The 115,343-nt window shown below is 49.7% G+C and carries 95 protein-coding genes and 1 pseudogene (1 of these 96 only partly in view); 49 read left to right on the top strand and 47 right to left on the bottom strand.

The annotated features are described in order from the left end of the window. Positions 1 to 75, bottom strand: the 5' end (the start) of a protein-coding gene (locus C2M24_RS07600) for a PepSY-associated TM helix domain-containing protein (RefSeq protein ID WP_105213908.1). Its footprint begins 993 nt before the window's first position; the window shows 75 of its 1,068 coding nt (coding positions 1-75); it begins with the start codon at positions 73 to 75; its stop codon lies off the left edge, out of view. Positions 76 to 213: 138 nt separating this feature from the next. Between C2M24_RS07600 and C2M24_RS07595 the strand changes: the two genes are divergently transcribed. Beyond that, the gene (locus C2M24_RS07595) at positions 214 to 1,140 is read left to right on the top strand and encodes a LysR family transcriptional regulator (RefSeq protein ID WP_105213906.1); all 927 of its coding nucleotides are present in this window, start codon (positions 214 to 216) and stop codon (positions 1,138 to 1,140) included. Between the two features lie 10 nt (positions 1,141 to 1,150). Here C2M24_RS07595 and C2M24_RS07590 read toward each other — a convergent pair whose 3' ends face one another. Continuing rightward, positions 1,151 to 2,074, bottom strand: coding sequence for an SDR family oxidoreductase (locus C2M24_RS07590; RefSeq protein WP_105213904.1), 924 nt, complete (start codon positions 2,072 to 2,074; stop codon positions 1,151 to 1,153). A 537-nt stretch (positions 2,075 to 2,611) separates the two neighbouring features. Here C2M24_RS07590 and C2M24_RS07585 point away from each other — a divergent pair. The 6 genes from C2M24_RS07585 to C2M24_RS07560 all read left to right on the top strand — a co-directional run bounded on the left by C2M24_RS07585 (position 2,612) and on the right by C2M24_RS07560 (position 6,831). After that, the gene (locus tag C2M24_RS07585; RefSeq protein WP_158683717.1) at positions 2,612 to 3,466 is read left to right on the top strand and encodes a hypothetical protein; all 855 of its coding nucleotides are present in this window, start codon (positions 2,612 to 2,614) and stop codon (positions 3,464 to 3,466) included. Between the two features lie 55 nt (positions 3,467 to 3,521). Then, positions 3,522 to 3,956 carry a hypothetical protein gene (locus C2M24_RS07580; RefSeq protein WP_158683716.1) on the top strand — a complete coding sequence of 145 codons (435 nt, stop codon included), beginning with the start codon at positions 3,522 to 3,524 and terminating at the stop codon, positions 3,954 to 3,956. Between the two features lie 120 nt (positions 3,957 to 4,076). Further along, positions 4,077 to 4,469, top strand: coding sequence for a hypothetical protein (locus C2M24_RS07575; RefSeq protein WP_105213890.1), 393 nt, complete (start codon positions 4,077 to 4,079; stop codon positions 4,467 to 4,469). Positions 4,470 to 4,505: 36 nt separating this feature from the next. After that, on the top strand, positions 4,506 to 4,946 hold the full coding sequence (locus C2M24_RS07570) for a DUF2846 domain-containing protein (protein WP_158677971.1): 441 nt from the start codon (positions 4,506 to 4,508) through the stop codon (positions 4,944 to 4,946). A gap of 319 nt (positions 4,947 to 5,265) precedes the next feature. Next, positions 5,266 to 5,499 carry a MerR family transcriptional regulator gene (locus C2M24_RS16150; RefSeq protein WP_233999519.1) on the top strand — a complete coding sequence of 78 codons (234 nt, stop codon included), beginning with the start codon at positions 5,266 to 5,268 and terminating at the stop codon, positions 5,497 to 5,499. Positions 5,500 to 5,802: 303 nt separating this feature from the next. Then, positions 5,803 to 6,831 carry an energy transducer TonB gene (locus C2M24_RS07560; RefSeq protein ID WP_105213876.1) on the top strand — a complete coding sequence of 343 codons (1,029 nt, stop codon included), beginning with the start codon at positions 5,803 to 5,805 and terminating at the stop codon, positions 6,829 to 6,831. 204 nt (positions 6,832 to 7,035) lie between these two features. Here the strand turns inward: C2M24_RS07560 and C2M24_RS07555 are convergent, their stop codons facing one another. Then, on the bottom strand, positions 7,036 to 7,443 hold the full coding sequence (locus C2M24_RS07555) for a hypothetical protein (RefSeq protein WP_105213874.1): 408 nt from the start codon (positions 7,441 to 7,443) through the stop codon (positions 7,036 to 7,038). Positions 7,444 to 7,800: 357 nt separating this feature from the next. Between C2M24_RS07555 and C2M24_RS07550 the strand changes: the two genes are divergently transcribed. Continuing rightward, a complete protein-coding gene (locus C2M24_RS07550) occupies positions 7,801 to 8,940 on the top strand; it encodes a serine hydrolase domain-containing protein (protein ID WP_105213872.1) in 1,140 nt (379 codons plus the stop codon). A gap of 241 nt (positions 8,941 to 9,181) precedes the next feature. Next, positions 9,182 to 10,636 carry a DEAD/DEAH box helicase gene (locus tag C2M24_RS07545; protein ID WP_105214549.1) on the top strand — a complete coding sequence of 485 codons (1,455 nt, stop codon included), beginning with the start codon at positions 9,182 to 9,184 and terminating at the stop codon, positions 10,634 to 10,636. A 130-nt stretch (positions 10,637 to 10,766) separates the two neighbouring features. On the opposite strand, the gene C2M24_RS07540 is transcribed toward C2M24_RS07545, so the two are convergent. From C2M24_RS07540 to C2M24_RS07520, 5 genes are all read right to left on the bottom strand, one after another. Then, positions 10,767 to 12,809, bottom strand: coding sequence for a S9 family peptidase (locus C2M24_RS07540; RefSeq protein ID WP_105213870.1), 2,043 nt, complete (start codon positions 12,807 to 12,809; stop codon positions 10,767 to 10,769). Positions 12,810 to 13,005: 196 nt separating this feature from the next. Continuing rightward, positions 13,006 to 15,072, bottom strand: a complete 2,067-nt coding sequence (locus C2M24_RS07535; RefSeq protein WP_105213868.1) for a TonB-dependent receptor — start codon at positions 15,070 to 15,072, stop codon at positions 13,006 to 13,008. Positions 15,073 to 15,207: 135 nt separating this feature from the next. Beyond that, complete coding sequence (locus C2M24_RS07530; RefSeq protein WP_105213866.1) at positions 15,208 to 15,663, bottom strand: activity regulator of membrane protease YbbK; 456 nt, start codon at positions 15,661 to 15,663, stop codon at positions 15,208 to 15,210. Positions 15,664 to 15,679: 16 nt separating this feature from the next. Next, the gene (locus tag C2M24_RS07525) at positions 15,680 to 16,636 is read right to left on the bottom strand and encodes an SPFH domain-containing protein (protein WP_105201296.1); all 957 of its coding nucleotides are present in this window, start codon (positions 16,634 to 16,636) and stop codon (positions 15,680 to 15,682) included. 202 nt (positions 16,637 to 16,838) lie between these two features. After that, on the bottom strand, positions 16,839 to 18,098 hold the full coding sequence (locus C2M24_RS07520; RefSeq protein WP_105213864.1) for a glycerophosphodiester phosphodiesterase family protein: 1,260 nt from the start codon (positions 18,096 to 18,098) through the stop codon (positions 16,839 to 16,841). 218 nt (positions 18,099 to 18,316) lie between these two features. Between C2M24_RS07520 and C2M24_RS07515 the strand changes: the two genes are divergently transcribed. Next, entirely contained in the window at positions 18,317 to 19,288 is a 972-nt protein-coding gene (locus C2M24_RS07515; protein WP_233999518.1) for an LLM class flavin-dependent oxidoreductase, read from the top strand. Positions 19,289 to 19,392: 104 nt separating this feature from the next. Here C2M24_RS07515 and C2M24_RS07510 read toward each other — a convergent pair whose 3' ends face one another. Beyond that, positions 19,393 to 19,590, bottom strand: coding sequence for a helix-turn-helix transcriptional regulator (locus C2M24_RS07510; protein WP_105201294.1), 198 nt, complete (start codon positions 19,588 to 19,590; stop codon positions 19,393 to 19,395). Continuing rightward, complete coding sequence (locus C2M24_RS07505; RefSeq protein ID WP_105201293.1) at positions 19,587 to 20,000, bottom strand: hypothetical protein; 414 nt, start codon at positions 19,998 to 20,000, stop codon at positions 19,587 to 19,589. The genes C2M24_RS07510 and C2M24_RS07505 overlap by 4 nt, the downstream gene beginning before the upstream one ends. A 210-nt stretch (positions 20,001 to 20,210) precedes the next feature. Between C2M24_RS07505 and C2M24_RS07500 the strand changes: the two genes are divergently transcribed. Then, positions 20,211 to 21,575 carry a Fic family protein gene (locus C2M24_RS07500; RefSeq protein WP_233999517.1) on the top strand — a complete coding sequence of 455 codons (1,365 nt, stop codon included), beginning with the start codon at positions 20,211 to 20,213 and terminating at the stop codon, positions 21,573 to 21,575. Positions 21,576 to 21,721: 146 nt separating this feature from the next. Here the strand turns inward: C2M24_RS07500 and C2M24_RS07495 are convergent, their stop codons facing one another. The 3 genes from C2M24_RS07495 to C2M24_RS07485 all read right to left on the bottom strand — a co-directional run bounded on the left by C2M24_RS07495 (position 21,722) and on the right by C2M24_RS07485 (position 24,095). Beyond that, positions 21,722 to 22,351, bottom strand: a complete 630-nt coding sequence (locus C2M24_RS07495) for a glutathione S-transferase family protein (protein ID WP_105213862.1) — start codon at positions 22,349 to 22,351, stop codon at positions 21,722 to 21,724. 23 nt (positions 22,352 to 22,374) lie between these two features. Then, a complete protein-coding gene (locus C2M24_RS07490) occupies positions 22,375 to 23,409 on the bottom strand; it encodes an NADP-dependent oxidoreductase (RefSeq protein WP_105213860.1) in 1,035 nt (344 codons plus the stop codon). A gap of 101 nt (positions 23,410 to 23,510) precedes the next feature. Then, positions 23,511 to 24,095, bottom strand: a complete 585-nt coding sequence (locus tag C2M24_RS07485; protein ID WP_105214547.1) for a TetR/AcrR family transcriptional regulator — start codon at positions 24,093 to 24,095, stop codon at positions 23,511 to 23,513. Between the two features lie 175 nt (positions 24,096 to 24,270). On the opposite strand from C2M24_RS07485, the gene C2M24_RS07480 reads away from it, so the two are divergent. Continuing rightward, the gene (locus C2M24_RS07480) at positions 24,271 to 26,340 is read left to right on the top strand and encodes a bifunctional 2',3'-cyclic-nucleotide 2'-phosphodiesterase/3'-nucleotidase (protein ID WP_105213858.1); all 2,070 of its coding nucleotides are present in this window, start codon (positions 24,271 to 24,273) and stop codon (positions 26,338 to 26,340) included. Positions 26,341 to 26,453: 113 nt separating this feature from the next. Here C2M24_RS07480 and C2M24_RS07475 read toward each other — a convergent pair whose 3' ends face one another. Beyond that, positions 26,454 to 28,157: a S8 family peptidase gene (locus C2M24_RS07475; protein WP_158683715.1), complete on the bottom strand. Its 1,704-nt coding sequence runs from the start codon at positions 28,155 to 28,157 to the stop codon at positions 26,454 to 26,456. A 13-nt stretch (positions 28,158 to 28,170) separates the two neighbouring features. Further along, positions 28,171 to 29,106 (bottom strand): hypothetical protein, encoded by a 936-nt coding sequence (locus C2M24_RS15975; protein WP_158683714.1) that lies wholly within the window; start codon positions 29,104 to 29,106, stop codon positions 28,171 to 28,173. A 632-nt stretch (positions 29,107 to 29,738) separates the two neighbouring features. On the opposite strand from C2M24_RS15975, the gene C2M24_RS16335 reads away from it, so the two are divergent. Then, positions 29,739 to 30,008, top strand: a complete 270-nt coding sequence (locus C2M24_RS16335) for a GreA/GreB family elongation factor (protein ID WP_442792509.1) — start codon at positions 29,739 to 29,741, stop codon at positions 30,006 to 30,008. Positions 30,009 to 30,350: 342 nt separating this feature from the next. Here the strand turns inward: C2M24_RS16335 and C2M24_RS07465 are convergent, their stop codons facing one another. Next, positions 30,351 to 32,303 carry a fused MFS/spermidine synthase gene (locus C2M24_RS07465; RefSeq protein WP_158683713.1) on the bottom strand — a complete coding sequence of 651 codons (1,953 nt, stop codon included), beginning with the start codon at positions 32,301 to 32,303 and terminating at the stop codon, positions 30,351 to 30,353. Positions 32,304 to 32,594: 291 nt separating this feature from the next. On the opposite strand from C2M24_RS07465, the gene C2M24_RS07460 reads away from it, so the two are divergent. Continuing rightward, the gene (locus C2M24_RS07460; RefSeq protein ID WP_105213849.1) at positions 32,595 to 34,034 is read left to right on the top strand and encodes a coniferyl aldehyde dehydrogenase; all 1,440 of its coding nucleotides are present in this window, start codon (positions 32,595 to 32,597) and stop codon (positions 34,032 to 34,034) included. Positions 34,035 to 35,119: 1,085 nt separating this feature from the next. Here C2M24_RS07460 and C2M24_RS07445 read toward each other — a convergent pair. Continuing rightward, positions 35,120 to 35,311, bottom strand: a complete 192-nt coding sequence (locus C2M24_RS07445; RefSeq protein WP_105188797.1) for a DUF3185 family protein — start codon at positions 35,309 to 35,311, stop codon at positions 35,120 to 35,122. 271 nt (positions 35,312 to 35,582) lie between these two features. Here C2M24_RS07445 and C2M24_RS07440 point away from each other — a divergent pair, with 271 nt between their 5' ends. The 9 genes from C2M24_RS07440 (at position 35,583) to C2M24_RS07400 (ending at position 48,611) form a co-directional block, all read left to right on the top strand. Then, a complete protein-coding gene (locus C2M24_RS07440; protein ID WP_105214546.1) occupies positions 35,583 to 37,163 on the top strand; it encodes an ABC-F family ATPase in 1,581 nt (526 codons plus the stop codon). Between the two features lie 142 nt (positions 37,164 to 37,305). Further along, on the top strand, positions 37,306 to 37,578 hold the full coding sequence (locus tag C2M24_RS07435) for a DUF4242 domain-containing protein (RefSeq protein ID WP_105213843.1): 273 nt from the start codon (positions 37,306 to 37,308) through the stop codon (positions 37,576 to 37,578). 160 nt (positions 37,579 to 37,738) lie between these two features. After that, on the top strand, positions 37,739 to 39,955 hold the full coding sequence (katG, locus tag C2M24_RS07430; RefSeq protein WP_105213841.1) for a catalase/peroxidase HPI: 2,217 nt from the start codon (positions 37,739 to 37,741) through the stop codon (positions 39,953 to 39,955). Positions 39,956 to 40,089: 134 nt separating this feature from the next. Next, entirely contained in the window at positions 40,090 to 40,434 is a 345-nt protein-coding gene (locus tag C2M24_RS07425; RefSeq protein WP_105201279.1) for a hypothetical protein, read from the top strand. 219 nt (positions 40,435 to 40,653) lie between these two features. After that, positions 40,654 to 42,840, top strand: a complete 2,187-nt coding sequence (locus C2M24_RS07420) for an OsmC domain/YcaO domain-containing protein (protein WP_105213839.1) — start codon at positions 40,654 to 40,656, stop codon at positions 42,838 to 42,840. Between the two features lie 248 nt (positions 42,841 to 43,088). After that, positions 43,089 to 43,307 carry a hypothetical protein gene (locus tag C2M24_RS15970; RefSeq protein WP_158683712.1) on the top strand — a complete coding sequence of 73 codons (219 nt, stop codon included), beginning with the start codon at positions 43,089 to 43,091 and terminating at the stop codon, positions 43,305 to 43,307. 82 nt (positions 43,308 to 43,389) lie between these two features. Next, the gene (locus C2M24_RS07410) at positions 43,390 to 43,539 is read left to right on the top strand and encodes a DUF2986 domain-containing protein (RefSeq protein ID WP_105201276.1); all 150 of its coding nucleotides are present in this window, start codon (positions 43,390 to 43,392) and stop codon (positions 43,537 to 43,539) included. A gap of 255 nt (positions 43,540 to 43,794) precedes the next feature. After that, positions 43,795 to 44,433, top strand: coding sequence for a hypothetical protein (locus C2M24_RS07405; protein WP_105213835.1), 639 nt, complete (start codon positions 43,795 to 43,797; stop codon positions 44,431 to 44,433). 401 nt (positions 44,434 to 44,834) lie between these two features. After that, complete coding sequence (locus tag C2M24_RS07400) at positions 44,835 to 48,611, top strand: S8 family serine peptidase (protein ID WP_105213833.1); 3,777 nt, start codon at positions 44,835 to 44,837, stop codon at positions 48,609 to 48,611. A 57-nt stretch (positions 48,612 to 48,668) separates the two neighbouring features. Here C2M24_RS07400 and C2M24_RS07395 read toward each other — a convergent pair whose 3' ends face one another. Next, complete coding sequence (locus C2M24_RS07395) at positions 48,669 to 50,600, bottom strand: hypothetical protein (protein ID WP_158683711.1); 1,932 nt, start codon at positions 50,598 to 50,600, stop codon at positions 48,669 to 48,671. Positions 50,601 to 50,802: 202 nt separating this feature from the next. Here C2M24_RS07395 and C2M24_RS07390 point away from each other — a divergent pair, with 202 nt between their 5' ends. After that, positions 50,803 to 51,114, top strand: a complete 312-nt coding sequence (locus C2M24_RS07390; RefSeq protein WP_105201272.1) for a monooxygenase — start codon at positions 50,803 to 50,805, stop codon at positions 51,112 to 51,114. 59 nt (positions 51,115 to 51,173) lie between these two features. On the opposite strand, the pseudogene C2M24_RS07385 reads toward C2M24_RS07390, so the two are convergent. After that, positions 51,174 to 52,669, bottom strand: a pseudogene (locus C2M24_RS07385) (dipeptidase). Positions 52,670 to 52,908: 239 nt separating this feature from the next. Here C2M24_RS07385 and C2M24_RS07380 point away from each other — a divergent pair. From C2M24_RS07380 to C2M24_RS07370, 3 genes are all read left to right on the top strand, one after another. Next, positions 52,909 to 55,029: a TonB-dependent receptor gene (locus C2M24_RS07380; RefSeq protein WP_105213829.1), complete on the top strand. Its 2,121-nt coding sequence runs from the start codon at positions 52,909 to 52,911 to the stop codon at positions 55,027 to 55,029. A gap of 181 nt (positions 55,030 to 55,210) precedes the next feature. Further along, positions 55,211 to 55,576 carry a hypothetical protein gene (locus C2M24_RS07375; RefSeq protein WP_199774421.1) on the top strand — a complete coding sequence of 122 codons (366 nt, stop codon included), beginning with the start codon at positions 55,211 to 55,213 and terminating at the stop codon, positions 55,574 to 55,576. Next, positions 55,576 to 55,974: a hypothetical protein gene (locus tag C2M24_RS07370; protein ID WP_105214545.1), complete on the top strand. Its 399-nt coding sequence runs from the start codon at positions 55,576 to 55,578 to the stop codon at positions 55,972 to 55,974. Before C2M24_RS07375 ends, C2M24_RS07370 begins: the two co-directional genes overlap by 1 nt. Before the next feature lie 34 nt (positions 55,975 to 56,008). Here the strand turns inward: C2M24_RS07370 and C2M24_RS07365 are convergent, their stop codons facing one another. The 5 genes from C2M24_RS07365 to C2M24_RS07345 are packed head-to-tail and all read right to left on the bottom strand — an operon-like array spanning position 56,009 to position 61,093. Next, positions 56,009 to 56,866: an aminotransferase class IV gene (locus C2M24_RS07365; RefSeq protein WP_105213827.1), complete on the bottom strand. Its 858-nt coding sequence runs from the start codon at positions 56,864 to 56,866 to the stop codon at positions 56,009 to 56,011. A gap of 9 nt (positions 56,867 to 56,875) precedes the next feature. Further along, entirely contained in the window at positions 56,876 to 57,733 is an 858-nt protein-coding gene (locus tag C2M24_RS07360; protein WP_105213825.1) for a glutamate cyclase domain-containing protein, read from the bottom strand. Next, a complete protein-coding gene (locus tag C2M24_RS07355) occupies positions 57,721 to 58,449 on the bottom strand; it encodes a 5-oxoprolinase subunit PxpA (RefSeq protein WP_105213823.1) in 729 nt (242 codons plus the stop codon). Before C2M24_RS07355 ends, C2M24_RS07360 begins: the two co-directional genes overlap by 13 nt. Before the next feature lie 8 nt (positions 58,450 to 58,457). Beyond that, on the bottom strand, positions 58,458 to 59,252 hold the full coding sequence (locus C2M24_RS07350) for a putative hydro-lyase (RefSeq protein WP_105213821.1): 795 nt from the start codon (positions 59,250 to 59,252) through the stop codon (positions 58,458 to 58,460). A 35-nt stretch (positions 59,253 to 59,287) separates the two neighbouring features. After that, positions 59,288 to 61,093: a glycoside hydrolase family 3 N-terminal domain-containing protein gene (locus C2M24_RS07345; protein WP_105214544.1), complete on the bottom strand. Its 1,806-nt coding sequence runs from the start codon at positions 61,091 to 61,093 to the stop codon at positions 59,288 to 59,290. Positions 61,094 to 61,373: 280 nt separating this feature from the next. Here C2M24_RS07345 and C2M24_RS07340 point away from each other — a divergent pair, with 280 nt between their 5' ends. Next, a complete protein-coding gene (locus C2M24_RS07340; RefSeq protein WP_105213819.1) occupies positions 61,374 to 64,232 on the top strand; it encodes an FAD-binding and (Fe-S)-binding domain-containing protein in 2,859 nt (952 codons plus the stop codon). On the opposite strand, the gene C2M24_RS07335 is transcribed toward C2M24_RS07340, so the two are convergent. The 5 genes from C2M24_RS07335 to C2M24_RS07315 form a co-directional block, all read right to left on the bottom strand. After that, positions 64,229 to 64,594 carry a DUF1232 domain-containing protein gene (locus C2M24_RS07335; protein ID WP_105213817.1) on the bottom strand — a complete coding sequence of 122 codons (366 nt, stop codon included), beginning with the start codon at positions 64,592 to 64,594 and terminating at the stop codon, positions 64,229 to 64,231. The two genes, C2M24_RS07340 and C2M24_RS07335, sit on opposite strands and share 4 nt — an antisense overlap. 211 nt (positions 64,595 to 64,805) lie before the next feature. Then, positions 64,806 to 66,011: an ATP-binding protein gene (locus C2M24_RS07330; protein ID WP_158683710.1), complete on the bottom strand. Its 1,206-nt coding sequence runs from the start codon at positions 66,009 to 66,011 to the stop codon at positions 64,806 to 64,808. After that, the gene (locus tag C2M24_RS07325) at positions 66,004 to 66,693 is read right to left on the bottom strand and encodes a response regulator transcription factor (protein WP_158683709.1); all 690 of its coding nucleotides are present in this window, start codon (positions 66,691 to 66,693) and stop codon (positions 66,004 to 66,006) included. Before C2M24_RS07325 ends, C2M24_RS07330 begins: the two co-directional genes overlap by 8 nt. Before the next feature lie 2 nt (positions 66,694 to 66,695). Then, the gene (locus tag C2M24_RS07320; protein WP_105201262.1) at positions 66,696 to 67,070 is read right to left on the bottom strand and encodes a DUF3019 domain-containing protein; all 375 of its coding nucleotides are present in this window, start codon (positions 67,068 to 67,070) and stop codon (positions 66,696 to 66,698) included. A gap of 15 nt (positions 67,071 to 67,085) precedes the next feature. Further along, positions 67,086 to 67,925: a MipA/OmpV family protein gene (locus C2M24_RS07315; protein ID WP_105213811.1), complete on the bottom strand. Its 840-nt coding sequence runs from the start codon at positions 67,923 to 67,925 to the stop codon at positions 67,086 to 67,088. 379 nt (positions 67,926 to 68,304) lie between these two features. On the opposite strand from C2M24_RS07315, the gene C2M24_RS07310 reads away from it, so the two are divergent. Both C2M24_RS07310 and C2M24_RS07305 read left to right on the top strand, forming a co-directional pair. Next, positions 68,305 to 73,878 (top strand): S8 family serine peptidase, encoded by a 5,574-nt coding sequence (locus tag C2M24_RS07310; protein WP_105213809.1) that lies wholly within the window; start codon positions 68,305 to 68,307, stop codon positions 73,876 to 73,878. A gap of 155 nt (positions 73,879 to 74,033) precedes the next feature. After that, positions 74,034 to 74,708 carry a M15 family metallopeptidase gene (locus C2M24_RS07305; protein ID WP_105213806.1) on the top strand — a complete coding sequence of 225 codons (675 nt, stop codon included), beginning with the start codon at positions 74,034 to 74,036 and terminating at the stop codon, positions 74,706 to 74,708. Here C2M24_RS07305 and C2M24_RS07300 read toward each other — a convergent pair. From C2M24_RS07300 to C2M24_RS07290, 3 genes are all read right to left on the bottom strand, one after another. Beyond that, entirely contained in the window at positions 74,684 to 75,496 is an 813-nt protein-coding gene (locus tag C2M24_RS07300) for an alpha/beta fold hydrolase (protein WP_105213804.1), read from the bottom strand. The two genes, C2M24_RS07305 and C2M24_RS07300, sit on opposite strands and share 25 nt — an antisense overlap. A gap of 114 nt (positions 75,497 to 75,610) precedes the next feature. Further along, a complete protein-coding gene (locus C2M24_RS07295; RefSeq protein ID WP_105213802.1) occupies positions 75,611 to 76,069 on the bottom strand; it encodes a hypothetical protein in 459 nt (152 codons plus the stop codon). Positions 76,070 to 76,072: 3 nt separating this feature from the next. After that, positions 76,073 to 76,537 carry a hypothetical protein gene (locus C2M24_RS07290; RefSeq protein ID WP_199774433.1) on the bottom strand — a complete coding sequence of 155 codons (465 nt, stop codon included), beginning with the start codon at positions 76,535 to 76,537 and terminating at the stop codon, positions 76,073 to 76,075. Between the two features lie 419 nt (positions 76,538 to 76,956). On the opposite strand from C2M24_RS07290, the gene cspE reads away from it, so the two are divergent. Then, positions 76,957 to 77,169: a transcription antiterminator/RNA stability regulator CspE gene (gene cspE, locus C2M24_RS07285; RefSeq protein ID WP_105189283.1), complete on the top strand. Its 213-nt coding sequence runs from the start codon at positions 76,957 to 76,959 to the stop codon at positions 77,167 to 77,169. 264 nt (positions 77,170 to 77,433) lie between these two features. On the opposite strand, the gene C2M24_RS07280 is transcribed toward cspE, so the two are convergent. The 3 genes from C2M24_RS07280 to C2M24_RS07270 form a co-directional block, all read right to left on the bottom strand. After that, positions 77,434 to 78,066 (bottom strand): acyl carrier protein phosphodiesterase, encoded by a 633-nt coding sequence (locus tag C2M24_RS07280; protein ID WP_105213800.1) that lies wholly within the window; start codon positions 78,064 to 78,066, stop codon positions 77,434 to 77,436. A 183-nt stretch (positions 78,067 to 78,249) separates the two neighbouring features. Then, the gene (locus C2M24_RS07275; protein ID WP_158677988.1) at positions 78,250 to 78,420 is read right to left on the bottom strand and encodes a hypothetical protein; all 171 of its coding nucleotides are present in this window, start codon (positions 78,418 to 78,420) and stop codon (positions 78,250 to 78,252) included. A 357-nt stretch (positions 78,421 to 78,777) separates the two neighbouring features. Then, positions 78,778 to 80,304, bottom strand: coding sequence for an arylsulfatase (locus tag C2M24_RS07270; RefSeq protein ID WP_105213798.1), 1,527 nt, complete (start codon positions 80,302 to 80,304; stop codon positions 78,778 to 78,780). 243 nt (positions 80,305 to 80,547) lie between these two features. Here C2M24_RS07270 and C2M24_RS07265 point away from each other — a divergent pair, with 243 nt between their 5' ends. Continuing rightward, on the top strand, positions 80,548 to 82,044 hold the full coding sequence (locus C2M24_RS07265) for an arylsulfatase (RefSeq protein ID WP_105213796.1): 1,497 nt from the start codon (positions 80,548 to 80,550) through the stop codon (positions 82,042 to 82,044). A 62-nt stretch (positions 82,045 to 82,106) separates the two neighbouring features. On the opposite strand, the gene C2M24_RS07260 is transcribed toward C2M24_RS07265, so the two are convergent. The 6 genes from C2M24_RS07260 to C2M24_RS07240 form a co-directional block, all read right to left on the bottom strand. Then, on the bottom strand, positions 82,107 to 82,559 hold the full coding sequence (locus C2M24_RS07260) for a methyltransferase family protein (protein ID WP_233998001.1): 453 nt from the start codon (positions 82,557 to 82,559) through the stop codon (positions 82,107 to 82,109). Between the two features lie 30 nt (positions 82,560 to 82,589). Then, on the bottom strand, positions 82,590 to 84,635 hold the full coding sequence (locus tag C2M24_RS07255; protein WP_105213794.1) for a tetratricopeptide repeat protein: 2,046 nt from the start codon (positions 84,633 to 84,635) through the stop codon (positions 82,590 to 82,592). Next, positions 84,629 to 84,847 carry a multiheme c-type cytochrome gene (locus C2M24_RS16330; protein WP_158683708.1) on the bottom strand — a complete coding sequence of 73 codons (219 nt, stop codon included), beginning with the start codon at positions 84,845 to 84,847 and terminating at the stop codon, positions 84,629 to 84,631. Before C2M24_RS16330 ends, C2M24_RS07255 begins: the two co-directional genes overlap by 7 nt. 133 nt (positions 84,848 to 84,980) lie before the next feature. Continuing rightward, the gene (locus C2M24_RS07250; RefSeq protein ID WP_105213793.1) at positions 84,981 to 85,766 is read right to left on the bottom strand and encodes a hypothetical protein; all 786 of its coding nucleotides are present in this window, start codon (positions 85,764 to 85,766) and stop codon (positions 84,981 to 84,983) included. 67 nt (positions 85,767 to 85,833) lie between these two features. Further along, entirely contained in the window at positions 85,834 to 86,997 is a 1,164-nt protein-coding gene (locus C2M24_RS07245) for a BamA/TamA family outer membrane protein (protein WP_105213792.1), read from the bottom strand. 94 nt (positions 86,998 to 87,091) lie between these two features. After that, a complete protein-coding gene (locus tag C2M24_RS07240) occupies positions 87,092 to 87,499 on the bottom strand; it encodes a hypothetical protein (RefSeq protein WP_105201249.1) in 408 nt (135 codons plus the stop codon). Positions 87,500 to 87,705: 206 nt separating this feature from the next. On the opposite strand from C2M24_RS07240, the gene C2M24_RS07235 reads away from it, so the two are divergent. Beyond that, complete coding sequence (locus C2M24_RS07235) at positions 87,706 to 91,647, top strand: rhombosortase-dependent M36 family metallopeptidase (protein WP_158683707.1); 3,942 nt, start codon at positions 87,706 to 87,708, stop codon at positions 91,645 to 91,647. A gap of 56 nt (positions 91,648 to 91,703) precedes the next feature. Here C2M24_RS07235 and C2M24_RS07230 read toward each other — a convergent pair whose 3' ends face one another. Next, complete coding sequence (locus C2M24_RS07230) at positions 91,704 to 92,657, bottom strand: HEAT repeat domain-containing protein (RefSeq protein WP_158677990.1); 954 nt, start codon at positions 92,655 to 92,657, stop codon at positions 91,704 to 91,706. Between the two features lie 273 nt (positions 92,658 to 92,930). On the opposite strand from C2M24_RS07230, the gene C2M24_RS07225 reads away from it, so the two are divergent. The 10 genes from C2M24_RS07225 to C2M24_RS07180 are packed head-to-tail and all read left to right on the top strand — an operon-like array spanning position 92,931 to position 100,892. Continuing rightward, positions 92,931 to 93,617, top strand: coding sequence for a thermostable hemolysin (locus C2M24_RS07225; RefSeq protein ID WP_105213789.1), 687 nt, complete (start codon positions 92,931 to 92,933; stop codon positions 93,615 to 93,617). Next, positions 93,614 to 95,047: an AMP-binding protein gene (locus tag C2M24_RS07220; protein WP_105213788.1), complete on the top strand. Its 1,434-nt coding sequence runs from the start codon at positions 93,614 to 93,616 to the stop codon at positions 95,045 to 95,047. The genes C2M24_RS07225 and C2M24_RS07220 overlap by 4 nt, the downstream gene beginning before the upstream one ends. A 6-nt stretch (positions 95,048 to 95,053) precedes the next feature. Continuing rightward, complete coding sequence (locus C2M24_RS07215) at positions 95,054 to 95,743, top strand: TenA family transcriptional regulator (RefSeq protein WP_105213787.1); 690 nt, start codon at positions 95,054 to 95,056, stop codon at positions 95,741 to 95,743. Beyond that, positions 95,740 to 96,525 (top strand): SDR family oxidoreductase, encoded by a 786-nt coding sequence (locus C2M24_RS07210; protein WP_105213786.1) that lies wholly within the window; start codon positions 95,740 to 95,742, stop codon positions 96,523 to 96,525. The genes C2M24_RS07215 and C2M24_RS07210 overlap by 4 nt, the downstream gene beginning before the upstream one ends. Before the next feature lie 3 nt (positions 96,526 to 96,528). After that, a complete protein-coding gene (locus tag C2M24_RS07205) occupies positions 96,529 to 97,191 on the top strand; it encodes a tetratricopeptide repeat protein (protein ID WP_233999516.1) in 663 nt (220 codons plus the stop codon). Positions 97,192 to 97,206: 15 nt separating this feature from the next. Continuing rightward, a complete protein-coding gene (locus C2M24_RS07200) occupies positions 97,207 to 97,881 on the top strand; it encodes a response regulator (protein WP_105201242.1) in 675 nt (224 codons plus the stop codon). Beyond that, the gene (locus C2M24_RS07195; RefSeq protein ID WP_105213785.1) at positions 97,878 to 99,164 is read left to right on the top strand and encodes a sensor histidine kinase; all 1,287 of its coding nucleotides are present in this window, start codon (positions 97,878 to 97,880) and stop codon (positions 99,162 to 99,164) included. The genes C2M24_RS07200 and C2M24_RS07195 overlap by 4 nt, the downstream gene beginning before the upstream one ends. Further along, complete coding sequence (locus C2M24_RS07190; protein WP_233998016.1) at positions 99,149 to 99,490, top strand: cupredoxin domain-containing protein; 342 nt, start codon at positions 99,149 to 99,151, stop codon at positions 99,488 to 99,490. The genes C2M24_RS07195 and C2M24_RS07190 overlap by 16 nt, the downstream gene beginning before the upstream one ends. After that, positions 99,487 to 100,215: a hypothetical protein gene (locus tag C2M24_RS07185; RefSeq protein ID WP_105213784.1), complete on the top strand. Its 729-nt coding sequence runs from the start codon at positions 99,487 to 99,489 to the stop codon at positions 100,213 to 100,215. The genes C2M24_RS07190 and C2M24_RS07185 overlap by 4 nt, the downstream gene beginning before the upstream one ends. Then, complete coding sequence (locus C2M24_RS07180) at positions 100,203 to 100,892, top strand: hypothetical protein (protein ID WP_105213783.1); 690 nt, start codon at positions 100,203 to 100,205, stop codon at positions 100,890 to 100,892. The genes C2M24_RS07185 and C2M24_RS07180 overlap by 13 nt, the downstream gene beginning before the upstream one ends. Before the next feature lie 59 nt (positions 100,893 to 100,951). On the opposite strand, the gene C2M24_RS07175 is transcribed toward C2M24_RS07180, so the two are convergent. The 4 genes from C2M24_RS07175 to udk all read right to left on the bottom strand — a co-directional run bounded on the left by C2M24_RS07175 (position 100,952) and on the right by udk (position 107,329). Then, entirely contained in the window at positions 100,952 to 104,167 is a 3,216-nt protein-coding gene (locus C2M24_RS07175) for a S41 family peptidase (RefSeq protein WP_105213782.1), read from the bottom strand. Positions 104,168 to 104,291: 124 nt separating this feature from the next. Continuing rightward, positions 104,292 to 105,059 carry a substrate-binding periplasmic protein gene (locus C2M24_RS07170; RefSeq protein WP_105213781.1) on the bottom strand — a complete coding sequence of 256 codons (768 nt, stop codon included), beginning with the start codon at positions 105,057 to 105,059 and terminating at the stop codon, positions 104,292 to 104,294. A gap of 402 nt (positions 105,060 to 105,461) precedes the next feature. After that, positions 105,462 to 106,685, bottom strand: coding sequence for a NupC/NupG family nucleoside CNT transporter (locus tag C2M24_RS07165; RefSeq protein WP_105201235.1), 1,224 nt, complete (start codon positions 106,683 to 106,685; stop codon positions 105,462 to 105,464). Positions 106,686 to 106,699: 14 nt separating this feature from the next. Further along, on the bottom strand, positions 106,700 to 107,329 hold the full coding sequence (udk, locus tag C2M24_RS07160; protein ID WP_105214542.1) for a uridine kinase: 630 nt from the start codon (positions 107,327 to 107,329) through the stop codon (positions 106,700 to 106,702). Positions 107,330 to 107,633: 304 nt separating this feature from the next. Between udk and C2M24_RS07155 the strand changes: the two genes are divergently transcribed. The 3 genes from C2M24_RS07155 to C2M24_RS07145 all read left to right on the top strand — a co-directional run bounded on the left by C2M24_RS07155 (position 107,634) and on the right by C2M24_RS07145 (position 110,452). Next, a complete protein-coding gene (locus tag C2M24_RS07155; RefSeq protein ID WP_105213780.1) occupies positions 107,634 to 108,866 on the top strand; it encodes a phosphopentomutase in 1,233 nt (410 codons plus the stop codon). 11 nt (positions 108,867 to 108,877) lie between these two features. Beyond that, on the top strand, positions 108,878 to 109,579 hold the full coding sequence (gene deoD / locus C2M24_RS07150) for a purine-nucleoside phosphorylase (protein WP_105201233.1): 702 nt from the start codon (positions 108,878 to 108,880) through the stop codon (positions 109,577 to 109,579). A gap of 216 nt (positions 109,580 to 109,795) precedes the next feature. After that, positions 109,796 to 110,452, top strand: a complete 657-nt coding sequence (locus tag C2M24_RS07145; protein WP_233999515.1) for a HEPN domain-containing protein — start codon at positions 109,796 to 109,798, stop codon at positions 110,450 to 110,452. A 121-nt stretch (positions 110,453 to 110,573) separates the two neighbouring features. Here the strand turns inward: C2M24_RS07145 and C2M24_RS07140 are convergent, their stop codons facing one another. Beyond that, complete coding sequence (locus C2M24_RS07140) at positions 110,574 to 111,002, bottom strand: GNAT family N-acetyltransferase (RefSeq protein WP_105213779.1); 429 nt, start codon at positions 111,000 to 111,002, stop codon at positions 110,574 to 110,576. Between the two features lie 165 nt (positions 111,003 to 111,167). On the opposite strand from C2M24_RS07140, the gene C2M24_RS07135 reads away from it, so the two are divergent. The 3 genes from C2M24_RS07135 to C2M24_RS07120 all read left to right on the top strand — a co-directional run. Further along, positions 111,168 to 111,884 (top strand): hypothetical protein, encoded by a 717-nt coding sequence (locus C2M24_RS07135; protein ID WP_105214540.1) that lies wholly within the window; start codon positions 111,168 to 111,170, stop codon positions 111,882 to 111,884. An 892-nt stretch (positions 111,885 to 112,776) separates the two neighbouring features. After that, positions 112,777 to 113,676, top strand: a complete 900-nt coding sequence (locus C2M24_RS07125; RefSeq protein ID WP_105213777.1) for an OmpA family protein — start codon at positions 112,777 to 112,779, stop codon at positions 113,674 to 113,676. A 74-nt stretch (positions 113,677 to 113,750) separates the two neighbouring features. Further along, positions 113,751 to 115,343, top strand: a 1,593-nt coding sequence (locus tag C2M24_RS07120; RefSeq protein WP_233999514.1) for an Ig-like domain-containing protein, incomplete at its 3' end; no start/stop codon positions are given.

Genomic DNA, 115,343 nt, shown 5'->3' with positions numbered 1-115,343 from the left:
CATGCCGATAAGGCATACCGCCGAGCTGATCCAATGCCAGGCTTTGAGATCCCAAAGCTTACTGCGTTTAGTCACGTATTTACTCCAGTACGACGTGGCAATTTTTACGTCCAAATAAAAGAAATGATATTCATTATCATTTAATGGTATGATGTCGCCATCTTAGGAGCAATTGGCTTTTTCTTAAAGCTGATATAAGTAACGCTTAACATTATGAATTCTAAAATAACGCGCGCGCTACAGGTGTTTGTGAAAACGGTTGATGCGGGCAATATGAGTCACGCTGCGGCACAGCTGAATATGACCGCCTCGGCGGTGAGTCAGCAGATCACCAAGTTAGAGCAGGACATAGATTTAAGCCTGTTTAATCGTAATACCCGTAAACTGACGCTGACCGAGGCTGGGGAAATCTATTACGCCTCGGCGCAGCAGCTGTTGGCCACCGCCAAACGAGCGCAGCAGCAGCTGGAACAGTTGCAGCACACCCCGTCGGGACGGTTGAAAATAGTCGCCCCCATAGGCTTTGGTGGCGGCCTGTTAAGCCAGCCTATTAAGCAACTTACGGAGCGTTTTCCCAAAGTTGAGCTGCAATTAACGCTTACCGATGAACCCTTCGACATTATCGCCGCAGGGGTTGATCTTGCTATCTGTATAGGCCCTTTACACGACTCAACATTAATTGCCCGCCACCTGGCCGATTGGCAGCTGATCCCCTGTGTCAGCAGTGCACATCCGCTGGCGCAAACAGGCTCAGAGAACCCGCAAGCCCTGACTGCGCACACCCTCATTGGCCATGTCAACTCTAAGCGTTTGGCCCTGGCGTTAACCCATGAGCACAGCGGGGAAAGCTGCTCTTTGGATGAGCCCAAATTGATGGTCAATAACATGCAGACGGTTATACAGCTAACCTTGGATGGTATAGGTTATGGCATGCTGCCAGAGCCGGAGGTGCGTCATTTGCTTGCCGCAGGCAAGCTCAAGCGCCTATGCCCGCAGTGGCATTTACCCCATTACAGCGTGTATGCGGTCACCCCGCACCGGGATGCGGTGGCGGCCAAAACCCGCGCCGCCATCGACAGTCTGCGCACCTGGTTTGAACAGGTGTCTAATGATCCGGACTTGTTTGTGGGAGCAAGCTAGAAGGAGACCTTTACCCTTGCGCCAAGGTAGTACGAATGCCCTGCTCATAGGGAGTCACCTTAAAATCGGGAAAGCGTGTCTTAAACTTGTCTGAGACAAAAATATTGTCTGTGGTGTAGCGCGGCAGCAGCTCTTTTGTTTCCCTGAGCTGTTTGTTAAACAGGCTTACGAGGCCATGTTGCCAGCCTTTGAGCACCTTGTAGTGGCATGGTTTGCCAAGCACCCGCGCGGCGGTGGCGATAAATTCTTTATAGGTCAGGCGATTATCATCGCAGGGCAGGTGCCAGGTTTGGTTGTACGCATCCTCGGTGTTGCCTAACAGCGCCATGGCACGGCTGGCATCGGGCGTGTAAATCAAGGTACGCAAGGTATCATCACGTAAGAACACCAAGGCCCTTTGGTTGGCGCGTAACTTATCTAAGACGGTCGCATTGGTAATACTTTGCGTTTTCCCCGGCCCATAGAACTCAGGCGCTCGGCAGATCATGGCCTTAACTTCACCTTTTTGCATCGCCTCTAACAGCATGGTGGTGATCTGCGCCCGCACGCGTCCTTTGGCTCCATACGGTTTAAACGGCGAGTCTTCCGTTTGTGGCACATTGCTTTGCTCATACATATAGGTGTTGTCGAAATACACCAGCTTAGCGCTGTGAGTCGCACAGGCCTTGATGACATTCGCCATCATAATCGGCCATTGTTGCACCCAAATATTAGAGTCGATGGGCAGCCCCGCAGTGAAATACACTATGCTGGAGCCCGCAATCGCGTCATGCGTTTGCTGGGCGTCTAATAAGTCGGCACTGAGCAGCTCATCCGTCGGGTTTATCTTGCTTGGACTGCGGCTAACAAGGCGTAGAGCATGGGTATGCTCTTGGTATAAGACTTTTGCCAGTTCAGTGCCAATTTGCCCACTCGCTCCGAGTATGGTTTGCATAAGATGCTCCGCGATTGTGTGAATATGGCTATCACTCTAACCTTAAAGCTGCCTTTAAGGTCAATCATAAATATGAATAAAGTATTGAATGGGGAGGCTAGAAAGGAGAGATTATTTATGGTGAATATGGTTTTGTCTCTCGGGCCGTTTTGAGCGATAAACGGACGTTAAACCTCTTCTATTAAAGCTGATTGTATATCCAGCAGAAGCACTTTTCCCCCATATTCAGGAAAATGAGCAATTTGCGCATTTTTATCTGGCTCAAAAGTTAACAACATATATTTTTTATAACGCTGGCAAGTAGTTATCAACTTTGTTAAAACTAACCCATTCAGAAATATGCGTGATTTACGCACTATTAAATTGTTATGTCTTCAAGATGTTTTACTCACGTATTTTGTTGCAGGTCTGAGTATCACTGGAAGCCACATATAGCAACCTTCTTTGAGGAATGTCATGTTCAAAAACCTATGCTTACTAAACGTCTTTCTTGTTTTGATTGTTTTTTCGAGTAGATTACATTCCTTTGAGTTCAGTGTGGAAGAGCAAAGCTTCAGTAAGCAGTATTTGTCGAGCGCGAAGGAAAGCAGTAGCTCAAACAAAGTTTTGGTTGCCATCTTAATTGCAAGTCAATTATCTCAATCAGAAGCACTTGAAAAATTTTATACCCAAGGACGCACGTTAGCATTCGACAATATTCTCTGGTTTGACCAAGCGACTAAAAGGTGTTTATTCTCAGAGAAAAGAATGATTTGTAATCCTACTGAGTCAATTGAAGAGTTGAAAAAAATGGACCAAGATAACGGTCTTCCTCACATCTACTCAGCAATCTACCATGTCCGTAAGAATGATTTGTTAACTGCATATGAAGAGCTAAATAGCGCAGCGAAAAAGAAGAAGTATGACGATTTTTACTGGAAAAGATTTTCAATATTACTAGAAACGCTAAAAGAAGCTGGCTATCCGAAAACGCATTTACATACAGCGGCGATAATATATTCCCATAATATGGTAGTTCAACCATATCAAGAACTGATGCATTTATGTAACGAACAATCCAAATCAAGCTTAGATTGGAGGAACAGTTGCGTCAAAATAGGCAAATTATTGGAAAATAAAGGAACTATCTTTTTTGCCAACATGGTTGGATTTGCATTACAACGTGAAGCGCTAAAAAATGATACTAATGATGTTGCGAGACTAAAGAAAGTGATGGAGGAAAGAGAAGCCCTTAATCAGTGGCGAATTAATGCAGTAAAAACTTTGGACTTCATAGAAGCACAAAAGAAAGGGCCCGACTCATATTACAGCGACTTAGTTGAATTTGGAGAGCGTAAAGCAATTGAAAATGCACTTATGCTTAATAATGAACATAACAAACCAAAGCAGTAGATAAACTACTGTTTGGGGCGTTATATTTCACCACAGGTTTAAGAGGTAGATTTAATTGAAAAATTTCAAGAAAAAGTACGTAACTGTTACTTTTTCTTTTTTATTTCAATCTGATAGATCCGCAAGAGGTGGTTTTAGATACATACATCAGAGAAATAACCCTTCTGAATGTTATATGAAGGAAGTGGAAAATGGAAAGGTTGTACTTCAGGTTACTAGGCTTGTTCGTAATAAAGATGAGGATATCTTTCAAGAGAGAGCAGAACTAGAAAGTGACATGAAGTATTACGGAGGTAAGTTTTTAAATCAAAAGTACCGCTTTATTTCATCCAATGGAAACTTGAGTAATAAAAAAATATCTAAAACATCCAAGCTTTTAACAATGCTAACACCTCCAGGAGATGCGCGGAATTATATTAAGCAAAAAGTACCCTTTTATTCTTTGGTTCTTGTATTTGCTCTTTATATTTTTGTACTTTGGGTGAAATGAAATATAACAAGCACCTAAACAAAAAGAACGCAAAACGCTTGGCTTTTGCTCCTTCGTCGCGAATTTTAGCCAACAACTTTTTGCCTCTTAACGAGGCGTTATGTAACCAAATGAGTCAGTATGAAGTTCATCCTAGATGATATAGAAATCGAGCATATCGACAACTCTTCTCCTACTTCTGTAAAAATAGGTAAAGTAGGCTTTAGTTTTGGACACCTTACTCTTGAAGTAAATATGGACTCTATTTTACAAGCCAGTGAAGCTCTTAAAGAAGGTAAAAAACCTAAATGTTTAAAATTTGGTTCACTGTTTAAGGGATGCAGGTTCAATTTTAGAAAGCAAGAAACAATATTCTATACAGGTTCTATGAATTGGTGGTGGTTTCCATTCAACTTCCGTTGGGAGCCACTTTACTGTTTCAAAATCAGTGCGGTCAAAGAAATTGTAGAATATTTTTCGCGGTTACATAACAATCAAAAGCGACCGACGCCAAACAATGGCTCGGCTGATTAGGACGTTAAGTATAGACCAATAAGGAGAGGCAAAGTTTTGAAGTATATCTATGTAATTATTTTTACGACCTTACTAGTTAGTGGATGTGCTACAGGTCCCAAGTTTAGTCAAGCTTTAAAGCCTGAATCGAATGAAGCCTTGATATATATTTATCGAGAAGCAAGATTTCAAGGAAGCGGGAAGTCTCCTCGAATAGCATTCAACAACCAAATTACAGAACCACTGACAAATGGAGGTTACATGTATGTGTATCTTCCAGAAGGTGAATATCAAGTTAGCGTTGAAAGGAGCTTCAAGGACGAGAAGTTTACATTCAAGAACGGTCATACTTACTATCTCCAAGTTCATGCGAAATACGAAGAAGATTTTGTTTCGTACATACACTATTTTGAAATTGAGCAAATGGACGCCATTGTAGCTTCAGAAGAAATCAAGGAAGCAAGATTTGTTAGTAGGGATTTTGGCTCCGAAAACTAACAAGGCGCAGAGTCGGACACAAAAATGTAGTCTCTTGCTTCACGCGAGTTTAGTCTACATTTTGTGCCGTTTTGCTGTTTGTCACCACCGTCCGCTTCTGGCACAAAACCGCCAGTCAAACCACTCCAGCATCCGTGAAAGGGCTTGGTTCACCAACTACAGCTCGAGCTAAAACTTTGATGAGTTTACAGACGTAAGCACAGCAAATAGCAGTGTACGATATACTGTGTATAGGACGAGTGTGAGGAGGGCGCAATGCGTTATAAGGTGCAAATGAATAAACTTAAATGTAAGTGCTTACAAACTTTTTGGGCCAGTTATGAAAATAGGTGAGCTTGCAAAACGCACTGGCTTGGCCGCATCCAAGATTCGCTTTTATGAGGACATTGGCCTGTTGCAGTTGGTTGAGCGTAAGGCCAATGGGTATCGCAGCTATCCTCCCGAAGCGGAAGTGGTGCTCAAGCTGATTGTTGATGGCCAAAAGGCCGGCTTTAGCCTGGACGAGCTGCGTCAGTTGCTGCCCGCTGATTTGGAAAACTGGCAACACGACTAGCTGCTTGGGGCAATTAGGCAAAAACTAGCGGACATAGAGGCCTTACAGGCGACCCTGGCCGAAAATAAAAAGCAGTTAATGCATATCCTTTCTGAAATCGAATCCAAACCCGAGGACATGGACTGTGCAGACAACGCCAAGCGGCTGCTGGCACAACTGGGGTTGGTGGCAAAAAAGTGAGAAAAAGCACTTTGGGTTACGGGAAATCGGGCTAAGTACTTGTTAAGTAGTTAAATTGACGGGAACGCTATTAAGGGGTAGCTTAGGCAAAGTATAAAAATCAAACTAATCACAGGGAATAGTATGAAAAAGTTATCTAGCATCTTTTGCATGGCATGTGCGATGAACAGCAGTTGGTTGTTAGCGAACCAATGGGAACTTGAACAACGAGTAGAGCCAAGATACCCCATTGAAGCTGCAAAGAGCTCACAGGAAGGCTGTGTGAACGTACAGTTTTTCGTCAACAGTGACGGTGTGCCCACTTATCTGGAAGTGCTAAAAAGCTTACCTAAAGGAACGTTCGACAAAGCGGCAATAAAAGCGCTGGAACAGTGGCGCTATAGTCCGACTGAAACAAACACAGATCGTCTTCCTGAACGTATGAAGGTTTCATTATCCTTTGCCTTGTCACCCAATCCGGATTTCGTTTATGAATGTGATGCGGTATTAACTGCCGAGTCAGAAAATATGGCCTCGTTCAGAAAAAGTCGACTTTCAACACCCATAGTTGCAAGTGACTCTGTAGTTAAAAAGCAATCACTTGAAAGGATTTTCACGGTATTAACTGACACCGAGAAAGAACACTTTGTGAAAAGCTATTCTCAGTTGGAGTTAAAAAAGGGTGGTTCGAATAAAGGTGACTCACCCATCTCCGTGATTGATGGTCTCACTTATCATCAAATTATCCGACTTGCCGGTGAGCAGAGTTCAGAAATTGATTCGCTGAGCGCCAAAGGTAATGACAAGTCCATGCAGCCAAGCCCTGAGCAACTGCCAATCATGAGTTTTCCTGAGTTTTTGGCCACATGGAATATTGAAGATTTGTCGATGGGGATGGAATCTGAACTGTTCAAACAAATATCGTATCGTCAATTGAAAACAGAGATATTGATAAATAGTGATGGCTCTGCCCAATTACTTAGTACATGTAGAGAAGTGAGTAAGGAGATGCAAGCCGCGCTAGAATCACAGATAGCGGATTGGGAGATATCAAGCAAAGTACAATCACCCGAGGCGGGAAGGTTTATTTATTTGGTACCTTCGCCAAAAGAGCCCGGTGCTTATGTCGATTGTGATGATGCGTGGAATGATAAGCATCAGCAATCTATGTAGATTCGCCTTCTAATCACAGAAAGGCCATGACCAAAAAAAGCAGCCTATTCCTATTAGTGAAAAGGCTGCGTTAAAACCTGATAAATACATTACTAAGCCCAGTCTGAGGGGGGGGCAGACACCTAATTTAGCACATAGATGGCCTCTTGTGCCGACATAACCCGTCATCCCATCTTGAGAATTTCACATTCGGTCAGAGCTAATCTAATTGCTTACCTTTAAAATCGGAAACTTACTAAAGCCGAAGTTGAGCGTCAGGGTGACAATTTCTTTGCCGTTAAACTTGCGTTCGAACTTCATCGGGTTGATATGCTCGCAGTTACCAAGAATGGCCACAAAATGTGTGTGATTAAGAGAGCGGCCGCCGCTTGAGCTGTTTTCTACGGTAACGATAACCTGGCGCTCGCCCTCGTCCGAGCTCATTGAGTAATAATCTAAAAGCTCAAACTCGTTTTGAAACGGGTGCAATTCCTTGTCGTTCTCGCAATAGATTTCGCTGTTTTTAAACGGCGTATTATCCAGCCTTAGGGTCTTATCGACGTCCTCGGTTTGCCCATAAGTCGATGCCATAAGCAGCGACAAAGCAAAAGCTTTTGTCGTTATGTTCGTCATAGATTCTTCCTTTTATTTAGCGTCTGTGAGTGACTGGGCTCGCGTTCGCTCTTTGCCGTTGCTGTGAATCACATATTGAAGTGACCTGCTCTTATCTAGGGGCATTTTCAATCCTGTATTACCTGTATTGATAACAAAGCATACGCACTTTTGCCAGCTTGGATTTTTATCGCAACACAGCTTCCTATTTACACGCCCGGTGCCGCTCTTTTCGTTTGCGCACAGTTACTTCCGATTAAAAATGCCTTTACAATTCAACTGGCTAGATTCAGGATGCATGGTATGAACATAAGGTTGAAACAAGATATCAGCCTGACAAGGTTACATCATTATCGCTAATTGGGTTAAGGACAAGGTATGGGTCTTCCTATCACCATCACACTTCTGAGCAGCGCTTTGTTTTTGCTTAGCCCTAGCGGCTATAGCCTGGCCGACACAACACACAGTAAAGCCCCTTTACAGCCCGCCCAAGCGAGTGTGAAATCTCAAATGAAGTCACAAGATCTAAGGGCCCTAAGTGCCGCCATCAAAGCGCTGATTGATGATGCATCACAGCCATTTAGCGGCAGCGTGATTTTGCTTGAAGATGGCAAGGCGCAATTAGCACTGCAAAAAGGCGAGGGGATTGACCAAAATTCCAGTTTCGTTGTGGCGTCCCTTTCCAAACAAATCACTGCCACCTTGGTATTGCGGGCGGTTGATGCCGGTAAGCTGGATTTAACGCGCTCACTCAATAGTTATCTTTTTGCGGATGAAACCAACGACGGCGCTAAGCAAAATGCTGTTGAGCAGCACAGATACGACGAGCGAATTACCCTGCATCATCTGCTCAGCCACACATCTGGCGTTGATGCTTTGGGTAAAGCCAATCGCTTTGCACCCGGGAGCCAGTTTCAATATTCCAACCATGGTTATACCCTTTTAGGTCTGGTACTTGAAAAGGTAAACAAGCAAGCATTCGCTGAGCAGGTGGCGCAATTCGCCAAGGACAATCAGCTTAATGCGCTGTACGCCCAAACAGGGAGTATTGAGCATATTCGTCGCAACCTGACGACACTTGCCGTTGGCTTCGATGAAGCCGATACCCTGATTGCCGCGAACATAGATATCGACGAGTCATTACTCCCGGGTGGAGGCTTGATAGCCTCGGCACCGACATTTGCCTCGTTTGCGCATAAATTACATTCCGGCGAATTGCTCAGCCCTAAGAGCTATGAACTAATGACGCGCGCTCATACCAAGATGGAGTTTTTCTGGCCGAATATGAGCTATGGCTATGGCCTTAGGCTCAACAGTGACGACGGCCTTAGAGAATATAGCCATACCGGGTATTTACCCGGGTATATGTCTATGTCGCTTCACTACCCGGAATTTAATTTAGATCTTGTGATGCTGGAAAACATCTCCCTTAATCTCAATGATATGGAGCGAGTGTTCGAGCTGCATAATCAAATACGCCAAGCCGTTCGCGTTCATTTACTGCATAAAAAAAGCTAATTTTGGCCATCAGTTTGGAAGGGGGTGCACATTGAATTTGGCAGCAATAGTGCCTATTGGGTGTGAAATAAGTGAAAAAGTGCGGGTTATCTTTGTAATTGTGGCCAGAGTCCTTTAATCTTCGCATCCGAAACCTTTTCTGGTGAAATAACCGTCAGCCGTATTTTGCCACCCATACCGAGTTTATATGACCAACAAACAATCAGCGCCAGTGACCACTTCTATTCAATCCGACGATAATATCCAGTTCAGCGACCTAGGCCTGCAGCCGAAGCTATTACAAGCGGTCGAACAGCAGGGCTATAAGCACCCATCGCCTATCCAGGCCAAAGGCATACCCGCAGTATTATCCGGTAAAGATGTGATGGCGGCAGCGCAAACCGGCACGGGTAAAACGGCTGGATTCACCCTACCCATGCTGGAAATACTCAGTAAAGGTCAGCGTGCGCAAAATAATAATGTTCGCGCCCTGGTGCTGACACCGACCAGAGAGCTCGCGGCGCAAGTCGGCGAGAGTGTTGCAACCTATGGTCAGCAATTAGCACTGAGTTATTCCGTGGTCTTCGGTGGTGTGAAGATTAACCCGCAGATGATGCAGTTGCGCCGCGGCGCAGATATCTTGGTTGCTACACCAGGACGATTACTCGATTTGTATCAGCAGAACGCCATCAAGTTTAATCAGCTCGAAATGCTGGTGCTGGATGAAGCCGATCGCATGCTGGACATGGGCTTTATTCACGATATTCGTAAAATAATTAAATTATTACCGGCAAAGCGTCAGAACTTACTCTACTCGGCGACTTTTTCCGATGAAATTCGTGATTTAGCCAAGACCATAGTGACAGATCCGCTCGAGATTTCGGTGGTGCCACCTAACACGACGGCGAAAACTGTTGAGCAGTGGGTGTATCCGGTTGATAAATCCCGTAAAACGGCCTTGCTGAGCCATCTGATCAAAGAAAATGATTGGCAGCAGGTGCTGATATTTAGCCGCACCAAGCACGGTGCCAACCGTATCGCCCGTAATTTAGAAACCCGTGGCATCCCGTCGACGGCAATTCACGGCAATAAGAGCCAGGGCACCCGAACCAAGGCCTTGGCCGGGTTTAAAGACGGCAGCATACAAGCACTCGTTGCCACGGATATCGCCGCGCGCGGCATAGATATAGATCAATTGCCCTGTGTGATTAACTACGATCTTCCCAATATTGCAGAAGACTATGTGCACCGTATCGGTCGAACAGGCCGAGCTGGGGCTTCTGGTTTGGCTATTTCTTTTGTGATTGCCGATGATGCGAAAGATCTAAACGACATCGAAAACCTAATTCAGCAATTGTTACCAAGAAAAGTGATTGCCGGATTTGAGCCAACGAATGAGTTGCCTGAAAGTACCCTCAAACCGCTTAAGCCAAAGAAACCGAAGAAGCCGAAAAAACCTAAAGTGAGTGTTGACGGTCAAGCTCAGGCTTCAGAAAGTAACGCACAAAATGCGCCGGCTAAAAGCAAAGAACAAACCGATAGACGTGGTCATTCCCACCACGCTAACAAAGCGCGTCGTCGTCCTGCCAACTCGAATAACCAGCGTAAGCAAGGTGGCGCAGGGAAGGGGCAAGGCCAAGGGAAGGGACAAGGTCAGGGTGAAGGTCAAGGCAGAAGAAGTAATCAGTCTCGAAATAGACGCCCTGCTGGCAGGTAATGACTTAATTGATTGAAGTGTTTATCGGAGGGCATTTCAGATCATATTTTTACTAACTCAACACAGCCGATAATGTTAAAAAAAGCGTGGTCACTTTGGTGAGCCACGCTTTTTTTATGCCGATGTCAGATTATTCGGCGTCTTTCTCGCCATGCTTTTCGAACCACCACAGGATATAGGCAACCTTGGCCATCAGGTTAGACGGGCGCGCGGTGATGCCGTGAGAGGCATCGGGAATACGCACCATGGCGGTGTCCACCCCTTGCAGCTTAAGGGCCTGATAAAACTGCTCGGTTTCCGATATCGGCGTGCGGTAGTCGGCTTCGCCGGTAAGCAGCATGGTCGGGGTTTTTACCTTACCCACATAGCTGATGGGTGAACGCTCCATATAATGCTGCATATGATCCCAAGGTTTTCCCGGGAACCAATAATCGGTAAAGAAGGGATAGAAGTCAGCGGTGAGTACAAAGCTAAACCAGTTGATCACCGGCTTGGCAACCACGGCCGCGGCGAAGCGATCGGTATGGCCGACGGTCCAGGCCGTTAACACCCCACCGCCGGAGCCGCCGGTGACAAAGAGTTTATCTGTGTCGATAAAGCCCTTGTCGATCAGGGCATCCACTCCTGTCATCAGGTCGTCGAAATCATTGCTGGGGTAGTTGTGGTGTATGGTTTGCGCAAATTGCTTACCGTAGGAGTCGCTGCCTCGTGGGTTCATATACAGCACCACATTGCCTTTGGCGGCAAAGAGCTGGGCTTCGGCGCTAAAATGCGGGCCATAGTTGGCCACCGGGCCGCCGTGGATTTCCAAAATAAGCGGGTAGCGCTTTTCGGCATCAAATTCCGGCGGGTAGACCACCCAGCCCTGAATGCCCAGACCATCGTGCTTGGATTTTACCCACAGCTCTTCTACTTTACCCAGGGTTTTAGCGCCCAAGGCATCCTCGTTTAAATGTGTCAGGCGGCGGGTATTGCCGCGCTTATTTACGGCCACATCCGCAGGGCGTTGGGTGTCGGCTAGGGTAAAGGCCACATCACCGCTGGCGCTTACGTCAAAGTCGCCGCCGGAGTAGGGGCGGCCAAAGGAGACACTGCCGATTTGCTCTGTGATCACCTTACGTTTGCCGCGCAATGGCTGATAGGCCAGGGTGGTTTGGCCCTGATCGTCATAGCTAAAGTACAGGCCGCGACCATTGTCCGCCCATTGGATTTGCTCTACCGAGCGGTCCAGATCGGCGGTGAGGCTTTGGGTATCGGCGTTGCTTAAATCGCGAATATAGAGCTGGGCGTTTTCGTAGTTGGTGCCCTTATCGTCGTAACCAACGTAGGCAAGATAGCGACCGCTGGGAGACACACTGGGGCTTCTATCCGGGCCATTACGGTCGGTTATTGCGTTGATCTCTTTGCTCTTTAAATCAAGGCTGTAGATTTCCGTGTTAATGGGTTTCAGGTCGTGTTCGTGGTGGCGGTTGGCGGAAAAATACAAGATGTTGCCATCCTCACTAAAGCTGAGGGCACCCCCGTGGTCAAAATCCCCCGAGCTTAACTGAGTGGCATTACCACCGTCCGCGGGAATGCTAAACAGGTGGTTGTAGCCCGCCTTGCTGTAACCGGCGCCGTCGGCGCGGTAGTACACATCATCGATAAACACAGCCGGGTCCGCCCACTTGGCGCCCTCGGGTTTACCCGGCAAGTTGACCGGATTTTTGGCTGTGGCGGGCACGAACATGCTGAACACCAGGGACTTACCATCCGGCGTCCAGGTCGGTTGCGATGGACTTTGGGTGAGATTGCTGATTTTGCTTAGCGCACCCGTGCTTAACCATTTCACATAGAGCTGCGGGCTGCCGTCGCGGGTCGAGATAAAGGCCAGGCGATCTCCGCTCGGTGAAAGCACCGGAGCAAAGTCCTGATGCACGCCGCTGGTCACGGGCTGAAGCTGTTTAGAACCGCTATCAACCTGCCAAATATTGCTGAACTTGCGGTCGGTTTTTATATCCATGCGGTTACGCACAAAGTAGACAGTCTCGCCGTCATCGCTGATGTCGATTTGATTGGCGTATTCGAGGTTAAATACGTCCTCAAGTTTGAGGGTGTGCGCGTCATTGGCAAACGCGCTCGGAGCCAGTGTCAGGGCAAGGCCTAGGGCAGAGGCCAGATGGGTGAGCTTCATAATCGAACCTTAATGAAAGACTAGTCTATTACTTGTAGAGCGGCAGAGGTGGATTTGCAACTTAATACGTTGAACTTTATAGGCTTTAATGAAAAGTATTGGCAATAACAGAGCCTGGCGGCGAGGTTCAATTCCGGGCTCAGCCGCCAGATTTACAGAGCTTGGTATATTTAAGAGCAAAGGACAGTGTGCGTTATCACCACTGGTAGCTCAAGGTAAACAGCGCCGTTCTGGGTCTGCCCGGAAAATACCGGTCGCCACTGAAGGTGGTGTAGTCGGCGCGCTGTGCATAGGCAACATCGGTCAGGTTCTCTATGCGGGCTATGGCTTGCCAGCCTTTAGCAAGCTGCCAGCTGGCCCGCAGGCTAAGCAGATCATGGCCGTCATAGCTGTGTTGATTTTCGGCATCGGTAAAGTAGTCGCTAAGATGGTGCCACTGCAGCGACACTAACAGGTCATCGCTTGGCCGCCAATTGAGGCGGCTATCGGCGATAAGGCGTGGCGCCGTATCAATAATATTACCGCGAATATCCACCTCGCCCAGCGGTTGATTATGGCGATAGGTGTGCAGGGCATTGGCCACGGCCAATTGCAGGCTCCAGGCATTGTTAAAACGGTAATCGAGCTCAAGCTCAATGCCCCTATGCTTGGTTTTGCCCTGACTGACGTTAAAGAAATCACTGTTGCGATAAATCACATTATCCTTGTACATCAGATAACCGGACAGGGTAAATTGCCAGTGCCCGTAATCCCCCTTTACACCCAGCTCCAGACTATCCAAGGTTTCACTTTCGAGCTCGGCAAGGTCTTGCTGACGCTGGAGCTGATAGAGCTCGGCGGTATGAGGGGCACGATAGCCCTTGGCCAGGTTGGCATAGGTGAGTAGCTCGGCGTTAAAGCGATAGCTCAGTGCCAGCTTGGGCGAGAGATCATCAAAATAGCTGATGTCACTGCTGGGGCGAGAATATCGGCAACCACCCATGGCGCAGGGCGTGCCGTCGTCCTTGGTGCGGCCATCTAACATGCGGTTGCGGTAATCGTAGCGTAGCCATTCATAGCGAGCACCCAGGTTGGCCTGCCAGCCGTTGTGGCGATATTGTAAGGCCATAAAGGGGGCATAGCCGGTGGCATAGACGTCGTAATCGTACTGTTTACCCTGGGGTATGGTGGCTTGTAAAAACGCCGAGCCATCAGTTGGACTTTCCTGGAATTGCCACATCTTGCCCTGAGTGTATTCGGCATCGAGTCCCCCCTGCAGGCGCCAGCGCTCATTGATCTGGTGATGCATTAGGGTTTGCACGCCGACACCGTGCTGGGCATTGTGCTCAAGGGGCTTGCCGGGCAAGAAATGCTTGCGAAAGGTCATGCGCTGATCGCGGGCGTAGGGAGTGATAGCTATCTGTGTTTGCTCACTGTATTGCCACTTCAACTTAGACCATAAACGCATGGCGCGATTGTCGCGAAAGGCCTCGGGGTTAAGGTTTTGCTGCACCAACTCCTCGTCTTTATAGCTTTCAAAACCTTCGATATACCCCGCAGTTTGTTGTCTCAGGTTGGTGTAGCTAAAGCCGTTTTGCAGCGTCAGGCTATCGCCATCATAGCGGTGGCGCAGGTTAAACTTTTCCTGATCCACGCTTTCGTCATCGCGATAGCCCGAGTCGCGAGTGACGCTGGCGTTAAAGCCGACGCCTTGCGTTCCATAATCCTGGCCGGCACGCAGTTTTGCCCGCTTATAGCCGTAGGAGCCCAAATCAACGGCGCCGTAACCGCCACCTAGGGTTGGGTCCTGGGTGATCACATTAATCACCCCATGCACGGCATTGCTGCCATACAAAACCGAGCCTGGGCCTTTAAGTACTTCAATACGTTGCGCCATTTCGCTATGGGCTTCGAACAGTTCGTTGACGTTACAAAAGCCGGGCGCGCGCAGCGCTATGCCGTCCTCCAGAGTTAAAATGGCGGCACAAGCACCGGCGCCGGTATACACGGGTGAGCGCAGAGCCGGCAAGTATTCCTGGCCATTACCATGTTGCAAGTTGGCACCGGCCACTCCCTGTAAGGCTTTTTCTATATGACTGGCGGCAATGAGTGCCAGTTCTTGCTGACTCACAGCACTGATTGCCAAAGTGGTGGCATCGTCATTGATATCGAGGCGAGAGGCGGTGGTGATTATGCGTTCGATGGACGACAGCGAAGGTTCTTCGCTGGCATACAAACAGAGAGGGCTGGCAAATAAGCAGGGAATAAGCGCGCGTTTTAACATAGTTTGGTAGACGGTTTTTCTTGCATGTTACTGAGTTACCTGAGGTAGTTTCAAGCGGATACGGTCAAGCGGGCATAAAAAAGCGCCTGCCGGTAGCCGACAAGCGCTTTCAATTTGGGGGAGTTTAGCTGGGGCCTACTCGCAGGCGGCTACCCACATCACACCCACTTCTTTTTTTACCACCTTAACCAGGGTGCCAGCGCTAAGCGGCTGCTCACTCTTCAGTTTCCAACTAATGCCGGAATAAGCGTAATGAGCCAGACCCTGATCGTTTACGTCTTCTGTCAGAGTAAAGGTCAGCTCGGCAAAGTCAGAGTGTACTTGGGCGTTGTCACGTTGCTCCTGCATGCGCTTGAGCGGCTTCCACAGCAAGGCAGCCAAGGCGAGAGTGATCAGGGTGTTGCTCCACAATGCCATGGTTAATGAGCTCTCCAATAAGGAAAAGTTCATCATTATCCCTGTAGCCAACAGCGACAGACCCAATAACAACAGGATTATGGTCGACATACCCAGCACCGCGACCTCTAGGATAAGGGCGAGCACGCCCAAAATCATCAGGGCTTCGGCAAGGTTGTTGGTGATCAGCTCCATGGCTTACTCCTCAAAGTTAACTGATTTTTTGTTTGTTATTCAGGGAGTTGATAATAGACATCCCTTGCGCCACCAATGAGCTAGCATCTGTGCCACTCTCCGGGAGTAATACCACGGAAGACTCGCGGGCGATGGCTTCTTTGGCGGCAATGGCCTTGGTGGCAAGATCAAGCTGAATGGCTTTTTGACCTTGCTCGGTATCGGCAGCAGCACCAACTTTAAGCAGAGCATCCGCCTGGGCTTCGGCTACGGCGATAATGGCTTGGGCTTCACCCTCGGCTCTTAGAATTTGCTCGGCCTTCTCCGCTTCTGCGGCCAGTACCTGTGACTGCTTCTTACCTTCGGCCACGTTGATAGCGGCTTGACGGTCACCTTCAGACTCAAGGATTTGCGCACGTTTTACACGCTCGGCCTTCATCTGGGCTTCCATCGCTTCCATTACCGAGTTAGGCGGCACTATGTCTTTAATTTCATAGCGTAGTACCTGAATACCCCAAGGCTCGGAAGCCTGGTTAATTGCCGCGACGATATTGGTATTAAGCAAATCACGCTCTTCAAAGGTTTTATCCAGCTCCATTTTACCCAGCTCGGAACGCATGGTGGTTTGCGCCAATTGGGTTACGGCAAATACATAGTCATCAACACCATAGGTTGCCTTGTATGGATCTAGCACGCGGAAGTACAACACGCCGTCAACAATCAACGAGATATTGTCTTTGGTGATTGCCGACTGCGACGGTACGTCCTGAGCCTGTTCTTTTAGGCTGCGATCAGCGGCGATACGGTCGATAAAAGGCACGATAAAGTTAAGACCGGCTTCTTTGGTGGATTGATATTTACCAAAACGCTCAATCAGCCAGGCGCGGTTTTGTGGAACGAACTTCACGCTGCTTTTTAGTAGCACAATCACGAAGATCAGTAGAAATGCCTCAACCGTGAATAGCATGTTGAGGATCTGCGAAACGGGGTCCATATTACTCTCCTTAGAAAAGACCGAAATTAGGGCGCTTGCTTGTTATTGCTTAATAATACGCCGTATCTAGCCTACCACCGCGTCCCTATTTGCGCCATAAAAATATGAACTTTACGTGAATAATGAAAGGCTTAAGCTGGTTTTAGCCGTCAGCTGAAATGACAATAGACGGTCTACTTAGGATATTTATGTTGGTGTGTACTTACTTTTGTTTTATTTCTTTCTTATCCGGCGCCAGTAAACAATTGGCGTAATAGGTGGTGGTCGCCGGCCAGTCACTAAAGACGGCTATCACGCCTACCTCTTGTGCCAGCACATCCAATACCTGCATCAGCACGCCGTCATGCTTGACCGCCTCAGTAATTGACTGATAGTACCAACCGCCGCCAGTTTCCAATGGGCCGGAGCGCTCCAGCGACCAGGCAATGATCTTTAGCCCTGCAGCCTTGGCGGCCTTGGCATAGGCCGAGGGCACTATCTTCTGGTCTTGGTCTAAATCAAGCAGCATCCAGATTGGTGGGGCAATCACTTCTATGCCCTGATCCGCTAAGGCTTTCATGCTGGGTGACCAGGTGCGTGGGCTGCGGTGATCGAATAAGAGGTCGCTATCACGGTCATCCAGGTACACAGTTTGCGCGGCAAACTCAGGGTGGCTGTCAAGCCAATATTGTACATCATCGCGGTTAAAAGACTGCGGCCACACTAGGCTTGGGGGCACCTGAGCCTGACGATATTCTTCGATCATCTTGGCGGCGTAATCCGTTTGCGACATGCCTTTAAATGGCATTTTAACCTCGGGAGCCTTGAGCTCTGGCGTCATTTGCACACCGAGCTTTTTAAACAGCGCAATGCTCTGTGCATGGGTCATCAGCGTACCTTGGTGTGTATAGAGGTCGGTGCGCCAGTCGGCGGTGCCACGCAGATAGTCTGCCACTGTTTTAGCATTCTCGTTAGCGCCATCCATTTTCCCCTTTAAGGTTTTAAATTCCGCCAGGGTGATATCACTGGTACAGCATTTGGCGCTTGCCGGTTTGCCATGTGCGGCCGGTGTAAATGGTTCGGAGCACTTGGCTGCCAGCTCGGTTTGCAAAATATTGGTGGTGGTATGCAGATCGCATTGAGAATGCCGACACACCAGCTCCTTGTCAGCGGTAAAGGTTACATCACACTCGAGCACGCCCGCGCCCATGCGCGCTGCAGCCAGATAGCTCTCGCGGGTATGCTCGGGAAATTGCAGCGGGGCGCCGCGATGGCCGATGGAAAAAGAATGAGCCTTAACTTCCTTGTCACCACAGGCGAGCAGGGTGTCTTTCAGGGCGCTTGGCGTCATGGCATCAATAAGCGCATAGGGCCGTGGGCCTAGCTGCACCTGCGTATGGGCACTTGTTATTGTCGCTGTACTTTCTGCGGCGTAGGCTTGGGGTAGTGATGCAAGAAAAATGATGGTGAGAGCAAAGCGCATAGGCAGGTCTTATCTTAAATAGTCCCGAGCATATTCTTAAGCATAGTGCTCAAGCGTGTTAATTTTATGACATTTTTATCTTAGCTTAAGCATAAATAGGTTTTGAGTAAGGCCAATTGATGCCATTTAGGCCACAAAGATGTGTTTTTAGTTGTCTCTATCCGAGCGAATAAAACTGCTACTCTAGCGCCCTGACAATTTTTAACCTTGGTGAATGTATGATGGCAAAATTACCTCCTTTAAGTGTGCTTGACCTGGCACCCGTGGTGCAGGGGAGCTCAACGCGGGATGCATTAATGCGCGCAAAAGAGTTGGCACAGCATGTTGAGCGCCTGGGCTATCAGCGTTTTTGGATGGCTGAGCATCATAATATGCCCGATATCGCCAGCGCCGCTACTTCCACCCTGCTGGCCTATATCGGTGCGCATACCGATAAGATACGCATTGGCTCAGGCGGTGTGATGCTGCCAAACCATGCGCCCATGGTGGTGGCGGAGCAGTTTGGTACCCTGGCGACCTTGTTCCCGGATCGCGTTGATCTCGGCATAGGTCGCGCTCCAGGCAGCGATGGCGCTACCACTCATGCGCTACGTCGCGACCCAAGTGCGGCGGAAGATTTAGAGCCGCAAGTCGATGAACTGGCTTATTTCCTCGCCGATGCCAAGCCCGGACAAAGGGTACGCGCCTATCCCGGAGCCGGTACTCAGGTGCCGCTATGGTTATTAGGCTCGAGCACTTACAGCGCCATGTTGGCGGCGAAAAAGGGGCTGCCCTTTGCATTCGCCTCACATTTTGCCCCCGATTTTATGATGCGTGCTATTGAGTTGTACCGCCAGCAGTTTCAGCCCAGCCAGCAACTGGCCGAGCCTTACGTTATGGTGGCGGTGAATGTGATAGCCGCCGATAGCAACGAAGAAGCGGAATACCTGGCCACCACAGGACAGCAAAAGTTTGTCAGCATGCTGCGTGGGCAGGAGGGGCTAATTCCACCGCCAACCGAGAATATGGATATGATTTGGACCGCAGCGGAGTGCCAGCAGGTCACTCATATGTTGGCGAGTCCATCGTTGGTAATCGGGACAAGGTACAAGCCGGGTTACGTGGGTTGCAGGCGCGCACCGGCGCCGATGAGATCATGGTTAATGCCATTATTCATGATCAACAGGCTCGATTGCGCTCCTACGAATTAATCGCCAAGGGCTAATGCCAATCATTTTAGGTCGGCCTTTGCCGCTAAGGTTGTAGGTCGGCCTTCAGGCCGACAATAATGCTAGAAGTATCTTTGCCGGACTTCTTAGTGGTTCTCGTCCTCAAAAATTTCCTCAATGGCGAGGTTAAACAGCCTCGCGCATTTAAAGGCCAGGGGGAGGCTTGGGTCAAACTTGCCTTTTTCTATGGCGTTTACCGTTTGCCGCGAGACTCCCAGGGCGTTTGCTAAATCGGCTTGAGTCCAATCGCGCTCGGCACGCAGTACCTTTAAGCGATTTTTCATCTGTATCTCCACATGCCGATAATTATGGCGGCTATGTAGGCCAGGGCCATAATAACTATGAGTACGGCAATATTGGCCTCTTGCTGGATCACCCCAAAATTCGATAAATAGCTGTAACTGCTGCCCGCCACTATGCCAGTGCCGGCGGTGATCGCCGCTGCCTCAATCTGTACCTTTTGTTGCAGTTCGTCGAGGGCCTTAATGTGCTTGATATAAGCACGGATCATTTGCATTCCCAGCAAGAGGTTAATTGCGATCGCAATAAGCGACAGGCTGATGTTATTTGTCCATAACAATTGATGGCCCAGAGTCGCCAGCGCTGCCGAGCCAACCCAGGCTCCCGTCCATAGCGCCAGCTGCTTGGTGGTGTTGATCACCGCGGGTCTCGAATCAAGTTGCTCACAGGTCATAAGTCTAACTCCTTTGTCTAAAAGTTATGTTTACTTTACATTTAAGTTAGGCTTGGATTGTTTTTATGTCAAGGGTGTTTTACAAAAAGTCTGTGATATATGTCAATATTGGCTTTAGAATATTTCTGTCTCAAAAAATAACAAACTTGAGACAAAAACGGATAGATACTGTATCTTTATCTCAATAGTCAAAAAAATTGAGATAACTCTGTGATTAAAAGGCCACCTAAAAATGAACCTTTCTTGGGGAATGTTTTTGAGCAAATTAGCAAAAAGTCCCCAGAAAAGCTCGGGAACTACCTTGAATACTATCAGCCAGTAGATAGCAAAGGACGTTATTTACCTTTTGATGAGTATCAATATCGGGTGGCCAGTGGCCTAGAAGTCCATTTGGCTTGGGGGTTAACCAAGGCTTCTAGAATGTCACAATACATGAAACTATTGCCGCTGGGTGATGATGAAATATTGTGTAATTTTATACTGACGCCGACGATTCAAAAGGCTATTTCGCATGCAGATCGGCACGCAACAACCGGTTCACTTGAATGGATGAGTAGCAAAATAGGTGAAGAGAATCACTTTGAATATTTACTAAATGATTTGATCGAAGATGAGGCTATTAGTAGCAGCCAATTGGAAGGTGCAGCGACAACTACATTGATCGCAAAAGACATGCTTAAACGTAAGCGTAAGCCTCGTACCCCAGATGAAAAAATGATCCTTGGAAACTTCAAGATGATGAAATTTGCTTGGGATAATAGGAAAAAGCCATTAAGTATCGAGCTTATTCTTGATATGCACCGCGAGGGGACTGAGGATATTGATAATGGCAAGTATACTCCCGGTGTCTTTAGGCAAACGGACGATGTTGCAGTTGTCGATGCAGAAGGTGAGCCTGTGCACATGCCGCCGAGCGCAAGTGGGATCGAAGCAAGGCTCGAAAAAATTGCGCTATGGGCTAACACCTGCCATGACGATGCCGACAGCAGCGAATACATTCATCCTATGATAAAAGCAATTTGTTTGCATTTTGCGATAGGTTTTGAGCACCCATTTAGGGATGGTAATGGGCGGGTCGCCAGATCGTTATTCTATTGGTATATGTTTAAAAATGACTATGCTGCGTTCAGATATATTGCTATCAGTACCTTGCTTAAACTAGCTCCGATTAAATACGGAAAGTCTTACCTTTATACCGAAACGGATGACATGGATTTGACTTACTTTGTTGAGTATCAATGTGGTGTGATATTAAGGGCTATTAGTAACTTTAAAGATGCTTATAAAAAGTCCTTAAGTGATATTGAGTCATTTAACAACTGGGTTTGGGAGTCCGGTTTATATAAAAAGTTATCTGAAAAACAAAAGGTTGTTTTCCAGGTGGCTAAAAGTGGAAGGGCAAAGTACTTCACCGCAGCGAATGTAAAAGAGAACCTAGGATGTTCTTATAATACGGCCGCGAGCACGTTGAATGGTTTGGTTGATCTTGGTGTGTTCGGGAAAAAGAAAAATGGTAGAGAGTGGCTTTTTCATATGTTGGAAAAACAGGAAATACAAGGTAATTGGGAAAGATAACAACTGACTTTCACCTGCTTATACAGAGGCATTTAAATCATTGGACTTTGTTGCTAAAACTTAGTCGCTTATTTTGGTAATACTTCATAAGTCAATAGCTAAAGAGAAGCCGCCGATAAATCAGCGGCTTACGATGAGCGAGGTTTTTAGCCTACTGTTGTATCCAGCTCGGCCTCAACCGCATCGGCCTTATGAAAGGCGGGGTGTGTAGCCAGTTGCTCGCTATAGCGTTGAAGGTTGGTGTATTGCTCTATTAGGCCAAACTTGTGCAGTATCTCAACGATAAAGGACATCATGATATCGGCGCCGGTCAATCGCTCTTCCACCAGGTAGGTTTTGCCTGCCAGGCTGGCGTCAAAGTAACTCATTACCTTATGGGTTTCGATATCGGCATAGCCGTCGAGAAAATTCATCTTGGCGCCGTCTTTATTGACAAACATCTTAAGCAACAGGGGTAAAATCGCCGAGCTTTCGGCGAAATGCAGCCACTGCTGGTATTGGGTGTATGCCACAGTGCCGCGCTCGGGTGCCAGCTGTTGGGCGCCATATTTGTCAATCAGGTAATCGGTGATGGCACCGGATTCGGTGATCACCTGGTTATCATCTTCAAGCACCGGGGATTTGCCCAGCGGATGGATGCTTTTTAGCTCCGGTGGGGCCAAAAATGTCACGCTATCGCGCTGATAGGGCACAACCTGATACTCCAGCCCAAGTTCTTCGAGCAACCAGATAATGCGCTTAGAGCGAGACTGGTTAAGGTGATGTAGTTTAATCATATTTTCTTCCTTATTGCGCAATATTAAAGAGGATCGTTTACTTTAATGACCAGCTTGCCGAAGTTTTTCCCTTCGAGTAAGCCCATAAAGGCCTCGGGTGCATTGTCCAGCCCGGTTACGATCTGCTCCTTATACTGGATGTGACCTTGCGCCAGCCATTGGCTCATATCATTCGCAAATTCATCGTAGCGATGGCCGTAGTCATCAAAGATAATAAAGCCCTGCATCTTGATGCGTTTGATCAGCAGTTGCCCCATCAATAATGACAGGCGATCCTGGCCTTGTGGCAGCTCGGTGGCATTGTATTGAGAGACCAAACCGCACAGTGGCACGCGGGCGCCGGTGTTCAGTAGCGGCATTACCGCATCGAATACCTTGCCGCCAACGTTTTCGAAGTAGATATCGATGCCCTGGTCGCAGGTTGCTGCCAGTTGCTCGGCAAAATCGTCGGCATAGTGATCGAGACATTTATCAAAACCCAATACCTCTTCGGCATAACGGCATTTTTCCGCGCCGCCGGCAACGCCGATCACACGACAACCCTTAAGCTTGCCGATTTGCCCTACGGTGGCGCCCACCGGGCCGGTTGCTGCGGCCACGACTAAGGTGTCACCGGCTTTCGGTTGACCTATATCCAACAGCCCCATATAAGCGGTAAAACCGGGCATGCCCATAACGCCTAAGGCGTAAGAAGGGTGAGTGGGGTTTTTACCCAATTTGATCAGATCCTTGCCATCGGAGATGCCATAGTCCTGCCAGCCGGTGTAGGCCAGCACCCATTCACCCGGTTCAAAGTCGCTGTTGTTTGATTGCTCAACCTGACAGACGGTACCGCCGACCATAACGTCATTGATGGCCACCGGCTCGGCGTACGATTTGGCATCGCTCATGCGCCCGCGCATATAAGGGTCGAGCGATAAATACACGCTGCGCAGCAGGATTTCGCCTGCTTGCGGCTCGGGTTTAGCGCTGGTTTCTAAGCGAAAGTTAGCCGCCGTCGGGGCGCCATGAGGGCGTGATGCCAATACGATGCGGCGGTTTTGGGTTGAAGCTGACATAGGTATTCTCCTAAATGTAATTTTTGATTAGACCGGTCGTCTAGTATTCGTTGCAAAAAAAACCGCCAAACACATGGCGGTGTAATTTCATCGCCGGGCGTTTAGCCCTGCAATAACTGTTTGGTGTTCTCCAGGCACTGTTTTAGCCCGGCTTGGTCCTGATATAGCTTGTTCAACAAGCTGGCACCAATCCATAGAAAATAGATTTGCTGCGCACTTTGCTTGGCATCGATGGCCTTAATTGAGCCGTCGACCATGCCGCGTTCAATGCATTTGGCTATGGTATCGACAATTCTATCGGCACCGTTTTTCAAGGCGACACGCATGGGCTCGGACAGATCCGATACTTCCGCACCTAGTTTAACGATCAGGCATTTATTGGCATTGCAACTGCCCTTATCCTGAGCCAGCCACAGCTCAAAATACTGGATCAGTGCCTGATAGCCGCTGAGCGCCGGGTTCTCTAGCAGCCCGGTGATGGCTTCAAGGTATTGGCTAAAATAATCCTGGATCAGCGCCTCGCCAAAATGCTCCTTCGACTTAAAGTAGTGATAGAAAGAGCCCTTGGGCACATTGGCGGTTTTTAACAGCTCTGAAAGGCCCACGGACGTAAAGCCCTTGCTGACGATTAGCTCGTAGCCGACCTTTAAAATATGCTGGCGTGTGTCATTGGTTTTTGCGTTCATGGCGTCCATTCTAAACCTGATTAGACCAGTCGTCTAGTTTTCATTGAGGTGCGTATTTAAGGAGGTCTGGAGCGAAGCCTCGATTACATTTTGATACTACTTTTTCATCATAAATTCATAAAACCTTTTTAGGGTGACGGGGCAATCTTCATTTTCAAAAAACTATGGAACAAGTATGAAAACCCCATTCAATAACAAGCACTTATTAAAGTCTACTTTGGCATTAGCCGTTACTCTAAGCCTCAGCGGTTGCAGCTCAAGTAACGACAATGACAATGACGATGACCAAGACATTGGTGTGAGCCCCTCAGCCACGGTGAGTTTGCGGGTCATGGAAACCACAGACATTCACATGTATTTGTCGAACTATGATTATTTTGCTCAGGCGCCATCGGAAACCCTGGGGCTGGTTAATACCGCCACCTTGATCAAGGAAGCCCGTGCCGAGGTGCCTAACAGTGTTTTGGTGGATAACGGCGACCTAATTCAAAACAGCCCGCTGGGCGACTATGAAGCCCTGGTGCGCAAGGACGATATTCTCAATGGCGCGACTCACGTGGCCTATAAGGCGATGAACCTATTGGACTATGACGTGGCTAACCTGGGTAATCACGAATTTAACTTTGGCCTGGAGTTTTTAGATGCCACCTTGGCGGGAGCCGATTTTCCTTATGTAAATGCCAATGTGTACGTGGATGACGGTGATAATGATGAGAGTAACGATCAAAACCGCTACACGCCTTATTATATTCAAGACAAAATCGTCTTCGACAGCGATGGCAACGAGCAAACCGTTAAAATCGGCTACCTGGGGCTTACGCCGCCGCAAATTATGCAGTGGGACAACGCTCATTTGCAGGATAAGGTGATCGCCAAGGATATCGTCGCCACCGCCGAGAAGTTTGTGCCGCAAATGAAAGAAGAGGGCGCCGATATTGTTATTGCCATTCCTCACTCCGGGTTAACCGCCAGCGCCTATGAAAGCATGGCCGAAAACACCGCCCTCTACCTTTCTCAGGTAGAGGGAATAGACGCCATCTTGTTTGGTCATAACCACCGTGTTTTCCCCGGCGATGCCGCCTATGATGGCTTTGAAGAAGCGGGCATAGATAATGTCAATGGCACTCTCAATGGCGTGCCCGCGGTGATGCCGGGCTTTTTCGGTAATCATCTGGGTATTATCGACCTGGAGCTGGAGCCCACAGAAAACGGTGGCTGGCAGGTTGCGAGTTCGGCGGTGAGCAATCGCGCCATCAGCACCAAGGATGCAGAAGGCAACTTTGTCGACCTGGCCGAGGCCGATGGGGAAATTGCCGCGGCCATCGAGCTTGAACATAAGGCCACCATCGACTGGGTGAGTGAGCCGTTTGCGAAGATCTCTGCACCCATCTTTAGTTTCTTCGCCCTGGTACAGGACGACCCGTCAATCCAAATCGTTGCCGATGCGCAAATCGCCTGGGGTAGGGCCTTTATTCAGGGCACCGAATTAGATGGTTTGCCGGTACTTTCGGCGGCAGCGCCGTTTCGTGCCGGGCGCAATGGCGTGGAGGATTACACCCATGTAAAGGCGGGCGATATTGCAATGCTCGATACCGTCAGCCTGTACGTCTTCCCCAACACCATTCGCATGGTGAAGGTATCAGGCGGTGACGTAAAGGAATGGCTAGAGCGCTCCGCTGGTCAGTTTAACCAAATCGACATGAGCACCAGTGCCGAGCAAAACCTGCTCGATACCAGCTACCCTACCTTTAACTTCGATATCATCGATGGCGTCACCTTTGAAATCGACGTGACTCAGCCTAAGCGTTATGACAACGAAGGCGTGCTTATTAACCCAGAGAGCTCGCGCATCGTTAACCTGCAGTATCAAGGCCAGGCTATCGATCCAGAGGCGGAGTTTTTGGTTGTGACCAATAACTATCGCGCCAGTGGTGGCGGCAACTTCCCGGCCATAGATGGCAGCAGCCGTGAAACCTTTGAAGGCCCGGATGAAAACCGCGGTGTGCTGCGCAGCTATATCATCAGCGAAGCGGCTAAATCGCCAGAGACGGGTTTAGATCCTTCCGCGGACAACAACTGGCGCTTTGCCAAGGTCAGCACAGACACGCCACTGAATGTGGTGTTTAGAACCTCGCCTTTAGATGATGTGGCCGCCATAGCCGAAACCCTGCCGGCCGTCACACCGACCTCACCGCTTAAGCTTGATGAAAATGGCTTCGCCCTCTATCGCATCGACTTACAGTAATAAGATGTTAAGACATAACAGGGCTAGTTTGTTTCGACTAGCCCAGACTCTCAATGAAAAAAGCCCCGCGATGATGCAGGGCTTTGGTTCACAAAAGGACATTGAAATATGGGTTAGTTGCAGGCGGTGTTTTGCGGTGCAACTGTGAGTGGTTTGAAGCTACCGCATTGGCCGTCTACACAAGTACGATAAGCATAACCGTTAGAGAAATCGATATCGCCTACATTAAACTCGGTGGTGCTGCTGGCATGTACTTTAACGCCAAGGTGTTCAGTGTAGTCTGTCTCGCTAGCAGGCCACATCCAAAGCTCGTATTCGACTACTGCGTTAGCATCATAATTGAGGTAGTCCACCAGCGTCACTTTGGCTGCGCTACATAGGCGGCTTTTAACACTGTTATGGAAAGTATATAGCTGTGCATCGCAGAACTCTGAATCATTTAGAAGTGGCTCTACGATACCAAAGTCTTGATTTTCAATTTGCATAGCACTTAAGAAGAACGCACCTGTATCAAGCACACCTACACCGCAGTTTGAAGTATCGCAGTTGCTTGTGGCTTTGAATGGGGAGGCTGTTGCATTCATCAAGTTAACTAGCTCATGGTTGGTTAGTGACGGTGCGTACTGCTTAACCAAGGCCAGAGAGCCAGCTACGATAGGTGAGGCCAAAGACGTACCAGAGGTATTTAAGCTACCTGTTAGGCTTTTGGCATAAACAGTTTCTGAAATTGTAGATATGTCAATCTTGCTGCCGTAGTTGGAAAAAGAAGCGCGGTTATCGTCAATATCATTCATGCCACCGACTGCGATTATGTTGTCACAGGCCGCAGGAGCGTACATTGCTACGTTTGCGTTGTCGTTACCAGCCGAGGTAAGAACTAAGATGCCTTTGGCATGAGCGTAGTTTATAGCGTCTTGCATGAAATCAGGGCAGCCGTTACTAAGTGGATCTAGCCCGCCGAGCGAGTAGTTGATGACATTAACTGGCTTGCTAATAGGGCGCAAAAAAGCTGGATTGGCGTGAGCGACAGGTACTTGTGTATCACCCGCTAGCCAACGGATAGCCATTGCACTATCAAAAGCAGAGGCATCACCACACAAAGCAACCTTTGCAAGCGCTAGCGGGGCGCTAGTGATGCCTGCGCCGTACTCGCCATTATTGGTCTTAGCACCTAACACGCTGGCAACATTTACGCCGTGGCCTTCGCCCTCGCAGGCCAGTTCCGCTTCGGTTTCATTCCAAGCTGTACCGCCGCGACCTTCGTATTCAATCATGTTGATGTGGTCGTACACGTTTAACTCAGTGTTGTTGGCTTCCAAGCCAAAGCCGCCATCGATAACACCTACACGAACATCAGCCTTTGGCGCAAGCTCGTTGTTAGTGATGTATTGGTATGCTGGCAATACATTGGCCGAGTTGGGTGATAGGAATGCACGGGTAGAGGTATAACCTTCTACCTTGCCATACACCTTTGGTAACCATACATTCGCTAGGTAAGCAAATTCGGCATCGTTAGGCACGTTATCAGGCATTTGGTAGTTAACGAAGTCTAAGGACTGTTCACTCATGCTCTGGCTCAATTGTTTTACGGGTGCAGTCTGGGGTGGTGCGATGCTCATACGGAAATCTAGCTCTACATATTCGTATAGGCCGCTAGCTTTAAGTGAGTTGATAGTGTCCTGAGCGTTACCATCGACAGTAATTACGTTGAGTTCGCCGCCATCTTTAAGTTTGGTGATAATGCGGTTTTCTGCGCCATAAGCAGCGGTGCTAGAAAGCAGGGCGGCTAGAGCTGTAAGTAGTAGTGTGCGTTTCATAGTAGTATCTCCCTTACTCGGCATTACAGCCGTAGTCGTTTCCGTAAAGTGCAGTATCAAGGAATGCATATTGAGCGCTGAACTCAAATGCTGCGCCATTGCCAGTGCCGAATAAGGCTGTGCGGAAAGGTGAGCCGTCCGATAGGCTGTCAAACGCAGGCAAGTTGTAGGCGGTGTTGGCATCATCCAGCGTGGCGCGAGCCGTGTTGATTGCTGGGATTAATGCGTCATACGTTGATTGTTGAGCTTTAAGTGCGCTTTCAAGCTCTGCATCCACCAGCGAAACGCTTGAGTTTGTCAATGCTGCATTGACAGTATCAGCAATGCCCTGCGCGTTGGCGGTGATTGAATCAATGGCCTGAGCGTATGATGCGCTTAGTGATACTTTGCCTTGGGCGTCAATATCAAGAGCAAGGTACTGTAGGTCAGCGGAGTAAGTGCCGTACCACTTTAACTCGTCAGCGCCTTGACTCACAAATGCTAAGGCATCAGCGGCGAGTTGTTTAGCTTGCTCGGTCGTTGCGACCAACGATACGTTAGCGACACTGCCTTTTACTTCAATGCTGTCACTTAGTTTGCCGTCCGTTGCGGTGACTGTGATGGTAATGTTCTTGCTCATACCTTCTTGCACATCAGCGAGAGCTACTTCAACTGAGCCATTCACAACAGATGCAGTGACAATGCCTGTGCCTGAGCTTTCGGTGGCGCTAAAAGTTAGCTTAGATGCGTCACCGTCATAGGTGACATTAAGAGGCCATGAGTGTTGGCTTTGCTCGTCGTAACTAAATGCTGCGATTTCAGCTAGGGTAAGGGTGGTAGCGCCAGTGTTGCCGCCAGTGCCAGTACCGCCGTTGCCAGCGTTGCTATCCGTGTTGTCTGAGCCGCCGCCACCGCAGGCAGTAAGTGCCATAAGTGAAGCTGCAATGAGAGATAATTTAAGTGGTTTCATAATCCGTCCTCTTTTAATCCACCTCAGTAGCTTAAGGTGGGTGTCCATTTTTTTGTTTTCAAATTGTGTCGTTTTTATAGCGTCCTTGTTTTTGGTAAATTATCCTTTTCTAATACGACCTCCTTTAAAGATTATTGATTTTTAATAAGGATATTAACCTTGCCGCTTCTTATTATCTAGAGAGATGTCATTCTTTTAGCCAAATTCAGTATTCATGTTGGCTAAAACTGCTAATTTGCAATAGCTTCGTAATAGTTTCTGAATGAGCTGTGTTGGGCAGAAACCTGCTGGTTACGCTGCGGTTATTAGGGGTTAATGTTTTTTATTAGTACTTATTTATAAAAAAAGGAAATTTAAAGTGGTTGATCCATTGATTAAATGACATTGGTGGGCGTGATTGGCGAAGTTGTGGGATTAAAAGTAATATAAGATCATTTTTTCTTCAAAAAAGACCCTCACCTTCGATGCTTAATCTGATTTTTACGCCCGGAACAACTCTACTTATAAAAGTGAAATGTTATTAAAAATCATTTTCTTTAAGAGGTTTATTTGTGCTTGGTTATTTAATTAAGCTCAAACGAAAAGTGGCCAGTTGTTACCCCGCCCCCGAGCCATTGCAACCCTTGAAGCTAATGCGGGTATTAGCAGGATTAGAGTGTGCCAACTGGCCCTTATCTCGGCTCTGCCCTCATATTAAAGTGGGTAGCACTGTGGTTGTTAAACATGTCAAAACAGGTGTCAAGCGCACACTAAATCTAGTGCATCCGCATCAAGGCTCCAAAAATGGCTACACCTTGCCTTGCAGTAGCCCTTTGGGAATGTCGCTATTAGGCAAAAGGTGGGACAAGTGGCGCGCTATAAAGAGCTGCAACATCAGCATAGCTGGCGGATTATTAATATAAAAAATGAGACCAAGGATATGTAATTACATTTTTGGTTAAACGAGTTCGAGGTAATACCCCCCATAAATTTGCCATAATCTTTACCTCAACCAAAGTGCGCACCTTTTTATTCAGGTACTCAGTTTTTATCCTTTTAATAAAGCAGAGGAAAAATAAGGTGTATTCTTATTTTTTCATTATAGGATTAAAATCAATTTACTAAATGCTAAATGGGAGGGGCGCCCTTAGATTAGGGCTTGCTGGTACTTTATATCAGTCAAATGGGTTAGATTCTTTCCAAATAAAAAGACGCCATATTGGCGCCTTCTCTAGTTAAGCTGACTTAGTTAGTCAACTCACACTTTACTCACCCATAAATTTCATGGCTTGCAGCAGGTTGCTGTAGTCGTCGCGCCATACAAAGGGGGTTGCACTGCTGGGCCAGGGGGACTCGCTGGCACGGTAGGGCTTGAGTTGGGCTTTGTCTCGGCTTAACAGCACCCAGCGCACATCATGGCCGTGGCGCTGCTGCGCTTTGGCCTCGCCATAGAGGATAGTTAAATCGAATTGCTGCGCCAAGCCGCGCATCAGGGGGGTGAGATCCAAATGGGTATTGGAGATATGCACCGCCAGAATGCCGTCTTCTTTAAGCTGGGTTAAGTATAAGGCCATGGCTTCTTGAGTCAGCAAATGCATAGGGATGGCGTCGCCGCTAAAGGCATCGAGCACCAGGGCATCAAACACCTGTTCCTGCCCCTGCGCTTGTTGTGCGCTTAACGTGATGCGGCCATCTCCTAGCACATAATCTAACTTGGCTTGGGAGTTATCAAGGTAGCTAAATTGCGCCTGGGCCGTGGCCAGCACATTGGGGTTAAGCTCATAGAAGGTATAGGTATCTTTGCTTTTACCGTAGGCCGCCAAGGTGCCGGCACCCAGGCCAATAAAGCCTACATGGGAGCCATTCGGTAGGTCTTGCAGTAACTGCCCAACCAGGGTTTGGTGGCGGTAATAGCTTTGTGGCTCGCCTTTGCCTTCACCTTTAAGTACTTCCACGCCATGGGTGGTGGTGCCGTCGATCAAGCGGCGCTCGGTGCGCCCTTCAATGTTTACTTCGGTAACGGTTAGTAGGCCATAGAAGTTACGCAGGCGCTCAATGTCGTTACTTTTAAACTGGCCATCGAGCCAAAAGAACAAGAGTCCCGCCAGAGCCACCGTGCCCAGTGCGCTGCCACCTAGCAGGGGAGCTCTGCGTATGCCTTTATCACTGACAACTCCCCAGGCAAACAATACCAAGGCGGCGCCTATGGCCAAGGGGTATTCGTAATACAGGGTGAATACCTGCGGTGCGACAAAAGTGATAAGCGCCGTGCCCAGCGCGCCACCTAGGGCCATCACCAGATAAAACTGGGTCAGGTATTCGGTGCTGGGTTTGGCATGCACCAGTTCGCCATGACAGATCATACAGGCGGCAAACAGCACCAAGGAATAGAGAATAACCTGGCTGACAATATCGAACTGGCTGCCGATAAAGAACAAGAAGCAGGAGATAAAGGCACAGACCCCCAGCGCCGCCAGCCAGAAAATACGATGATAGGCTTTGGGCGAGTGGAAGCACAGTACAAAGGTCAGCAGATACAGTGCCAGCGGCAACAACCATAAGAAGGGCACAGGCGCCACGTTTTGGGTCATGGCATTGGTGCTAGCTGTGAGCACCATTACGCCGCAGCCGCTAAGCAGCAACCACAACAGCCATTTACCGTGAACACCGCCACGAAAGGCGCTCTGCTCTGTGCAGCCTAGGCGTTTGGCCTGGTTATAAAAGCGCGCCATATAGGCATAGAAGGTGGCGGCAAAGGCCACAAATAAACCGCTCCACAACCAGGACTGATCCCCTAACCCGAGCCAGGGCTCCACCGCGAATGGATACGAGAGCAGGGCCAAAAAGGAGCCGATATTGGAATAGCTATACAGCTTGTAGGCATGCTCATTATCCACCTTGGCCTGCCAGCTTTGCATCAAGGGCGCCGTGGCAGCCAGGGAAAAATAAGGCAAACCCACGGCCATCGCCAACTGGGCTAACACGCCCAAGGCGGGGGCGTCGCTGGGGGCGCCGAGCGCTTGCGTGCCTATGGGCAGGGCAATGGCTCCGGCTAGTAAAACGGCACCATGTACGAAAAACTGCTTTTTCAGCGCCAAGCGGCTCGAGATAAGGTGCGCATAACCATAGCTTGCGAGCAAAAATGTTTGGAAAAACAACAAGCACGCCGTCCAAACCTGAGTGCCGCCGCCAAAGCTGGGGAGTAACATTTTGGCCATGATAGGCTGGACTTGGAAAAGTAAAAATGCGCTTAAAAATACAAGAATAATCGCAAGCATGGCGATAGCCGCCTCAATAGGGTGGAAAACGCGGCAAATGTAGCACAAATCATGCTTCTGACGCATAGGTTTACAATGCAGCAGTACAATTAAACTTTAAAAACATAGGCCTGATCGTTATTTTCAATCACTTGATGTATAACAAGAGGTACGACACCCAAGAATTAGTCAAAGCCTTTACCTTAAAAGCCAGGTAAAGCAAGCGACTAGTCAATCCATGCGTGAGTCTTTATGAATATTGAAAACAATCGTCTGCACCAGCACACTCAGGTTGCTCAGCTTCAACCCCTGTTTGAAGCGCAGTTGAGGGCCTTTAACAAGAATAAATACCCGGCTGTAGACGAGCGAAAAGCTCAGTTACAGGCGCTCAAAAAAGCCATGCTGGCCAGGCAGGATGAGCTGGTTACGGCCATTAGCAAAGACTTTGGTCATCGCTGCGAAGATGAAACCCGCCTGTGCGAGGTGCTGACCCTGGTTGAGGCTATCGACTCCACCATTAAACACCTTGCTCGCTGGTGTAAACCTTCGGCTCGTTCAACCGCATTGATTTTCCAGCCGGCAAGCAACAAGGTGGTGTATCAACCCCTTGGGGTGGTGGGCATTATGGTGCCGTGGAATTACCCTCTATATTTAAGTTTAAGCCCGTTAATTACCGCCATCGCCGCGGGAAATCGCGTGATGCTTAAGCTTTCCGAGCATACTCCTTATTTTAACCATTGCTTAGTGCAGCTGTTGGCCGAGGTCTTTAGCGAGGAGCAGGTGGCGGTGACTACCGGCGTTGCCGATGTGTCTACGGCGTTCTCGCAATTGCCCTTTAATCATTTGTTTTTTACCGGCTCAACCGCCGTGGGCAGGTTGGTGATGCGCGCCGCGGCGGCCAACCTGACTCCGGTGACGCTGGAACTCGGCGGTAAATCCCCGGTGATTATCGGCGATACCATCGACTTGGATATGGCCGCCGAGCGCATTTGTTTTGGTAAATCCCTGAATGCCGGCCAGACCTGCGTAGCACCGGATTATATTCTTTGCCCCGAGCATAAAAAGCAGGCTTTTATCGCCGCTTATCAAAACGCCTTTGCTCGCATGTACCCCAGCATTAAAGACAATCCGGATTACACCGCCATTATCAATGACGGCCAATACCAAAGATTGCAGGCACTGCTGGAAGAGGCCAAAGCCGCGGGGGCGAGCTGCACCACTATTAATCCAGCCAAGGAGGACTTTAACGGCAGCAGGAAAATGCCGCCGGTGCTGATTGACAACGCCGGGCAGGATACCCGGGTGATGACCGAAGAGATTTTTGGTCCCTTGCTGCCCATTGTCAGCTATGAGTCCTTGCATCAGGCAGTGGACTATATCAACGCGCGTCCGCGACCCTTGGCGCTGTATTTATTCAGCCTAGATAAGAATGAACACGCGCGGGTTATTCATGAGACCCACTCCGGCGGAGTCTGTATCAACAACACCATGACCCATTTGGCTCAGGTGGATTTGCCCTTTGGCGGCATAGGCGAGTCGGGTATGGGTCATTATCATGGTTTTGAGGGCTTTCAGACCTTTTCCAAGGCCAAGGCGGTACACATTCTGGGCAAGTTCAATGGCGGTAGGCTGCTATACCCACCTTATGGCCGCAGCATTCACCGACTGTTTTACAAGCTCTTTGTTAAATAGGCGCTCAGGCCAGAGCGTGAATTTGTGCCGGAGTAAAGGTCAGCAAAGAGGCTCAGACCCAGCCCCTTACTCCCCCTTAGTTAAAGTGGGTGTCTTAGTTAGTGTAAGTTCAAAAGCCCTGGACTGGCCATTTATGGGCGGGTTTGCATTTTATGCGGGGCATAACTAAGTTTTACTTGTTTGGTGGCGGTGTTTGGGGTGGTTCAAATAAGTTCGTATCTGTGTTGTTGCTAATAGGGAATGCGGGTCTGAGATAATTTATTTTTATTTAAATAATCAGAGGCTGTTAAGTGAAATGTTAAAACTAAGGAAGGTTAAGCACTTACTTATTGCTTTATATATCTTGGTGTACAACGTATCCGCGTCTATCAACTCAGGTATGAGAGCGGAGTTTTTCGAAGCTAGACCAGATGTTTTTTCAACTATAGTGCTGATTTCCGCACTTGCAGCAGGCTCCGCTGTTTCACATAGCTTAGCTAAGCGCTCCGGAGCAACCATCTATATTTTTGGGATAGAGTTTGACTATTCTCCCACACCTATAGCGGCTAAGCTTTCACTGCTAACTCTAATTGCAGAGACAATACATAGTTTCATATACCGCCATGATTTTGGTCTGGTTATATTTCTTTCTTTTGTGACTCTTGGACTCTACTTAGGGTGGAGTTTTTTCAGGAAGAAATAACGAGTGAAAATTGTCAATTTTATTCTTAATGAAATGGCTTGGGAGTCTTTATGGTTTCCTGTTACTTATTGAAAGTAAAATGGAAATTATTGAAGTTCTACTCATTGTCATCGCCTTTACCAGGCTAAAACTCTTCGCTGCGGACATTACAAGGGTCATGCCTGGTTGGCTCCAGTTCCCTGTAATTGTAATAGGGCTTGCTCTTGGCATAATCTGGTTGTGCCGACTTCTAAAAAAGCTGTGACTGAATTTAAGTGTGTCTGAATGCTATAGCTGTTTGGCTGATAAGAGCATTTTGGAAAGAGGAGAAGTAGGTGAGTGACCGTGTGCTTGATACTCTTAGAGTTTGTTCCTTGCCAGCTTAAATGGCGAGCCACTGGCGAACCAATGACTCGCTTTGCGTTTACTTCAGCTTAAACACACCCACGGCGACACAGATGGCACCGCCGACCATGCCCAGCCAGGCTTCAATGGGTGTTTCACCGTTCAGCGAGCGGGTTAGCTGTGCTTCTACCGCGTCGTACACGTTGTAACCCCAGGCCACCAAGGCCACGCCGATCACAATAAGAATAATACCGATAATTTTACCATTCATAATAGATGCCTCATTTTTTGTTATTTTCAAGTATAGACTTTTCTACCTTACACACTTAATTACCTGATTGCATGTATTTTGTGCCTATAAAAAGCGCAAGATGAACACCTTTGTTATCGGTAATTATGAGTGCATTGGGCTGCTACTGAACTGCCGCTACTTGGGTAAACAGCAGGCTTTTGTTAAGAGTTGCCTTAATGTGGTTTCTAAAAGAGGCATATTCCGTTACACTGCGCGTCCTTTTTTTGAGCAAACATGGATATCACTTCCCTTGATCGCAACAGCAAATATCGCCATGCAGTTTGGCGCTAAGCCTCTTTTTGAAAACGTTTCCGTTAAGTTCAACAATGGCAACCGTTATGGCCTGATCGGTGCCAACGGCTGTGGTAAATCGACCTTTATGAAAATTCTGGGCGGCGACCTTGAGCCCTCGGCTGGAAACGTGATGCTAGGTGAGAGCGTGCGTCTGGGTAAGTTGCGTCAGGATCAGTTTGCCTTCGAAGAATATTCTGTGATGGACACGGTATTAATGGGTAATACCGAGCTGTGGGCGGTGAAAGAGCGACGCGACTTCATTTACAGCCAGGCCGAGATGAGTGAAGAAGAAGGCATGGAAGTGGCCGATCTGGAAGTACGCTTCGCGGAAATGGACGGTTACACCGCAGAAAGCCGCGCCGGCGAACTTTTGCTGGGCTTGGAAATTCCCATTGAGCAGCACTTTGGCCCCATGAGCGAAGTAGCACCGGGCTGGAAGCTGCGAGTATTACTGGCGCAAGCCCTGTTCTCCGATCCGGATGTACTGCTACTTGACGAACCGACCAACAACCTGGATATCAACACCATTCGCTGGTTAGAGCAGGTGCTGGTTGAGCGCAAGTCGACCATGGTGATCATCTCTCACGACCGTCACTTCTTAAATACCGTGTGTACCCATATGGCCGATTTGGATTATGGTGAAGTGCGCCTATTCCCGGGTAACTACGACGAGTACATGACAGCAGCCACTCAGGCTCGTGAGAAAATGCTCAACGAAAACGCCAAGAAGAAGGCACAGATTGCCGAGCTACAAAGCTTTGTTAGCCGCTTCTCTGCCAACGCTTCTAAGGCCAAGCAAGCCACCTCACGTGCCAAGCAAATCGATAAAATTCAGCTTGAAGAAGTAAAGCCGTCAAGCCGCGTCAGCCCCTATATTCGCTTTGAGCAAGATAAGAAGCTGCACCGTCAGGCTATTACCATCGAAGGTTTGTCAAAAGCGTTTGAAACGCCCTTGTTCAGCAACTTTGATTTACAGGTTGAGGCCGGCCAGCGCGTTGCCATTATCGGCCAAAACGGCGCCGGTAAAACCACCTTGTTACGCTGTTTATTAGGTGAAATCGAGGCCGATCAGGGCTCGGTAAAATGGGCCGAGCAAGCGAAAATTGGTTATATCGCTCAGGATCATGCCGCCGACTTCGTTGAAGACGATAACCTGTTCGACTGGATGAAACAGTGGACCACGGGTGATGATCAGGTGGTGCGCGGTGCCCTAGGACGCATGTTGTTCTCTAATGATGATGTGAAAAAACGCGTTAAAGTGCTTTCCGGTGGTGAAAAGGGTCGCATGCTGTTTGGCAAAATGAGCCTGATTAACCCTAACGTGTTGGTACTGGATGAGCCGACCAACCACCTGGATATGGAATCTATCGAGGCTCTGAACCTGGCCTTGGAAAACTATGAAGGCACCTTGTTCTTTGTCAGCCATGACCGTGAGTTTGTGTCATCACTGGCTACGCAAATTATTGATATTCGCCCAGAGGGCATAGTGCACTTCCAGGGTTCATATGAAGAGTACCTAAAAAGTCAGGGAATTTAATGCCCTAGGTTTCCCGACTGGCGCTTTCGCCGGTCGGGGATCATGCCAACCGCAGCCCTTCCCCCGTCATTTTTGGCTATGCCTCTTCACTCCAGCGCTCCTTGACTATACTTATTGCTCTTACTCTTAACGGAGGTGAGTAATGCCAAAGTACGTAATTGAAAGAGAAATAGAGGGTGCGGGCGGGCTATCCGCCGATGAACTGCAGGGGATTTCACAGCGCTCCTGTGATGTACTCGAGCAACTCGGCCCGCAGATTCAGTGGGTGGAGAGCTATGTAACCGGCAATAAGATTTTTTGTGTGTATATTGCCCCGGATGAAAGCCTGATCAAGCAGCACGCCAGTATGGGTGAGTTTCCAATCAGTGCCATTCATGAAGTGAAAACCATTATTGATCCCACCACCGCCGAATAAAGGCCTTCGGGCTTGGCATTGATTGTTGTAGCCAAGCCTAATAAATCAATTATCTAAATAATCGATTAACCCAATCTATTTTTATCGCTGCAATAGATTAAAACCATGGACTATATTTAATTCCGTTAATCACTTAACTCCAAAACGGGGAGAGAGTTTCATGGGTAAAAAAACACGTCCTTTTATCAGTGCAGCGGCACTGGCGGTTACCTCAGTACTTACGCTGGGTGCGCAGGCCGCCTCTGTTGAGCCGAAATCAAATCAATTCTGGTGGCCAGAGCAGCTTGACCTTAGTCCGTTACGCGCACACGGGGTAGAGTCACATCCTTATGGTGAAGAGTTTGACTACGCCAAGGGTTTTGAAAGCCTAGATCTGCAAGCCGTTAAAGAAGATATTCGTGCCGTTTTGACCGAGTCGCAGGACTGGTGGCCGGCAGACTATGGTCATTACGGTCCATTCTTCATACGTATGGCATGGCACGCAGCCGGTACATATCGTGTATTCGACGGCCGCGGCGGTGCCGGTGGTGGTCAGCAACGTTTTGACCCACTCAACAGCTGGCCTGATAACGGTAATTTAGACAAAGCACGTCGCCTACTTTGGCCGGTAAAACAGAAGTATGGTCGCAACATTTCCTGGGCCGACTTAATGGCGTTAACAGGTAACGTAGCCTTAGAGGATATGGGCTTCAAAACCTTCGGTTATGCCGGTGGTCGTGAAGATGACTGGGAGCCGGATCTGGTGTACTGGGGCCCGGAAGGCAAGATGCTGACCGATGAGCGTCGCGACAAAAAAGGCAAATTAAAAGGCCCTCTAGCAGCGGTTGAAATGGGTCTAATCTATGTAAACCCGCAAGGCCCTCACGGTAAACCGGATCCCTTATTGGCAGCTACAGATATTCGTATGTCATTCGGTCGTATGGCAATGAACGACGAAGAAATTGTGGCACTAATCGCAGGTGGCCACACATTTGGTAAAGCACACGGTGCTAAAAAGCCAGACTGTGTAGGCAAAGAGCCGGCAGCAGCGCCGATTGAAGACCAGGGCTTTGGTTGGCAGAACAAATGTGGCAAAGGCCTGGCTGAAGACACTGTGACCAGTGGCTTTGAAGGTGCGTGGACGGTTACGCCAACACAGTGGACCACCAACTACCTGGACAACCTCTTCAACTTTGATTGGAAACAAACCACGAGCCCCGCCGGAGCAATCCAGTGGATCCCTACCGATGAGGCGGCGAAAAACCTGGTTCCCGATGCGCACGTTAAAGGTAAGCGTCACGCGCCTATCATGTTCACAACAGATATCGCGATGAAGGAAGATCCAGAGTTTCGCAAGATTGCCGAGAGCTTCCGTGCCGATCCTGCAAAATTCGAGCTCGCGTTCGCCAAGGCCTGGTTTAAGCTAAATCACCGTGACCTGGGCCCACGTGCTCGTTACCTTGGCAGTGAAGTACCAAGCGAAGTATTGATTTGGCAAGACTACATTCCAGAAGTGAACCACACTCTGGTGAATGATAAGCAAGTCGCTGATTTGAAAGAGCAAATTCTTGATTCTAAGTTGACAGTTTCTGAGCTTGTGCGTGTTGCTTGGGCCTCGGCGTCTAGCTACCGTGACAGCGATATGCGTGGTGGTGCAAACGGTGCACGCCTGCGTCTAGCGCCGCAAAAAGACTGGCCGGTAAACAACCCTGAAGAAGTAGCAAAGGTACTGAAAGTACTTGAGAAAATTCAGAAGAAATTCAACAAAAAAGCAGGTAAAACGCAAATTTCACTTGCTGACATGATTGTTCTTGGCGGTGCAGCAGCCATCGAAAAAGGTGCCAAGGATGCAGGTTACAGTATCACTGTACCATTCAAGCCGGGTCGTATGGATGCATCACTTGAGTACACAGATGTTGAATCATTTGAAGTACTTGAACCAACGGCTGACGCGTTCCGTAACTACTATAGCAGCGCGTGGAAATCACCAACTGGCATGCTGGTAGAACGTGCCAACCTGCTTGGTTTGAGCGTTCCCCAAATGACTGCACTGCTAGGTGGTATGCGTACGCTTGATGCCAACTACAAAGGTTCGGATCACGGTGTGTTAACGAACAAACCGGGTACGCTGAGCAATGACTTCTTTGTTAACTTACTTGATATGTCGACCAAATGGAGCAAATCAAGCAAGGAAGAAGGAGTGTATGAAGGTTTTGACCGCACCAGCGGCGACAAAAAATGGACGGCGACTTCGGTTGACCTGATCTTTGGTTCAAACTCTGAATTACGCGCTATTGCGGAAGTATATGCTTCACAGGATGCGAAAGAGAAGTTCGTTAACGACTTCGTCGATGCTTGGACAAAAGTAATGACAGCAGATCGTTTCGATCTAAAATAAACAGACGTTGTGATGTTACTAAAAGAGCCGCAAAAGCGGCCCTTTTTTTACGTATTGGTATCGCATCCGAGATGATGTAAAATTAACCGCCCCCTTAGCGGGGACATTGTGTTTTACAAAATCGAGCGACAGATATGCAGTACTTCAAATATACCCTCATTGTTTTAACCTCATTATTTATGCTTGGCTGTGGTGGCCATGGGTATGAAGGGCACTATGTCAGTACTTCTGACAACAAGGTATTTAACGCGCTGTCAGAGCTTGCTGGCGCCAAAAAAATCTATATCGGCGAGAACTTTATCGAAGCGGATGGCCAGCGCACCGAGTTTGATGAAATCTTTGTGCGTGAACTCAAATCCGGTGATTACCTGGTATTTAAATCGGGTAATGAAGAACAAACCTGGCTGATTGAAGACGGCGACGTATTGGTACGCGATTTAGGCTTGATGTCTTTACGCTTTGAGCCGGTAGAAAAGTAACCCCCACTTTTATTGTTAGTGAGTGACCACTCGCTAACATCGAATCCAAGGTCTCTTTTTAGTTTTGATTTATATAATTCCAAAATAAACCAAGACGATTGCACGCAAAAAGACGATAATTGGAACATTAAATTCATTAGATTGACCGACATTGCCACCTAGTCTGCCCAGCAGCGTTGGCAAGCTCGGTCATTGCGATTTTTAGGGTAGCGATAACTCATGGAAATTAAAGTTAATTTTCTCGACAACCTCAGGCTAGAAGCCAAGTTTGATGACTTCACCGTGATAGCCGATCAGCCGATCCGCTACAAAGGTGATGGCTCGGCGCCAAGCCCGTTTGACTACTTCCTGGCATCATCTGCTTTGTGCGCAGCTTACTTTGTGAAGGTGTATTGCAACAGTCGAGAGATTTCGACCGACGGTATCCGCATTTCGCAAAACAACATTATCGACCCGGAAGACCGCTACAATCAGATCTTCAAAATTCAGGTTGAGTTACCAGAGAGCATTTCTGATAAAGACCGCCTGGGTATTTTGCGCTCAATCGAGCGTTGCACGGTTAAACGCGTGGTGCAAACCGGGCCCGAGTTCCAAATCGACCCTGTAGATAATATCGACAAAGATGCCCAGGCCATGTTGATGGTTGAGGCCGACCTTGATCACAGCACCTACATCTTGGGTAAAGACCTGCCGCTAGAGCAAACAATTCAGAACATGACCGCCATGCTGGCCGACTTGGGTATGAAGGTTGAAGTGGCCTCGTGGCGCAATATCGTTCCCCATGTATGGTCTTTGCACATCCGTGATGCGGCTTCACCTGCGTGTTTCACTAACGGTAAGGGTGCGACTAAAGAAAGTGCGCTTTGCTCTGCGCTGGGTGAATTTATCGAACGTTTAAGCTGCAACTTTTTCTACAACGATCAGTACCTAGGTGAAGAAATCGCATACAGCGACTTTGTCCATTACCCTAATGAAAAATGGTTTAAAGCGGGTGCAGACGATGCCCTGCCGGAAGGTATCTTAGACGACTACTGTTTAGAGATTTACAACCCGGACGGCGAACTGCAAGCGTCGCATTTAATCGACACCAACTCCGGCCGTGTGGACCGTGGTGTGTGCTCAATTCCGTACACTCGTCATTCGGACGGCGAAACGGTTTACTTCCCGCAAAACCTGATTGAGAACCTGTTCCTAAGCAATGGTATGAGTGCGGGGAATAACCTCAATGAGGCCAAGGTGCAGTGTTTGTCTGAGATCTTTGAGCGTGCCATTAAACGCCAGATCATTGAGCAGGAAATTGTTCTGCCGGACGTACCGCAAGAGGTGCTGGCCAAGTACCCGGACATAGTTGAGGGCATCGAAAAGCTTGAAGAGCAGGGCTTCCCGATTGTTATTAAAGACGCCTCACTGGGTGGTCAATTCCCGGTTATGTGTGTGACCCTGATGAACCCAAGAACCGGTGGCGTATTTGCCTCATTCGGTGCGCACCCAAGCCTGGAAGTTGCGTTAGAGCGCAGCCTGACCGAATTACTGCAAGGTCGCAGCTTTGAAGGTTTGAACGATGTACAGAAGCCAACATTTAACTCCATGGCGGTGTCTGAGCCGGAAAACTTCGTCGAGCACTTTATCGACTCAAGCGGTGTGATCTCATGGCGTTTCTTCAGCGCCAAAGCGGATTACGACTTTGTTGAATGGGATTTCTCGGGTACTAATGAAGAAGAAAGCGAAGCTTTGTTTGGTATTTTGAAAGCGCTTGGTAAAGAAGCATATATTGCTGAATTTACAGAAATCGGCAGTGCGTGTCGTATTCTTGTGCCGGACTTTTCTGAGGTGTACCCGGTGGAGGACCTGATTTGGGATAACACCAACAAGGCATTGCAATACCGTGAAGATATCTTGAATCTGCACTCGCTCTCGGATGATGCACTGGCCGCCTTGGTAGAGCGTTTGGAAGAAAGCCAGCTTGATAACTACATCGACATCATCACCCTTATCGGTGTTGAGTTTGATGAAAACACCGTATGGGGTCAGTTAACCATCCTTGAGCTTAAGATTTTGATTTACTTAGCACTTGGTGAATTGGAAGAAGCCATGGAGTTGGTCGGTGACTTCTTGCAATATAACGACAACACGGTTGAGCGTGGCTTGTTCTATCAAGCCGTAAGCGCGGTGCTGGAAGTAACCCTGGATGAAGAGCTGGAATTGGATGATTTTATCCATAACTTCTCACGCATGTTTGGTAAAGAGACCATGGAAAATGCCGTGGGCTTGGTCACCGGTGAGGTGCGTTTCCACGGCCTAACACCAACCAATATGAAGCTTGAAGGCTTGGACAAGCACCTGCGTTTACTCGAGAGCTATAAAAAGATCCACAAAGCCCGTGCTGACCTGTTCAACAAAGGCTAGCGTGAATAAGTTTAATGCCCATTAGTAAGGCGTTGAATTAAATCTAAAAAGCGAACCCCAGTGGTTCGCTTTTTTGTTGGCTGTTTTAGTAAAGGTTAAAGTGGGTGTCTAAGTTAAAGTGGGTGTCCAAGTTAAAGTGGGTGTCCAAGTTAAAGTGGGTGTCCAAGTTAAAGTGGGTGTCCAAGTTAAAGTGGGTGTCCAAGTTAAAGTGGGTGTCTAAGTTAAGGTGGGTGTCTGAGTTAAGGTGGATGTCTGAGTTAAAGCGGGTGTCCGAGTTAAAGTGGGTGTCTGAGTTAAGGTGGGTGTCCGAGTTAAAGTGGGTGTCTGAGTTAAAGTGGGTGTCTGAGTTAAAGTGGGTGTCTGAGTTAAAGTGGATGTCTGAGTTAAAGTGGATGTCTGAGTTAAAGTGGATGTCTGAGTTAAAGTGGATGTCTGAGTTAAAGTGGATGTCCGAGTTTGTTATTTAAAACATGTCGGCCTAAACAGCAATTGCAGGGTATAATAGAGAGCGACGTCATCAATCACATATCTAAACCAAGCATCGAAACAATGAACCGTAAAAAGAAAATTTTCACCAAGCTCAAAGCCAAAGACAAACGTGCGAATGCAAAATTGCATAAAAGCAATAAACCAGCCTATATCTCAAAAGCAGAGCGAGAAAAGTTAGAGCAACAAGAGAATACGGCGTCACAAGAGTAATTCCCCACGCATACTAATACGCGATATCAATAAAAATACATTCGACTATTCGCAGCCGACGGCGGACTAGTCGTTGTTTACCCTTATCGCCAGCTTAAGGCGCGATTTTTATCTCATGCATCTAGGCGTTAGGCGTCTTTAAAATTAGCCTAACTGATTGCTTTCCCTGTTTAATTTTTTAATTGGCTGGCATATTTCCCGGCGCTCATATAGGCTTTTAGCGGTTATAATTTAGCTAATGTACGCAGGGAAATTATGGAAAAGAAGATCATTCAGCTCGCTATTGCCGAGCTGATGTTACACAAACGCGGCCCTATGGACGGTGCCGAAGACATTAACTTGTTTCGTTTTGTGCTGAGCTATCCGGCGGAAGGGATTTCGGCCATAGAGTCGGTGAAAACCGTGCTCTCGACCGCCGAGCTGCCGACCGACTGGGACAGCGACTTCGATAAAGCTATTTTGTTTAAAACGCCATTGCGGGGCAAGGCCCAGCTTTCTATCGAGGCCTGCAGCGTCGATAAAGATTCCAAGGCGCAGGCGTCATTTAAAAAGTTGTTGCACAGTATTCTTGGCTCGACCCTGGGCATTTTTACCGGCGGCTTTGGCAGTGCCTATGTGGGTAAGATCACCAATACCGTGGGCAAATCCGTCATTGACGTCCTTGGCGATGACGAAGACGTGGATATTATCGGCAAAGCCACCTACTTACTCGACTCCGAGCAATTGCCCGAGTCGATTGACTTACCCTTGATGGTCGACACGCCCGTAGTAGAGAAAAAGTATGTGATCGTAGGCCATCAAAGCAGCGTTAATCGCCGTCGCAAGGTGGTGGAAAACGAGGTGATCCCGGCCGGCAACAACGGTCAAATTCGTATTAAAATCAACCAGCTTTAGCGGAATTGACACAGCTCAATTTCATTTATATTTGTGCCTATTACCACGAATTTTCGTTCCGAGATGACTTAAAAAGGGTTGGCTTCTAGGGCAAGTGTACAAGTAGTTCTTGCCGTCAGCCCTGTCCCTTACATTTCTTACCAGCCTTTCCCAATACCTTCCTATTAGGCGCAATTTTCGCACCCACCTCTTTGCAAACCTTCCGGCTGAAGCCTGCCAGGCTGTGATGTTTTGATACAAAATGTGAACAAAATGGTACACAAATTTGATGGTTGCATTTTGTCCTAGCCGATAACTTAAAAAGGTTGATCGCATTCATATGACAATATGAATACGTTTATTTTAAGAGCGGGTTACACGCTCTGTAAGCAATAAAAATAACCATATATAGGATGTCTAAGATGAAACAACCACGTAGGTTTGGACGTTTAAAAGCGACCTACCTTGCTATGTTGAGTTTAGGTTTGGCTCAGCCGGTGCTGGCACAAGGTGATGAGTTGGCTGGTAACACAAGTGCGCAGGCACTTACTTTTACACTCATTACTGGCGATAAAGTGTCAGCCGTAGTGAATAAGCAAGGTGAGCTTGGCGGTATTCGCATGCTGGGTAAAGACGGCAATGAAGTGATCACCAGCATTTTCAAGCGCGGCGGCAATACGTATGTAATGCCAAGCCAAGCACAAGAGTGGGTAGACTCGGGTGCGATAGATTTAGAACTATTTAACATTAATAAGCTGTACGCGTCTGGTTATGCGGATGAAGTCACCCACGAGTTGCCTGTTATCGTTGAATATCACGATGGCACTCTAGCGGGGGCGGCAACGCCTAAGCAGTTAGCGGGTACATCGCTAACGGGCGAAATAGAACTAATCGACAGTGCAGCCTTGAGCATTGACAAGAGCAAAGCGGCGGAAGTGTTTTCAGCACTTGTGGCCCAAGGCGATGTGGATGCTGTCTGGCTTGATGCGGCCGTGTTCGCCCATAAAGTGAGCGAATCAGAAACATTGACCCCTACGGTGCCTTTAACTGGCGCATATGGCGATGTTGCGCGTCATTATTCGGGTGCGGGTGTGACGGTTGCCGTACTCGATACGGGTTACGACATTGAGCATTCTGACCTTCAGGGGCGGGTCATCGCATCTCGAGACTTTACCTATTCGGCAAATGGTGTGGATGACACCAATGGTCATGGCACACACACAGCATCTACGGTTGCAGGCTCTGGCGCTGAATCGAATGGCAAGTGGGTAGGTGTAGCGCCAGGGGCGGACCTGGTAATTGGTAAAGTACTGGGCAACACAGGTGGTGGCTCTATGTACTCTATCCTCAGTGGTATGCAATGGGCGGTCATGTCGGAAAACGCGGATATCGTCAATATGTCATTGGGTGGCTCGGCTACCTCATGTGATGGTCCGCTTGTTGATATGGTTGAAGCACTGAGCGATCGCGCCTTATTCGTAATTTCTGCGGGTAATAGTTTTACTCGTGAAACAGTGGGTTCTCCGGGCTGTGCACCAAGCGCACTGACTGTCGGTGCGCTCGATCGCGATGGCAACACGGCTTCTTTCTCTTCGCGCGGCCCATCTCCGGATGGCCACTCAGCGAAACCTGATATTGCCTCACAAGGTGTGGCGGTAGTCGCCGCCGCTTCGGGTGGTCAAGGTGCGACGGCCTATCGAGCGCTTTCAGGCACCTCGATGTCAGCACCGCATGTAGCCGGCGGTGCGGCTATGGTGATGCAAGCACGTGCTGATTTATCGCCTAGAGATGTGAAAAAAGTACTCACATCATCGGTATTCACATCAGATGCGCACGTACTAGAGCAGGGTGCAGGTGCAATGGACATCAATCGTGCGATTAAGCAGGCGGTGATCGCACAGCCTAACCGTGAGTTGGGTTATTTCGGATATGGCCAGAATGATGCGTACACCGAAAGTAGCGTGACGTTTGAAAACACCACAAGTGAAGAAATTACATTCAAGCTTAATTTAGATCTGATCGGTGAAGATGGTAAAACGCAGCTTCCGGCAACGGTTGCTGGTCTGGGCGTTAAATCCGTCACAGTGCCAGCGAATGGCCAGGTTGATGTACCAGTGTGGATTGACCCATCAGTGGCAATGCGCGACGGTGCATACGGTGCTATCACAGGTAAAATAACGGGTACAGCTGTTGGCGGTGAAGACGAGCAAATCACGGTGCCAGTTTCTTTCTGGGTTGATCAGCCACAAGTGTCACTGACGGTTAATTTGACCGATCGCTGGGGCAACCGTGCGTCGTTTCCTTCGAAAGTGTATTTAATTAACGAAGAGGACGATTGGGGCAGCTTATTGCGTCTAAATGGCGGTAAAGCCGAGGTAAAGGTACCCACCGGCAACTATAGCATTATCGCCAACATCATGACCTTTGATAACGCAAACTCGAGCTCGGGTTTAGTTGAGTCTGCGGCACAGATGGCGATTTTGGATCGCAAGATTGAAAGCGCAACGGTATTAAACTTTGATGCCCGTAACGCGCAGCCTGTGACCTTCAAAGCGGAGCAGCCACTTGACCCTCAAGGTTACTCATTTGGCTTTACCTACGCGCTGGATGACAACAAACAAGCTAAGCTTGCGGCGATGGAGCTGGCGCCAGACTATGTAAACGACATGTACGCATGGTCACAAGGCCATGACGACCGTTTCCGCTCTTTCATTACCACACGTGCCGTGGCACCTGAAACCAAGGTAATGATGGAAAACGGCACCGAGTTTGATTACATCAAACAAGGTTTAGCGCTGTCGTTTCATGGTGAAGGTTCAGCGGAAGTAGTGCCAGTAGGTGATGCAGGCTACAGCACCGATTGGAGCCAATTCGACCTGGAAGGTAAAATAGCCCTTATTGCCAACCCTAACTACCTAACCAGTTATATGGTGGGTAACGCCATGAAGCACGGTGCAATGGGCGTTATTTTCTACCGCCCGGGTCGCGATGGTCGTTACAAAGGGAGTATCACGGGTACGCCAAAAGTGCCTGTGATTGGCATCAGTACTGCCGAGGGTGAACAGCTTGCAGCAGAAATTGCAGCAGGTCGTAACACCGTAAGCTGGTCGGGTATTGCTGCAGAGCGCTCACCCTATGCCTACTCTATCAACCACATTACGGACGGTCGCATCGACGCAGGGCAAATTGTGTTGCAAGAGCACAAGATGCGCAAAATCGAGAGTCAATATCACTCGCAAGGTGATGAGCGTCCGGCTTGGACTGACGTGATGGCGATGACCAACAGCACCGGCGAGTTCTACTCAACGGGTAGTTCACAGCTGATCATGTTGCCTGTTGAGCGTGATGAGTACTTCAGTGCGACTACTAAAAATGCGTGGACAAACATCGTCATGCCGAATTACCAAATGCGTAGCGCAGGGGCGTATTTTGATGGTGCACGTATTATGACGCCGGGTGAGGAAACAACGACTTGGCTTAAAGGCCCTCGTATGGGTAGCTTAGGTACCAGCGGTATTCCAATTATCAGCAGAGACACCAATGTCTTGTCTTTTAACATGGCTGCATTCGGTGACGCTGCGGGGCACGATGGTATTTTTGGCTATGATGGCCGTTCAGCCTATGGCTTAATGGTAAATGGTCAGAGTACATCGCCTTACCAGGGCACCTTGACACTTGAGCACGGCAGTAACCAAGTGAGCTTGTCAATGCGCTCTTACGCCCGCGGTGTAGGCGAGCGTTCCCCCGTGAATGACGCATTAGGGTCGCTTTATGAAGGTAAATATAGCTTCACCACTGACGACACAATACAAGGTATTCAGCCTATCCTGATGCCTGTTGTCGATGTGCCTGTAGACATCAACAATGCCATGCCTGCGGGAGAGCCGGCCCATATTAAGCTTTCCGCGATTTTGGATGGCGAAGGTGAGGTATCACTGGCGGACGTGAAACTGCAATATGGTTATGGCCAGGAGTGTGGTATGAGCGATATTCCAGCCTTTATATACTGCCCTGTGACGGCGAAATTCTCCCCTGAGAGCTGGGTAGATGCGGAGATCACACAGCTAGATGGCGAGTGGGTTGCGATTGTACCAAACGACGCTCCAGCGGGTGAATTTGTACACCTGCGTGTGGAAATGGCTAACTATGGCACCAGCACAGCAGAGCAATTAACAATGCGTGCTTACATGCTGAAGTAAGTGTTCTGTCTCAAGAAATAAAAGCCGCCCGCGTTTGGGCGGCTTTTTTAATGTTTATTACTCTTGGCAGCTGACGGCGAAATAGTCATTATTATCGCTTACCACCAGCCCTGGCAGTTGGTTGACTAGGTGCTGGTACATCTCGGGCTGCTCAAATCTGTGTTTCATCATCAGACGCAGGTGGTGGGGCTGTATCTCGGCGCCATTATCCCTCAGGTACTCTAAAAAGCGGCGGTAACTGATTGGCCTCTCGGTCTTTGACTCGGGCGGCAGATAGCGCTCTAAACGATAGTTTTTGAGCACAAAATACAGCGGGTCCAAGCGCTCCCCATTAGTTGCATCTAAGTAAGGCTCGAGCAATTTATATTGCGCAATGTGGCCTTTGGCGGCGACCGCGTTGGCTAGCTCAAAGGCCGTTTTCTGGGGGATATGGGAGAAGGTTTTTAACCACAGGGTCAGCTCTTTATTGCCGGCAAACTGCGCCATTACTTGGTCAGCCTCAATATCGGGTGCCAGCCCGACGTTACTGAGTTTGTTTACTATTTCCTGCTCTGTAAGCTTGTTGTCACGCACCGCGACCGAGGAGATAAACAGGCTCATTGCCGTTTTTTGTTGCTCGGACAGAGGCGGTAAATTGAGGTTATCCAGCTCCAGGCTGATCAGCTCGGCCAAAGGCTTTTTCTGCGTCAGGCTAACCAGCAAGGCCGCGGTGTCATTGATAAACAGCTTGATATCCGCATCATTATGGCGTTGGCAGTATTCATACTCGGGCGACTGGATCACCTTTTCAACAAAGGCTGATTCGGCAAAGGCTTGCCATTGCTCGACGGGTTTTTCCCTCTCCTTAAACCATTTATTGCGCGCCGAGCAGGCCTCTAATTGTGCCTGTTGCTGCTCGTCCAAGGCGGCGCCCGCATCGAATTTCAGTGGTGTGCTCCCGGCATCCCGTGGTAAATCGCTTAAAGGAGATATATCAATATTGATACCCAATTGGCTTAAGACGGCCGGGGTGCGATTTAGCCCTTGCTGCCCTCGGCTATGGTAATAGTAGTGTTTGCTACCTAGTTGCGTGCCCTCAATCAACCGGGACAGGGCATGAGCATCGGTAAATGTGCTGCCAAAGGCTTCAATATGCTCTAGTACCGCGTGCTGCATGTCACTGATAAACAGGGAGTCATTGCGAAAGGCCAGGGGGTATTGCTCGGTAAGCATGGCCGCCGCTTCGGTTTTTCCCATCATCAGCAAGGTGGTAAAAGAAAGCTTAAGGGGAGTGAGGTGTGGGTCGTTCACCAAGGCGCTATCCACGTCATAAACCATATCTTTGATTTTTTGTACCAGCTCATGGGCTGGCGCATTATTGACGATTAGCGCTTCAAAGTCTTTTTGCTCCAGGGTATGCCTATACAGATATTCTATGGGAAAGCTAGAAGGCAAGTATTGCTCTTGCTGCATTTGCATCGGCAGCTCGTCGAGACTCTCGACAAAAGACGCCATGGTCTGAGCTTGGGCTGTTTCAACCTCTGTTTGTGTATTGGCTGGGATATTTTTTTGAATATAACCCTTGAGCACTGGCCGCATCTTTAGAGTCGCCTGAAAGGAGGCGGTCCTGTTGTGCCAGTGGTCGAGGGCTCTTTCATCCATGCCGGCGGCCCACAGTGCCAGGCTAATATCGTCCAGGCTATGGCCCTGCTTTAAGGCGCGGGCGGCCAAGAGTTCCAGTTGCTGACGGTTCTGGTAATGGTGCTGATTAAACAGATCCTTTACGTTCTCACACAGCTCGCTATTAAGGGTTTGCTCGGGAAAGGGCTCGGGCTGGTAACGCTTTGTGGGTGTCTGTGCGGCGGTGGAGACGCTTTGTTGCTCTGGGCGTTGAGTGCCGGAGGGGGTCGCTCCCTCGGCAATGTGTGGCTGCTCCTGCGAGGGCATGAGCAAATAGATGCTAAGGCCGATTAAGGCCAGAGCCCCCAACATCAAAATCATTTTTCTCATTGCTTTCCTTGCTTATTCTTTGAGCATGACATTATAACGCCATTGTTAATCTAATTTGGTTGTAAAACAAGCTTATACCCTCTGTGTACAGAGTGTTGTCCAACAAAGATTACAGTTTAGGTGCGAGCGAAACTGAACGGGCTTTTGTTTCTGTTTATTATGGGTGAAAATGAACGCAGGATTAATTTAAAGAGATGTTGAGATGGCAAAATTGCTGCAAGTCGACTTTCAATATAATGGCCCGTATGGAAAGCAAATGGCGGATGCGCTGGTTGAACTGGCTAAGTCTATTAATGATGAACCGGGCATGATCTGGAAGATTTGGACCGAAAGTGAACTTGAGCAGCTAGGTGGCGGTATCTATCTGTTTACAGATGAAACCAGTGCCAGGAATTATTTGGCAATGCACTCAGCGCGCCTGAAGAAAATGGGGATTGATGAGGTGCGTGGCAAACTATTTGATGTCAACGAAGCGCTGACGCTTATCAATAAGGGACCACTCGTCCCAGCCTAACCGTCAGTTATTGGCAGCAATGTATATAAAAAAGCCCACTTTCGTGGGCTTTTTTGTGGTTACATCTTGCCCAGGGTGAGCATCATGGCGGTGTACATTTTCAGGTTGAGTGCCAGTTGCTCCTCGGTAATAAATTCATGCTCCGAGTGGCCGGTGTAAGGCTTGCCCGGCATGGATGGACCGAAGGAAACGGCATTATCGAACAGCTTGGCATTGGTGCCGCCGCCGATGGAGACAAAAGAGGCATCCTGATCCCCTGTGTAGTGCTTGAAAATATCCAGCAGCGCCTGGGCGTGCGGGGCATTATCTAGCAACATGGGGGTGCCAAGTTCTACTTCTACATTACTTAAGGTTACCTGATGTTGCTGCTGCCAGGTTTTAAGAGCGCTGTCGATCTGCTGTGCCAGCAAGTCGGCATCTTTACCCATGGGGCGGCGCAGATTCACCGATAAGGTGATGTCGTTATTTTGCGCATCGCGACTTAGCAGCGTAGCGGCCACCGTCAGCGGACCCATAAAGTCATGCTCGTAGGCGATATCACCAAACTGCTTGCCATATAAACCTAGGCCAATGAGTTCATTAATAAACATCAGTGCCTGGCCATCGCTGTTGGTGGCTAGGGCGACACCATCAAAGATGGCCCCCAGGTGGGCAATGGCGTTAACGCCCGCTTCCGGCTCGGATGAATGGGCCGAAGAGCCCTTTACACGAATATGCAGGCCATCTTCTTGCTCGACCATGGACACCTTAACCCCTTGTAAGGCGCTGATATTGCGCTGTAGCTGGGTTTTGGTCTGGCGTCGGCGTTATGCAGGATCACGCTCGCATCTTCGGGAATTTGACTGACAAAGGCACCGCCTTTAAGGTGAGAGGCATACAGGCCCTCGCTTGGGTTGGTGCCGCTAAAGGTTGGGGCAATCAGGCTCCAGCCTTTTTCTGCCACTACCACGGGGTAGCTGGCGTCTATGGTGACCGCATACTTGGGCTGATTATAGGTTTTCATAAACTCTTTAATAGGACCCCAATCCGATTCCTCGGCCAGGTAAACCATCAGCTCGATGCGGTTATCAAGCTCTATGCCCTTGTCTTTTATCGCTTTCATGGCATATAAGGCGGTGGCGATGGCGCCCTTATCGTCTTCACTGCCACGGGCGATCAGCTTGCCCGGCTCTGTGGTTTTATCTAGCTCAAACGGGCTTTTGGTCCATTTACTGGCATCCGCCGGTTGCACGTCGCCATGGGTGACTATGGTGACTTTTTCGCTTTGTTCACCCATGCCAATCAGTACCGTATAGCCGAAATCCTGATAGTCGAAACCAAACTGATCCGCCTTCATCTTTAAGTAGTTTTTAAAGCCGATAAAGGCTGGGTTATCCGGCGCTTTTAGATCCTGGGTATTAACCGTGGGGAAAGAGACCAGGTTTGCCAAGGTATGAATTTGTGCTTCCTGGTACTGGTCTAGGGCGTAGTGCGCCACTGCATCTTTGTCACTGCCAACCGTGGCCGCCAGAGATGCCGTACTGAGTAACGCCAGGGCCGAAGCCAAAATAGAGATTTTCACTGTTATTCCTTGATGTTGATGTGCGTTAACGACTTGGATTGTAACGCCAGCTTAAGCTTTGAGGCCAGTTTTTGCTGTGTATGCCGACACATATATTTACTCAAGATACAGGGTTAAACGCCTAATTCCCCATTATTGAGAAAACAAAAACAAATGTTGAAATGATAGTAGTTATCATTTACATTGTCGGCATTATATTTCCCCCCAGCCATTTAGCTAGTAAGGACAAGGTCATGAAGTTCAAGCTGTCGAAGCTGTGTTTCGCAATTCTCGCAGGTCCACTTATCACTAACAACGCGCTTGCCGAGCAAGGCTCCAAGGAGTCGGCCGAACCGGTGGAAACCATAGTGGTTACCGCCTCGCGTATTGAAAGGCCGCTAAGCCAGATCCCTAATACCATTACCGTTATTGATGAATCTGAGCTGCAGCAACAGTTGTCGCTACAGCATGATATTTCCACCGTGCTGGGAAATCTGATCCCGAGTTTTTCGCCAAGTCGCCAGAAGATGACCAGTGCCGGTGAGAGCCTGCGCGGCCGTAAACCCTTGTACTTGATTGACGGTGTGCCGCAATCGAACCCGCTGCGCAGCGGCGGCCGTGACGGCCATACCATAGACCCTTTTTTCCTTGAGCGCGTTGAGGTGCTGCACGGTGCCAATGCCATTCATGGTCTGGGCGCCGCCGGCGGGATCATTAACCTGATCACCAAAAAGCCTACCGGTGGCTTGGAGCAACAGCTGCGCTTTGATACCACAGTGCAAAGCGACAAGCTGTCCGAGGGCAGTGTGGGTGTTAACTACAGCCTGTCTAATCGCTGGGATAATGCCGATGTGCTGGCCGGTGTAAGCTGGCGTACCAGCGGCATGTCGTATGATGCCGATGGCAAGCTGATCGGGGTGGATAATACCCAGGGCGATACCATGGACGCCGATACCTTTGATGGTTTTTTAAAGGCCGGTTATGAATGGGACGACTCGCGCTTAGAGCTGATGTTTAACCGCTATCAAATCGAAGGCAAGAATGACTGGATTTCTGTGCCCGGCGATGTCGATGCGGATATTCCCAGCAGCGCCGAAAAAGGCACAATCAATGGCGATGCGGCTCAAAACAAGGTGACCACCATGAGCCTGAACTATTCCAAGCAGGACTTCTTCTCTCAGCGTTTATCGGTGCAGTTATTCCGCCAGGATTTTGCCGCCACCTATGGCGCCGAAGCCACTCCTTTAGCGACCTTCCAGGACCCGGCGTATGGCCCGGATCTGATCGATCAGTCGCAGAATAACTCTGAAAAAACCGGCATGAAGATCACCTTGGTTAAAGAAAACTTTGTTTTTGAACCGCTAAGCCTGGTTTATGGTTTGGATTTACTCGAAGACGAAACCTGGCAGGCGCTTATTCAAACCGGCCGAGCCTGGGTGCCGCCGACTATATACCGCAACTATGCGCCCTATGCACAGTTGGAATATGCCGGTGATTCGCCGTTGAGTGTCAGCGCCGGTATCCGCTACGAAAAGTCAAAACTGGAAGTGGATGACTTTACCACCTTGGCCTCTTACGGCAGTCAATTTGTTGCCGGCGGTAAGCCGGAGTTTTCACAAACCTTGTATAACCTGGGCGCCACCTATCGTTTAACCGGCGACTGGCGCACCTTTGCCAATTACTCGGAAGCCTTTTCAATGCCGGACGTCGGTCGTGTGCTGCGTGGCATCAATGTCCCGGGGCAAAGCGTGGAAACCTTCCTCGACCTTAAGCCCATTCTGACGGAAAACACCGAAATCGGCCTGGAATACGGTGGCGACCTGGTACAGGCGCAACTGGCTTATTACACCTCAGACTCGGATTTTGGTCAGCGCTTACAGCGCGGTGACGATGGCATTTATACCGTTAAGCGCGAGAAAACCGAGGTTGATGGCATCGAGTTTCGTATTAACTATCTGGCCACGGCAGTAGATAAACTGGGGCTGCGTTTTGCCAGCTCCGACGGTCGTTATGACTCGAACCAGGATGGGCGTGTCGACAGTGATTTAGGCGGCACTAATATCGCTCCGAATCGCGTTAACGCCAGTTGGGACAGGGATTGGACGGACACCCTAAGCACGCGTTTACAGGTTAATCATCTGTTTGACCGCGATGTAGACAATGCTCAAGGTGAGGTGGTCAACGAATTCGACGGCTATACCACGGTGGACCTCAGTGCCAATGTAGAGGCGTTTTCCGGGGTGGTGACCTTGGGTATTCAAAACCTGACCAACACCGACTATTACACCTATTACTCGCAATCGAGCCCGAACGACAAGCGTAACTTTAAGGGCATAGGACGTACCTTCTCGGCGTCTTATCAGATTAACTTCTAGGCTTCGCGTTTTGCCTTTGTAGGTCGGTGCTTTGCGCCGACATCGGAACGGCATCGCACCTTTTGTCGGGATAAAATCCCGACCTACAAGGCAAAGGCCGAACGACAACGAAATACATCTGCTATTTTACCTGCTCAAGTCGTATCCAGAGTGAGTGAGATTGCTTTATAATAACGCCGCTATGGTTAAATTCTTTGTCGTTAAATATCTGGCCTTTTTACTCGGTTGTACGCTGTGCTTTGTTTTGCATGCGCAATTTGCCGTGCCCGTGGTGCTGGCAGCCAGTATTACCGGCTTATTGGGCAGCTTTGTTCCCTCAACTCAGGCCTTTGGCATGCATCCAAGAGCGGCTATTTATGCCGGTAGCTTTGCCGGTATGTGCTCGGCTGAGCTGATAGGTGATTACTGGCAACTGACCTTGCTGGCCTTAATTGGGACTTCTTTATATGCCTTGACCATGAACCTGTTTACTGGTTTCGGCGGCAAGCTCGGTGGTGTGGCTTTTGTCAGCGTGGCACTGTTTATGCTCACCCGAGGAGTCTTATGATCACTCTGATCTTCATTATATTGGCACTGCTTGGCGCCCTCAGCACCTATTTGCTGGCGCAGCATAAACGTTTTGATGCCATTCGTGCCTCGGCGCTGTCGGCCATTTTCGCCTATGGCCTGTTGTGGTTATTTAGCGATAATCCGGATCTCTACGCCCTGGTCTTTTTTGGTGGCACCTTTATCGGTATGAGCGCTCCCCATCGCTTTGGTTTTTATACTTTGACCAGCTCGGCCATTATTTTCGCTCCCCTCTTTCAATACCTGGTGCCTAAACTAAACGGCTATGGCGGCGCCTTGGGGCTCAGTGCCTTTATGGCCATTTGTGTTTGCCATGTCGCTATTTTACTGGGCGCTCCGCGGAGCATAAAAAAGCCGCCGGGTTTATTCGGCGGCTGAGCAATTCTCAGAACAAGGGTCGAGTAGCAAGACCCTAGTAGTCAAATTTATGCTGGCTAAAGAGGCTCTGCACTCTTTGCCACATGGGCCCGGGGCGGCCTTGATCTATCTGTTTGCCATCGACCTTAAGCACGGGCCCCACTTCCTTGGTGGCCGAGGTGATCCACACTTCATCGGCATCGAGTAGTTCGTCCTTGGTGATCACTCGTTCTTCAATGCGCAGCTCGCTGTGCGTGTGCACGATTTGTAGAATCAACCAGCGGGTGATCCCTGGCAGTATTTGCGTGTCCAGCGGTGGCGTAGCGATCACACCATCTTTGACGATAAAGACATTGCTGGAACTGGCTTCGGTGATCTCACCCAAGGCATTAAATAAAATGGTTTCCTTATTACCTACACGGGCGCCGCTTTGGTAATGCATTACGTTGCCAAGCAGGGCGGTGGACTTGATGTTACAACGCTGCCAGCGTCTGTCTTGCTCTAAAGAGACTTCATAGCTGCTGGCTTTGTCGGCATCGCAGCTGGGCTCGCCGGGCAGGGTAAAGCAAAATGCAAATACCGTGGGGGCAACGCCGCTGGGGTAGGCGTGATTGCGCTTGCTGTCTGTGCCGCGGCTAACGTGCAGATAAATGCCCTGGTTGGGACCTGGATTGGTGCTTAGCAGGGTCTCGCAGATCTCGCGCCATTGCTCGATGCCGTAATCAAGGGCGATTTCGATGGCAGCCAGGCCCTGTTGCATGCGCTCGATATGGGCATTAAAGCCAAGCATTTTGCCATGGTAGGCGGGGATCACTTCATAGATGCCATCGCCAAACAGAAAGCCGCGATCCATGGGCGAAATCTTCGCTTCCTCGGGGGCCATATAGTCGCCGTTTAAATACACCTGGCTCATTGTGTTTCCTCATTCAGTGGGCAAAAAGCCCGTTAACCGTCTTAATTCTGTGATCACTGCCTGGGCATGGGTGGCATCCAGACTGTCTTCGGTGGCTTCGTTGCGTTTGGTGACACCATCAACGCTGCCGTGTTTGCTTAAATACGCCAACCAGTGCGGCGGGTCAATAACTGCGAGCATATCTTCTTGCTGCCACAGGGCAAAAAAGGCGATCAGCCCATAGGCACCCCAGTTGGAGACATCGGCCACTATCAATTCATCGCAGCTGGTTATGCTGGGAATAATGTCCAGCTGGCTCAGTGCCGAGGCGACCTTGCCCATGCCTATTTCATTACCGCCATCGCCAATAGCTATGCTGGTGCAGGGCGCGGTTTCAATAAAGGGATCGAAACTGGCACAGCCATGGCTGATATCCTCGCCACGCATATTGCAATAGCCGCCTTGCTGATTAAGCCCTGGGCGCTCTATGGCGAGCACACAGCCGACCTGCTCAGTAGCGAAGTACTGCTGTGCCAGATTTTTTGCCTGGGGCAGATCGTTTAAGGGCAGTTGAAAACAATTAAAATCTTCACTTAGCTTGCTGTAAAGGGGGTTGCCACAGACCAACACAGGTTCTTTGCCAAGCGCCTTGAGAGCCAAATATAGGGCAATGGCGCCGACTGGCCCATCGGTTTCAAAGGTGCCGGCAACCCAAAAGCCGGTGCCGATCAGAATTTTTCCTTCGGCCTGATACAGGGCTTTTGCGCTGCGCTGCACATAGCCCGGCTGCAGGGCCGGTTGTATTTGTGCCATACCGCGCAGGTTGCGCGCCACCAAGAGGTCTTCGATGTGGCGACTGAGTTGCAGCTCTTTGTTTAACGGGCACATAGGGCGCGGATCTCGATAATGGCGTTGACCGCTTCCAGGTTGTCGCCGTGAACACACAGGGTGTCGGCTTTTAAAGGCAGGGTTTGACCGCCATGGGTTTGCACCGTCCCCTCACTGACCAGTTGCTGCACCTGCTCTAACATCTCGGTTTTGGTTAATACACTGCCGGCCTGGTTGCGCGGCGTCAGGGTACCGACGTCGGTATAACGACGATCGGCAAAGGCTTCCAACAACAGGCTGACGTCTTGCTTGGCCGCCAGTTCGCTGAAATTTTCGGTGTTGTTGCCCGCTAAAATCATTAACTTAAGGCTTGGGTCATATTGAGCCACGGCTTGCAGCACGCTGACAAACACCGACTCATTGGCCATCATATCGTTATACAGGGCGCCATGGGGTTTAACATATTCCACTTGCAGCCCTTGTACCTTGGCCATGCCAGTCAAGGCGGCAATTTGATAATGAAGATCGGCGATCAGTTCGGTGGGGCTCAGTGCCATGGAGCGGCGGCCAAAGCCTTGGCGATCCGGATAACTGGGGTGAGCGCCAATACGCACGCCATATTGTTTTGCCAACGCCAGGGTGCGTTGCATTACCAAAGGGTCACCGCCATGAAAGCCACAGGCGATATTGGCCAAGTCGATATGGGCCATGGCCAGTTCATCCTCGCCCATGGTCCAGCTGCCAAAGCTCTCGCCTAAATCACAGTTCAGTAACATGCTGCCTCCTAAAACGTCGCCAACGAGGTATTTTTGATGTCGAGCACCAGCATATGTCCTGGGCTATGGGTAATGCAAAAGTCCGGGCGGGCATTGCTAATGGCCACTTGTGGGGTGACACCACAGGCCCAAAATACCGGTACTTCTCCCGTCTTAATGCTGACCGCTTCGCCAAAGTCGGGGCGATTAATGTCCTTGATGCCTATGGCTGCCGGATCGCCAAAATGCACCGGCGCACCGTGCACACTGGGATAGCGACTGCAAATTTGGATGGCGCGAATGGCATCCTTGGGTTTCATCGGGCGCATGCTTACCACCTGATTGCCGACAAAGGGGCCGGCGCCGTTGCAGGCTTGATTGGTGATATACATGGGCACATTTTTATGTTCGCTGATATTGCGGATTTCTATGCCATCGGCCAGCAGCGCCTCTTCAAAGGAAAAGGAGCAGCCGATTAAGAAGCTCACTAGATCATCGCGCCAGATATCAATAATTTGAGTCGGTTCATCTATCAACTGGCCATGTTCGAACACCCGATATTTTGGCAGATCGGTGCGAATATCCAGGTCTTTAGCCAGAGTAGGGTGGCCCAGGGCGCCTGCTTCGGTTTGTCCCAGCAAGGGGCAGGCTTTGGGGTTGGCCTGACAAAAGCGTAAGAAATCGTAGGCGTATTTTTGCGGCAGAATAACCAGGTTTGCCTGGACAAATCCCGGCGCAAAACCCGATGTATGACCTGTGTAATCACCACCACGGATCAGCTTGCGGATATCCGCAGGGGTGTTTAGCGAGGCATTGGTATCCATTTTTATACGCCTTATCTGTAAATTAACAGCCTAGATTATTGTTTAATAGTAACAGGTAATTGTCCGCTTGGGATTTGTTGTCCAAGCAACACCTTGGCCAGGGCGTTAAAGGCTGGACCTTGCACCGTTTCGCCGTCATCCACGTCTATGTTATAAGCGTAGGTGGCCAGTATGGCATCGGCATAAGAGCCAAAGCGGGCAATATCATAGGGCGCGCGCAGGCTCACAAAAACCGTGGGCTTTTGTGTGTTTTTAGCCTGCTTTAATAAGCGCTCCAGGGCGTCTGGTTGCTGCGCCTGACTCAGGGCAAATGCGGCAATGGCATCGCTGTCGTCCATACCGCCAATTTCCACCGCGCTTTGCGCTGGGCTGGCATTTCCGGCGATGACAAGATCAACCTCTGCTATCAGCGCCTGCGTCTTAACGGGATCATGGCCTTGCAGGCTCAAGCAGTGGAATTGGGTGTCTTTCAAATTTGCTTGCAGCGCTTGCTCCAGGGCCATGCACTTGCGGGTGTCGGGCATAATGATGGCCACGCTTTTGGCGTTTTTAAGCATGCTTGCAGTGTTCTTGCCATTCTTTATATCCGTGATGGCGGCACTGGCAAGCTCAGCCTCTAAAGCACGGTGCTTAGGGTTACCTAGCACTTGCTTGGCGACGGCCTGCTGTTTACTTAGCTTTTTGTGGTGCTTGGGTAGTAACTGATAGCTGGCCTTAAGCGCCATAATCCGGGATGCGGATTGCTTAAATTCTGTGGCATCCAGCTCGCCTGATTGCACCGCTTTTTCTAGGGCATCAATGAGCGCGTTGAGCTTGGCGATATCGTCTTGGTTACGCACGGCTATGGGCATCAGGGCAATATCCACCCCGGCCTTAAAGGTGTTGATCACCGCATCTTCGGCGCTAAAAAAGTGGCTGATCCCGGCCATATCCAGCGCATCCGTGATGGTGACGCCGCTATACCCGAGCTCATCGCGCAGCAAGTCGGTCATAATGGCGCGGGACATGGTCGCCGGTTTGATCATGGTATCGCCGTCCTTGCTGACAAAGGTGCTGTTGTCGAGCGCCGGATATTGAATATGGGCGGTCATGATCATGCCTGGAGCATGTCCGGCATCGATAATCTGTTTAAAAGGAGCTATATCCTGGGCCATCACCTGCGCCTTATCATGGGCCACCCGTGGCAAGCCGGTGTGGCTGTCGACATTGGTGTCGCCATGGCCGGGAAAGTGCTTTAACGCAGCTATCACCTGGTGCTGCTGGTAGGCATCGACCTGAGCGCCGCCAAGCTCGGCCACAAGCTGAGGGTCTTCACCAAAGGAGCGAACATTGATCACCGGATTATCCGGGTTCATATTCACATCGACCGTGGGCGCATAATTGAGGTTAATGCCCAAGGCGTTCAGCTCAGTGGCAATCACTTCGGCACTGCGGCGGGCAAAGTCGGTGCCATGGCGCGCATAGGTAGCGCCGATAGACATATTGCCGGTCATGGCGGTGCCTAGTTCCCGGGGAATACGGGCAACCCGGCCACCTTCCTGATCGATACTGATAAAGAGCGGGGCGCCAAGCTCACTTTGCTGTGCCGCTCTTTGCAATTGCTGGGTGAGTTCGACCATTTGTGCGCTGTTTTCAAGGTTTTCCGCAAACAGGATCACACCGCCGATTTGCTGCTGCGTCAGCAGCTCTGCCAAAGGCGCTGGTAAGGTGGTCATAGGCGCACGGCAGCGGGCGCTGCTAATATCCTTATCCTCGCAGTAGTAGCGAAAATCCAGCATGAGTTTTTGGCCGATTTGCTGTTTTAGCGTAAGCGCCGGGGCGGCTAGGCTAGATGCACTCATAAATACACATCCTAAAGTGGCGAATTTGGCTAGTCTGTTGGCTTGCAGGCGAAGCGTCAAGGCACTGACTAGGCGGCGGAAAATCATGGCGAGCTCCCTTGGAATAAAGTATTCAAGATTCTATAGTTATTAATACCATGAGCACAAGCGCTTTAGGCGCGACTAATACACAGCATGGCCATCTATTCTTTATATATCAGTACTGATCTATGAATACGAGTTTAATAATATTTTATTCCCAGCTATGCTAGGGCAACCATGTTATAGCTAGTGCCTCATTATGTCAGAGTCCCCTAAGGCTATGGAAGCCTTCATTGATGCCATGACCACAGTCCTCGGCCGCGAGCAAGTGATCACAGATTATGCCTTGCGTTATGCCCTGGGCACGGATGCCAGCTTTTATCGCTTAACGCCTCAATGTGTGGTGCTGGTCAAAAGCGCCGAGCAGGTACAAAAGGTGTTGTTAAGCGCCGGCGAATATAAATTACCTGTCACCTTTAGAGCCGCCGGCACCAGTCTTTCCGGTCAGGCCATTAGCGATAGCATACTGGTACTGCTCAGTGATGATTGGCAAGATTATAAGGTGGGCGAGGATGGCAGTTGGATCAGCCTATCGCCTTCTTTGGTCGGCGCCCGAGTGAACCGCATTCTGGCTCCTTATGGGCGCAAAATCGGCCCGGATCCGGCCTCTATCAATAGCTGTAAAATCGGTGGTATCGCTGCCAATAATGCCTCTGGCATGTGCTGCGGGGTGAAACACAACAGTTACCACACCTTAAAGGACATGGCGATTATCCTTGCCGATGGCACCTGCCTCGATACCGCGGATGAGCAATCCAAGGCGGCGTTTCGGCAAAGTCATGCAGAGCTGCTGAACTCCCTTGAACAGTTGGCGCAGCAAGTGCGTGATAACCAGGGGTTAAGTGAGCGCATCGCTCATAAATATCGCTTAAAAAATACCACTGGCTATGGCCTTAATGCTCTGGTGGATCACATTGACGGCATAGAGATCATTAAACACCTGATGATAGGCTCTGAGGGCACTTTAGGCTTTATCGCCAACATTACTTACAACACGGTTATTGAGCCTGCCTTTAAACGCACCGGATTATTTACCTTTGCCGATGTCGACAGCGCCTGTGCCCTTATTGAGCAACTAAACGCCTTGCCCATAGCCGCAGTGGAAATGCTGGATAAAAGGGCGCTTTTATCGGTGCAGGGGCATGCGGTGATGCCGCAAAATGTCGCCGACTTCCCCCCCGAGGCCACGGCCTTGCTGATCGAAATTAGCGAAGAAAATCAGCAGGCACTCGATGGGCTGACGAGCTCGGTCAATACCATTTTGGCGCAATATCAAGAGCAGCTGGTGCATCAGTATCCCTTGAGCGACGATGCCGAGCTGGCACAGGCGCTTTGGAATGTGCGCAAGGGCACCTTTCCGGCGGTGGGAGCGGTGCGTAAAACCGGCACTACTGTGATCATTGAAGATGTGGCCTTTGCCTTGGCGGACTTAAGCCGGGGCATTAAGGCGCTGCATCACTTGTTTGATAAGCATGGCTACACGGAGGCCATTATTTTCGGTCATGCCCTGGCCGGGAATCTGCATTTTGTCTTTACTCAGGCCTTCGATAGCCCAGAGCAGGTTGAGCGTTACGAGGCATTTATGGCCGATGTGGCGCACTTGGTGGCGGTGGAACTCAAGGGCTCTTTAAAGGCGGAGCATGGCACCGGACGTAATATGGCACCCTTTGTGGCGCTCGAATGGGGCGATGAGGGCTATGCTGTTATGCAGCAAATTAAGCAGTTATTTGACGCTCAAGGGATTTTAAATCCCGGGGTGATCATCAACGCCGACCCCCGCGCTCATGTGCAGCATGTTAAAGCCATGCCCGCCAGTGATGCGCACATAGATAAATGTATCGAATGTGGTTTTTGTGAGCCTGTGTGCCCCTCCAAGGAATACACCCTTACGCCGCGCCAGCGCATCAGCCTAAAACGCCATGAGCAACAATTGCTTAATCACGAGTTCAAAGACAAGGACGCCTATCGACGTCTGGCCGCTGTGCAACAGGGTTATCAACTTCTGGCCATAGACAGCTGTGCCGCCACCGGCTTATGCGCCACTCGCTGTCCAGTTGGCATTGATACCGGAGCCTATATCAAGTCGCTGCGCGCCAAGCAGATGGCTAACAAAACTGTGATCACTAAAATCGCTACCTGGAGTGCAAATCACTTTGCCATGACCAGCGCTCTGGCACGAGTGGGTGTACGCGGCGCTCATTTAAGCGCCAAACTGCTGGGGGCGCAGCGTCTTGAGCGTTTTAGTGCCCAATTGCAGCAGCGTTTTGGTACGCCGCTCTACTTTAGTGCCTGGCCCAAGGCGCAGCATGGCGAGCAGACTAGCGGCCAGGTTATCGACGGCGATAAGGTGGTGTATGTGCCCAGTTGCGGCAACCGTATTTTTGCCAATGCCACCGAGCAAAGTGTGCAGCAGACGCTGCAAAGCCTGTGCGACAAGGCAGGGCTGACCCTGGTAATACCCGAAGAGATAGCCGAGTTATGCTGTGGCATGCCTTGGCAAAGCAAGGGATTGGCTGAGGTGGCCACACAAAAACAGCAGCAATTACAGGAAATCATCACGCAATTGAGCGAGCACGGGCGCTGGCCCGTGGTTATGGACGCCAGTCCCTGTGCCCTGCAAAGCCAACCCCAAGAAAAGCAAAGCCAGCAAGAAGAAAGCAGCCCAATTCGGGTGCTGGATAGCCTGGGTTTTGCCAGCGAATATTTATTGCCTCGCTTGGTAATTGAAACCAGCGACCAGCCTTTGTGGCTGCATATTACCTGTAGTTCGCAGCATTTGGATGCTGGTAGCGCCATGCTGAACGTGGCCAGGGCGCTTAGTTCCAAGGTCAGCACTACGGAGGTGAGTTGTTGTGGGTTTGCCGGTGATAAGGGCTTTACTCACCCCCAGCTAAATGAGCATGCACTACGCCATGTTAGCGCCAGCAAACCCCAAGGTTGTACTGTGGGCTACTCTAACAGCCGTACCTGTGAGATTGGTCTAACAAGGCACAGTGGAGTGACCTTCTCTTCCCTGCTGGCTTTGTTGGATGAGCGAGCGGCGGCACTCGCTAGCTAGACGAGGGAGCGAGCCTTAAGCAGTAATTGGTGGGCTTTGAGCTCGGCAAGAACCTTGGCCCTGGCATCGATACAGGCAAGCAGGGACACGGCGGCCTCGGCCAGCAATAAAATGTCGTCTAGTAAACCTAGGCTTGGGTATGTATCGGTGATCAGGTCGTAAGGAAAAGCCACATAGGCCAGAGTTGCGCATAAAGCGAGGCGGTGTAACGGGGTGCAGGTATCGCCACTGATGGCGTAGTACAGCAGTAAAATACGCGCTAGTACTGCGTGGGCCAAATTAAAGAGCCAGCTTGCTGCTGCCTGTACGCCATGTGCCCTTGACGCTTGAGCGCGTTCAGGTGTAACGGTTCTCTTGTTCATTTTTCCCCTCCTGCTGAAACAAAGTTAGCTCGGGTGGGGACAAAATAATATTACAGCCAGTTACGCCATCGCTCTAGCGCCAGGCGTGGTCGAGTTAAAGGGCACAACAGTAAAGGAAATGTCTAACCAAGTTGATTCCTAACTATCCAAGCGCAAATACAGGTCTTGGTATTTGAGCCATCTCGATAAGTTGGCTTGATGAAAAGCTGGGCTAGATTTCGATTTGTCGCGGCCAGCTGATGCGAATATGGGCGCCACCGGTTTCGGGATGTTTGCCCAAAGTCATCTGTCCCCCATGCCATAAACAGATGCGCTCGACTATATAAAGCCCCAGGCCGTAACCACTGGCCACCGCGCTGTCTTTGGAAGATGAAAAGGGCGCTAACAAGGACACGGCGTCGTTGGGCAGGCCCGGACCGTCGTCGTAAACCTCAATTACTTGCATCTGCTCCTGTTGTTGAAGCCTTAAGATCACTTGATGTTGAGCATACTTAACGCCGTTAAAAAGCAGGTTCTGCACTAGGATGGCAAAGCTATTTGGTTCGCAATAGAGCTTGTCCAAGGCCACCTTAGTCTCGATATTGACATCGGTAAAGAGCTGATTCTTTTTCGCTTCTTGATTAATAAACTCTTTTGCATCAAGTGCCTGCAGTTGCAGGGGTTGAGTTAGGTATTCGACCCGGGCAAAGTCCAGGTACTGGCACAGGCGGTTTTCTATCTCGTCGATATTACGTGCCATGGTGCGCTGAATTTCTTCATCGAGTTCGCTGTGCAGGGAGAGAATAAAGCGCATGCGCGACAGCGGCGTGCGAATTTCATGGGAAATGATCCGTGATAAGTCTTCGTGCAGTTGAATAAACTTACTGATGCGCTCGGCCATATCGCTCAGGGTTTGCGCCAAGGGGTAGACGGTTGAACTGGGCTTTACCTTGGCGCTAAAGGCTTTCTTTTCTCTGGCGAAGCGTCGAGAGGCGCGTTTTAGTTCAGCCAAATCTTTGAATACTGGCCAGATAAAAGACATCACAAGAAGCGCAATGGCACTATAGACTAACAAAAAATAGATGCTGTGCTCATCCGGTGGCGGCGCCACGGTAATGGGGCCGATGCGATACACAGTATCGGCCTTATCGCCGCTGCCAAGAACATAAACGAAGTTGCCTTCGCTTTGGATCACGGTCAGCATTTTCTGCTCGTTAAGTTGTTGTGCCAAGGCCGGTGGTAAGGCCAGATCCCGGCGCGCTAAACTAACCAGGTTGTCGCCCTTGTTATCAATGAGCGCTGGCCACTGGCTTACCGGCAGGGCAATGCTGGGGGATTGTTCAAATACATAGTTTTGGTAGATCTGCCCAAAGGCGATCAGCGCTGCGATAACACTAACAATGATAAATACGTAGAGACGAAAAAACTGCTTACGCATCTTGCTCGGTCGGTACTTGCAGCAGGTAGCCTTCGCCACGAATAGAAATAATGTCCAGCCCTTCAATGCCATGATCGCGAATTTTGCGGCGCAAACGGCTCACTTTAAGATCGGCGGCGCGATCCAGGCCATCGTACTCACGGCCGATGATTTCCTTGAACAAGGTCTCCCTCGATAAGGGGGTGGGATAGTGCTGGATAAAAAGACTAAACAGCCGCACTTCATCGTCATTGAGATTGAGCTGTTGCTCTTTACAGTGTAAAAGTCGGTGCGTGGTATCGAGTTTTAATTGCCCTATGGCCTTGGTGGCCTCACCTTTGCCGCTTAAGCGCAGGCTATTATTGATGCGCGCCAGTAGCAGCTCGGGGCGAATAGGTTTAATCAAATAATCATTGGCACCCAGATTAAGCCCTTTTATTTGCGAGCGATCCGAATCGAGGGCCGTTAAAAATAAAACCGGGCAACTAAAGTGCTTTTTTAACTGGGGAAAGAGTTCAAAACCATTGCCATCCGGGAGCATGACGTCGCAGAGAATGATATCCGGCTGCAGTTGGTCGAAGTGAGCCTTAAAGGCGGCGATACTATTTACTATGTTTACATCAAGTCCATTTTTGCTTAAGTAACGACTAATTAGACTGGCTAACTCCTTGTCGTCTTCTATAAGTAGAACCTGGTGCGTCAATGTTAAATACCCCAACCAAAACGTCTTCTTACGCGATAGTTTTTTGAGGCGAGTTTCCCCACCTCTAATTTTTGTTCTGCCAGTACCATTCCGGATTGATCGGTCAGGGTGATGGTGGTGTTGGTTTCAAGTGTCACCTGATAGGTCACCGACACCCGGTTGCCGTTAAAACACTCATATTGCCGCTTTGGCAGAGCAATACTGATGCACAGTTGCTCTGCTGCTGCCGATACCGCATTGACATGAATTTCCATTGTGCAGCTAGTGGCTTGTAGCTCGCCAATGCAGGTGTGTGGAGACACCTTAAGGGTACCCTCCACAGCAGATTGCATGGATGCCGGCAGCATTGATAAGGCAACAAAGTAATTAACTAGCATGAGATGTTAGTACTGCTAAAACTCAAAAGTAATCCCGGTAAAGCCAGTCATATACTGGTCTCGATCAAACATAGGTGTATCACTTAAATCGTTGTCAATCCACGTATTTGAGATATTTAGCATAGCACTTAATTGCTCGCTAAGGCGGTATTTGTACTCAAATTTAAGGTGATAATTTAGCGCACTATTCAAATCATATCTGGGGATGCGCGACAATGCCTCGCCCGGATGGATGCGATAGTAATACTCGATGAGTTCGGTGCTTTTATGGGTCACTCCGGCCTCCATGACAAACTGGCCGCCAAGCAAGTCTTGACTGTAATAGGCTATAAACTTGTTTTCCAAGCCATTATGCACACCGCTGATATCATGCAGGGTACTAAGTTCAAGGCCCCAGTTTTTTGCACTGTAGCCGAGCGCCAGACCGCCTTCGTAGGCCAGGCTGCGCTCTATGGGAGTGAGTTCGATAGGTGTGGCGTTGGGTCTTCCCGGGCGCGGCGAATTGCGCACCGCCGAGGTGGCAAAGAGCTTATCTATGCCGTCAAGCTCGAAGAAAAAACCGTCTTCGTTAAATGAGCCAATAATATCGACGTACCAAGATTTATCCTGGTGCAAACTGTAGCCCAGAGCAAAATCGTCGAAGTACCATTTCTCACCATAATAAGCCAGGTGCGGCAGAAGAACAGAAGTGACGTGTTCCGCCCCTTGAATTGGGTTTTCGATGCCACCGTATCCAACGGCGACAGACGCCTCTAATGTACCTACCTCAATATATTGTGCCGACTCGCTGGGCGCATCCTGGCTCAGTACCGAGGCGGAAAATAATGTACACGCAAGGGCGATATGTTTATTCATGTTTCAGTTGTATTCCTTCTCTGCGTTAACTGAATCTTAATTATTTGTCGATATTACGCAAGCCACGTTAGCGCAGTGTAGGGGGTTTGGCAAAGCATCAATCCAAGATAAATATTTGCTCGATAATGTATTTCAATGATTTATATGGAATTTTTAAATTGTTAATAGAATTCAATGTACAAATTGCTACATTAATCCCAGTACAGGTTACCTTCTGTTCCCCGTGTTAATTTAGTGTGTCTATTTTGTTTTGTTGTTGTACAAAAGTGTACAAAGAGTTGTTGGTGATGGGTGTTGTTAATGTGGTTGAATCGGGCTGTTAAAAAATTTCGGCTGGTTCGAAATTACAACTTAATTACTTACTAAGTTAGGGTCCATCATGAAAAAAACAACCATCGCAACAGCGGTTGGTGTGGCACTGTTTAGCGCTACATCTTTGTATGCCGCCGTTAATGCTAATGACCATTCGGTCAGCGCGGAGAATAAACTTAAAGCACCTAGCCTTACCCTTGAAGGCGTTCAAGCACTACAACAAGAACTAAATACTCAAGGCTTGAACAGTGCCGATGTACAAGGCGTAAACGTACAACTAAACGCGCATGGAAGTAAGTTTGTTAAGGAAAACATCGAAGGTGAACATATCTACATCGTGCGTCTGCGCGATGCGTCTGTTGCCGTTGCCGCACAGGATCCCAATTCAGCGCTAACGCGTTCAATCGGTGACAACACGGGCAAACTATTCGAGCGTGGTCAACCGACTTCTAAAGCGGTAATCACTTATGAGCGTCAATTGCGTTCTAAGCAACAAAGCGTGATGCAGGAAGTGACGGCAGTAACCGGCCGCACCGAAATGCGTCGTCAATTCACCAAAGCTATCAACGGCTTCTCGGTGAAAATGACAGAACAGGAAGCGGCGCGCATTGCTAACTTGGGCAGCGTTGCCTCGGTTATGCGTTCTAAACATTACGATTTACTTTCAGATCAAGGCCCTAAGCAAATTGCTGCGGATCAGGTTTGGTCTGGCATGGCTTCTCCTACGGGAGTAAAGCACAAGGGGGAAGGTCAAATCATCGGTATTATCGATACCGGTATTAACTCAGACCACCCTTCATTCGCTGATGTCGGCGGTGACGGCTATGACCACACCAACCCGTGGGGCGCAGGCCAATACGTGGGTGACTGTGTTGAAGATGCTGAGCACATTCAGTGTAATGACAAGCTGATCGGCGTACGTTCATACGACATCATCACAGATTCATTTTCTGCGATGATCCCAGGCTGGCCAGCCATTGGTGAAGACTATCAGGGTCACGGTTCACACGTAGCCTCTACCGCAGCGGGTAACGTTGTAAAAGACGTACCTTACATGATGGCTGGTACAGGTGAGAACCAAGATGGTGTTGTACTTGCTGAGGCGTTATTCCCTGAAATTTCGGGTGTGGCCCCGCACGCCAACATCATTTCTTATCAAGTCTGTCACTCATCAAACGAAAGTGGTTACCGCGGTTGTCCCGGTGAAGCACTGGTAGCGGGAATCGAAGACGCGATTTCTGATGGCGTTGATGTTATCAACTTCTCAATCGGTGGTGCCGACTCAAACGTATGGGCAGACCCAGTTCAACTAGCCTTCCTATCAGCGCGTGAAGCGGGTATCAACGTTGCCGCGGCAGCGGGTAACTCGGGCACAGGCGTCTGTGGTGGCTCTGAGTGTCTGGGTTACCTTGATAACTCGTCACCTTGGTTGGCTCAGGTAGCGGCAACGACACATGGTCGTACCGTGGCTATCGATACCGCCGTTGAATACGCTGGCTTTATCGACCCAGCACTGGGCTCGGAAGTACCTAAATGGGCGGATATGGGCCTTGTTGGTGGCTCAATCAACAACGAAGAAGTAACAGGTGTAGTAGTTTGGGCGAAAGACTACGAAGACGTTAACGGTGTTAAAGACTCTAACGGCTACTGTGAGTCGGAATACCCGGCTGGTACTTTTGACTTCTTCAAAGACGGCACAGCTATCCCTGGTGCGGCAGACGGCTCTACGGACGTTATCGTAATCTGTCAGCGTCACGATCCACAAGATCCAAATGCTAATGCCCGTACCGCCAAGGTGGATAATGTAAAAGCCGGCGGTGCCGATGCCTTCATTATGTTCAACCGCAATCGCGACCAGGGCACAGTGCCTGAAGGCTACTCATTGCCTGGTGTGCACTTTACCTACAATCAGTGGAATGGTGTTTATCCAGATGATGGCCTGGAAGACTGGGTAGATAGCTCAACTGAAATGGGCCATATGATCACCATTAAACCAACGGTTATCGAGCGCCGCATAAACGAAGAAGATGCCGATTGGCTGGCTAACTTCTCGTCTCGTGGTCCTTCATACTCGAACGTTGAAATCCTCGCGCCTACACTTGCTGCTCCGGGTGTAGATATCTATGCCGCAGCATCGGATGAACATCCGTTTGTATCAACACCTTTCGGTCAAGATTATACCTTGATGAGTGGTACGTCGATGGCTTCTCCTCATGTAGCCGGTGCCATGGCCTTGATCCGTCAGGCAAACCCAGAGTGGACGGCGGCCGAGGTACAATCGGCGCTGATGATGACAACTGACAACGAAGTACAATACTGGCGTCTAAACCAAGAAGGCAGCGAGTCTGACAAAGCACAGATCTACCGTGCCGGTACCGGTCGTATTAACGTTGCCAATGCGGTTAAATCAGGCCTTATCATGGATGAGTCTGCTGATAACTTCCTTGCAGCCGACCCATACAATGGTGGTACACCACATCAGCTGAACATGCCTAACCTGGTTGACTTCTCCTGTGCTCCTGAGTGTCAGTGGGTACGTACGGTTAAAGCAACTAAAGACGGTACCTGGACGGTTAGCCACGAAGACGTAGTGAACTGGGCGTTTGATATGCGCTCGCAAGCCGCTCAAAATGGTGTGAACATTGAAATCATCCCAGAGACCTTCTCGCTGAAAGCCGGTGAAACGCAAACTATCATAGTAAAAGCCTCGGTCATGGATACCCAGGATTGGTTCTCAAACTCAGAAGTTGAGCTGCACACCAACCTTATCTTCCTGGCTCAGGAAGAAGGTATTCCAGATGCGCATTGGCCAATGGCATTTAAATATGACCGTGGTGAATTGCCTTCGCGCCTAAGTGCGGTAGCGCATGCGAATAACGACACCTATGTGGCTAAAGGCATCACCATGCCACTTGTTGATAGCCCGGTTGCCCGTGCTTACAAGCCGGTAAAAGCGGATGTTAAAACCATTACTTTGCCGAAAGATGATGACCGTACATTCCCTTGGGCAATGAACCGTACAACGGTTCCTGCAGAGGAAGACATTATTGATGAAGCAGTGCATACAGGTTTTGTGACCGTTGCTGCGAATTCGAAGCGCTTGATTGTTGAAACCTTAGGCGTGGTCGAGTCTGAGCTTGAAGGGACATTGAACATCGGTAACCCACTTATTTATGTGGGTAAAGACTACAATGGTGATGGTCAAATCCAGCCACAAGACGAGATTTTGTGTGTATCTAGCCACATTAGTTATGCCAACTTCTGTAATATCAATAACCCTGAAGAAGGTGAATATTGGTATATGGTTTACAACAGCAACAAATCTGGACAAGCTGGTGTTGAAGAAACCTTTAAATATGCGGTAGCCGTCGTTAGTGATGAAGTTGACGGTTCAATCACAGCGTCATTACCGGCGAGCGACGGTATCAACAAGGTAGATATGAATATCGCCTGGAACATGGACATGGAGCTAGATGATGTATTCTACAGTACCATCGATGTAGGTACGTCTGAAGCCAATGCCGGTAACCTAGGTTCTATCCCATTTAAGCTAGATCGTGGCGTAGACCGTGTTCACTTAGATGTGCCGCAGACTAAAGCTAATATCGGGGATAAAGTACCCTTTACCTTCGAAGTGTTGCCAAACAACACGGGTATGGATCGTGAGTTTACCTTCACAGCCGATATTCCAGAAGGCCTGAATATTAGTGAGCAAAATGTTTTGAGTTCACGCGGTGATGTGAATATCGAAGTAGCAGATGGCAAACTGATTATCACTGGTACTCAAGAAGATACGCGTGACGTAGCGCCTGATTACATTGTGACTAACAACATCACAGACGAGTTCTGTCGTACACCGAACTTCGGTAATTCAAACCCGGGCGGGTACGTTGACCTTTCACGATTCGGTTTAACACCCATCCTGTCAGGCTTTGATGAGAGCAACACCATCACCTATGACCGTGGTTATTCAATTCCAGTGAATACCTTGTTCAATGGTGTTAACGAAGTAAGTCTGTACAACAATGCCGAAGCGAAGAATGTTGAATTTGGCACTATGGCGATTCATGGTAACGGTAAGCTTAGTTTCGGCCCAGTAAGACACTTTAACCCGATTGTCACTAAGTTCCCGTATGACAGCTTCCCATACGAGGCAATTGGTCCACTTTGGCGTGGCTGGTTCCCAGGCTTCCCGAACGATGTACTAGGCGTTGGTTTAAGTGCACAAGAGGGGATTACCCTAGCGACTACAGGTACCTGGGCCATTGTTGAATGGGATAATGCCTCTGACTACTCTTACATAGGTTATGACCGTGCAACAGGTCAAAACCAGTGGGAGAAAAAGGACAGCTCTTTTGACTTTGAAGTTATCTTTACGCCGCATACTCGCTTCGGCGACAACCAGCACGAAATCTACTTGGCTTATGACAACATTGATTTCGGCTCAACTAATACTCGCGGTAGCATCGGTGTTCAGGGCTATAAAGGTCAAATATACAACCGTGGTCCACTTGAGGGATACCTAGGTCGCTCTATCAATTTCAATGAGGTTGATGAAGTGGTTAAAGACGGCATGGTTATCTGTATGGACTATGTGGGTCCTGAGTCATCACAGTTCGAAGTTACCGCCTGGGCCGATATCACCTCTGCGTCTGCAGGTCGTGATATGGAGTTCACTGCGACTATTGAAGTGGATGGCATGGAAACCATGGTTAAGTCACACACCCTGTCTGTTTCAAGCAATATCACAGTGATTGAGCTGGAAGACATGACTACCAATGAAGGTGAGTCAGTTAGCTTTGATGTGGCATATATTGACGAACTTAACTCAGTGAATGAAGTTATTGTCAGCGGTGACAACATGACTGCCGAAGTGGATGGCGATACCGTGACCATTACTCCTGCGGAAGATTTCTTCGGCGAAATCGAAGTAACGGTAAAAGTTGCTGACGTCGAGAATCCAACGGATGCGGTGAGCACAACCTTCATGCTAACTGTTGTTAATGTAAATGATGCGCCAACATCTGTAGTAGCTCAAACCGCTATCTCGGCGATAGAAGGTGACAGCATTACTTTAGATGCCAGTGCTTCGACGGATATTGATGGTGATGAAATCACATTTGAGTGGGAAGGTCCGGGTACAATTGAGTCTCCAAACTCAGCTGTAACCAATGTGACTGGCCTGAGCGAAGGTGAACATACTTTCACTGTAAGTGTAAGCGATGGCGAATTAGTCACTACAAGCGAAGTAGTAGTCACTGTTGAGAGCGCAAACACAGCACCAACTGCTGAAGTAGCACAAACCACTATCTCAGCAACCGAAGGTAACATGGTGACTTTAGATGCCAGTGCTTCAACGGACGTTGACGGCGATGAAATCACATTTGAGTGGGAAGGTCCGGGTACAATTGAGTCTCCAAACTCGGCTGTAACCAATGTGACTGGCCTGAGCGAAGGTGAGCATACCTTCACTGTAAGTGTAAGCGATGGTGAAATGGTCACGACACGTGAAGTAGTTGTCACTATTACTGCTGAGCAAATCACAGTAGTGCCAGAGCCAGAGAGCAAATCAAGCTCAGGTTCACTAGCCTGGTTATTACTACTTAGCCCACTAGCCTGGTTACGCCGTAAAAAAGCTTAACTAACCCAACCTAGTTAACAGCTTAATGCCGCTTACTCTCTCAGTAAGCGGCATTTTTTATGCCTGTTAAAACCAAAGGGATGCAGTGACCTTTATCCACTGTTTTAATTGGGGTATGTTAAATAAACAACTTTCAAGTGATTAGGCTTGGCTTTATGAAAAAGCAGATTATCTTCTGTATTGCTCCATTATTATTTTCTGCATGTGCTAGCTCGAACAATGTTATGCCCGAGGACTTTATTGCCCTAGGCGAGCTGGACCCCAGCATAGAAATGGATATTCGCTACTTTGGCAGTAACAATTTCGTTGGCATTAAAGTAGAGGGTTATGAGGCGCCTAAGTGCATTTTACAGCGCAATGCAGCTAAGGCGTTGGCGCAAGTACAGCAGACAGCCAAAGCAAAGGGCCTGACTCTTAAGGTGTTTGATTGTTATCGGCCGCAGCGAGCGGTGGATCATTTTGTGCGCTGGGTTGAAGATGATAACGATATTGAAACCAAGGCCGAGTACTATCCGAATTTAGCTAAGGATAAGTTATTGGGAGGCTATATTGCCGCTCAGTCCGGCCACAGTCGTGGCGCCACGGTCGATTTGACCCTGGTGGACAGCAGCAGTGGCAAAGAACTGGATATGGGTTCGCCCTTTGATATGTTCGATACTTTATCGAACACAGACGACCCACGCATTAGTGAGGCGCAGCGAAAAAACCGTTACTTGTTGCGGGATTTAATGATGGCCCAGGGCTTCGCTCCTTACCCCTTGGAATGGTGGCACTTTTCATTGAAACCCCAGCCATATCCCAATACCTATTTTGACTTTGTAGTGCGCTGAACCAGCGCCTTAATTTCCTCGAGCACCATCTCGGGCTCATCCCGTTGCGGAAAATGGTAGCTTTTATCCGTGAGGACGATTTTCCCTTGCGGGAAGGCCAACGCCCAATCTCTGTGCAGTTCGCCCCACATCACTCTGGCCTTATCGGTATAAAATAACAGCGGCGGATTTTCATAGCGCTTAATCGAGGCGATCACCGTTACCGGAATATCGGCTATCTCCGGGTGATCGGGCAAGGGGCGTTTAGCCCAAAAGTCGAGGTACTGATTCGACATACCGTTTTTCATGTCATCACGCTTTACCTCGGCTATTTCCTGCTCCGCCTTGGCTAAATCGATCTGGCGCATAATATCAACATCATGCTCGGACGCCGGCTCGATAAGCATTAGCGCCGCTACTTTTTCTGGATATCGAGCGGTGAAGGTACGGGCAATATAGGCTCCATACGAGTGGGCGATATAAATAACCGGACCATCAATTTTCAGGGCATCAAGCAGTGCCAGCGCCTCATCGGCGTATTCTTCTGAGCTGTAATTTTTGCGCACCGCGGTGGAACCGCCGTTACCAATACGTGAATAGCGCAGGGTACGATACTCGCTGGTAAGCCGGTCATAGATGGGGTTCCAGTCTTCTAGGCCGGCCGAGCCACCGGCCTCGAGCAGCAAGGTGGCTTTAGAGTCGCCTCGCAATTCGTATTCGACCCGATAGTCACCCAAGGCCACATAAGCGACTTTGGCATTGAGGCTAAGGGAGATAAGCAGCAATAGAATGGCACTAAATTTAGTCATCCTGACATCCAAAATTTAATTTTTAACTCTATGTTTTAATTTATTGAAATGTATTCGGGTAAGTGAGGAAGGTAAATCAAGGCGGCCTATAGGCCACCTTGGGGTCGAGATTGCTCAGGGCTCTGGTTTATCCAGATACACTTGCTGATAGGCATCTTTCACCGCTAAGTCGGTGATCGCCTTGGCAATACCACGGCGCAGGCCGGTACGCCAGCGGTCAATATGGCGCTGCTCAACTTCGCAAGGTGGCTTTTTACAGTCATTGTTAACGCTTGAAATGGCCTCAAACCAAATCTTTTCGCTGTTGTAATGGATATTGACGCGCAGCACGTAGCCCTTGTAGTCCAGCTCCGCCTCGATTGTGTCCGGCGTTTGGTTAACACTGCGCCATTGATATTGGTTCATGCCCAGTTTGATCACCTTGGCGGGTTCGGTGACATAGGGTTGCAATAACAATGGATCGTCATACATGGTAAATGATTGATTTGTTTCTGCGTGAACCTGACCAACTAAGGTGCAGCTCAGGGTGGCAGTGAGCAATAACGACGACAAGGTGCTTTTTATATTTTTCATGCTTTAGACTCCCTGCAAGGCGATTTTCAACTGCTTGACCAGCGAGCGGTTGTATTTGTAATAGTTTCTATGGGTTTTGTAGCAATAATCGCCGACCAGTTTTTCACATTGGTAATCGTTTAGGCCACCTGCATATTTGATTTGTACCGCTTCGCCGTTGTATTCAATGCGATGAAAAATGGTGTGGCCCTTGTAATCCCAGCGCGCCAGAATATAGCCGTCGCCTTCTTGCTCCAGTAGCCAGGCAACGCCCTTGGTTTTTTGCATGCCTTGGAGAATAGCCAAACGCGCCTTAGCGGCATCGCCACTGGGGTTAGGGATCAGATCATAGACGCCGCGCATCTTAGATTCGGATGCCATGCCTCGTCCTTGTTTTTGATATTCGAATGGTTCAGGGGCAGCGCTTAACGTGGTGCTTAACAAAGCCGCCGATAGGCCCAGTGCCATTGCCGCAAGTTGATGTCGCATAAGAAGTCCTTTGTTCTTGTTATATCTAAGGTTAGGGAATGTTTAACTCGATATAGTTAAAACTAAGTTTAAACCTGAACATTAATGTAACACATTGATATCAGATTCATAATAAACACCAAGCAAAGTCGGTAACAAGGGCTCGGCAATGGGGGTTATGAACTTGTTGGGTGAAAATTGTACAAAAAAATGTCGTAAACCTTAGGTGATCTCGTCCCCTTGTGTTAGGATGCTCGCGTCTGATGAGTTCTACCCAGATTCGATTTTGCTTTTGTACTTCAGTTCTTCGTGTGTTCTACCCAGTTAGTGTTCCACCCGAATTTATGCAGCGTAAGCCACTCGTGTTAGCTAGTACTTAGTTCGGCAATTCTGATGTTGCAACGCAACACATTATTTAATTTAAATATTTTGGAGACACTATGTCTAAAACAACTGGTACAGTTAAATGGTTCGACGAAGCAAAAGGCTTTGGTTTTATTACTCCTACTGATGGCGGCAAAGACGTGTTTGTACACTTCCGTGCTATCGTTGCTGAAGGCGGTTTCCGTACCCTTCAAGAAGGTCAGCAAGTTGAATTTAACGTTGAAGAAGGCGCTAAAGGCCCTCAAGCTTCTGACGTTACAGCTATCTAATTAGCTGGCATATCCAGGTGGGGCGCCCTCGCTCCACCCGTTTACCTTCCTCTTTACCACTATTTTTACCTCTCGCTTTTTATTAAAGCTTTCTTAAGCTTCATCCCCTAGCTTGCTTTGAGCATAAAAATTGAAATTGCTATAAAAAAGCAATAAAGCCCTTAGTAACCTTACTTACGCCCTTTGTCATCTTCATCTCGATCGTTCTTGAACTGTTAACTCTAAGCCTTGCAGCCCTGTGTATTAGCTCTGTGAGCGGCTATTTTATGTCCGATATTTCAATGGCGCTGGCAAGGCGTTCGAATCCATGTTCACCAATTCAAGATTATGGGTTTGCACATGGGTGATAAGCTCGGGGAAGAAAGCCAAAAAATGGGCTTCAAAGGCATCGAAATGGCGCTCAATATCTTCGATTGCGCCAGTAAAGTCATTGCGAAAACGGATCCTGCTAGCGATCCTATCCAGTGCCAGGGCAACGCCATCGAGTTCGGCATAGGTAGCAAACCAGTCTTGTTCGCACATTTTCCCCACCACATGTTGCATACGCTCGGGCATCAGCTCGGTGCGGGTGTTGAGAAGCTGGTAACTTTGCTGGCAAAAATCGTTAAATTCGTTGCTGGTAAAGTCTTGCCAATGACGGATCAGCAGATGATCAAACAGCACATCCAATGCTACCGGCGCGAAGCGTCGTCGTTGTGGCGAAAATAAGCTAGTTGCGGCACGCACACTGCTGTGCTTATCGGTAAACCTGTCCACCAGTAAATGATTCTCTAAACCTAATTGCACCGCCTTGGGCCATTGTTGATGAACCAGGCCGCGGCGAAAATCACCGAGCAGGTTGCCAAAGTGGGAGTCGGCATTGGGCTGAGCTAAATACAGATGGGCGAGGTAATTCATGGCCACTGATCGCCTTGCTATAAACAGGAGTATGAGTGTAACGCTTTTAAGGCGCTCAGATAAGGGGCGACGCGCAGGGAGATTTTACCATTTTTGAATGTGCGCGGTGAAAGTTAACCGCAATTAGGTTTGCCTCGGGTTTTAAGGCATAAAAAAGGGAGCTAAACGCTCCCTTTTTTGGTTTTAGGCCTGGCCCTTTAGCCACTGCATAAAGCCTTGCATATCGGCGTTATTTGCAAACTCGATATAGCTTTTGCCTTGATGGTGACTAATGGCCATGCGGCGTTTGTTGATAGAAATACCTGCGATCGGCAAGGTAATATCAATACGTTGATTGTTATATAAATAGGACATAATAAAACTCATTTATTGGCGCCGTAGGGCGCATTCAAATTGCCTTATTATCGTCTGGAAAGCGGCGTCAATTGCGCGGCATTGGGGCTAGCTGCTGTTACAAAACGGCCGTACCCGGTTAATCTTTGTCAGACTTTTAAGGCGTTATAAATTTCGGGATGGAACTGACTGGATCAAGGAAAGGCATCACACGCGCACATTTAATATGTGCATTGCTTACTGATTGAGGATGAGCAAGCAATCCGACAATATACCCATGTAAAAAAGATAAAGCAAGCATTTTATTTAGCTGTCGCTACTCAGAGTGCTTTATCGCTCGAAATCAGGCAGGGGATGAACCCTGCCTGTGACGTATAACTAGCGGCTAATAGCCTGGTTATTAATAAACTTGCTGACGTCATCTACCTGCAAGCTCATGCTCTTCTGAGTCGGTGGAAATTCTTTAAAGGTCTCAACAAACTCCGCAATTTGCTTGCCGGCTGGGCCTAAGATCCAGCTGCGATTTTCCGCCCATTCATCATAGCCGCGGGCTTCGTGGAAGCGCTCGAACGGATCGAGTTTGAGGTTAGTGATATAGGGGGAGGTTAACGATTGCTGTGTAGCCCTAAACCAGTGATTCTGCTCTTTAAACAATAACTTCCAATCGCCATGACGTAATCCATGAAACGTTGCTTCAGTAAAGTAGTAGAAGTCTTTACGCTTGGTTTTGCCCTGATTAAGGAGCAAGTCGCTTTGATCATAGCCATCGAGGTGCACCTTGTATTTTCGGCCATTGATTTTTTTACCCTTAAGCAGCTCCTCTTTAAGGTTGCCCTGACCAACCCAGGCCATTAGGGTGGGTAGCCAGTCTTCCATGGTCATAAATTCGCCGGTGCTGACGCCCGCGGGGATTTTACCCGGCCATTTAACAACAAGGGGAACGCGGAAACCGCCTTCCCAGCCGCCTACACCTTTTTCACCATGGAAGGGTTGATTGCCGCCATCGGGCCAGGAATTAGAGGCGGCACCATTGTCGGTCGAGAACATTACTATGGTGTTATCGGCCACCTTTAATTCGTCGAGTAGGTTAAGTAACTCGCCCACATCATCATCCATTTCCATCATGCCATCGGCATAAATGCCGTAACCACTGCGGCCTTCATAATACTCATTAAGGTTGGTGCGATAGTGCATGCGGGTGGTGTTATGCCAGACAAAAAATGGCGTATCGGCTTTGACCGCATCGCGAATAAAGCGTTTGGACTCAACCAGAACTTCTTCATCGATATTACGTTGCCTTTCTTTACCGAAGGGGCCTAAGTCTTTGATTTCTTGCTTGCCATTTGCCAAAGCCTTGGAGTGAGTAACACCGCGCATGGGGGCTAAGCCAACGCGCTCTTGCGTCTCTTTATCTTGTGGGTAGTCATATTGCTCAGCATATTCACCGGCATTGAGGTGATAAAGAATGCCGTAAAACTCATCAAAGCCGTGGTTGGTCGGTAAGTGCTCGTCACGGTCACCCAGGTGATTCTTACCAAACTGACCTGTTGTATAGCCTTGCGCTTTAAGCATAGTCGCTAAACTTGGATCGGATGTTTGTATCCCCTCTTTGGCACCGGGTAAGCCCACAGTACTCAAACCTGTACGGATAGGGTATTGGCCGAGAAGGAACGCAGCGCGACCTGCGGTACAGGAAGCCTGCGCGTAATGATCCATAAACATCATGCCTTCATTAGCGATACGGTCGATATTTGGGGTGGTGCCCCCCATCATGCCGCGGTGGTAGGCGCTGATATTCCACATACCCACATCGTCGCCCCAAATCACCAGAATATTGGGCTTATCTGCTGCAAAACTGGGAATACAGGTTAACAGGCAGGATATAAATACAGCGAAACGTAACATAGCTCTCTCCTTGAAATTATATGAGTCCCCATAAGTTATAGCAGTTCCCGGTATTACAACAAGGACACTGATTATTTTATCTAGCTCATGCCTTGGTATTTGATTTTAATCACAAAAGATGTCCCTTTTTTTGATAAATCATCGTTATTTCTCAACCTTCGTCTATAGTTACTAGGGCTCAAAATTTAATTATCGATGTAGTTTAAAACTTATTTTTATCTTGCTAATAATCAAGGAGAAGTTATGAAATTGCCATTGATAGGTGTAATGGCAGGATTGTTATCGCTGGCGGTAAATGCGAAAGATGATCCTAATGTACTTGCCATTATGGTCGACGATGTTGCGCAACTGTCACTGAGCGCATACTCGCACGGCATGACCTATAACACCCCCAATATCGATCGTATCGCCAATGAAGGCGCGCTGTTTACCGATCACTATGCCCAGCCCAGTTGCACCGCCGGACGTGCGGCCTTTTTAATGGGTCAGTTGCCGGTGCGTACCGGCTTGACCACGGTCGGGCAGCCGGGTAACCCGCTGGGCATTAAAGAAGCGGATCCGACCATGGCCGAGTTTTTGAAAGAGCGAGGCTATATGACGGCGCAGTTTGGTAAAAACCATTTAGGCGATCTGGATGAGCATTTACCCACCCGTCATGGCTTTGATGAGTTCTTCGGTAACCTCTATCACCTCAATGTTTCCGAGGAGCCAGAGCAGGAGGATTACCCCAAGGGCAAAGACTTTAAGAAAAAGTTCGGCCCGCGTGGGGTCATAGAGGCCTATGCCGATGGCCGGATTAAAGATACCGGCCCGCTCACTCGCAAGCGCATGGAAACATTCGATGAAGAGGTGCTCGCTCGCAGCCTGGATTTTATGGAGCGTGCGGTCAAAGCGGATAAGCCCTTCTTTATTTGGCATGCGCCAAGTCGCATGCATGTGTATACCCACCTTAAACCCGAAAGTCGTCATCTGGCCACGCAGATCAGCTCGGAAGAAGATGTGTTTGGCAGTGGTTTAATCGAGCATGATGGCCATGTGGGCCAGCTTTTGGATAAGCTTGATGAGCTTAAGATTGCCGACAACACCATAGTGATCTACACCACGGATAATGGCCCCGAGCAAAGCTCCTGGCCCGATGCCGGTACCACTAAATTCCGCGGTGAGAAAATGACCACCTGGGAAGGCGGTGTGCGTGTGCCCTTTATGGTGCGCTGGCCTAAGGAGATCCCGGCGGGGTTAAAACTCAACGGCATTTCTTCACATGAAGACGTGTTCCCCACCATAGCCGCGGCTGTGGGGGAGAAAAATCTGCGTAAAGCCATGGAAAAGGAATTTAATGTCTATATCGATGGTGAAAATAACCTCGCGTACTGGCGTGGCAAGGTAGAAAAGTCGGCGCGTAACCACTTTTTCTACTATTACGAGTCACAGCTGACCGCGGTACGCGTTGGTCCGTGGAAGATGCACTTTGCCTCTAAACCTGGCGGTCGTTATTATGAAGACCTGGTAACGCATACCATGCCCAAGTTATTTAACCTGCGTAAGGATCCCATGGAGCACTATGACGGGGTCACCGGTTTTCATCAGATCATGAAGAAAAGCTGGGTATTCCAACCGGCCATCGCCTTGTTGACGGAACATATCAAGACCTTTGAAAAGTTCCCGCCACGTCAAGAGTCGGCTTCGCTGAATATTAACGAGGCCATCAGTAAGGCCAAATCGGCATCGACTAACCGCTGATAGTTCATCCTCACTCGGCTGCACTGTGGCCGAGTGAGGTTAACTGATAATCCCTTAAGACCTTAAAGCCAGCGCCGCACTCGGCGGCAATAGCGCTTGTATTTATCCCTAAAGGTTTGTCTGAGAAAATGCTCTTCCGGCCGTATTTGAAAACGGTTGAGGTAGATAACAAACAAAGGCAATACGGGGACGGTCGCTAGGTTAGCAAGCCAAAGAGCCCACCCACTCAACATAAGCAAGAATCCCAGGTACATGGGGTTGCGACTCATTTTATAAATGCCGCCGCTGACCAGGCGCGCCGAGCGCTGTGGGTAGCGTGGGTCGACCGTGGTTTGGGCCAGGCGAAATTGCAGCACGCCAAGGGCGGCGATAGCTCCACCGGTTGACACCAATGCCAGGGCAAAACCTAGGCGTCCCCAAAGTTGGAAGGTCAAATCCGGAGTCAGGATTGCGACCAGCCACATTATCAGTGCAGCGAGCAGCACCAGAACCAAAGGTGGGATTTTTAGCGCCACTCTTGTCTCCTTATTTTTATGAGCACTCAGCTAGGGCGTGACCGACTGCATCAGGGTAAGCTTTTCTACCAGGGCCGCTATTTGAGGGTCTCGTGGCACCAGCTCTTGTAGCCGGGTGGCATAGCGCAGAGCCTGGCGGTAGTTTTGCTCGTTTATGTGGATTTGTACCAGGGTATAACACAGATCCGCGTTATTGCTATCGAGGGCGAAGGCCCGCGCTAATTGTGTTAAAGCGCCCTGAGTCTCACCCATTTCGTTCAGGAGCAAGCCGTAAGTGTAGATATGATTTACGCTGCCATATTGGGCGGCGAGTGCAAGATGCTCTTTGGCCTTGGTTCTGTTTTTCTCTCTCACCCAACTCATGGCCAAGGCGTAATGCACATCGGCATTGTCGGCATCCTGTTGTAATGCTTGTGTGAGTACTGCCCGTACCTTGCCTTCATCGCCTTGGCGCCGGTATAGATCCGCGAGGTTAACGTAGGCGGGGATATAAATGGGTTCCACTGCAATGGCTTGTTCATAGTGTTGGTGGGCCACTTTAATTTGCTCCAGCTCCAAGGCCAGGTTACCTAAATTGGTATGGCTACTGGCGCGCTCGCTATTGTAACGCTCCGTTTGTCGGTATTCCTCCAACGCTTTTGCCAACTCGGCTCTGGGCGCATCCTGTAAGTTATTTGGAAAGGGGACCACCAGCATGGCCGCCAGAGCGCGGGCTGCACCGGTGCGAATAGCCAGACGCGGGTCAGCCAACAAGGGTTGTAGCAGGGTATAGCGTTGTGGCAATGGAAACCCCCTTGCGGCCTTGATGGCCCCCAAACGCTTTAACGGCTCTTCATCCCTAACGGCTCGGCTGATTGCGACTAGGGTATTTTTATCCGGGTAACGGGCCATACGTGCCAGCGCCGAGGCGCGGATAATATCCGTATACTCACTGCTTTGCGCGATACGGGTCAGCAATTGAGACGCCGTTGGCAACCCTTGGTCGGCGGCATAAAAGGCTTGAGAAAAATGGCTTTTTCCCAAGTAGTTAGAGTCTGGATGCCAAGTCTTAATGGCGTTAACGGCCCATTGTGGGGTTTTATCCTGATGGCAGCCGTTACAGGCATTCGGTGCCTGTGTCTGTATGCTGAGATCCGGGCGCGGTACGCGCAGACTGTGATCGCGGCGGGGATCAACCTGCATATAGGTGGTGCTGGGCATATGGCAGTCGACGCACTGGCTGCCGGTGCTGCCAAGGGTATGGCCATGATGCTCTGTGCTTTGGTATTGACTGCTGTCATGGCACTGCGTACAGGTTTGGTTGCCGTCCAGCTTTAGTTTGCCCGAGTGGGGGTTATGACAGTTACTGCAGGTGACGCCGGCGGCGTACATCTTGCTTTGTAAAAAGGAGCCCCAGACATAATCCTCGTCGAGGATTTGTCCATCCACATGATAAAGCTGCGGTGTGAGCAGGGCAGGCTTAAAGGTATCTAACAGCTCGGCGAGAGGTTCACGGTCCGCGAGTTGCGAGCGCCTGGCATGGCAGGTGGCACACTGAGCGATCTGCTCGGTCTGTTTTACCTCTCCTTGAGGTAATAGGCTGCCATCGGCAGCGCGGCTAAAGAGTGCTATCTGAGTGCCAATGTCTTTACTAAATCCCTTATGTGCTATGTTTTTGTCGCCCTCGGCCCATTGCAGGTGTTGCTGGCTATCGCCATGACAGGCGGCACAACCGACATTGATGGCTGCATAGCTCGATGCGAAGCGATTCGATTGAGAGGAAAATTGCTTTTTAAAGTCGGTACTGTGGCAGTCGGCGCACATATGGTTCCAGTTTTGTCCCATTTGGGTGTGATGAAATTCATCCGTGCTGCGCTGCTGCGGGTGTAAGATAAACCAGCGTTGGCCGCCTTCTTCCTTGGTTCGGCTGTCCCACGCCAGAGGGATAAACTGATAGCCGCCGCGTTCGTCTGCAACCAGATATTGTTGCAGGGGCTGATAACCAAAGGTGTAGTGAACCTTTTCACTCTCTTTGCTGCCGTTTGGATATTCACGGTGCAGTACAAAATCATCCCCTTCCTTGCTAAGGGTTAGCATCTGCTGCTCGAAGGCAATGCGCTGCCCATCAAAGGCCCGAGGACAAACTCGGCGGTGGCGGGATTCATGGCCCGGAAATGATGGGAGGCTTGCCAGTCGGCAACCTGTTCCTGATGGCAGCTTTGACACTGCTGGGGCTCGGCATAAGCACTGCCGAGCAAGAGAAATGACGTGAAAACGAGTGCTATGTTCCTTAATAAACCCAAATACATGACGATAATTTTCCCTAACCCTGAAAATGCATAGTTGACGCCCTTCGGCCAGTATAAGGCTATATATCAGCCTGTATTCAATAACTTATCCTGCCGAGCGCGTCAGCGCAACGTGATCAGGGGTCAACAGAGCCTAAAGCTGGTAATTAAACTCGATGCGGTGATCGCCATCGAAAATATCGACGTTTTCGTTCCAGTTGGCAAAGTAACGCACATTCATGCGTGGGGTGATCTGATAACTGGCAGCAAACTCATGGGTTAAAATACTACTCTCATTGAGGCCGTAATAATTGTCCTTGTAGGTGCTTGAACCGGTGAGGGTTGTCAGCCAAAAAGGGTTGTAATTCAGCCAGATCTTATCGCTTAAATTAACCTTGGCATACATACCGATCAGGCCGTAGCCACCCATTAACGAGTAACCATCGTCTACGCTGCCATCGCTCTGACGTTCATCCTTACCGACTGAGGCGCCTACGCCGGCAAGGGGGTAAAAGTTGAATGCCCCCTTAGGTGGCAGTGCCTGGATAATAGAGTAGGAAATGTCGGCGCTTTCATCGGCGACCAGATTGGCACGAAAGTTATAGTTCACATCGAGTTGGGTGGCGCGCAGGCTCTTTAGCGTCACGGCGAAGTTGCGAAAACGCAGCGAGTCGAGTGACTCGGTGGTGTGACGCTCTGAACGCCAGCCCAGGGTATCGCCGAGCAGGCCCTTGGCCTCAACCACAAACTGGGCGGCGGTGGCATCATCCCCGGTGTCGTAGGCCTTACCCAGTTTAAAGTTCAGTCCCTTGTCGGTGGCGCCGCCACCAACCTGGGTATAAATTGCCAGCGGGTCTGACATATCGGCAACGCCTTGCTCTTGAGCTAAGGCACTATTACATAGGGGGAGCGCACACAGGGTCAATAAAGCGTATTTCATTTCTCTATCCTTATTAGCAAAGTCCCTTACTGCAAACAGGGTAAGTAAATTTCATAATTGTTGTGGCCTACCAACTGCTGCCGGCTTGAATATATATCGCATTTTCTTCTGGGCCATGGGCGACATCTATGCCCATGCGAAAGCCATATCGCGGCGAGACCAGGTAGCGAAACCCAGTCCCAAGCGTGGTTTTGCTGCTGGCCGCAGATATCTTATCCCACCCATTGGCGGCACGGCCTATGCCGCTAAAGGCAATCAGCTTCCAACGGTCGTTGAGGTGATAACCGAGCTCAAGTTCGGCAACAGCTATATCTTCACCCTGGTAGCGCGACTTGGCAATACCCCGTAGGTCGATATAGGGCAGCACATAGACGGGTAAATTGCCTTCGCCCTGATTGCTTACCCCCTCATAATCCAGGCGTAGGGCAACGCGTGCTTTATTGGTCAAATGCCAGTAGTTTAGGGCGCTAAACACATAGCTGTGGTAGTCGCTGTCGCTGCCAAGCGCGCCATCAAAGATCATGTATTCCAGATTGTAGTTATAGCCGAGTTCGGGGCTAAAGGGGCTATCCGTGGAGTCGTATTCGGCAACCAGGCCCAAGCCAGAAGTGTTGTTCTCCAGCTCTATTTGCTCAAGAGCATGATTTACCTCATCGACCCAGCGGCCTTCAAAGGCATGCAAAGGCGACTCGGCCAGGCTGATGTCGACATGGCGATAGAGTTGTTTGGCGCCAAAGAACCAATTTGAGTCACGCCAGCGGGCGCTGAAGGTTTGTATTAACGCCGGTCCGCGTAAGTTGAGCTTTAGCGGCTCACTTAACTGCAGCTTGCCTAGGCTGTAAAAATCGAGGTTGATATCGCCATAACCCACAGCGCCGCGATAACGTAGGGTGTCCTGGCGCCAAAATGCAAGGTGACCCAGGGCAAAAAGGTGGGAGCGATTACTGGTATAGGCGCCGCCAATCACGCTGATGCCGCTTGGCATAATAGGCGTATCTGTGGTGGCCTTGTCCTGATTGCTTTTGCTGTCGTGGAAAAACAGCCCGGCCAAGCCCAGCCCGGCGCCAACCGCTGGCTCGGTAATAATGGTGGGTACTGGTAAAAAGCGTCGTGGCTTTTGTTCAATTTGAGCCGGGCTTGAGTCGGGTGCTTGTTGCGCCCAGCTCTGGGACGCTCCGCCTAGAAGTAGCAATAACCAAAAAGTGATGCGTTGAGGCCAGGTGCCTTCCATAGTCTCTGTCTTGTTCGCAAATTAAACCGTTAGTATAGCAAATTATTTTTACATTCAATGCGTTACTAATCTGGTAAAAGAGGGTGAAAGCGGCCTAATATTGAGGTAGTTCGGTCAGAGGACTGTAATCAATTTGCAGCTCGACCAAGGTGAGCTCGGGCATGGTTTTTAAACGAGTCAGTTCGGCGGCCATATCCAGAGTCACTGTGGCGCTGAGGCGATAGTTGTCCCCGGCAATATGGGTAACTCTGTACTCGGGCGTCAGTTGTTCATAAGGCAGCGCCGAACTGGTGACGACAAAATCTCTGCCCACCAGTCCTGGTTCGCCGTTGCTGAGGTTGTCGATACGGGTTCCTGGCAATAACTTTTGTCCCCGCCAGCGGATTTTTTCGCCATTGTTGTCTAAGGTGAAATAGGTCTGTGCAGATGTGCTGGGCTGGGGTGATGATTGCTTTGGCTCGTCCTCACCACATGCGGCTAAGGTTGTTACCGTTAAAAGCATTAACAGGGATCGTATTAGCACCTTATTCGCTCACTTTTCTCTTGCCCTACAGATAGGGTAGTTGCATTGGTTTCAAATAGGCAAGGTATATTATGGTTATAAAGCAAGGTATTACTCCTAGGAACAAGCCAGAATCAGGTGTGGCTTTGGGACCGGTCAAGACGACTGCCACGACTACAGTTCCGACGACAGTCACGACCCGGGTCATGACGACACTTTTCCTCACCTTGTCGTTGAATATGCCGATGGCATATGGCGCCTTTGCGCCAGGAGATCATTATCAGGCACAATCGCAACCGCCCAAGTTGTTGGCCAAAGAACAACAGCGATTAGCCCAGCAACAGACCAAACTCGGTATGTCCTCGCACTTTGATCCCTTGCTTAACCGAGCCACCTTTGTCTGGGCACCGGCTACATCGGTACTTAACTTCACTTCTCAGGGTTCCCTGCAGCAAAAAGCCCAGGCACATATGCAGCGTTTAAGCGGCATTGCCAACAATAAGTCGGCTCAACATCAAGCTGGGCATCAAGCTCAGCTTAGTCACTGGCATGACCCGGGTCAGGGCGCGGTGATCGGACGCTATCGTCAGTATGTGCAGGGTATTGAGGTATTTAATCGCCACTATAACGTGATGCTCGACCGCCGTGGCGAGCTAGTGGCCAGCTCCGGCTATTTTGCCGAGGTGCCTAGCGAGGCACAGAATTTCAGTGCCCTCACTGCTTTTAGCCATGCCTCTACCGCGGTGCGCCATGCCTTGCATCAGCTTAGCGGAGCTGCGCTGCAGCTTGAATCAATGGGCACACAACAGGGCTATAACTGGTTTAGGGTAGGCAGCAGCGACGCCGATGAGCTCTTTGCTGGAGTGCGCGCCAAAGCCGTGTTTTACCCTCTCAACGGAGAACTATTGGCGGCTCACTATGTGGAGGTTGAACGGCAAAACCGCGACACCTTGGTGAGTGATTACTTTGCCTATGTTATAGCCAGCGGCACTAACAAGGTGCTGTTCAAGAAGAATCTGCAAAGTCATGCCACGGCATACAACTATCGGGTGTATGCCGATGGACAAAGCGGCTATCCGATGGAAGGCCCTCATGGTGACGTGATCCCGGCCATGGGGCTGGGGCAGGAAGATGAAACTTCAGTGCTTAACGCCAATCTCGTGTCTCTCAGTTATTACTCAGGGCTGTCCACCGCCGATCCTTGGTTAAGCGACACGGCCACCCAAACCCAGGGTAACAATGTCTATGCCTATGCCGATATCACTGCGCCTCAAGGCTTTAGCGCCGGTGATCTCAATGCCGAAACCACCTCGGCTTTTACCTTTGATTATGTGCTCGACCCAGACTTACCACCCAGCGCCGAGGTCAATATTAAGGCTGCGGTGGTGAATCTGTTTTATATGAATAACTTTCTCCACGATTTTTTCTACGACCATGGCTTTGATGAAAGTGCCGGTGTGGCGCAACTGAGCAACTATGGTCGCGGCGGTGTTGAGGGCGACCCGATTAATGCCGAAGCACAGGACTACAGTGGCCTGAATAATGCCAATATGGCAACGCCTGCGGATGGGGTCAGCCCGCGCATGCAGATGTTTGTGTTTAACTCCAAAGACGCCAGGGTGGGAGAGGACTATGGGGTGATAGGCCCCGGGGGAGTGTTAACTTCGTCGCGGCGTTCGCAATTTGGCCCGGATGTCTTTGATATCAGCGCCGAGCTGGTGCGCTATAACGATGGCAACGATGTGGATTCCGCTAGCGTCTATGATGGCTGTGAAGTGCCCCTCGATCCCAGCCTACTGGTGGGCAAGGTCGCCATTATCGAGCGTGGTAGTTGTACCTTTGTGACCAAGGTGAAAAACGCCCAGAACGCAGGTGCTGTAGGGGCTTTGATCACTAATAATGTTGATGACGGGACTGCGGCGCCCATGGGCGGTGTCGATGACAGCATCACCATAGGCAATATGGGACTCAACTTTGCCGACGGTCAATCACTGTATACTGCCTTGAATAATGGCGTGGTCAATGTGCGTCTGTTCGACACCAATGCCCTCAAGGACGGCACCTTTGATAACGGTATTATTGCCCACGAATGGGGGCATTATATTAGCAATCGCCTGGTAGGGAATGGCGCTGGCTTAGTGAACTTTCAGGGCCAGGCCATGGGCGAGGGGTGGGGAGACTTTCATTCTCTGATGTTTATCGCCAAGGAAGAAGATGCGTCCATTGCGGGTAACAGTGATTTTACTAAGCCCTATGCCATCAGTACCTATGTGTCAGACTTTTACTTTGGTCTTCGCCGTGTTCCTTACACCCCGGATCAGACTATTAACCCTCTTAATTTTAGACACATTAGCGAAGGTGCCGGTGCCGATGTCAATCTGCCGCCGACCTCGGTGGCCTCGCCCCATGACCCGGGGGAGTTATGGGCGTCGGTGCTATGGGATACTTATGTGGCACTCATTAACCGTCATGGTTTTGCCCAGGCGCAACAACGCATGGCCCGTTATCTGATTGGCGGTTACAAGATGACCCCGGTTGCACCGCTCTACACCGAGGCGCGGGATGCGCTACTGGCTACCATAGCCGCCGAGGATATGACCGACTACCGCTTGGCCTTGGCCGCTTTTGCTAGGCGCGGTTTAGGCTTAGGGGCGCAGTCGCCAGAGCGTTACAGCGTCACCCTGGCCGGTGTGGTGGAATCATTTGAAACCGAGTTGGCCGCGTTCGCCGTCCAGGGAGTTAAGCTCGACGCCGACAGCGATCTGTATTGCAGTTTGGATGGCTTTTTAGACGTGGGAGAGCGTGGCAGTCTTAGCGTACAGCTCACCAATACAGGTAGCGAAACTCTAACCAATATACCGGTACAATTTACCCTTATGTCCGCTCAAGGTGTGATTTTAGGTAATGGTGGCAAGAGCACAGTGGCAGAACTAGCTCCCTTTGCGTCGGCCTGGAGCGAGCCCATCAGCATTGACCTGCTTAATGCCGAAGTGGCCAGTGAGCTCGAGATCGAGGTGAGCTTCCCCGAGCAAAGCGTTGGTGACGATATCGTCGAGCCACAGGCGGTGATCGAGCGTTTCACGGTCAACTTTAGCTTTACTGACGCGCCGCTTGTTAGCGCCAGCCAAGGCGATAATATGGAAAAGGCGGTGCTCAGTCGCGCCAATTTGCCGCTACTCTTGCTGAAGTCGGACCCCCGTGCAGAAAACACCTTGCGCTTTGATAACTCGGACCAAATCGCGCTCTTTGAGCAAGGCGGTTTCGAGCTGGGAGAGCAGGCGTTGTTCCTCAATAACAATGGCTATGAGTCTGATGTGGCGCTGACAACTCGACCCTTTATGGTGTCGACGCAGAGCGAATTCAGCCTGTCATTTTGGCATTACTATGCCTTGGAGGCATTCTGGGATGGCGCGGTGCTTGAAATTAAGGTCGATGATGGCGACTGGCAGGATGTGACTGAGGCCGGTGGTCAATTTAGTGTTGGCTACAACGGCACGCTTAACGAGAGCCCATCGCAATCTCTACAGTTGCGCAACGCATACACGGGTCGTAACAGCAGTGGCGGTGTGCTTGGCAACGAAGAGCAGGTGAGCTTTGGCACCTTGTTGGCAGGAAAGCAGGTGCAACTGCGTTTTCGCATCAGCACAGATATTAACGCTAATGACAGCGGCTGGTGGATAGATAACCTCACCATAGCCGGTATGGACAGTGCCGCCTTTTACCAACTCAGCGCCCCGGATCCAGACAATTGTGATAACCGTGCTCCTACCTTAGTGGAGTTGATGGCGCAAACCGTGGATGAAGGCGACGAAGTGACCTTAACCGCTCAGGCCGAGGATGTTGATGGTGATGAGCTCAGTTATCAATGGCGGCAGACACAAGGGCCCAGTGTGACCCTCAGTGGCGCACAAACCGCCAGTGTCAGCTTTACCGCGCCTCAAGTGAGTAGTCAGCAGCAGTTGCATTTTACCCTGAGCGTGAGCGATGGCGCGTTAAGCGCCGAGCAAAGTGTGGTGGTCACGGTCAATGATGTGCCCGTAGTAACGCCTCCACCCCCTCCTCCCGTCTCTAGCTCTGGCGGCGGAGGGGGCTCCTTTGGTTGGTTCTCTCTCGCCTTGTTTACCCTGATCCGCTTGTTGCGGAAATAGCAAAGAAAAAGGCCGCAAGAGGATGCGGCCTTTTTATCTTGGAGGGTAATTACAGCTTATAAATAAAGCTGAATGATTTCGCGATTCCACAAGCCTTCTTTAGAACCGTCACTTTGCAGCACTTCGTTTTGCTTTTGCAAATAGCTATAGCTCACGGTGTTGCCTATATCACCCAAGGCCTTAAGCGCCATGGCGCGATCCGACCAGGAGCCGGTACCTTCATACAGGTCAATTAAGAGTTGCACACTGGCGTCGTCTTTCATATTACCAAGTGATGAGATGGCGGCGAGACGAAGGTATTCATCCTCAGATTTAACCAGTTCGCGCAAATAAGGCAGGGCAATTGGGTTATTACTAAAACCAAGCTCATACACATCCAGGTAGTTGGCTTTAACGCCGGCACCCTTAATGCTGTCGATCAGAGTCTGGGTTTTTTCATCGGACAACTTGCCGCCCATAAGTTGCTGATTAATTTTCGCGCTTAATTCTTTAACCACCAGGCTCATGGGTTCATTCAGCGTTGGCTCAATAATTTCGTCAAAGCTCCACACCGGCACCTTGCCGCGCTTCACATAGACGGCAACGGGATAACTGCCTTTAGTCGTCTCCAGTTTGCCTTTGAGCATGGTGAAGGTAATAAAAGGAGTGAAACCATTGGTTCTATGGTTGCGCATATTAAAACGCAAGATCTCTAGCTTGTTTTCGCCCTCACCTAAGGTGATGGGCAAATCACGGGCGGCAAATTCTTCGGCTAAATGTGCCTCGAGGAACTCCACTTGCTTGAGTACCGTGCCTTCATACATCAAGGCGCTGGGCAAAATACCCGAAGTGAAGGGCGCGCTTTTATCGCTGCGCTGGTCGACCACCTGTATTTTTTGCTGGTTGGTCTGAGCCGTCGCCTCATAGGCATTTGGCGAAGGTTGTGGCTTACTCAGCTTGTATGAGCTGGGCGCACAGCCTTGAAGTAAAAGAGAGCAGGAAAGTGCAACTGTTATTGTTATTGTTTTCATTGTAAACATCATAGGTCCTTCAATTTGCTTAATAATTAGCCGCATGAAAATAGCAAACCGCTGAATCTAAAGCAATGAGTTTGTTACCAAGATGTAAACTGGTCTTTTGCAAATACGGGAATAAAAGGGTGTCAGCGCTCGTCAATGGCTGTGCACGGTAAGCGCGTGCAGGCGCAGCAAATTAATTATTTTCTCTTTTTTAAGTTTCTTAAGACTTTCTTAAGTTTCGCTTTCTAAATTGATTCCATCGCCTCATCTTCAGTAGGGTTTGTTATGGAATCTTTATCGCTCAGCTACGGCACAATGCAGTCGCAATATCTGTTACCCGAGCCCGCGTATCTTGCTCAGGGTTATTTTGTTGCCAATTCAGAGCAGCCCATCCATCGCAGTTTGGCGACCCGTATTCAAGCGGGGTTTGCCAAGCATTATGGCGCCGATGTGCAGGAGTTTATGCCGCTGTTGGCCTGTCTTGGTTACTCCGAGCAGCGCTATTGCTGTTTTGGTTTGCGCAGTGCCAGCCAGCCTTTGTTTATTAACCAATATTTGGATCAGCCACTAGCCGAGCACCTGCAGCAATGGCAATGCCTGCCGTCTCAGTGTATCGAGCTGGGTAATTTGGTGTCCACCCACAGTCAGGCAACGCTGGCACACTTTGTAGTCTTGGCCAAAGCGCTGCAACGAGCCGATAAACGCAAACTGGTATTTTGTGCCACCGCTCATATTCGTAACCTGCTTACTCGCATTGGTGCGCCCTTCGAAGTACTTGGCGATGCCAAGCCGGAGCGCCTGGCAGATTGCGGACTGAGTTGGGGCAGTTATTACACCAATACACCTCAGGTCTGTGTGGTGGACGTGGCGCAGGTTTGTAAGCATGTGGATAGCACCGACACCCTGTCCTATTTTGCCAAGTCCTATCAGAATGATATCGCTAATCTGGCCGTTGAGGTGGCGCATTTATGATGGCCGAATTAACCAGCCTTTGGCACGGCCAAGTGGTCGATGAGCAACAGCACATGGATGCAGCGCAGTTTTGGCAGCAAGTGGAACGCCTGGCTACGCACCTAAAGGACATGCAGTTAAGCTGTGTGGCGGTGGCGCTGGATAATGGCCTGCCCTGGCTGGTGGTTGATTTTGCCCTGATGCAGGCGGGCATAGTGTCCTTGCCCTTGCCAGCCTTCTTTTCGCCCGAGCAACGCCAGTTTGCCCTGGATAAGGCGCGTCCCGAACTTATTATTGGCGCCGCCGACCAGGCAAAAAACGCCGCACAAAATGGCATAGAAACCTGGACTATAGGCAGTGAAAGCATTGCCCTGCAACCGAGTAATCTGGCGGCTCCCGAGCACGCAGTGCCCCAAGGAACGCAAAAAATTACCTTTACCTCAGGCTCTACAGGTCAACCTAAGGGCGTGTGCCTGTCCACGGCGCATATGTTTGATGTCGCCGAGTCCTTGGTCAGTCGCACCGCGGTGGATGCGCCCAAGCATTTATGTCTGCTCCCCTTACCCGTGTTGCTTGAAAACGTAGCCGGAATTTATGCGCCCATGTTGGCCGGTGGCGATATTTATGTGCCTTCGCTGGCAGCCTTAGGCTTCGACGGCGCCCGGTTAACTACCCCACAAAAGCTCTTGGCCACCATTAGCGAGGTAGAGCCCAATACCCTGATCTTGGTGCCGGAATTATTAAAAGCCCTGGTGCAAGCCTGCGCTTCGGGTTGGCAGGCACCCAGTTCTTTAACCTTTATAGCCGTCGGTGGTGCCAAGGTTGCGCCTCAGTTAATAGCACGAGCCCATGATCTGGGTCTGCCCGTGTATCAGGGCTATGGCTTGTCTGAGGCCGGCTCGGTGGTGAGTTTAGCAACGGGCGACGGCGCCGGTGTGGGCGAGCCATTGGCGCATGTTCGTTATGAAATACGCGATGATGAAATGATCATCAAGGCACCGACCTTCCTTGGTTACCTTGGCGAGCCGAACACTCAGTCACAAGGCTTTGCCACCGGCGATCTGGTGCGCATGGACAATGGCGAGTTGCATATTCTTGGCCGTAAAAAGAACCAGCTTATTCTGAGCACCGGGCGCAATATTTCCCCGGAGTGGCCCGAGTCGCTCTTGCTTAGTCATGGGCCCATATTGCAAGCCGTGGTGGTCGGTGAAGGTCAGGCTTTTTTGAGCGCCCTTATTTATTGTCATGAGGCCGTCGATGACGCCCAGCTAGAGGCGCTTATCGACGCCACTAATGCGCAACTGCCCGAGTATGCGCAAATCGTTAAAACCCTGCGTTTAAGTGCGCCGCTCAGTACTGCCGAGGGCTTGCTTAGTGCCAATCAAAGGCCCAAGCGCCCAGCTATTAATGCGCACTTTTCACAACAAATTTCTCAGTTATATCAGGAGTAGTCCGCTATGTTATTTTTCCAAAAACTGGTCGAACAAACCGAACAAGAGCGTCAATACCTGTTGTCTGCCGAGGTGATCCAAAAGGCGTTGGCCGGTCAGGTCAGCGTCGACCTTTATGTGGCCTTTTTACAACAAGCCTTTCATCACGTTAAACACACCATCCCACTTTTGATGGCCTGTGGCGCCCGCATTAGCAGCGAGCAGGAATGGTTACGCGACGCCATTGCCGAATACATAGAAGAAGAATTGGGACATCAGGAATGGGTGCTCAATGACATCAAGGCCTGTGGTTTTGATAAAGAGCAGGCCCGTTACAGCGAGCCCAATTTTGCCACCGAGATGATGGTCAGCTATGCCTACGACAGCATAGCGCGTATTTCGCCGCTCAGTTTCTTCGGCATGGTTCATGTGCTTGAAGGCACGTCCATTGCGCTGGCCGACAATGCCGCCGACACCATACGCACTAAGCTGGGGCTGCCAAAAAAAGCCTTTAGCTATCTCACCTCCCATGGTGCCTTGGATATAGAGCATGTGAAGTTCTTCCAGGGGCTGATGGACCGTATTACCGACGAGCAGGATCAGCAGGTGATAGTGAATGCGGCGAAGCGTTTTTATCGTCTCTACGGCGACATGTTCCGCACCCTGGATACTAACCATGGACTGGCGCCCCTGAGCGCCGAAGTGGAGGCGTTATGAGCGCGCCGATTGCGGTTTTGACCGGAGCCAGCGGCGGTATCGGCGGTGCCATCGCCAAACGATTGGCGGCCCGCAATTACCGGATGATCTTACTCGGTCGCGATCTAACGGCCTTGGAGCAGGTGCGCCAACAGTTGCCAAGCGACGAGGCGTCTTATCATCTGGCCTTACAGGTGGATCTAAGCAACGACGCCGATATTAGCCGGGTGGTGGACCTACTTGGCGATATTGGCCGCTGTGATTTGTTGGTCAACAACGCCGGGGTGAACACCATGGTGCCCTTTGAATCCCTGAGCAAGTGTGATCTCGACGCGGCGCTGGCGGTCAATGTCCGTGCGCCCATGTTGCTGTCTCAAGGGTTATTACCTCTGCTGCGACAAGGTGGCGGCACCATAGTGAATATTGGCTCCTCGTTTGGCGCCATAGGTTACCCGTTACAGGCCCAGTACTGTGCCACCAAGTTTGCCTTGCGCGGTTTTAGTGAAGCGCTGGCCAGAGAGCTAAGTGATACTCAGGTGCGGGTTAAATACTTTGCCCCGCGTGCCACACAAACGGCCATCAACAGCGACAAGGTCACGGCACTCAATAAGGCATTGGGTAACGCCATGGATACGCCGGAGTATGTGGCCGAAGAATTTATGCGTTTACTCGACTCTGACGAGCGCCGCCGCAGTGTCGGGGCCAAAGAGTCCTTATTTGCAAAAATCAATGCGTTACTGCCCAAGGTGGTGGATAACGCCCTAGCGAAACAACTTGCGACCATTAAACAATTAATGAGGTGAACTATGAAACCCTATTTCGCAATGGCTCTTGTGGCCGCGGCCCTGTCTCAAAGTGCCTTTTCTCAAAGTACCTTGTCCAGTGCCGATGAGCAGATGAGCCTGCAACAACTGATGCGCCAGTGGGCCCATGTAAATTATGAGCTCAAGGGCGACGATCAAGAGGGTGCCTTCGCCGAGCTGGCGAAGAGTGCGCAAAGCTATCGTCAGGCACATCCGGATGAGGCCGAAGGCCATATCTGGTCTGGCATTATTCATTCCAGTTACGCCGGTGCAAAGGGCGGCTTGGGGGCCTTAGGTCTGGCTAAAGAAGCGAAAAAAGACTTTGAAATGGCCATGCGCATCAATGGCGAAGCACTGCAAGGTTCGGCCTACACCAGTTTAGGTACCCTGTATGCGCAGGTGCCGGGCTGGCCTATCGGTTTTGGCGATGATGAGAAGGCTCAGGAGTTGTTTAAAAAGTCCTTGGCTATCAACCCTGACGGCATTGATATTAATTACTTTTATGCTCAGTTCCTCTATGATGAAAGGAAGTATAAACAAGCGAAAGCGCATTTATTGCGTGCCCAGGCAGCAGCGCCACGCGCCGAGCGTCCACTGGCCGATAAATATCGCCAGCAAGAGGTGGCTCAGTTACTGGCTAAGGTGGAGCGCAAGCTAAAACGCTAACAAAGGAGACAGGGATTGCGGTTGTTACTGGTGGAAGACGATGTCATCGTTAATGAAGGCTTGAGCCGTACCCTGGCTCACGAGGGTTATGCGGTGGAATCGGTGACCTGTTTGGCCGAGGCGCGGCCCATGGTGGCCCATGATGATGTGGATCTGGTGATCCTCGACCTCGGCCTGCCCGATGGCGATGGCTTAAGCCTGCTAGCGGATATTAAACGTCGCGCTAAGCCCTTACCGGTGCTTATCCTCACCGCCCGTGACAGCCTGGATGACAAAATTCAGGGCCTGGACTTGGGCGCCGACGATTACCTGGTCAAGCCCTTTGCCGTGGACGAGCTATTAGCACGTTTGCGGGTGCTGGGCCGGCGCGTCACTGGTGTGGCATCAAGCATATTGCAATGTGGTTCGGTGCAAATGGATCTCGGTGCCCATCAGGTCAGTGTCGATGGCGCCTCGCTCAATCTGCCGCGCAAGGAGTACATGCTGTTGAAGGCGTTAATGGAAAACCAAAGTCGGGTGCAGTCCAAGGAGCAGCTGGAACAAAAGCTGTACCAATGGGGGGAGGAGCTTGGCTCCAACGCCATCGAAGTACATATTCACCATTTACGTAAAAAGTTGCCGGCCAAGATGATCAAAACCCTGCGTGGCATCGGCTATGTGTTGGCCACCAATGAAGGCGGCGAACCTTGAGCATTCGCACCAAGCTGATGATGCTGTTGTTGGCCATGCTGGTGCTTATCCTGTTTTTAGCCCTGGCCCAGGGCTATCAACGCAGTTTGGCCCGTGCCGATGCCTTGTTTGACCAGCATCTCCAGGCCCGCACCCAATTGCTGTTTGCCGTTGCTCCCGAGGCCCTGCCCAAGCAACAGGCGCAATTTTGGCAGCGTTGGCAAGGCGATACTTTAGTGGGGGGAAGCGAAAGCTTACTCGCCAAGGTGCCGCCCCAGGGCCTGCAAACCATTAACAGCCAAGGGCAACGACTGCGTATCGCCACCTATTGCCGGCAAATAGATTGCGTGGTGCTGGGCGAGCCCATCAGTGAGCGTTTTGCCCTGTCGGAGCAATTGATCATCGCCCTGATGTTGCCCATGTTGCTCGGCATTGCTTTATTGGCGGTGTTTATCAGTCTGGCGGTGAAGCGCGCCTTACAACCCCTCACCTTACTCTCTCGCGAGCTCAAAACACGTGCCGCCAATGACTTTTCCATGTTGTGCACCGAAGCCAAGGCCTCGGAAATCAAACCCGTGGTGGACACCCTGAATGCCCTGTTGCGGCGCACCGAGCAGGCCTATTTGCGTGAGCGCTACTTTGCCAGCGATGCCGCCCATGAGCTGCGCACACCCTTGAGCGCGATGAAAATCAACCTGCACAACTTATTACAGCGTCATAATGATGAGGATGCCAAAGCGCTGAGCCTGAGTGTCGACCGCCTTAATCATTTGGTGGAGCAAATGCTGGCCCTGGGACGGACTTCCTCCCAGCAGTGGCAGGACAAACTGGCCAAGCAGTCGCTGGCGCATATTTGCCAGCAGTTAATCGCCGAGCTCTATCCGCAAATAGCGCAGAAAAATCTGGATATCAGCTTAAGCGGCGAGTGTCGCGAGGTTATCGGTGAGCCCTTTACCCTTAATGTGATGTTGAAAAACATCATTAGCAACGCGGTGAAATACACCCCGGCTAATGGCCGTATTGCCATTCACTTGGCCGACCGAGGTGATAATATTGAGCTGCGGGTGGCCGACTCCGGTCCCGGCATTGCCAGCGAGTTACGGGAGCGCATTTTTGATCGTTTCTTTCGCGTTGGCGGCGACTCGCACCCAGCTCATATTCCCGGTGCGGGTTTGGGCTTGGCCATAGTCCAGCATGTGATAGGTCTCTATCAGGGCGAGGTGCAACTCAAGCAAAGTGAGTGGGGCGGATTAGAAGTGATCATTACCATGGCGGTACAGCGGGAGACATTATGCAGCGATTGATATGGATATTGATGCTGCTGAGTATGCCGGCGTTCGCCGAGCTCAAAGAGTTTAAGCTGGTGCTCAAGGATCACCTTTTCTATCCGGCGCGCATGGAAGTGCCGAGCGGTGAAAAAATTCGCCTCTTGGTACACAACCTCGACGGCGACCCGGAAGAGTTCGACAGCTTTGATTTAAACCGCGAGAAGGTGCTGTTCCCCGGGCGCATTAACGTTATCTATGTCGGCCCTCTGGCCCCCGGTGAGTACTTCTTTTTTGGCGAATTTGCCCCCGACACCGCACGGGGAACCCTGGTAGCGGTGCCATTTGCGGAGCAAAGGCCATGATCAACAGTTTATTAGTGACCATCAATCAATTGTTGCCGCCGGCGGTGTTGCTGGTGTTTGCCCTGGTGTTGCACGTTAAGCCCTTGGGTCGAAAGCGCTGGCTTATTTTAGCCCTGTGGCTGGTGGTGCCGACATTGAGCTATATCCTCTCGCTTGAGCAGATCAGTCAGTGGTTTGATTACCTGGGCTTTGAGTATTCACAAATGCTGCTGGTGGCCCTATTGGTGCTGGCGGCGCTCAGCGGCTTAGCGCTGCGGCTATGGGCCAGTTTTGTGTTGCTGTTGGCCAGTGCCAGCTGTTTATATTTGAGTCACTACTTACCCTGGCTGCTGCAAGGGCAGATGGAGCTGGCTCGTGCCCTGGGGGTGTGTCTCGGGGTGGGCATAGTCGGTAGTTTTGCCATTTTATTTTATTTCTTTCTTACCTGGTTGGCCGAGCACTACGGGCCTTGGGGGGTACTCGGCCTATTTAGCATGCATATTGCCGGCTCCATGGTTGGCATGCTGGATATTGCCGCCGGTGCAGGCTTATTAACCATGCCTTCCCCCTTGGTGGATCTGCGCACCCTGTTGGACGAGCACAGTATTTTTGGCCGTTTGGCCAAGGTGGTAGTGGGTTATGAAGCGACCCCCAGTTCGCTGTCATTATGGGTGTATATATTGACGCTGTTGGCGCTGCTAGGGGCAGCAAAATGGCAACGGAGTAGACAAGAATGCGATATTTAACCTGGGCTTTATTGCTGCTGAGTGCCAGCAGTTGGGCCGATGGCATGGTGGTCGATAAGGTCTACCATCCCTATGTCCTGCCCTATGAAAAGGAGCTTGAATGGCGTCTGGTGTCGCGACAAACCGATGAAGGCAATGTGCTGGCGCAACGCTTTGGTGTTGGCGGTGCCATTAGTGAAACCCTGAGCCTGGAAGTCTATGGTGTCGGTGAGCGCGACGATGAAGGCGATTTTGGTCTGGCCGCCTATGAAGCGGAGTTGCGCTGGCAAATGGTCGAGCAGGGGCGTTATTGGGCCGATTTTGGCGCCCTATTTGAAATAGAAAAGCAGCACAAAGAAGATAACTATGAGATCACTTCCGGCCTCTTGTTCGAAAAAGAGTTCGGCATCACCAGCCTCACGGTCAATGCCTTCTTGGTGTACGAGTGGGGCAGTGATATTGATTCAGAGTGGGAGTCGGAGTTTCGGGCGCAATATCGTTACCGTTTGCGCTCGGCGTTTCAACCGGCATTAGAGCTCTACAGCGGCGAAGACTTTGTCGGTGTCGGCCCGGGCTTTATCGGTTTGCACCGTTATGACGGTCAGCATCAGCTAAAATGGGAAGCGGGCTTTATCAGCGAAGTGGGGCATGGCGGTAAGGACCATAGCTTTCGCCTGGCCCTGGAGTTCGAGTTTTAAAATGTGGGTTGTCTGTTTATCTGCGCAAGAAACGAAGATAAACAGACCCTAGGTTTTACTTAAAACTTACTGGGTGCCGGCGGCACGCTCAGTGGTTGTCTCGGATTGGCCTCAAGCTCCTTAAGTAGCTCTTCAACGGCGCGCTCGATGGATGGATCCTTACCCTGATAAATAAGCTCAGGACGATCAATCACCTCGATATCCGGCGTTACGCCTTCATTCTCGATGATCCAATTTCCCTCGTTATCCAGGATGCGGAAGGTCGCCGCAATCACCTGACCGCCATCGACCAGGTTCGGGTTGCCGGAAATACCGATTAAGCCACCCCAGGTACGAGTACCAATCAGCTTACCTAAACCCGCCTGACGGAAATAGTAAGGCAGGGCATCACCGCCGGAGCTGGAATAGCCATTGATTAGCATGGCCTTAGGACCATCGTGGGCAAACTGCGGAGTTTTCGTCGGCTCAACACCACGGCGCTTCCAGTAGTTTAGCGGCTTACGTGCCAGCCAGGTGATCATGTGCTCGGGAATAAAGCCACCGCCATTGTAGCGGTCGTCGATGATCATGGCGTCCTTGGTGGTTTGCGGCATAAAGTTTTTGAACATGGCACGGTTGCCTTCGTAATGGGTGTTGGGCAAGTGCACATAGCCAATCCGGCCATTGGAAAGCTTGGCCACATAGTCGGCGCGCTCATTCACCCATTGCAGATAACGCAGGCCTTGCTCGCTGGCCACCGGCTTGACGCTGACCTTCCAGGCACCCTTTTGGCTTGGTTTGGAGTTTATTAGCAGTTCAACCTGCTCACCCTGGGTGTTTTCCAGCAATTCATAGAAGTTACTCACCTGGGTGACCGGGCGGCCGTTAACGGAAATAATGAAGTCTCCGTCGCTGGCTTTAACGCCCGTGGTGCCTAGTGGGGAGCGGAAGTCTTCATGCCAGTTTTCGCCTTGGAAAATATGCTCGATTTGAACATAACCCGAGCTGTGGCTCGCCAGTTTGGCGCCCAGCAGACCGTGCTTTTTACGCTCGGCCTTAGGCATGTCTCCGGATTGCACATAGATGTGACCGGCATTGATCTCACCGGCAATTTCGCTCAGCACATAGTCAAGATCGGCGCGGTGCGCCACGGCATTGGCCAGCGGCTGATATTTAGCCAAGATAGCATCCCAATCCTGACCATGATGGTTTTCATCATAGAACCAATCACGCAAGGTGCGCCAGCCTTCCACATACATTTGCTGCCACTCGATTTGCGGGTCGATTTTCAGCGTCATCTTGGTTAAATCCAGTTTGGCTGCGTTCAAATCCTGATCCGCTTTCGGGGCAATAACGCTGTAGTCCTTACCCGCTTGTACCAAAACATGTTCACGGTTGCTGGAGAGCACATAGCCACTAACACCCTTGGCCACGGTTTTCAGTTCAGCGTCGTGCTCGGTGCCAAGTAACTGCAAGTCGCCCTTACTTAGCGCCAGGACACCGCCTTCGACGCCGGCTAAGGCGTTGTAGTCTCCCGCCGGGGCGTTAAGAGCGGTCACCCGTTGCATAAAGCCACTGCTTTGCAGCTGAGTCTTTTTGCTTGTTTTTTTGGTGTCGTCATCGTCACTCAGGATGGCCGCTTCATCACTTTGCAGGGCAATTAAGGGTGTGATCTTATTGTTGACCGCGGCGGCATAAATGCGCGTGGCGCGGTTAAACATGTAGTCAAACTCATAACTGCTAAAGGCAAGGTTGAAGTCGCGCTCAGAGGTAAAGTACAGGTATTGGCCATCCGGTGAGAAGGCCGGGCTGTGCTCATTGGTCATCTCATCGGTTAAACGTGTCACCGTTTGCTCATCGGTATTGTAGTGCCAGAGCGAGGCATAGCGGTTTTCGTTGTTTTTCACAAAGACGATGTCTTCGCTGTTGGGCGACCAGATGTATTGCTGAATACCTTCTTCATCGTACAGGCCGGTATCGATTTTGTGTTGTTTACCGGATTTTGCATCGAGCCACCACAGGGTGTGGTTCTTATCTGCAAACAGCAGTTTTGAACTATCCGGCGACCACACCGGGGTAAAACGCCAAATGGTGCCGTTGTCGGTGAGTTGTTTCACCGCATTGTTATTGGCGCGATCTTTTAGGTAAATCTCATATTCGCCACTTTCATCGCTCATATAGGCAATGTAGCGACCATTGGGCGACCAGCTGGCGTCAATTTCACGCCCCGTTGGCGTATAGGACAGGTTGCGTGTGGGCCCTTGTTTCACCGGTACGCTAAAGAGCTCACCACGGGCGGTGAACAGGGCGCGTTTGCCATCATGAGACAGTGACATGGAGTCGATAAACTCGCTGACATTCTTGCTGTATGGCATGGCGTACTGGCGTACACCGGCGATATTAATGGTGAGCTTGGTGCTTTGCTCGGTAATTGGGTCAAAGCGATAGAGGTAGCCGCCATTTTCATAGACCAGGGCGTTAGGGCCGGCCGATGGCCAGAGCACGTCAAAGTCCGCGTGATTGGTGAGCTTTTTCGCCTCGGCTCCCTCGCGGTATTGATACAGATTCAGGGTGTAGTCGCTGTCGGAAACAAAATAGATGTTGTCGCCCACCCAGGTCGGTTGCTGCTCGGTGGCGCGACTGCTGGTCAGTTGTGTGGAGGTGTTGTTTTCTAAGTCATACACCCACACATCCTGGGCCCGACCGCCTCGCGAGCGCTTCCAGGTTCGAAACTCACGGTCGATGGGGGTGTACACATACTGACCGCCATCGGGAGAGAGCATGCCGCCACCGGTTTCGGGGATAGCCAGCGGCTGCTCTAAGCCGCCATCCGCCGGCACCATATAGGGGCGACCCATGCGCTTGCCCCAAGGTGTACGGTTGGCACGGAAGACCACGTTTTTGCCATCTGGGGTCCAATCCAACACCCGGTAATCATAGCCACCGCGCGGCGGCATAGGGCCAACATCGTTATAGTAAGTCAGTTGCTTTAGCCCGGAGCCATCGCGGTTGATCACGTAAATTTGGCGGCTGCCGTTGTACTCGGCGGCAAAGGCGATGCGCTCACCGTCCGGTGAGAATTTAGGAAAGGTCTCAAAGCCAACATGATCGGTCAGACGTTGGCTGGCACCGGTTGCGGTGTTAGCCACATACACATCACCGGCGTAGATAAAGGTGACATGCTCGTTGTGAATATCGGGGAAGCGCAACAGGCGCGTGTCTTCTGTTTCATAGGCCGACACCCAGGGGGCGAGCGTGGTTGCCACCGCTAAAGCCAAGGTCGTTATTGTTTTCATGGTTATCCTATCCTTTTGGGGAGACTGTTACATCATAGCAAGGGAGCGGATAACTGCGACCGAGGTGCGACTAAAAGTTTGTTAAAAATTATGTAGATGGCCGTTTAAAAGACCCTCAGCGGCGCTAGTCATTAAAGGTTTGCAGCTCATGATAGGGGTTGCGCAGCTTTTGCTGGTACCAGGGTGTATCTTCGATGGCGGCGAAGGCTTCCTTGATGTTGGCCACCGTGGTGGCGTCCAAATCTTTGTTGGCCGCCAAATAGCCGTAGACGCTGAGCTCTTCGATGGCGCTGATAAAACGCAAATGACTGGCGGGCAGATTAAATTGCTGCGCCATGGCACCGACATAGTTAGGGTCATCGATGATCAGATCCACCTTACCGGAAAGCAAGAGGCGGTAGGAGTGCTTGATATCCGTTGTTTGCAGCACGGTAAAGCCGCGCTTAACAAAAAACAAGGCGCTGATGTCATCGCGCTGCACCGCAATGCGATAGGCACGGGCGTCCTCGAGTTGTTTAATGTTGATGTGTTTGCTCGAAGCTAAGCTGACAAAGCCCAAGCGAAAATAGGCGACCTTGCCCAGCCAGTGGAACAGCGGCTCGCGCTCCGGTGTTTTCGCTAAACTGTAGATCAGCGTATTGGCCTGCTTTTTGGCGAGGTAAAAGGCCCGAGCCCAGGGGTAGATGTTGATGTCGGCATCCACATTCGCTTCGCTGAGCACATGACGAACGATATCCGTGCTGCTGCCGCCGATATTGTCATTGATTAAAATCTGGTTCGGCGGGCTCAGTTCGGTCACCACCTGCACGGCGTCATCCGCAGCACTGTTAAAGGATAGAAGTGCGCATAGGAAACATAACAAGGGGAGTGACGTTCGCAGCAAGGGGGGCATGCTCTTTCCTTAAGCCAATAATTCCCCTAAGCATAGATAAATGCAATGAAGAATGCACCTAATAACGAAGAAAATATTCCTTATTTGGGTACTTTAATGGATTTATACCAATTCTGTTAAGTATGTGAGCAGATATAGCGCCGGATAAATGATGTGATAACAAGGTGGAATTTTTCTTATGTAGTTACTCTACATCGAAAAATTCCAACGCCGTGAGCATGACATTTAGCCCGCTAGAATGATTAGCTATTTAAGTGAATTGGTATTAGTAGGGCGCAGAAACGATAAAAGGGCCTTGCGGCCCTTTGGTGAAGTATCGTTCAAGTTAGCCGCTGCCTTAACCCCTTAAGGCAACAACCTAGGTCTGAGACCCTGTTTTGCAACTCTGGCTTCTCTTTCTTTCTAAGCAATAGAGAGGAAAAACCCAGCAATTGCGGCGCTCATAAGGTTGGCCATAGATCCTGCCAACACTGCTCTGAGCCCTAGACGTGCGATGTCCTTCCGCCGGCTTGGCGCCATACCGCCAATCCCGCCTAGTAAGATGGCTATCGATGACAGGTTAGCGAAACCACACAGTGCAAAGGTTACGATTGCTTGTGTGTGCTCACTTAACTCATCACGATAATTTACAAAGTCCAAATAAGCGACGAACTCATTTACGACTAATTTCTGGCCAATAAAACTACCGGCTCGCATGGCTTCATCCCAAGGCACACCCAATAACCAGGCGACCGGGGCGAAGACATAACCTAAAATCTGTTGTAGCGTCAGCTCCGGGTTATCGAAGAAGCCACCAAACCAGCCTAATACACCATTAAGCAGGGCGATAAGCGCTACGAAAGCCAGCAACATGGCGCCTACGTTCAGCGCCAGTTGCATACCGCTTGAGGCACCAGCGGCCGCGGCATCGATGACGTTAACCGGCTGCTCATGCTCGGTATCGAGCTCTGCCAGGGTTTCCTTCGGGGTTTCCGTTTCCGGCACTATCATTTTGGCCATCAGGAAACCACCGGGTGCGGCCATAAAGCTGGCAGCAATCAGGTAGTGCAGTTCAACGCCTATCTTTACATAACCGGCCATGACCGAGCCCGCCACCGTGGCTAAGCCACCTACCATGACCGCGAATAACTCCGACTTGGTCATGGTGGTTATAAAAGGTTTAACTATCAAAGGCGCTTCGGTTTGGCCAACGAAAATATTGGCGGTGGCCGAGAGCGACTCGGGGCGCGACGTTTTCAATAGCTTTTGCAGCGCGCCACCTAAGAATTTAATCACCCAATCCATGATGCCGAGGTAATACAAGACCGCCACCAGGGATGAGAAAAATACGATAACCGGCAACACCTGAAAGGCGAATAAAAAGCCTAGAGTGTCTTCCTTGGCCAAGGGACCGAATAAAAAGCTGATGCCATCGGTGGCATAGCCAATTATTTTGGCAACCGCCCTAGACATGGCTTCAAGTATGTTTTTGCCAAATTCAAAAAATAATACAAAGCCACCTATGATGACTTGCAGTAAAAATGCCACGCCGACTGTGCGTGGATTTATCGCTTTACGGTTTGTTGATGCCCCGTAGGCAATCGCCAGTAGCACCAGCATACCGATCAGGCTCATTAATGTTGTCATTGCCGATGTTCCCGTTATTCTTGTAGTAGGTGTTTGATTTTACTTTTTATTATGTCAATTGCTACGCGGTTTTTACCACCTCGGGTGACCACCAAGTCGGCGTTGTGCTTGGACGGCTCGATAAACTGGTAAAACATTGGTCGCACGGTGCGCTTATACTGTTCGACAATCGACTGGATTGTGCGACCGCGCTCTTCAATATCGCGTTGCATACGGCGCATCAGACAGATGTCCAGCGGCGTATCGATAAACACCTTGATATCAAATTCATCTCTCAGTGCCGGATCGCTTAATAACAAAATACCCTCGACGATGAGGATCTTTGCCGATAAAACGCGGCGTGTTTCCTTTGCGCGGGTGTGCTCGTTATAGTCATAAATGGGCACATCCACGGCGCACCCTTCACGCAATTTGCGCAGGTGCTCGACCAACAATTCGTGCTCAAAGGCATCGGGGTGGTCATAATTTGTTTTGACGCGATGCGCCATAGGTAAATGTGATTGATCCCGGTAGTAGGCGTCTTCCTCGATAATGGCGATCGCCCCAGGCTCTAGCTCATTGACCAGTTCGTTATAAATAGTTTGGCTAAACAACGACTTACCCGACGCAGACGCACCGGCAATGGCGATAATGGTTTGTGTCACAAACAAAGCATCCAGACTGAAATTAGACAATTGATTACTTTAGCAAATTCGCCACGAATAATCTCAATTGATGCCATCCATTAGCGCTTATGCGCGCCAAAAGTGACGCAAATCCTCACGTTATTCCGACAAATGTAGCCTTTATAACGGGTTTTTATTAAGGACTTATGTCCGCTTGAAAAAACATCAGCGGCGAACCCCGTAGGCCCAGAACAAACCTATAATTAGTGTAGGACTTTTGTCCTGTTGGTAAATTTATCAAGTGGTTAAAGTGAGCAACATAGCGTAATAGAGCGAGGCAAGTATGGCACGAGCAATGATCTTGATGGCCGACAGTCTGGGGATTGGCGCGGCACCCGATGCCGAGGCCTTTGGCGATCTTGGTGCCAACACCCTGGGTCACATTTTAGATGCCTACCAGCAGCGATGGGGTGAACCCCTGGCGCTGGCAAACTTGTCGCGACTGGGTTTGATCGATGCCTGTGAGGCGGCGTCTGGTCGAATCCTTAACGTTGCCAATCGCCAACAGCCAATGGCTGCGTGGGGTTATGCCAAGGAGTTATCCAGTGGCAAAGACACGCCGTCGGGGCATTGGGAAATGGCCGGTGTGCCGGTGTTGTTCGATTGGGGTTATTTCCCCTTAACCACACCCAGCTTTCCCGCCGAGTTGATTGATGAATTGGTAGCGCGCACCGGTATTCCCGGGATCTTGGGTAATTGTCATGCTTCGGGCACGACCATTATTGCCGAACTCGGTGAGGAGCATGTGCGCACGGGTAAGCCAATTTGTTACACCTCGGCCGACAGCGTGTTCCAAATTGCCGCCCATGAACAAAGCTTTGGTTTGGATAACTTGTATCAGGTATGTGAAGTTGCACGCTCACTGCTTGATGACTACAACATTGGCCGCGTGATTGCGCGTCCCTTTGTTGGCAATGACAAGGATGATTTTAAGCGTACCGGTAATCGCCGCGATTATTCGGTGTTACCGCCGGCCCCGACTGTGCTGGATAAGCTGGCCGCAGCCGGTGGCGAGGTGATCAGTATTGGCAAAATCGCCGATATTTATGCCCATCAGGGGATCACCCAAAAATTTAAGGCGCCGGGCCTGGAAAACCTGCTGGCAAAAACCGTCGAGGTGTTTAAACAGGCGCCGGACAACAGCTTGGTATTTACCAATCTGGTGGACTTCGATGAACTCTATGGTCATCGTCGTAACGCCGTGGGTTATGGCGAAGCATTGAAAGTATTCGATGACTTTTTGCCCCATGTATTGGCGCAGTTACAAGAAGATGATCTGCTGATCATCACCGCCGACCATGGCTGCGACCCCACCGCCCCAGGCTCGGATCATACTCGCGAGTATGTGCCGGTAATCGCCTATCGCCCGGGCATGCAAGCCGTGGCGCTGGGTGAGCGTGAGAGTTTTGCCGATATCGGCCAGACCCTGGCGCAATGGTTTGACCTAACAACACTTGAATATGGTAACGGCTTTGTTGCGGCGCTTTCGCTCGATACGCCGGACACAGCACAGTAAGAGGACAAGATATGAGTACGCCACATATTAGCGCAGCCCAGGGCGATTTTGCCGAAACGGTATTAATGCCGGGCGATCCACTGCGTGCCCAATACATTGCCGAGCACTTTCTCGACGATGCGAAACAAGTGACTGGCGTACGCAATATGTACGGCTTTACCGGCACTTATAAAGGTAAGCCGGTGAGCATCATGGGCTCGGGTATGGGCATTCCATCCATGTCCATTTATGCCCGCGAGCTGATCGTCAGCTACGGCGTGAAAAACATTATTCGTATCGGTACCTGTGGCGGCATCGCTGCGGATACCAAAATTCGCGACGTGATTTTTGCCCAGGGCGCGAGCACCGACTCCAATGTTAACCGTGCCCGTGTACGTGGCTACGATTTTGCCGCCCTGGCCAACTATGGCTTGCTTGAAAACGGCGTACGCGCCGCCCGTGAATTGGGTATCGATGCCAAAGTAGGGAACGTGTTTACCACGGATACCTTCTATCAGGCCGACTCCTCGTTTTACGAAGAGCTGCATAAGCTAGGTGTACTGGCGGTGGATATGGAAACCGCCGGTCTTTACGGTGTGGCCGCCGAATACGGTGCCAACGCCATGGCGCTGTTTACGGTGAGCGATCATGTGATCACCGGTGAAGCAACGCCAGCCGAAGAGCGTCAAAGCACCTTTAACGAGATGGTGAAAATCGCCCTCGAATCAATCTAATTTATGCACCTAGGGGCCACCCTAGATTGCAACATCAGTGTTCCTTGGTAATACGTGAAAAACGTTAACCTCAAAGTCCCCGCTTTTTAGCGGGGCTTTTTTTTGCCTGCTGATAAGGAGAGCGCTTTGTCTTTTTTATAGTGGGCGTTTGACTAGGGAAAACAATTAACTTATTAATATTGTTTTAACGTGTTTGAATTGCCTTAGGTATTTGATATGGAAGTGACTTACCAGAGCTTAAAAGCGCGACAGCGTAGCGAACGAAGTGAATACACTGAAAACATAGGTTTGCGGGTGCACAGGGCACTGAGCTGGCTGCATAAAGCAGAGCAGATGGAAGGGGATAAAGACTCCCAGTTTATCTTTTATTGGATAGCCTTTAATGCCGCATACTCAAATGTTATTGACGATTGTTACCGTTATACCGAGCAAGATACATTCCGTAATTTTATCGAACGCTTATGTCAGCTGGACGAGCAAGGTCGCTTAGCAGATCTGGTCTGGAATGAATTTGCCAGCAGTATCAGGGTATTGTTAAACAACAAATTTGTGTTTCAGCCCTTTTGGGATTTCCACAATCATAAAAAGTCCGAACAAGAATGGGAAGAGCGCTTCAAAGCCGCAAATTCCTATGCTAATAAAGCACTCGGCGGTAAAAACACCTCCGCCGTTTTATCGGTCATATTTTCTCGCCTATATACATTAAGAAACCAGATAATCCATGGTGGCGCCACCTGGAATAGTTCAGCAAACCGGGCTCAGGTCCGTGATGCGGTTACCTTCTTATCCAAGTTTATTCCGTTCACAATTGAAATCATGATGGATAACGCCCAAGAGTTTTGGGGAGAAGCAAGTTACCCCGTTGTAGAATAAAGCAAATTACCAAGACACCCATCTCAAAGCTTAAAGTATAAGAGTGGGTGTCTTGTTTATTACTCAGTTTTTCTAGCGGCTCTCTTTCAGCCCTTGGGTTCTTTAGCTCTCTTGGTAGCTTTTAGTCCAAACCCTCCACGATGGAAAAGTGATGACTGGCTATACGAAAGCCTTCCCTGAGGTAAAATTTATGGGCGGGAAAGCGTTGCACGCCTGAATCGAGGTGGATCTGCGTACAGCCGACTTGTTTCGCATAGCTTTTAAACCAGTTCATAAAAAAAGTGCCAACGCCTTTTGACCGGTATGCTTCATTGGTAACCAGATCCTCAATATAGATGTGCTTTCCCCAAGCGAGTTTTTCGCCCATGCTGAACCCGGCAACCGCCAACACCTCGCCCTCCGATATCACATAGACTAGCTGATAGCCCTGCGTTTTTTGTTTCTCTATCTGCACATGCAAACTTTCACGACTGTACTGCGGGCGCAACTGCAAGAGTACATCAAGCACCTTGTCTTGAAGGTCACCTTGACCCATAAACCTAACTTCCATCTACTTCTCCATTTTGGTGTCTTTAAGCAACGAACGTCATCGTACATAAAACTTATCTCAAATCCATATTGTCGACAATTATGTTCGATATACATATAAATAAATTGTTTATATGGGTTTGTAAATTGAAATTGTCGACAATGCTAATTTTGGAATTAGATGCTAATGTGGTTTAACTTTTTCGGAACGCTCAATGCTTGCTTCATCTTATTTAGTTTAATAGGGGTGTATTCACAAGTACGTACCATATGGCGAAGGAAACAAGAGCACATACAAAATCCAACGCATATCCTGTCGCTGAAAATGTTTATGGTTAGCTTCTTCGCCTACTACTCCTTCTTTGTATATGGCATGTCGATAGAGCCTTTCAATCACTATATTGTGTGGCCTAGGTTATGCGCCTCAGTGCTGGTTAGTATCATTCTTTATGAAATATGGCGAGACAGGAAGACACGGCCGTCGTTTCTATGTTTTTCAGCGGCCCTGGCGCTACTTTTGATAGGCGCTTTGTTTGGTGTCATAGGAACTGCTTATGAAGATCAAGGACAGCAAATAATGGCGGTAATGATAGTCTGTATTACCGGGCTCATTGCGCATGGCTATTACAGTCAGATCACCTTAGTGCTTAAGGCGGGGGAGACCGGGGCGCTGGATAGAAAAATGAGTGCGTTCATTTTACTGATGGACATTTCAACTATCGCATTTTCTCTGAGCATGGGGCTTACACAAGGTTGGCCGCTCTTGCTGTTGGCGAGTGTCAGTGCCATTACAAAAATCGCCGTGCTTTATTTATTCAGGTGGGTCCGTTTTAGCCCGATAGCAAGAGCTCGACGAGCCGTTCAAAAAGAAGGATTCTGTATGGCAGAATCGAGCCAACAATGAGCAGGGAAAAATTACCAAGACACCCATCTCAAATCTTAAAAATTACCAAGACACCCACCTCTGACTGTGAAGAATAAGAGTGGGTGTCTTCGATAACTCCCACTCGAGAACTTAGATAACTCTTTTTTCAATATTGACTGTTTTTCGAACTGAAAAACGTTGTTTTATTTCAACGCGCCACATTGAGTGGTTGTTCGATAAATGAGCAAATTACAACTAAGCTTCTCATTTGAGTTGAAACAGTGCTTTCTGAAGGTTAGCGGGTCCCGCCGCCATTTAAGTACGACCAAGGCGCTCGATCGGGTGAATATAGAATTCAAATGTCACATTTTAGTTAACGCACTATTTACAAAAAAGGCATCTTGCCTATCGTCGGTTAGCGTAATGATTATGGAAATATCGGACGTCAAAAAGTACTTGATTGCGGACGGTGCTGACTATTTGAAATTACAGGATAACCTTGTGGTTATAGGCGAATAGTCGCTTTATCAAGCCTAATGGAAACTAAAGCCTAAGCTATTGAGTGTGGGTTAATTGATTGTATTTCATTTGTTAATCAAGCTTTGCAATATGGAAAACATGCTCCAGCATAAAAGCTCTATTGTCCTACAGTTCCGAATATTGAAAAATGAGAATAATAGTCTGCACTTCACTTTAACCTTCTATTTTTAAAGGTGAATTCTCTCCAAAAAGCAAAAAAACAAGCCTTGATTAGTAATCTTAAAGTATTAGTACTTTTTTATCATTTCGTCCTTGACGATTGAGTGCTTATCGTACAATACTATTTTTAACATAAGTTAAGAACTTAACGCTTGCTTAATTGGTGAAGTTAATTTTTCTGTCAGTCCACAAGTAAGTGTGGTGTTTCACACGCTCCCGAGAAAAGTAAAAAATGAAAAGTTATCTAAAACACGTTCAATTACTCTGTATGCTTGTTTGCGCTGCAACATTAGTAGCCTGTACCACCTCAGGTTCTCTATTAACTGGCCAACCGCTCAAAGCTTCTTCTCAGATTAGTGATGCAGAAGCTACTGCAAAAATTGTATTTTTCCACGATGGTCCTGTTGATGCCGAGACCTTACGAACGAACTCGATCGTTATCTCAACTCAAGGAAAAGTCATTTCTGGGCTGCACCCGCAACAATACACAGTTATTCAAGCCTGCAGTGGTATGCAAACTTTTCAAATCGCTCGAGGAGGCTCAACAGCCGTCTCAGTAGAGTTGCCTATTGCTGAAAACTCTGTGTATTACGTCAAGTTGCAACCAAGCACACAAGCATCCGGAGTTACCTACCAGGTTTCGACGCACCGTAGTGTTAGCGATGTCATTGATGGCCGCGAAGCGCGCTCATTTTTGGTGGCGCGTCACCAAGCTAACTGTGCCACACCAGAAGAACCTGTAACGCCCGAACCTCTAATGTCTACTTTTGATTCAGAAGCGCTCTTCGCTTTTGATGGAGCGGAACTTACCGACGTCGTAGCCTCGCATCCTTTAGACGAAGTCGTGAACTTTATCGAGGCCCACTCTGACCACTCTATGCGTATTACTGTATCTGGTTATACCGACCGTCTGGGTGCTCGCGACTACAACCAAACACTCTCTGAGAAACGTGCACAAACCGTCGCCAATTACCTTAAAAACAAAGGTTTTAGCGGCAGTCTCCAAGTATTTGGTTTTGGTGCGGCGGATCCAGTTGTAACGGATTGCCCTTCTTCGTTAAGCCGAGATGCCTTGATTCAATGTTTACAACCGAATCGACGCGTAACAGTGCGTGTTTTACCGGCTAACTAATTCTAATTTACAAGCGCACCTACTAAGCGAAAGCGCTTGCTGGCTATTTTTATAAAATTTACGGAGATGATGTCATGGTCAAAGGGTATGAAATCATTGTTTACAGCGGTGAGCGCGTGGTCGAGAGCCACTCTTTAACTACTGACGGGGGAGCATTGACAATCAATGCTCAAAACGACGTTCGTTACGAGCTACTTGACCCTGCAACAGGTGTCGCGCCCCAACAAGTTCTCTTCAAACGTGAAGGCGAAAATTTGGAACTTCACTTTGGTGATGCGGCGCCAGACGCAATCGCAGACGTTATTATTACTGGCTATTATGACCTGAGCACGCCACCCAAGTTTTTCGGTTTAGCAGAAGACGGAGATTACTATTCCTTCGTTCCGCAAAGCGGCTTGACTGAAGACCTGTTAGAAAAACTTGACGAAGACGACGAGACTTATCAAAGCTTAGGCTACGAAGATAGCGACTCAGGTATAATGTGGTGGCCATTAGTGTTAGGCGGTGCAGCATTAGCGGCATTGGCGCTTGATGGCGGAAGTGACAGTGACGACAAGGTCAGTATTGCTCCAGACAACCTTGATATCGAAGCTCCAATCGTCATTTTTAACGACTTAATTACTAATGATACAACGCCCGAGCTCAACGGCACAGTCAATGATCCAGATGCGAAAGTGGTCGTTATCATTAACGGTATTGAGTATGAAGCAACCAACAATGGCGATGGTACTTGGACACTTGCTGATGACGTCGTTGCCGAATTAGAAGATGGCACCACCGCGGTTGTTGTGATCGCGACGGATCCAACTGGTAACGAAGGGGAGGCTGAAGGCGAGGTTGTTATTGATACCGTAGCGCCAGGTAATGGCGATGATGGTAATAGCATCATCTTCGATGATGGCGGTGATAACCTATTATCCGCTACGGAAGCGGCCGATGCCACTTTAAGTGGCCAAATCGAAACAGGCGCATCAATCATCCGCGTCGTGATCAGTGACGGTACCACCGACATTGAGGTTGACCCTACAGCAATTAGCGTTGATGAAAACGGTAACGTGACCATTAGCGGACAGGACCTCAGTATTTTCGCCGACGGTGAGTTGACAGTTACCATGACGGTTGAAGATGCTGCTGGTAACCGAGGAAACGTGACCGATACCACCACCTTGGATACGGGCGCACCGAGCACGGGTGATGGTGCAAACAGTATTGCGTTCGACGACGGCGGCGATGAGCTATTAAGCGCAGAGGAAGCGACCAATGTGACCCTTTCTGGCGTTGTTGAAGCCGGTGCCACCGTCGACAGCATCACCATCAGTGATGGTGTGACGACGATCAAGGTACCGAGCTCGGCGATCAGCACGGATAGCAACGGCAACCTGACCGTCGTTGGGCAAGACCTGTCAGGTCTCGCCGACGGCGAGCTGACCGTCACCATGACAGTGACCGACGCTGCCGGGAACACAGGCACGGTCACCGATACCACCACCTTGGATACGGGCGCGCCGAGCACAGGTGATGACGTAAACAGCATTGCGTTCGACGACGGCGGCGATGAGCTATTAAGCGCGAGTGAGGCGACCAGCGTGACCCTTTCTGGCGTTGTAGAAGCCGGCGCCACCGTCGACAGCATCACCATCAGTGATGGTGTGACCACGATCACGGTT

It is taken from the genome of Pseudoalteromonas sp. T1lg22, from assembly GCF_002964645.1.
Classification (GTDB): Bacteria; Pseudomonadota; Gammaproteobacteria; order Enterobacterales; family Alteromonadaceae; genus Pseudoalteromonas.
This window is presented reverse-complemented; position numbering and strand designations above follow the sequence as displayed.

What these genes read in the sequence shown, in the direction of transcription:
- C2M24_RS07595 (WP_105213906.1), top strand. Translation starts at nt 214, where the DNA reads ATGAATTCTAAAATAACGCGCGCGCTACAGGTGTTTGTGAAAACGGTT.
- C2M24_RS07590 (WP_105213904.1), bottom strand. Translation starts at nt 2,074, where the DNA reads ATGCAAACCATACTCGGAGCGAGTGGGCAAATTGGCACTGAACTGGCA.
- C2M24_RS07575 (WP_105213890.1), top strand. Translation starts at nt 4,077, where the DNA reads ATGAAGTTCATCCTAGATGATATAGAAATCGAGCATATCGACAACTCT.
- C2M24_RS16150 (WP_233999519.1), top strand. Translation starts at nt 5,266, where the DNA reads ATGAAAATAGGTGAGCTTGCAAAACGCACTGGCTTGGCCGCATCCAAG.
- C2M24_RS07560 (WP_105213876.1), top strand. Translation starts at nt 5,803, where the DNA reads ATGAAAAAGTTATCTAGCATCTTTTGCATGGCATGTGCGATGAACAGC.
- C2M24_RS07555 (WP_105213874.1), bottom strand. Translation starts at nt 7,443, where the DNA reads ATGACGAACATAACGACAAAAGCTTTTGCTTTGTCGCTGCTTATGGCA.
- C2M24_RS07550 (WP_105213872.1), top strand. Translation starts at nt 7,801, where the DNA reads ATGGGTCTTCCTATCACCATCACACTTCTGAGCAGCGCTTTGTTTTTG.
- C2M24_RS07540 (WP_105213870.1), bottom strand. Translation starts at nt 12,809, where the DNA reads ATGAAGCTCACCCATCTGGCCTCTGCCCTAGGCCTTGCCCTGACACTG.
- C2M24_RS07535 (WP_105213868.1), bottom strand. Translation starts at nt 15,072, where the DNA reads ATGTTAAAACGCGCGCTTATTCCCTGCTTATTTGCCAGCCCTCTCTGT.
- C2M24_RS07530 (WP_105213866.1), bottom strand. Translation starts at nt 15,663, where the DNA reads ATGGAGCTGATCACCAACAACCTTGCCGAAGCCCTGATGATTTTGGGC.
- C2M24_RS07525 (WP_105201296.1), bottom strand. Translation starts at nt 16,636, where the DNA reads ATGGACCCCGTTTCGCAGATCCTCAACATGCTATTCACGGTTGAGGCA.
- C2M24_RS07520 (WP_105213864.1), bottom strand. Translation starts at nt 18,098, where the DNA reads ATGCGCTTTGCTCTCACCATCATTTTTCTTGCATCACTACCCCAAGCC.
- C2M24_RS07515 (WP_233999518.1), top strand. Translation starts at nt 18,317, where the DNA reads ATGATGGCAAAATTACCTCCTTTAAGTGTGCTTGACCTGGCACCCGTG.
- C2M24_RS07510 (WP_105201294.1), bottom strand. Translation starts at nt 19,590, where the DNA reads ATGAAAAATCGCTTAAAGGTACTGCGTGCCGAGCGCGATTGGACTCAA.
- C2M24_RS07505 (WP_105201293.1), bottom strand. Translation starts at nt 20,000, where the DNA reads ATGACCTGTGAGCAACTTGATTCGAGACCCGCGGTGATCAACACCACC.
- C2M24_RS07495 (WP_105213862.1), bottom strand. Translation starts at nt 22,351, where the DNA reads ATGATTAAACTACATCACCTTAACCAGTCTCGCTCTAAGCGCATTATC.
- C2M24_RS07490 (WP_105213860.1), bottom strand. Translation starts at nt 23,409, where the DNA reads ATGTCAGCTTCAACCCAAAACCGCCGCATCGTATTGGCATCACGCCCT.
- C2M24_RS07485 (WP_105214547.1), bottom strand. Translation starts at nt 24,095, where the DNA reads ATGAACGCAAAAACCAATGACACACGCCAGCATATTTTAAAGGTCGGC.
- C2M24_RS07480 (WP_105213858.1), top strand. Translation starts at nt 24,271, where the DNA reads ATGAAAACCCCATTCAATAACAAGCACTTATTAAAGTCTACTTTGGCA.
- C2M24_RS07475 (WP_158683715.1), bottom strand. Translation starts at nt 28,157, where the DNA reads ATGAAACGCACACTACTACTTACAGCTCTAGCCGCCCTGCTTTCTAGC.
- C2M24_RS15975 (WP_158683714.1), bottom strand. Translation starts at nt 29,106, where the DNA reads ATGAAACCACTTAAATTATCTCTCATTGCAGCTTCACTTATGGCACTT.
- C2M24_RS16335 (WP_442792509.1), top strand. Translation starts at nt 29,739, where the DNA reads ATGCGGGTATTAGCAGGATTAGAGTGTGCCAACTGGCCCTTATCTCGG.
- C2M24_RS07465 (WP_158683713.1), bottom strand. Translation starts at nt 32,303, where the DNA reads ATGGCCAAAATGTTACTCCCCAGCTTTGGCGGCGGCACTCAGGTTTGG.
- C2M24_RS07460 (WP_105213849.1), top strand. Translation starts at nt 32,595, where the DNA reads ATGAATATTGAAAACAATCGTCTGCACCAGCACACTCAGGTTGCTCAG.
- C2M24_RS07445 (WP_105188797.1), bottom strand. Translation starts at nt 35,311, where the DNA reads ATGAATGGTAAAATTATCGGTATTATTCTTATTGTGATCGGCGTGGCC.
- C2M24_RS07435 (WP_105213843.1), top strand. Translation starts at nt 37,306, where the DNA reads ATGCCAAAGTACGTAATTGAAAGAGAAATAGAGGGTGCGGGCGGGCTA.
- katG (WP_105213841.1), top strand. Translation starts at nt 37,739, where the DNA reads ATGGGTAAAAAAACACGTCCTTTTATCAGTGCAGCGGCACTGGCGGTT.
- C2M24_RS07425 (WP_105201279.1), top strand. Translation starts at nt 40,090, where the DNA reads ATGCAGTACTTCAAATATACCCTCATTGTTTTAACCTCATTATTTATG.
- C2M24_RS07420 (WP_105213839.1), top strand. Translation starts at nt 40,654, where the DNA reads ATGGAAATTAAAGTTAATTTTCTCGACAACCTCAGGCTAGAAGCCAAG.
- C2M24_RS15970 (WP_158683712.1), top strand. Translation starts at nt 43,089, where the DNA reads ATGTCTGAGTTAAAGCGGGTGTCCGAGTTAAAGTGGGTGTCTGAGTTA.
- C2M24_RS07410 (WP_105201276.1), top strand. Translation starts at nt 43,390, where the DNA reads ATGAACCGTAAAAAGAAAATTTTCACCAAGCTCAAAGCCAAAGACAAA.
- C2M24_RS07405 (WP_105213835.1), top strand. Translation starts at nt 43,795, where the DNA reads ATGGAAAAGAAGATCATTCAGCTCGCTATTGCCGAGCTGATGTTACAC.
- C2M24_RS07400 (WP_105213833.1), top strand. Translation starts at nt 44,835, where the DNA reads ATGAAACAACCACGTAGGTTTGGACGTTTAAAAGCGACCTACCTTGCT.
- C2M24_RS07395 (WP_158683711.1), bottom strand. Translation starts at nt 50,600, where the DNA reads ATGAGAAAAATGATTTTGATGTTGGGGGCTCTGGCCTTAATCGGCCTT.
- C2M24_RS07390 (WP_105201272.1), top strand. Translation starts at nt 50,803, where the DNA reads ATGGCAAAATTGCTGCAAGTCGACTTTCAATATAATGGCCCGTATGGA.
- C2M24_RS07380 (WP_105213829.1), top strand. Translation starts at nt 52,909, where the DNA reads ATGAAGTTCAAGCTGTCGAAGCTGTGTTTCGCAATTCTCGCAGGTCCA.
- C2M24_RS07375 (WP_199774421.1), top strand. Translation starts at nt 55,211, where the DNA reads ATGGTTAAATTCTTTGTCGTTAAATATCTGGCCTTTTTACTCGGTTGT.
- C2M24_RS07365 (WP_105213827.1), bottom strand. Translation starts at nt 56,866, where the DNA reads ATGAGCCAGGTGTATTTAAACGGCGACTATATGGCCCCCGAGGAAGCG.
- C2M24_RS07360 (WP_105213825.1), bottom strand. Translation starts at nt 57,733, where the DNA reads ATGTGCCCGTTAAACAAAGAGCTGCAACTCAGTCGCCACATCGAAGAC.
- C2M24_RS07355 (WP_105213823.1), bottom strand. Translation starts at nt 58,449, where the DNA reads ATGTTACTGAACTGTGATTTAGGCGAGAGCTTTGGCAGCTGGACCATG.
- C2M24_RS07350 (WP_105213821.1), bottom strand. Translation starts at nt 59,252, where the DNA reads ATGGATACCAATGCCTCGCTAAACACCCCTGCGGATATCCGCAAGCTG.
- C2M24_RS07345 (WP_105214544.1), bottom strand. Translation starts at nt 61,093, where the DNA reads ATGAGTGCATCTAGCCTAGCCGCCCCGGCGCTTACGCTAAAACAGCAA.
- C2M24_RS07340 (WP_105213819.1), top strand. Translation starts at nt 61,374, where the DNA reads ATGTCAGAGTCCCCTAAGGCTATGGAAGCCTTCATTGATGCCATGACC.
- C2M24_RS07335 (WP_105213817.1), bottom strand. Translation starts at nt 64,594, where the DNA reads ATGAACAAGAGAACCGTTACACCTGAACGCGCTCAAGCGTCAAGGGCA.
- C2M24_RS07330 (WP_158683710.1), bottom strand. Translation starts at nt 66,011, where the DNA reads ATGCGTAAGCAGTTTTTTCGTCTCTACGTATTTATCATTGTTAGTGTT.
- C2M24_RS07320 (WP_105201262.1), bottom strand. Translation starts at nt 67,070, where the DNA reads ATGCTAGTTAATTACTTTGTTGCCTTATCAATGCTGCCGGCATCCATG.
- C2M24_RS07315 (WP_105213811.1), bottom strand. Translation starts at nt 67,925, where the DNA reads ATGAATAAACATATCGCCCTTGCGTGTACATTATTTTCCGCCTCGGTA.
- C2M24_RS07310 (WP_105213809.1), top strand. Translation starts at nt 68,305, where the DNA reads ATGAAAAAAACAACCATCGCAACAGCGGTTGGTGTGGCACTGTTTAGC.
- C2M24_RS07305 (WP_105213806.1), top strand. Translation starts at nt 74,034, where the DNA reads ATGAAAAAGCAGATTATCTTCTGTATTGCTCCATTATTATTTTCTGCA.
- C2M24_RS07300 (WP_105213804.1), bottom strand. Translation starts at nt 75,496, where the DNA reads ATGACTAAATTTAGTGCCATTCTATTGCTGCTTATCTCCCTTAGCCTC.
- C2M24_RS07295 (WP_105213802.1), bottom strand. Translation starts at nt 76,069, where the DNA reads ATGAAAAATATAAAAAGCACCTTGTCGTCGTTATTGCTCACTGCCACC.
- C2M24_RS07290 (WP_199774433.1), bottom strand. Translation starts at nt 76,537, where the DNA reads ATGCGACATCAACTTGCGGCAATGGCACTGGGCCTATCGGCGGCTTTG.
- cspE (WP_105189283.1), top strand. Translation starts at nt 76,957, where the DNA reads ATGTCTAAAACAACTGGTACAGTTAAATGGTTCGACGAAGCAAAAGGC.
- C2M24_RS07280 (WP_105213800.1), bottom strand. Translation starts at nt 78,066, where the DNA reads ATGAATTACCTCGCCCATCTGTATTTAGCTCAGCCCAATGCCGACTCC.
- C2M24_RS07275 (WP_158677988.1), bottom strand. Translation starts at nt 78,420, where the DNA reads ATGTCCTATTTATATAACAATCAACGTATTGATATTACCTTGCCGATC.
- C2M24_RS07270 (WP_105213798.1), bottom strand. Translation starts at nt 80,304, where the DNA reads ATGTTACGTTTCGCTGTATTTATATCCTGCCTGTTAACCTGTATTCCC.
- C2M24_RS07265 (WP_105213796.1), top strand. Translation starts at nt 80,548, where the DNA reads ATGAAATTGCCATTGATAGGTGTAATGGCAGGATTGTTATCGCTGGCG.
- C2M24_RS07255 (WP_105213794.1), bottom strand. Translation starts at nt 84,635, where the DNA reads ATGCTAACCCTTAGCAAGGAAGGGGATGATTTTGTACTGCACCGTGAA.
- C2M24_RS16330 (WP_158683708.1), bottom strand. Translation starts at nt 84,847, where the DNA reads ATGTATTTGGGTTTATTAAGGAACATAGCACTCGTTTTCACGTCATTT.
- C2M24_RS07250 (WP_105213793.1), bottom strand. Translation starts at nt 85,766, where the DNA reads ATGAAATACGCTTTATTGACCCTGTGTGCGCTCCCCCTATGTAATAGT.
- C2M24_RS07245 (WP_105213792.1), bottom strand. Translation starts at nt 86,997, where the DNA reads ATGGAAGGCACCTGGCCTCAACGCATCACTTTTTGGTTATTGCTACTT.
- C2M24_RS07240 (WP_105201249.1), bottom strand. Translation starts at nt 87,499, where the DNA reads ATGCTTTTAACGGTAACAACCTTAGCCGCATGTGGTGAGGACGAGCCA.
- C2M24_RS07235 (WP_158683707.1), top strand. Translation starts at nt 87,706, where the DNA reads ATGACGACACTTTTCCTCACCTTGTCGTTGAATATGCCGATGGCATAT.
- C2M24_RS07230 (WP_158677990.1), bottom strand. Translation starts at nt 92,657, where the DNA reads ATGAAAACAATAACAATAACAGTTGCACTTTCCTGCTCTCTTTTACTT.
- C2M24_RS07225 (WP_105213789.1), top strand. Translation starts at nt 92,931, where the DNA reads ATGGAATCTTTATCGCTCAGCTACGGCACAATGCAGTCGCAATATCTG.
- C2M24_RS07220 (WP_105213788.1), top strand. Translation starts at nt 93,614, where the DNA reads ATGATGGCCGAATTAACCAGCCTTTGGCACGGCCAAGTGGTCGATGAG.
- C2M24_RS07215 (WP_105213787.1), top strand. Translation starts at nt 95,054, where the DNA reads ATGTTATTTTTCCAAAAACTGGTCGAACAAACCGAACAAGAGCGTCAA.
- C2M24_RS07210 (WP_105213786.1), top strand. Translation starts at nt 95,740, where the DNA reads ATGAGCGCGCCGATTGCGGTTTTGACCGGAGCCAGCGGCGGTATCGGC.
- C2M24_RS07205 (WP_233999516.1), top strand. Translation starts at nt 96,529, where the DNA reads ATGAAACCCTATTTCGCAATGGCTCTTGTGGCCGCGGCCCTGTCTCAA.
- C2M24_RS07185 (WP_105213784.1), top strand. Translation starts at nt 99,487, where the DNA reads ATGATCAACAGTTTATTAGTGACCATCAATCAATTGTTGCCGCCGGCG.
- C2M24_RS07180 (WP_105213783.1), top strand. Translation starts at nt 100,203, where the DNA reads ATGCGATATTTAACCTGGGCTTTATTGCTGCTGAGTGCCAGCAGTTGG.
- C2M24_RS07175 (WP_105213782.1), bottom strand. Translation starts at nt 104,167, where the DNA reads ATGAAAACAATAACGACCTTGGCTTTAGCGGTGGCAACCACGCTCGCC.
- C2M24_RS07170 (WP_105213781.1), bottom strand. Translation starts at nt 105,059, where the DNA reads ATGCCCCCCTTGCTGCGAACGTCACTCCCCTTGTTATGTTTCCTATGC.
- C2M24_RS07165 (WP_105201235.1), bottom strand. Translation starts at nt 106,685, where the DNA reads ATGACAACATTAATGAGCCTGATCGGTATGCTGGTGCTACTGGCGATT.
- C2M24_RS07155 (WP_105213780.1), top strand. Translation starts at nt 107,634, where the DNA reads ATGGCACGAGCAATGATCTTGATGGCCGACAGTCTGGGGATTGGCGCG.
- deoD (WP_105201233.1), top strand. Translation starts at nt 108,878, where the DNA reads ATGAGTACGCCACATATTAGCGCAGCCCAGGGCGATTTTGCCGAAACG.
- C2M24_RS07145 (WP_233999515.1), top strand. Translation starts at nt 109,796, where the DNA reads ATGGAAGTGACTTACCAGAGCTTAAAAGCGCGACAGCGTAGCGAACGA.
- C2M24_RS07140 (WP_105213779.1), bottom strand. Translation starts at nt 111,002, where the DNA reads ATGGAAGTTAGGTTTATGGGTCAAGGTGACCTTCAAGACAAGGTGCTT.
- C2M24_RS07135 (WP_105214540.1), top strand. Translation starts at nt 111,168, where the DNA reads ATGTGGTTTAACTTTTTCGGAACGCTCAATGCTTGCTTCATCTTATTT.
- C2M24_RS07125 (WP_105213777.1), top strand. Translation starts at nt 112,777, where the DNA reads ATGAAAAGTTATCTAAAACACGTTCAATTACTCTGTATGCTTGTTTGC.